Source organism: Mycolicibacterium llatzerense, from assembly GCF_000878195.1.
Classification (GTDB): domain Bacteria; phylum Actinomycetota; class Actinomycetes; order Mycobacteriales; family Mycobacteriaceae; genus Mycobacterium; species Mycobacterium llatzerense.
On the sequence record NZ_JXST01000013.1, the window covers coordinates 57,672 to 139,398 of the forward strand.

At 66.3% G+C, this 81,727-nt stretch carries 82 protein-coding genes (1 of these 82 running past the window's edge); 42 read left to right on the plus strand and 40 right to left on the minus strand.

What is annotated here, in order from left to right; translation table 11 throughout:
* The 4 genes in view from TL10_RS11125 to TL10_RS11140 are tightly spaced (at most 31 nt apart) and all read left to right on the plus strand, a layout consistent with a single transcriptional unit that may run on beyond the window.
* A protein-coding gene (locus TL10_RS11125; protein WP_043985702.1) for a PDR/VanB family oxidoreductase crosses the window boundary here: on the plus strand, nucleotides 1–244 show its final stretch. Its footprint begins 818 nt before the window's first position; the window shows 244 of its 1,062 coding nt (coding positions 819–1,062); its start codon lies off the left edge, out of view; the stop codon is at nucleotides 242–244.
* 31 nt (nucleotides 245–275) lie between these two features.
* A complete protein-coding gene (locus TL10_RS11130; protein ID WP_043985703.1) occupies nucleotides 276–1,541 on the plus strand; it encodes a serine/threonine-protein kinase in 1,266 nt (421 codons plus the stop codon).
* Nucleotides 1,541–2,428 (plus strand): LLM class F420-dependent oxidoreductase, encoded by an 888-nt coding sequence (locus tag TL10_RS11135; protein WP_043985704.1) that lies wholly within the window; start codon nucleotides 1,541–1,543, stop codon nucleotides 2,426–2,428. Before TL10_RS11130 ends, TL10_RS11135 begins: the two co-directional genes overlap by 1 nt.
* Nucleotides 2,419–2,877, plus strand: coding sequence for a nuclear transport factor 2 family protein (locus TL10_RS11140; protein WP_043985705.1), 459 nt, complete (start codon nucleotides 2,419–2,421; stop codon nucleotides 2,875–2,877). Before TL10_RS11135 ends, TL10_RS11140 begins: the two co-directional genes overlap by 10 nt.
* An 11-nt stretch (nucleotides 2,878–2,888) precedes the next feature.
* Here the strand turns inward: TL10_RS11140 and TL10_RS11145 are convergent, their stop codons facing one another.
* Nucleotides 2,889–3,647, minus strand: coding sequence for a class I SAM-dependent methyltransferase (locus TL10_RS11145; protein ID WP_043985755.1), 759 nt, complete (start codon nucleotides 3,645–3,647; stop codon nucleotides 2,889–2,891).
* A 103-nt stretch (nucleotides 3,648–3,750) separates the two neighbouring features.
* Between TL10_RS11145 and TL10_RS11150 the strand changes: the two genes are divergently transcribed.
* Both TL10_RS11150 and TL10_RS11155 read left to right on the plus strand, forming a co-directional pair.
* Entirely contained in the window at nucleotides 3,751–4,545 is a 795-nt protein-coding gene (locus TL10_RS11150; protein WP_043985756.1) for an LmeA family phospholipid-binding protein, read from the plus strand.
* Between the two features lie 46 nt (nucleotides 4,546–4,591).
* The gene (locus TL10_RS11155) at nucleotides 4,592–5,389 is read left to right on the plus strand and encodes an SGNH/GDSL hydrolase family protein (protein WP_082067921.1); all 798 of its coding nucleotides are present in this window, start codon (nucleotides 4,592–4,594) and stop codon (nucleotides 5,387–5,389) included.
* On the opposite strand, the gene TL10_RS11160 is transcribed toward TL10_RS11155, so the two are convergent.
* The 3 genes from TL10_RS11160 to TL10_RS11170 form a co-directional block, all read right to left on the minus strand.
* Entirely contained in the window at nucleotides 5,372–5,746 is a 375-nt protein-coding gene (locus TL10_RS11160; RefSeq protein ID WP_043399813.1) for a DUF732 domain-containing protein, read from the minus strand. The two genes, TL10_RS11155 and TL10_RS11160, sit on opposite strands and share 18 nt — an antisense overlap.
* A gap of 51 nt (nucleotides 5,747–5,797) precedes the next feature.
* Nucleotides 5,798–6,334: a hypothetical protein gene (locus TL10_RS11165; protein ID WP_231575656.1), complete on the minus strand. Its 537-nt coding sequence runs from the start codon at nucleotides 6,332–6,334 to the stop codon at nucleotides 5,798–5,800.
* Between the two features lie 78 nt (nucleotides 6,335–6,412).
* Entirely contained in the window at nucleotides 6,413–7,225 is an 813-nt protein-coding gene (locus TL10_RS11170; protein WP_043985759.1) for a nuclear transport factor 2 family protein, read from the minus strand.
* An 83-nt stretch (nucleotides 7,226–7,308) separates the two neighbouring features.
* On the opposite strand from TL10_RS11170, the gene TL10_RS11175 reads away from it, so the two are divergent.
* The gene (locus TL10_RS11175; protein WP_043399918.1) at nucleotides 7,309–7,728 is read left to right on the plus strand and encodes an Rv0313 family protein; all 420 of its coding nucleotides are present in this window, start codon (nucleotides 7,309–7,311) and stop codon (nucleotides 7,726–7,728) included.
* Between the two features lie 94 nt (nucleotides 7,729–7,822).
* Nucleotides 7,823–8,245, plus strand: a complete 423-nt coding sequence (locus TL10_RS11180; protein WP_043399808.1) for a hypothetical protein — start codon at nucleotides 7,823–7,825, stop codon at nucleotides 8,243–8,245.
* A 52-nt stretch (nucleotides 8,246–8,297) separates the two neighbouring features.
* Here the strand turns inward: TL10_RS11180 and TL10_RS11185 are convergent, their stop codons facing one another.
* Nucleotides 8,298–8,759: an SRPBCC family protein gene (locus tag TL10_RS11185; RefSeq protein ID WP_043985706.1), complete on the minus strand. Its 462-nt coding sequence runs from the start codon at nucleotides 8,757–8,759 to the stop codon at nucleotides 8,298–8,300.
* Between the two features lie 509 nt (nucleotides 8,760–9,268).
* Here TL10_RS11185 and TL10_RS11190 point away from each other — a divergent pair.
* A complete protein-coding gene (locus TL10_RS11190; protein WP_043985707.1) occupies nucleotides 9,269–9,838 on the plus strand; it encodes a glycoside hydrolase in 570 nt (189 codons plus the stop codon).
* 65 nt (nucleotides 9,839–9,903) lie between these two features.
* Here TL10_RS11190 and TL10_RS11195 read toward each other — a convergent pair whose 3' ends face one another.
* Together TL10_RS11195 and TL10_RS11200 are read right to left on the minus strand one after the other, a co-directional pair.
* On the minus strand, nucleotides 9,904–12,279 hold the full coding sequence (locus TL10_RS11195; RefSeq protein ID WP_043985708.1) for an ATP-binding cassette domain-containing protein: 2,376 nt from the start codon (nucleotides 12,277–12,279) through the stop codon (nucleotides 9,904–9,906).
* A 140-nt stretch (nucleotides 12,280–12,419) separates the two neighbouring features.
* Nucleotides 12,420–14,879, minus strand: coding sequence for a Tex family protein (locus tag TL10_RS11200; RefSeq protein WP_043985710.1), 2,460 nt, complete (start codon nucleotides 14,877–14,879; stop codon nucleotides 12,420–12,422).
* A gap of 113 nt (nucleotides 14,880–14,992) precedes the next feature.
* Between TL10_RS11200 and TL10_RS29560 the strand changes: the two genes are divergently transcribed.
* Nucleotides 14,993–16,162, plus strand: coding sequence for a GGDEF domain-containing protein (locus TL10_RS29560; protein ID WP_051955180.1), 1,170 nt, complete (start codon nucleotides 14,993–14,995; stop codon nucleotides 16,160–16,162).
* Nucleotides 16,163–16,171: 9 nt separating this feature from the next.
* Here the strand turns inward: TL10_RS29560 and TL10_RS11210 are convergent, their stop codons facing one another.
* Nucleotides 16,172–17,458 (minus strand): lipase family protein, encoded by a 1,287-nt coding sequence (locus TL10_RS11210; RefSeq protein WP_156127305.1) that lies wholly within the window; start codon nucleotides 17,456–17,458, stop codon nucleotides 16,172–16,174.
* A 267-nt stretch (nucleotides 17,459–17,725) separates the two neighbouring features.
* Between TL10_RS11210 and TL10_RS11215 the strand changes: the two genes are divergently transcribed.
* Complete coding sequence (locus TL10_RS11215) at nucleotides 17,726–18,418, plus strand: hypothetical protein (RefSeq protein WP_043985712.1); 693 nt, start codon at nucleotides 17,726–17,728, stop codon at nucleotides 18,416–18,418.
* A 2-nt stretch (nucleotides 18,419–18,420) separates the two neighbouring features.
* On the plus strand, nucleotides 18,421–20,379 hold the full coding sequence (locus tag TL10_RS11220; RefSeq protein WP_043400728.1) for a YhgE/Pip domain-containing protein: 1,959 nt from the start codon (nucleotides 18,421–18,423) through the stop codon (nucleotides 20,377–20,379).
* A gap of 7 nt (nucleotides 20,380–20,386) precedes the next feature.
* Here TL10_RS11220 and TL10_RS11225 read toward each other — a convergent pair whose 3' ends face one another.
* Genes TL10_RS11225 through TL10_RS11235 form a run of 3 tightly spaced genes read right to left on the minus strand, consistent with a single transcriptional unit; the run spans nucleotide 20,387 to nucleotide 22,470 of the window.
* On the minus strand, nucleotides 20,387–20,815 hold the full coding sequence (locus TL10_RS11225) for a VOC family protein (RefSeq protein ID WP_043985713.1): 429 nt from the start codon (nucleotides 20,813–20,815) through the stop codon (nucleotides 20,387–20,389).
* A gap of 33 nt (nucleotides 20,816–20,848) precedes the next feature.
* The gene (locus tag TL10_RS11230) at nucleotides 20,849–21,268 is read right to left on the minus strand and encodes a hypothetical protein (protein ID WP_043985714.1); all 420 of its coding nucleotides are present in this window, start codon (nucleotides 21,266–21,268) and stop codon (nucleotides 20,849–20,851) included.
* A gap of 11 nt (nucleotides 21,269–21,279) precedes the next feature.
* Nucleotides 21,280–22,470, minus strand: a complete 1,191-nt coding sequence (locus TL10_RS11235) for a globin domain-containing protein (RefSeq protein ID WP_043985716.1) — start codon at nucleotides 22,468–22,470, stop codon at nucleotides 21,280–21,282.
* A 238-nt stretch (nucleotides 22,471–22,708) separates the two neighbouring features.
* Between TL10_RS11235 and TL10_RS11240 the strand changes: the two genes are divergently transcribed.
* Nucleotides 22,709–23,068, plus strand: a complete 360-nt coding sequence (locus TL10_RS11240; RefSeq protein WP_081936820.1) for a PE-PGRS family protein — start codon at nucleotides 22,709–22,711, stop codon at nucleotides 23,066–23,068.
* Here TL10_RS11240 and TL10_RS11245 read toward each other — a convergent pair.
* Together TL10_RS11245 and TL10_RS11250 are read right to left on the minus strand one after the other, a co-directional pair.
* Complete coding sequence (locus TL10_RS11245; RefSeq protein ID WP_234711430.1) at nucleotides 23,065–23,400, minus strand: ANTAR domain-containing protein; 336 nt, start codon at nucleotides 23,398–23,400, stop codon at nucleotides 23,065–23,067. The two genes, TL10_RS11240 and TL10_RS11245, sit on opposite strands and share 4 nt — an antisense overlap.
* A 103-nt stretch (nucleotides 23,401–23,503) precedes the next feature.
* The gene (locus TL10_RS11250; RefSeq protein ID WP_043985761.1) at nucleotides 23,504–24,310 is read right to left on the minus strand and encodes a SigB/SigF/SigG family RNA polymerase sigma factor; all 807 of its coding nucleotides are present in this window, start codon (nucleotides 24,308–24,310) and stop codon (nucleotides 23,504–23,506) included.
* Nucleotides 24,311–24,730: 420 nt separating this feature from the next.
* Between TL10_RS11250 and TL10_RS11255 the strand changes: the two genes are divergently transcribed.
* On the plus strand, nucleotides 24,731–25,015 hold the full coding sequence (locus TL10_RS11255) for a metallothionein (protein WP_043400722.1): 285 nt from the start codon (nucleotides 24,731–24,733) through the stop codon (nucleotides 25,013–25,015).
* A 50-nt stretch (nucleotides 25,016–25,065) separates the two neighbouring features.
* Here the strand turns inward: TL10_RS11255 and TL10_RS11260 are convergent, their stop codons facing one another.
* The 4 genes from TL10_RS11260 to TL10_RS11275 all read right to left on the minus strand — a co-directional run bounded on the left by TL10_RS11260 (nucleotide 25,066) and on the right by TL10_RS11275 (nucleotide 30,293).
* The gene (locus tag TL10_RS11260) at nucleotides 25,066–25,449 is read right to left on the minus strand and encodes a hemerythrin domain-containing protein (protein ID WP_052506386.1); all 384 of its coding nucleotides are present in this window, start codon (nucleotides 25,447–25,449) and stop codon (nucleotides 25,066–25,068) included.
* 73 nt (nucleotides 25,450–25,522) lie between these two features.
* Complete coding sequence (locus TL10_RS11265; RefSeq protein ID WP_234711431.1) at nucleotides 25,523–26,773, minus strand: osmoprotectant NAGGN system M42 family peptidase; 1,251 nt, start codon at nucleotides 26,771–26,773, stop codon at nucleotides 25,523–25,525.
* Nucleotides 26,773–28,491 (minus strand): N-acetylglutaminylglutamine synthetase, encoded by a 1,719-nt coding sequence (gene ngg, locus TL10_RS11270; RefSeq protein WP_052506387.1) that lies wholly within the window; start codon nucleotides 28,489–28,491, stop codon nucleotides 26,773–26,775. Before ngg ends, TL10_RS11265 begins: the two co-directional genes overlap by 1 nt.
* Nucleotides 28,491–30,293: an N-acetylglutaminylglutamine amidotransferase gene (locus TL10_RS11275; protein WP_043985717.1), complete on the minus strand. Its 1,803-nt coding sequence runs from the start codon at nucleotides 30,291–30,293 to the stop codon at nucleotides 28,491–28,493. The genes ngg and TL10_RS11275 overlap by 1 nt, the downstream gene beginning before the upstream one ends.
* 540 nt (nucleotides 30,294–30,833) lie before the next feature.
* Here TL10_RS11275 and TL10_RS11280 point away from each other — a divergent pair.
* Nucleotides 30,834–31,487, plus strand: coding sequence for a DUF1361 domain-containing protein (locus TL10_RS11280; protein ID WP_043400716.1), 654 nt, complete (start codon nucleotides 30,834–30,836; stop codon nucleotides 31,485–31,487).
* On the opposite strand, the gene TL10_RS11285 is transcribed toward TL10_RS11280, so the two are convergent.
* A complete protein-coding gene (locus TL10_RS11285) occupies nucleotides 31,465–32,136 on the minus strand; it encodes a response regulator (RefSeq protein ID WP_043400713.1) in 672 nt (223 codons plus the stop codon). The two genes, TL10_RS11280 and TL10_RS11285, sit on opposite strands and share 23 nt — an antisense overlap.
* Nucleotides 32,137–32,409: 273 nt before the next feature.
* Here TL10_RS11285 and TL10_RS11290 point away from each other — a divergent pair, with 273 nt between their 5' ends.
* From TL10_RS11290 to TL10_RS11305, 4 genes are all read left to right on the plus strand, one after another.
* On the plus strand, nucleotides 32,410–32,643 hold the full coding sequence (locus tag TL10_RS11290; protein ID WP_043985718.1) for a hypothetical protein: 234 nt from the start codon (nucleotides 32,410–32,412) through the stop codon (nucleotides 32,641–32,643).
* 45 nt (nucleotides 32,644–32,688) lie between these two features.
* Nucleotides 32,689–32,880, plus strand: a complete 192-nt coding sequence (locus tag TL10_RS11295) for a hypothetical protein (protein ID WP_043400709.1) — start codon at nucleotides 32,689–32,691, stop codon at nucleotides 32,878–32,880.
* A gap of 84 nt (nucleotides 32,881–32,964) precedes the next feature.
* Nucleotides 32,965–34,515: a GAF domain-containing sensor histidine kinase gene (locus TL10_RS11300; protein ID WP_043985719.1), complete on the plus strand. Its 1,551-nt coding sequence runs from the start codon at nucleotides 32,965–32,967 to the stop codon at nucleotides 34,513–34,515.
* 41 nt (nucleotides 34,516–34,556) lie between these two features.
* Nucleotides 34,557–34,928 (plus strand): LytR/AlgR family response regulator transcription factor, encoded by a 372-nt coding sequence (locus tag TL10_RS11305; RefSeq protein WP_052506392.1) that lies wholly within the window; start codon nucleotides 34,557–34,559, stop codon nucleotides 34,926–34,928.
* Between the two features lie 99 nt (nucleotides 34,929–35,027).
* Here TL10_RS11305 and TL10_RS31425 read toward each other — a convergent pair whose 3' ends face one another.
* The gene (locus tag TL10_RS31425; protein ID WP_192830214.1) at nucleotides 35,028–35,171 is read right to left on the minus strand and encodes a hypothetical protein; all 144 of its coding nucleotides are present in this window, start codon (nucleotides 35,169–35,171) and stop codon (nucleotides 35,028–35,030) included.
* Between the two features lie 136 nt (nucleotides 35,172–35,307).
* Nucleotides 35,308–36,687 carry a cytochrome P450 gene (locus tag TL10_RS11310; RefSeq protein ID WP_043985720.1) on the minus strand — a complete coding sequence of 460 codons (1,380 nt, stop codon included), beginning with the start codon at nucleotides 36,685–36,687 and terminating at the stop codon, nucleotides 35,308–35,310.
* A gap of 109 nt (nucleotides 36,688–36,796) precedes the next feature.
* Here TL10_RS11310 and TL10_RS11315 point away from each other — a divergent pair, with 109 nt between their 5' ends.
* Nucleotides 36,797–37,651 carry an FHA domain-containing protein gene (locus TL10_RS11315; RefSeq protein ID WP_043985721.1) on the plus strand — a complete coding sequence of 285 codons (855 nt, stop codon included), beginning with the start codon at nucleotides 36,797–36,799 and terminating at the stop codon, nucleotides 37,649–37,651.
* On the opposite strand, the gene TL10_RS11320 is transcribed toward TL10_RS11315, so the two are convergent.
* From TL10_RS11320 to TL10_RS32025, 3 genes are all read right to left on the minus strand, one after another.
* The gene (locus tag TL10_RS11320) at nucleotides 37,645–40,749 is read right to left on the minus strand and encodes an FAD-dependent oxidoreductase (protein ID WP_043985722.1); all 3,105 of its coding nucleotides are present in this window, start codon (nucleotides 40,747–40,749) and stop codon (nucleotides 37,645–37,647) included. The two genes, TL10_RS11315 and TL10_RS11320, sit on opposite strands and share 7 nt — an antisense overlap.
* Nucleotides 40,750–40,977: 228 nt before the next feature.
* Nucleotides 40,978–42,378 (minus strand): HNH endonuclease signature motif containing protein, encoded by a 1,401-nt coding sequence (locus TL10_RS11325; protein WP_082067923.1) that lies wholly within the window; start codon nucleotides 42,376–42,378, stop codon nucleotides 40,978–40,980.
* A gap of 110 nt (nucleotides 42,379–42,488) precedes the next feature.
* Complete coding sequence (locus tag TL10_RS32025; protein WP_052506388.1) at nucleotides 42,489–44,447, minus strand: serine/threonine-protein kinase; 1,959 nt, start codon at nucleotides 44,445–44,447, stop codon at nucleotides 42,489–42,491.
* A 105-nt stretch (nucleotides 44,448–44,552) separates the two neighbouring features.
* Between TL10_RS32025 and TL10_RS11335 the strand changes: the two genes are divergently transcribed.
* The 4 genes from TL10_RS11335 (at nucleotide 44,553) to TL10_RS11350 (ending at nucleotide 49,005) form a co-directional block, all read left to right on the plus strand.
* Entirely contained in the window at nucleotides 44,553–45,920 is a 1,368-nt protein-coding gene (locus tag TL10_RS11335) for an FAD-binding oxidoreductase (protein ID WP_043985724.1), read from the plus strand.
* Between the two features lie 144 nt (nucleotides 45,921–46,064).
* Complete coding sequence (locus TL10_RS11340; protein WP_043985725.1) at nucleotides 46,065–46,499, plus strand: three-helix bundle dimerization domain-containing protein; 435 nt, start codon at nucleotides 46,065–46,067, stop codon at nucleotides 46,497–46,499.
* A gap of 45 nt (nucleotides 46,500–46,544) precedes the next feature.
* Nucleotides 46,545–47,699 (plus strand): acyl-CoA dehydrogenase family protein, encoded by a 1,155-nt coding sequence (locus tag TL10_RS11345; RefSeq protein WP_043985767.1) that lies wholly within the window; start codon nucleotides 46,545–46,547, stop codon nucleotides 47,697–47,699.
* Nucleotides 47,700–47,718: 19 nt separating this feature from the next.
* A complete protein-coding gene (locus TL10_RS11350; RefSeq protein WP_043985726.1) occupies nucleotides 47,719–49,005 on the plus strand; it encodes a H(+)/Cl(-) exchange transporter ClcA in 1,287 nt (428 codons plus the stop codon).
* Between the two features lies 1 nt (nucleotide 49,006).
* Here the strand turns inward: TL10_RS11350 and TL10_RS11355 are convergent, their stop codons facing one another.
* From TL10_RS11355 to TL10_RS11365, 3 genes are all read right to left on the minus strand, one after another.
* A complete protein-coding gene (locus TL10_RS11355; RefSeq protein ID WP_043985727.1) occupies nucleotides 49,007–50,020 on the minus strand; it encodes an NAD-dependent epimerase/dehydratase family protein in 1,014 nt (337 codons plus the stop codon).
* 123 nt (nucleotides 50,021–50,143) lie between these two features.
* Entirely contained in the window at nucleotides 50,144–50,371 is a 228-nt protein-coding gene (locus TL10_RS11360; protein ID WP_043985728.1) for an Rv1893 family protein, read from the minus strand.
* Nucleotides 50,372–50,502: 131 nt separating this feature from the next.
* Entirely contained in the window at nucleotides 50,503–51,465 is a 963-nt protein-coding gene (locus TL10_RS11365) for an NAD(P)-dependent alcohol dehydrogenase (RefSeq protein ID WP_234711432.1), read from the minus strand.
* A gap of 54 nt (nucleotides 51,466–51,519) precedes the next feature.
* Here TL10_RS11365 and TL10_RS11370 point away from each other — a divergent pair, with 54 nt between their 5' ends.
* From TL10_RS11370 to TL10_RS11380, 4 genes are all read left to right on the plus strand, one after another.
* Nucleotides 51,520–51,909 carry a PPOX class F420-dependent oxidoreductase gene (locus tag TL10_RS11370; RefSeq protein WP_043985730.1) on the plus strand — a complete coding sequence of 130 codons (390 nt, stop codon included), beginning with the start codon at nucleotides 51,520–51,522 and terminating at the stop codon, nucleotides 51,907–51,909.
* A gap of 71 nt (nucleotides 51,910–51,980) precedes the next feature.
* On the plus strand, nucleotides 51,981–52,145 hold the full coding sequence (locus tag TL10_RS31240) for a hypothetical protein (RefSeq protein ID WP_157850369.1): 165 nt from the start codon (nucleotides 51,981–51,983) through the stop codon (nucleotides 52,143–52,145).
* A 102-nt stretch (nucleotides 52,146–52,247) separates the two neighbouring features.
* Nucleotides 52,248–53,243: an NAD(P)H-quinone oxidoreductase gene (locus TL10_RS11375; RefSeq protein ID WP_043985731.1), complete on the plus strand. Its 996-nt coding sequence runs from the start codon at nucleotides 52,248–52,250 to the stop codon at nucleotides 53,241–53,243.
* A 19-nt stretch (nucleotides 53,244–53,262) separates the two neighbouring features.
* A complete protein-coding gene (locus tag TL10_RS11380; protein ID WP_043985732.1) occupies nucleotides 53,263–53,877 on the plus strand; it encodes a phosphatase PAP2 family protein in 615 nt (204 codons plus the stop codon).
* On the opposite strand, the gene TL10_RS30930 is transcribed toward TL10_RS11380, so the two are convergent.
* Nucleotides 53,840–54,133: a three-helix bundle dimerization domain-containing protein gene (locus tag TL10_RS30930; RefSeq protein ID WP_131630719.1), complete on the minus strand. Its 294-nt coding sequence runs from the start codon at nucleotides 54,131–54,133 to the stop codon at nucleotides 53,840–53,842. The genes TL10_RS11380 and TL10_RS30930 overlap by 38 nt on opposite strands.
* Nucleotides 54,130–55,032 carry a universal stress protein gene (locus TL10_RS11385; protein ID WP_052506389.1) on the minus strand — a complete coding sequence of 301 codons (903 nt, stop codon included), beginning with the start codon at nucleotides 55,030–55,032 and terminating at the stop codon, nucleotides 54,130–54,132. Before TL10_RS11385 ends, TL10_RS30930 begins: the two co-directional genes overlap by 4 nt.
* Nucleotides 55,033–55,274: 242 nt before the next feature.
* Here TL10_RS11385 and TL10_RS11390 point away from each other — a divergent pair, with 242 nt between their 5' ends.
* From TL10_RS11390 to TL10_RS11415, 6 genes are all read left to right on the plus strand, one after another.
* The gene (locus tag TL10_RS11390) at nucleotides 55,275–56,273 is read left to right on the plus strand and encodes an Acg family FMN-binding oxidoreductase (RefSeq protein WP_043985733.1); all 999 of its coding nucleotides are present in this window, start codon (nucleotides 55,275–55,277) and stop codon (nucleotides 56,271–56,273) included.
* A 292-nt stretch (nucleotides 56,274–56,565) separates the two neighbouring features.
* Nucleotides 56,566–57,423 (plus strand): universal stress protein, encoded by an 858-nt coding sequence (locus TL10_RS11395; RefSeq protein WP_043398780.1) that lies wholly within the window; start codon nucleotides 56,566–56,568, stop codon nucleotides 57,421–57,423.
* 75 nt (nucleotides 57,424–57,498) lie between these two features.
* Complete coding sequence (dosR, locus tag TL10_RS11400) at nucleotides 57,499–58,146, plus strand: hypoxia response regulator transcription factor DosR/DevR (protein WP_043398643.1); 648 nt, start codon at nucleotides 57,499–57,501, stop codon at nucleotides 58,144–58,146.
* Between the two features lie 57 nt (nucleotides 58,147–58,203).
* Nucleotides 58,204–59,907, plus strand: a complete 1,704-nt coding sequence (locus TL10_RS11405) for a sensor histidine kinase (protein ID WP_082067924.1) — start codon at nucleotides 58,204–58,206, stop codon at nucleotides 59,905–59,907.
* Nucleotides 59,908–60,216: 309 nt separating this feature from the next.
* Nucleotides 60,217–61,245, plus strand: a complete 1,029-nt coding sequence (locus TL10_RS11410) for an Acg family FMN-binding oxidoreductase (protein WP_043398646.1) — start codon at nucleotides 60,217–60,219, stop codon at nucleotides 61,243–61,245.
* Nucleotides 61,246–61,309: 64 nt separating this feature from the next.
* Nucleotides 61,310–61,759: a hypothetical protein gene (locus TL10_RS11415; protein ID WP_043985734.1), complete on the plus strand. Its 450-nt coding sequence runs from the start codon at nucleotides 61,310–61,312 to the stop codon at nucleotides 61,757–61,759.
* A gap of 34 nt (nucleotides 61,760–61,793) precedes the next feature.
* Here TL10_RS11415 and TL10_RS11420 read toward each other — a convergent pair whose 3' ends face one another.
* Nucleotides 61,794–62,435 carry a hypothetical protein gene (locus tag TL10_RS11420; protein WP_043985735.1) on the minus strand — a complete coding sequence of 214 codons (642 nt, stop codon included), beginning with the start codon at nucleotides 62,433–62,435 and terminating at the stop codon, nucleotides 61,794–61,796.
* Nucleotides 62,436–62,720: 285 nt separating this feature from the next.
* On the opposite strand from TL10_RS11420, the gene TL10_RS11425 reads away from it, so the two are divergent.
* The 3 genes from TL10_RS11425 to TL10_RS29570 all read left to right on the plus strand — a co-directional run bounded on the left by TL10_RS11425 (nucleotide 62,721) and on the right by TL10_RS29570 (nucleotide 65,470).
* Nucleotides 62,721–64,118 carry a wax ester/triacylglycerol synthase family O-acyltransferase gene (locus TL10_RS11425; protein ID WP_043985737.1) on the plus strand — a complete coding sequence of 466 codons (1,398 nt, stop codon included), beginning with the start codon at nucleotides 62,721–62,723 and terminating at the stop codon, nucleotides 64,116–64,118.
* A 44-nt stretch (nucleotides 64,119–64,162) separates the two neighbouring features.
* Complete coding sequence (locus TL10_RS11430) at nucleotides 64,163–64,552, plus strand: SpoIIAA family protein (protein WP_043985738.1); 390 nt, start codon at nucleotides 64,163–64,165, stop codon at nucleotides 64,550–64,552.
* A gap of 204 nt (nucleotides 64,553–64,756) precedes the next feature.
* On the plus strand, nucleotides 64,757–65,470 hold the full coding sequence (locus TL10_RS29570; protein WP_052506390.1) for a DUF998 domain-containing protein: 714 nt from the start codon (nucleotides 64,757–64,759) through the stop codon (nucleotides 65,468–65,470).
* Nucleotides 65,471–65,509: 39 nt separating this feature from the next.
* On the opposite strand, the gene TL10_RS11440 is transcribed toward TL10_RS29570, so the two are convergent.
* From TL10_RS11440 to TL10_RS11450, 3 genes are read right to left on the minus strand one after another with little or no spacing between them, the layout of a single operon-like run.
* Nucleotides 65,510–65,965, minus strand: a complete 456-nt coding sequence (locus tag TL10_RS11440; RefSeq protein ID WP_110789039.1) for a heme-binding protein — start codon at nucleotides 65,963–65,965, stop codon at nucleotides 65,510–65,512.
* 60 nt (nucleotides 65,966–66,025) lie between these two features.
* Complete coding sequence (locus TL10_RS11445; RefSeq protein WP_082067925.1) at nucleotides 66,026–68,422, minus strand: phosphoketolase family protein; 2,397 nt, start codon at nucleotides 68,420–68,422, stop codon at nucleotides 66,026–66,028.
* Nucleotides 68,419–69,324: a universal stress protein gene (locus TL10_RS11450; protein WP_234711433.1), complete on the minus strand. Its 906-nt coding sequence runs from the start codon at nucleotides 69,322–69,324 to the stop codon at nucleotides 68,419–68,421. The genes TL10_RS11445 and TL10_RS11450 overlap by 4 nt, the downstream gene beginning before the upstream one ends.
* A gap of 281 nt (nucleotides 69,325–69,605) precedes the next feature.
* On the opposite strand from TL10_RS11450, the gene TL10_RS11455 reads away from it, so the two are divergent.
* Nucleotides 69,606–70,373 (plus strand): universal stress protein, encoded by a 768-nt coding sequence (locus TL10_RS11455; protein WP_234711434.1) that lies wholly within the window; start codon nucleotides 69,606–69,608, stop codon nucleotides 70,371–70,373.
* 46 nt (nucleotides 70,374–70,419) lie between these two features.
* Here the strand turns inward: TL10_RS11455 and TL10_RS11460 are convergent, their stop codons facing one another.
* A complete protein-coding gene (locus TL10_RS11460; RefSeq protein WP_043398798.1) occupies nucleotides 70,420–71,313 on the minus strand; it encodes a universal stress protein in 894 nt (297 codons plus the stop codon).
* Between the two features lie 100 nt (nucleotides 71,314–71,413).
* Entirely contained in the window at nucleotides 71,414–72,031 is a 618-nt protein-coding gene (locus TL10_RS11465) for a TetR/AcrR family transcriptional regulator (RefSeq protein WP_043985741.1), read from the minus strand.
* A gap of 111 nt (nucleotides 72,032–72,142) precedes the next feature.
* On the opposite strand from TL10_RS11465, the gene TL10_RS11470 reads away from it, so the two are divergent.
* Complete coding sequence (locus tag TL10_RS11470) at nucleotides 72,143–73,339, plus strand: acyl-CoA dehydrogenase family protein (RefSeq protein ID WP_052506391.1); 1,197 nt, start codon at nucleotides 72,143–72,145, stop codon at nucleotides 73,337–73,339.
* A gap of 26 nt (nucleotides 73,340–73,365) precedes the next feature.
* On the opposite strand, the gene TL10_RS11475 is transcribed toward TL10_RS11470, so the two are convergent.
* From TL10_RS11475 to TL10_RS11485, 3 genes are read right to left on the minus strand one after another with little or no spacing between them, the layout of a single operon-like run.
* On the minus strand, nucleotides 73,366–74,520 hold the full coding sequence (locus TL10_RS11475; protein ID WP_082067926.1) for an SPFH domain-containing protein: 1,155 nt from the start codon (nucleotides 74,518–74,520) through the stop codon (nucleotides 73,366–73,368).
* Nucleotides 74,521–74,559: 39 nt separating this feature from the next.
* A complete protein-coding gene (locus TL10_RS11480; RefSeq protein WP_234711435.1) occupies nucleotides 74,560–74,787 on the minus strand; it encodes an NfeD C-terminal domain-containing protein in 228 nt (75 codons plus the stop codon).
* Between the two features lie 60 nt (nucleotides 74,788–74,847).
* Complete coding sequence (locus TL10_RS11485; RefSeq protein ID WP_043985743.1) at nucleotides 74,848–75,144, minus strand: hypothetical protein; 297 nt, start codon at nucleotides 75,142–75,144, stop codon at nucleotides 74,848–74,850.
* 82 nt (nucleotides 75,145–75,226) lie between these two features.
* Between TL10_RS11485 and TL10_RS11490 the strand changes: the two genes are divergently transcribed.
* Both TL10_RS11490 and TL10_RS11495 read left to right on the plus strand, forming a co-directional pair.
* The gene (locus tag TL10_RS11490; protein WP_192830215.1) at nucleotides 75,227–76,591 is read left to right on the plus strand and encodes a cytochrome P450; all 1,365 of its coding nucleotides are present in this window, start codon (nucleotides 75,227–75,229) and stop codon (nucleotides 76,589–76,591) included.
* Nucleotides 76,592–76,864: 273 nt separating this feature from the next.
* Complete coding sequence (locus TL10_RS11495) at nucleotides 76,865–77,743, plus strand: alpha/beta fold hydrolase (protein WP_043985745.1); 879 nt, start codon at nucleotides 76,865–76,867, stop codon at nucleotides 77,741–77,743.
* A gap of 14 nt (nucleotides 77,744–77,757) precedes the next feature.
* On the opposite strand, the gene TL10_RS11500 is transcribed toward TL10_RS11495, so the two are convergent.
* Complete coding sequence (locus TL10_RS11500; protein WP_043985746.1) at nucleotides 77,758–78,315, minus strand: PadR family transcriptional regulator; 558 nt, start codon at nucleotides 78,313–78,315, stop codon at nucleotides 77,758–77,760.
* A 296-nt stretch (nucleotides 78,316–78,611) separates the two neighbouring features.
* On the opposite strand from TL10_RS11500, the gene TL10_RS11505 reads away from it, so the two are divergent.
* The gene (locus TL10_RS11505) at nucleotides 78,612–79,610 is read left to right on the plus strand and encodes an NAD(P)H-dependent flavin oxidoreductase (protein ID WP_043985747.1); all 999 of its coding nucleotides are present in this window, start codon (nucleotides 78,612–78,614) and stop codon (nucleotides 79,608–79,610) included.
* An 18-nt stretch (nucleotides 79,611–79,628) separates the two neighbouring features.
* Here TL10_RS11505 and TL10_RS11510 read toward each other — a convergent pair whose 3' ends face one another.
* Both TL10_RS11510 and TL10_RS11515 read right to left on the minus strand, forming a co-directional pair.
* Complete coding sequence (locus TL10_RS11510; RefSeq protein WP_043985749.1) at nucleotides 79,629–80,933, minus strand: amidohydrolase family protein; 1,305 nt, start codon at nucleotides 80,931–80,933, stop codon at nucleotides 79,629–79,631.
* A partial coding sequence (locus TL10_RS11515; protein ID WP_043985750.1) for a CoA transferase occupies nucleotides 80,927–81,727 on the minus strand: 801 nt, incomplete at its 5' end. The genes TL10_RS11510 and TL10_RS11515, both read right to left, overlap by 7 nt.

An 81,727-nucleotide genomic window follows, 5' to 3' on the forward strand; every position in this document is an offset into this window, starting at 1 on the left:
CTCGACGGGGCAGACCGTCGCCGTCGCGGCCGACGAAACCTTGCTCACGGCCCTGATCAAAGCCGGTGTGCACGCACCGTATTCGTGTCAGCAGGGCTTCTGCGGCACGTGCCGCGTGAAGGTGCTCGCGGGTGCGGTCGACCACCGCGACGGATTGCTGACCGAGACCGAACGCGATGCCGGGCAGGCGCTGATCTGTGTGTCCCGCGCCCAGGGCGACGGCCCGCTGACCCTGGACCTCTAGCCACTGGACGGGCTCGGTTTACGATGCCCCAATGCCAATGGCCGAGGGAACCGACTTCGCCGGATACACCATCATCCGGTGCCTGGGGTCCGGCGGAATGGGTGAGGTCTACGTCGCCCAGCACCCACGGCTGCCCCGCCAGGATGCGGTCAAGGTGCTGCGGCCCGAGACGTCGACCAACCAGGAGTTCCGCGAGCGGTTCCTGCGCGAAGCCGATCTGACTGCCGCGCTGTCCCATCCGAATATCGTGGGCGTGTACGACCGCGGCGAGTTCGACGGTCAGTTGTGGATCTCGATGGAGTACGTGGACGGCACCGATGTCAGCCGCCTGCTCCGCAGCAGCGGCGGCGTGTCTGACGATCAAGCAGCGGAGATCATCAGTGCGGTGGGCCGCGCGCTCGACTACGCCCATCAGCACGACCTCCTGCACCGGGACGTCAAGCCGGCCAACATCCTGATCAGTGATACCGATCCGGCGAACAAACGAATCAAGTTGGCCGACTTCGGCATTGCCCGGTGCGCCGACGACTCCGCCGGTCTGACCGCGACGAACATGACGGTCGGCACGGTGTTCTACGCCGCTCCGGAACAGCTGACGGGCAGCGCCATTGATGGTCGCGCCGACCAATATGCCCTGGCGGCCACCGCCTTTCAGCTTTTCACCGGCGCGCCACCGTTCGAGAACTCCAATGCCGCGGTGATCATCGGCAAGCATCTCAGTACTCTCCCTCCGGCGCTCTCGCAGCGCCGGCCCGATCTCGCGGCCCTGGATCCGGTGTTCGCCAAAGCGTTGGCGAAGGATCCCAAGGACCGGTTCGACAAATGCACCGACTTCGCCCGTGCCCTGCAGCACGGACTGGGCGTGGCGGGCGTCGATGCCACCACACTGGCTCCGATTGCCCAGACCGGCGCAACCGAGATCCTGCAGCCGGCCAACCAGCCGAGGTCGCGTCGGTCGCTGATCCTGCCCGTCGTGCTGACGGTGCTGTTGATCGCCGCGCTGGTCTTCGCAGCCGTCGAATTCACGCGCGCCAAGGACGAGCAGCAGACACCGCCGCGCCCCGCCGCGACCTCCACCACGGCTCCCCCGACGACCACGACGCCGTCGAGCACCGAGACCACTGTCACCAGCACCGTCACGGTCGAGACCACCACAGCCGCACCGACGTCCACTGCCACCACCACCGACGCGCCTGCGCCAGAACAGGAAACGCCGATCCGCGAATGCATGGACCGGACCGGCATGACGCGGCTGCAGTGCTGGGAAGAGATTCGCCGTAGCGAGCGGAGGCGCTGATGTCACCCAAGTTCGCCGTGGTCGCGCCGGTGGCCGCGGGCGTCACCGCCGACCCGGTCTGGATGACGCAGTTCGCCCGGCACTTGGAGAGCTGCGGCTTCGAATCCATTGTGGCCGTGGAACATACGGTACTGCTGACCGAATACTCCAGCGTGTATCCGTACGACGCGTCGGGCCGGGTCGACATCCCCGCCGACTGCGCGGTCCCGGATCCGCTGGACCTGCTGGCGTTTCTCGCCGGGCAGACCAGCACGTTGGGCCTGGCAACCGGGGTGCTGGTGCTGCCCAACCACCATCCGGTGGTCTTGGCCAAACGTGTCGCCACGCTGAATGTGTTGTCCGGCGGACGGATTCGCCTGGCTGTCGGGATGGGCTGGCTGCGCGAGGAGATCGAAGCCTGTGGGGCCCCATTCGACGCGCGCGGCCGGCGGGCCGACGAGCAGATCGATATTCTGCGGCTGCTGTGGTCGGACCAACCGGACGGCGCCGACCACTCGGGTGAGTTCTTCGAGTTCACCCATGCCGCTTGCTATCCCAAGCCGGTGTCGCCGATACCGATCCACATCGGCGGACACAGCCGGGCCGCGGCCCGCCGGGCCGGCCGACGCGGCGACGGCTTGCAGCCGCTGGGCGTCGCCGGAGCGGAACTGACGGAGCTGATCACCTTGATGCGGGAGTCGGCCGAGCGGGCCGACCGTGATCCCGACGCCCTCGAGCTTTCTCTCGGGCACCTGGTGACCAAGGTCGACGCCGACCGCGCGGGCCGGCTGGCGGACCTCGGCGCCGACCGTGTCGTGTTGGCCATGCCGCCGGTCACCGACATCGACGAGGCCAAGGACATGTTGTCGGCGTGCGCCGAGCGACTCGGGCTCACGCCGTGCCCCTGACCGTGGCCGATCGGCTGGATCTGGCGGATCTGGTGCATCGCTACGCCGCCGCCGTCGACGATCGTCGTTTCGACGACGTGGTCGAACTGTTCACCAGCACAGCGGAATTGGTGCTGCCTGACCCACCCAGGTCATTGGACCCGGTACGGCCCGAGCACGGGCACGACGGCGTGCGCGCCGCGATGGCCGCATTGTCCGGCGTCGCCCGTACCCAGCACGAGATCGTCGGCGAGGTCTACACCGACGCCACGGACCACGCCGGCGGCCGCATCGCCTGCGTCGCCCACCACTGGACCCGCGGCGCCGACCTCACGGACGTCACCGATCTGGTGTGGCACCTGCGGTACGACGACGAATATGTCCAGACCGATGACGGTTGGCGCATCCGACGCCGCGCCCTGACTCTCAACGCCATCGAGACCCGGCCCGTGCGTCGCCTACGGGACTAGCGCGGCGGGAGCTACTCCGGCTGCGCGACGATCAGCAGGGTGTCCCCGCCGACCTGCACCCCGCCGTCACCGATCACCGCACCCAGCCGGGCGCGCAGCTCCGCGGCCCGGTCGGCGGGCAGCACCAGGTGGTTGGAGTAGGTGAACACCAGATCCAGCCACTGCTCGCGGCTGTACTGCTCGCCGCGCTCGTAGGTCAGCTGCTGCACCACGAATCCGGCGGACTCCAGGTCTGTCACCACGTCGGCGCTGTCCATGCCCGAGCCCGTCCCACCGGTGGGTGTCGCGGTCACCAAAGGTGAAGCGGCATCGAGGAAGTCGCGGTACACCTCCGCAAAGTCCGCGCGCGAGGGCTGGACCGGGAACAGCCGGTTCCACGCCAGTGCCAGCCGCCCGCCCGGGGCGAGCAGCCGGCGAATCTTCGGCAGCGCCGCCGCCGGGTCGACCCAGTGGAACGACTGGGCGAACAGGACCACGTCGAACGTCCGGCCGGCGTCGTCCCAGTCCTCGAATGTGGCCACCTCGACCGGCACCCCGTGCTCGGCGGCGATCTCGGCCATCCTCGGATCCGGTTCCAGTGCAACAAGTTCCGCTCCGCGCGCGATCAGCTGGCGGGACGCGATCCCGGTCCCGGCGCCGACGTCGAGGACCCGGACAGAACCCACACCGACCAGTTCGTCGAGCATGGGCTCCGGGTACCGGGGCCGATGTTGGTCATATGACCGGGCGGCGCCGCCGAAAGAATCAGCGCGGTCGCGTTGCCGGTACAGCTCATCAGACTCAGCCACGACTCGACGCTACCGGGCGCCCGCTCCCGGTTGTTCACCGACGCCGACTGGTGCGCGGGCACCGGGGCCAGGCATGCTGGAGCCCATGACGCGTCCGCCGCGCCGGTGGGACCCGCTCCGACCGTTCGATCTGTTCACCTCGGTGGTGTCGACCGCCGCGGTGCTGCCGATGAGCACCGGGGCGGCCGCGGCGTACCGGACCGCGCTGCTGACGGTGCGGCCACTGGTGATCGGGCGGCGGATCACGGTCCGACTGCGCACCAGTGACCTCGCCCTCACCGTGGCCGAGTTCGACTCGCGGTGGGACGCCAGCATCTTCGCCGTCGGCCACATCGGCACCGTCAACATCACCGCCAACAAGGTGAAATGGGCTGGTACCGAACTGAATTCGATCGCGGCGAAGCTGAACAACCTGCATGTGCGGCCGTCGGTGCCGCCCATGCTGGTCGCCGCGCCGGTGGAGTTGACGGTCGAGATTCCGTCCGGCTCGCTCGATGAACTCATCCGGGCCGCCGAACCGCGCGTCAGCACCGAGATCGGCGACGACGGCGTCGCCCGAATCCGGCTGTCGCGCTTCCGGTCCGGATTCGTCGAGGTGGATCCTCAGCTGCACGGCAACACGCTGTGGCTCAAGCCCCGCGGCCTGACGCTGGGCTCCACCCGGGTTCCGGTGCCCGGGCTCGCCCCGGCGTACCCGGTCCGGCTGCCCGAGCTGCCCTATGGCCTCACCCTGACCTCGGTGGAGCTCGGCCCGGGTGTCGTGCGCGTCAGTGCGACACTGCCGCAATGGCAGTTCGACGTGCCGCGCGCCGTGCTCGACGAGCTGATCAACCAGCTGAGTGTGGTGGGCCGTCCCCTCGACGTGATCTGGCCCGGCTGAGCGCGCTGCGCTGAAGATCTGCCGGTCGTTCACTACAGTCACGGACGTGACCATCGGCTATTTCCGATATGTCGCGCTCGGCGACAGTCAGACCGAGGGCCTGTTGGACGGCGACGACACCACGGGTATCCACGGTTTCGCCGACCGTCTGGCCTGGCGACTCAACGCATTACAGCCTGGACTGCAGTACGCGAACCTGGCTGTGCGGGGCCGCCGTATCAGCGACGTGCTGGAGCGGCAACTGCCCATGGCCCGGACGATGAACCCCGACCTGATCACCAGCTGCATCGGGATGAACGACGTCACGCGGCCGGTTCGCAGCTTCGACCGGGCGCTGGCGGACATGCGGCGCGTACACGCCGAGCTCGCAGCCACCGGCGCGACGGTGGTCACCACGACATTTCCCGATATCGCCCGCATCCTGCCGGTCGGCCGGGTGCTCAGCGGCCGGCTGCGCCGGATCAACGAGGTGATCCGGACCGATTCGAAACATTTCGGCTTCCGCCTGGTCGATCTGTCGGCAGCCACCTCCATGTTGGATCCCGCGACCTGGGCCATCGATCGGGTGCACGGCTCCCCGCACGGCCATCAACTGTTCGCCGACGCCGCTGCCGAGGCGCTGGATTTGCCGGACAGTGATCACAGCTGGGCGGAGGTCGAGGGCGAACTCGTGCTGCCGCGACTGCGCGAGCGGATGTATTCGCAGCTGATGTGGGCCCAGAACATGCTGATGCCCTGGGTGTGGCGACACACGCTGGGCAGTTCCCGGGGAACCGGACTCGAGCCGAAACGCCCGGTGATGGCGCCGCTCGACGTCCGACCGGCGTTATCCGAGGCCGAGTAGCCCCAGCGGCAGCGGCGACTCGCCACGTCCGAGCGCACCGACGACTCCCGGGCAGAACGACGAGATCGCGAAGCCGGTGAACATGGTGGCCGGTCCGAGAGACATACCGGACGCGTCGGCGACCTTCCCAGCGGCGTCGGCCAGGGTCTGGCCGGGCTGCGCCAGCATCGGGCATACGGACTGGCCCAGCGCGACCGGATCAGAGCCGTTCGGCAGCATCATGTCGGCGTTGCCGAGCGCGTTGTTGAAGGCGTCGACACCTGGGTCCGCGCTCGCCGGACCAGCGGTGACCAGGCTGGCGGCGATGCCGGCGGCGGTAGCTGCGATGGCAATGGCGGTACCGAATGTGCTCTTCATGATCCCTGCATCATAGGGGAAGCCGGTTGCCGATGCCGCTGCGCGGCGGGGTCAGACGCCGGTCCAGGCGCTCGCGATCCGGGTTCCGATGTCGATGACCTTGGCATCTGCGCCGTTGATCTCGCCTGCCACGTGATGGGCGATGAAGCGCCGGATCTCGCCGTCGACGTTGGCGACGATACGCAACAGCTCCGCGCGGATCGACGACGACGTGACGTGGATGGCGATGTCCGACGAGCGTGGCGTCTTCACGTCGATGACGAGCAGCAGCGGGTGCGCGGCCCGCGCGGTCGCGGTCAGATTGATCTCGCCGAACACCATGAACCGGGGCCGGTCGATGCGCAGGTCGAGCGTCATGTCGATTTCCAGCGGGATGCGGATCGCAAAGGTGATCTCTTCACCGAGCGTCCGGGCCACCACGGGGTGTTTGATCTGGACGCGTGCGGTGACCTTCGCGAGCCCTCCGGGCCCCTGGGCGATGGGACCCATGTCGAAGGCTTCACCGGCGATGCCGCCGATCGCGTCCGCGACGCGTTCCTCACTGACCGCGACCTCGAAGAATCGTCGACCGAATTCCTCGTAGGACATGTATTCATGTTGGGGTTGAACTGCCATGGTGTGACTACGTTCTCATGTCTGGGGCCGAAGCCTCGGCAACTGGCGCCTTCATTCGGCAAAGAGTCGCAGGCCGTTGATACCCCGACCGCCGGGCGCCAGCTCCGCGATGACCACCCCGCGGTAGCCGTCCCGCCGGACCCCGGCCAGGACGTACCGGCCCGCGGCGATGACCTTCTCCACCCGGGTTCCGGTCAGCTCGTCGACCAGTTCGGAGACACTCAGCCGGGCATCAGGACCACGGGTGATCTGCGCCGGCTCGCTGAGCCGCCGCTTGACGGCCAGCGCGTCGCCGGTCGCCGCGTCGGCCAGCAGCGCGGTGAGCGACCGCTTTGCCCGAGTGCCCCCGGTGCGCAGACCAGCAAGGAAACCAACCGCACCCCCGGGTCCCTGATTGCGGAGCAGCGCCCCCGACAACCCCAATCCGGCAGGCAACGCCGCGGCGCCGCATCGCAGGAACTGCGCCACCATTCCCGGCAGCTCCCAAAATGCCTGCAGCCGAGCAATTTTCAGCGACGGATCGGGCCCCTCGGCGACCACGTCGTATTGCAGATAGACCGGAATCCGCAGCTGCACCTTGGCGCCCATGTGCACTTCGAGATCCAGGTCGCGCACGACGGTGTTGCCGACGACGATGTCGGCGTCGCGGTGGAACACGATGGTGCGCGGCCCGATGAAGGTGTCGTAGAACTGCCCGATGGCGCGGTGTCCGACGTGCGGCCGGGAGCCGACCGGGTCCTCGACGCGTCCGTCGGTGCTGAACAGACCAACCCAGGCAGCCTTGTCATGCGCGGCCGTTGCCGCGGGCGAGCGCTCGACTGTGGCCAGGAGGTCGTCGCGGGTCGGCGACTGCGGTACGGGCATACCTCCATCGTCCACCACCGCCGAGTTCGGCTGCGAGGGGATGGTCGTGGCAGATGTCGCCGATGTCGCGCACACTTGTCGGTATGAGTAACAGCGGTCCGTTCGGCATCGATCCCGAAGAGTTCGATCGCGTCCTGCGCGAGACAGGCGAGGGCATCCGTGGCGTATTCGACCGCCTCGGCCGCGGCGCCGCCTGGGCCAATGTGGTCAACGACCTGACCCGGACGCCGCGGCACGCCACACAACCCGAGACCACCGGCGACACCGGCGATGGGGTGTGGGTGGTCTACACCGTGGCCACGGACGGCGGGGCCCACGTCGAGGAGGTCTATCCCTCCGAGCTGGAGGCCCTGCGGGCCAACAAGAACAACACCGATCCCTCCCGCAAGGTCAGGTTCCTGCCGTACGGCATAGGGGTGAGCGTGTTGGATGCGCCCGAGCAGGCGGGGCAGACGGCGCCGCAGCCTCAGGACGACCAGACACCGCGGCACGAACCGCACTGATATTGACCTGCCGACAATATCCCCGGCGACGCGGCTGACACGCTACGCTTTGCCACATTGTCGTGTGGCAGCAGTGCGAGGGGAGATGACCAGGATGTTTCGGGTACTGACGGTGGCCGCAGCGATCGCCGGAACCGCCATCGGGCTGGCACCGTTCGCGAGCGCCGATCCGGCACTGGGCGGCAACGACGATCCCGGCCGGTACCCCACCGACGTCCCTGGCATGAACTACCAGGCGGTCAACGGCGCACCGTGCGACAGCCACGACATCTTCATCTTCGGCCGTGGGCCGGGCGGCGCATCGATGGCCTGCCACTGGATCCCGAACCAGTGGCCGCCGGTCGACACCGGTTTCTGGGGCTACTCCTATGCGATCCAGGGTGTGAAGGACATCGGTTCTCCGTGCCCGGGACCGCAGACCGCGGCCCAGGCTCCGGACGGCCGCCCCCTGCTGTGCCTTGGCGCGCAGGGCTGGCAGCCCGGTTTCAAGACCGGTGACGGGTTCTTCCCCAGCTGACGCGCGGTTGACGCGGCGCAGCTAGGCGCCGTCAGCCGATTCCACGGACGGTTCACGTCCGGCTTTTCTCGAAGTGGCGCCGAATGGCCACCAGCATCGCCGCGTGCGCTTTTTCTGCCTGCTCGGCAGTGAAGGCCGCGAGTGGTCGGGGCGCTGCTATATCTACTGTCTCTGTGACTGTGGTGCCCGCGCCGGCAGGCACGAAGGTGACGGTGCCGGTGAGCCGCACTCTCGGAAACTGGCGCGCCTCGGTGTGCACGACGCCGTCGGGCGCGATCAGCACTGTGGCTCGATAGGTCACCGCCAGGCTGAGCGGGCCGAACGGGATGCGGTCCCGCACCCGGTAGTCACGCTGATGGCCCCGGCCGTCCTGCCGATCGCCCACCCGGTCCACCGCCACCACGAGCGGATGCACCAGCTTCATGTTGGTGAGATCTGTATAGAAGGTACGGACGTCGTCAGGCGCCCCCGGCACCTCTTCGCACAGCTCGAACCGGGACCGGGACATCCACATCGGCTCACCGTAGGCGCAGAGTGAACAGCCTGAGCACGCATACCGGCGTTGCCCCTGAACTGAGGGTGCAGGCCACTCGAACTTCTGCGCCACACACGCAGGGTCAACGGCCTGAGCCGACTCTGAACTGAGGGCCGACACCCCAAGTCACATGCGCCACAGGGGCGTCATAAAGCCGCGCCACTTGACCGGTCCAGATGAACGACAGATGTCTGCACGGATCCATCGGTCCACACCCGAATCCGGCGCAAAAACCGTGTCGAGGCCCCGAGAGCCGCCTTCAGAATTAGCTGATTACGACTCCGCAACGTGCCTCGCGACCTTGCATTTGCGGAAAAGCTGTGTATGGCAGTATGTTTTGCGTATTCACCTGCGAATACACGAAATCGCTTCTCCCCCAAGTAGATGCGAATAAACATAGATGTAACGCACACCACACGATTCGCGAAACGTGATGGCAGACACAGTATTTTGACCATCGCGATTTTTCGTTGCTAGCGTTCATCGTCATGTTTGCTATTGCGACCGCATCGCTGTTGGCTTTGGTCAACCAGGTTTCGGGTACGCCGTACATCTCCGGCGGAGACTCGGCACGCGGCACCGACTGCTCCGGATTGGCGTCTTGGGTGGCCAACGCCGCCACCGGCCGTCCCGTCTACGGCAACCGGTTCAACACCGGCAACGAAGAGGCCGCCCTGCGTGCCCGCGGCTTCCTGCCCGGCTCCGCGCCCGGCGCCCTGAACATCGGCTGGAACGGCGGCCACACGGCCGTGACCCTGCCCGACGGCACCCCGGTGTCCAGCGGCGAGGGCGGCGGCGTCCGCATCGGTGGCGGCGGCGCCTTCCAGCGCCAGTTCACCCACCACATGCACCTGCCCCTGGCCCCGGGTGAGGACATCCCCGCCGACCTGCCCCTGGATGGCCCGCTGGACGCGCCGCCGGCCGGTCCGGCCGGTCCGGCCGACATCCCGGCTCCGGAGATCATCCAGGCCGCCAGCTTCGCGCCGGCCCCAGAGGCCCCCGCGCCGGCTCCCGAGGCTCCCGCTCCGGCCCCTGAGGGCCCGGAGATGCCCGTCTAACCGTTCAACGACCCCTCTGTTTCACAGTCAGGACTGCGACCGCTCGGCGGTCGCAGCCCTGACTGCTATTTGACGTACTCGGCCAGGTGCGACCCGGTCAGCGTGTTGCCGGCGGCCACCAGGTCCGCCGGAGAACCCTCGAAGATCACCCGGCCACCGTCATGACCTGCGCCGGGACCCAGGTCGACGATCCAGTCGGCGTGCGCCATGACGGCCTGGTGATGCTCGATGACGATGACGGACTTGCCGCCGTCGACGATCCGGTCCAGCAGCGCCAGCAGTTGCTCGACATCCGCGAGGTGCAAGCCGGTGGTGGGCTCGTCCAGGATGTAGACGTCGCCCTTCTCCCCCATTTGCGTGGCGAGCTTGAGCCGTTGCCGTTCTCCACCGGACAGCGTGGTCAGCGGCTGCCCCAGCGTCAGGTAGCCCAGCCCGACGTCGACCATCCGCGCCAGGATTTTCTGCGCCGCGGGCACCTGTGCGTCGCCGTCGGAGAAGAATTTCTCCGCGTCGGCGACCGGCATGGCCAGCACTTCGGCGATGTTCTGGCCGCCGAGGGTGTATTCGAGCACCGAGGCCCCGAACCGTCGGCCTTCGCACTCTTCACAGCGGGACTCGACGGTCGCCATCACCCCCAGGTCGGTGTATATGACCCCGGCTCCGTTGCAAGCCGGGCAGGCGCCCTCCGAATTCGAGCTGAACAGTGCGGGTTTGACGTTGTTGGCTTTCGCGAACGCCTTACGGATGTGGTCGAGCAGTCCTGTGTAGGTGGCCGGATTGCTCCGTCGCGAACCCCGAATCGGTGCCTGATCGATGGTGACGATGCCGTCGCGGCCGGCCACCGAACCGTCGATCAGGGAGCTCTTGCCCGAACCTGCCACGCCCGTGATCACGGCGAGCACGCCGAGCGGAATGTCCACGTCGACGTCCTGCAGATTGTTCGTGTCTGCACCGCGAATTTCCAAGGCCCCGTTGGCTTCCCGGACCGTCTCCTTCAGCGATGCCCGGTCGTCCAGGTGCCGGCCGGTGATGCTGCCGCTGCCGCGCAGACCCTTCACCGTGCCTTCGTAGACCACTTGGCCGCCGCCGGAGCCGGCCTCGGGGCCGAGATCCACCACATGGTCGGCAATGCCGATCACTTCCGGCTTGTGTTCGACGACCAGCACGGTATTTCCCTTGTCCCGCAACTGGATCAGCAGTTCATTCATGCGGGTGATGTCGTGCGGGTGCAGTCCGATGGTCGGCTCGTCGAACACGTAGGTGACGTCGGTCAGCGCCGAGCCGAGATGACGAATCATCTTGACTCGCTGCGCTTCTCCGCCGGACAGGGTGCCGGCGGGCCGAGCGAGCGACAGGTATCCGAGTCCGATCCCGACGAACGAATCGAGCGTGTGCCGCAGCGCCGCCACCAGCGGCGCCACCCCGGCGCCCAGGCGCTTGTCATCGGCCAGCGCCCCGACCCACTCGGCCAGGTCGGTGATCTGCATGGCGCATGCCTCAGCGATGTTGACGCCCTTGATCTTTGACGAGCGAGCCAACTCCGAGAGTCGGGTCCCCTCGCACTCGGGGCAGGTCGTGAAGGTCACCGCGCGCTCGACGAACGCCCGGATATGCGGCTGCATCGCCTCGACGTCCTTGCTCAGGAACGACTTCTTGATCTGTGGGATGAGACCCAGGTAGGTGAGGTTGACGCCGTCGACCTTGATCTTGGTCGCTTCCTTGTGCAGGAGGGCATCCAGTTCCTTCTTGGTGAACTTGCGAATCGGCTTGTCGGGGTCGAAGAAGCCGCAGCCGTTGAAGATTCGGCCGTACCAACCCTCGATGCTGAAGCCGGGAATGGTGATCGCGCCCTCGTTGATCGTCTTGCTGTCGTCGTAGAGCGCGGCGAGGTCGAAGTCATTGACCGAGCCACGGCCCTCGCACCGCAGACACATGCCGCCCACGATGTTGAAATCACGACGCTCCTTGACGGTGCGTCCAGCGCGTTCCATGGTCACCGCGCCGGCACCACTGATCGAGGCTACGTTGAACGAAAATGCTTGCGGAGAGCCGATATTCGGCTCCCCGATCCGGCTGAACAGGATGCGCAGCAGGGCGCCGGTGTCGGTGGCGGTGCCGACCGTGGAGCGCGGGTCCGAACCCATCCGCTCCTGATCGACGATGATCGCGGTGGTCAATCCCTCGAGCACGTCGACATCGGGGCGGGCCTGCGACGGCATGAATCCCTGGACGAACGCGCTGTAGGTCTCGTTGATCAGCCGCTGCGATTCGGCGGCGATGGTGTCGAAGACCAGCGAGCTCTTGCCGGACCCGGACACCCCGGTGAACACCGTCAGGCGCCGTTTCGGGATCTCGACGCTGATGTCCTTGAGGTTGTTCTCCCGGGCACCGACCACTCGGATCAGGTCGTGGCTGTCAGCGGCATGTGTTCTGCTGGGCATATCCACACGCTAACCGGGCGCCGATCAGCCGCGCTTCTCGATTCCTGATCAACGCGCCGCAGGTTTCTTCGCGAGCAGACGTAAAACTGTCAAGTTCCACTGATTTTCGACAGTTTTACGTCTGTTCGCGGGAATAGGCCCTACTTGCCGAAGCCAGCCTTGCGCAGGGCTTCGGCCATCGAACCCGACGGTGCGGCCTCCCGGCGGCCACCGGCGTTGCCGCGCTGTGGATTACGTCCGCGATCCTGGTTCTGACCGCGGTTCTGTCCACCGCCACCGCCACTGCCACCGCCATTGCCGCCACGGTTGCCGCCATCGCGGCCGCGCGGCTGACCGCCACCGTCGCGCCGGGGTCCGCTGCCCTGCTCGGGCCGCTTGCCGTCGCGGGGGCGCTGCGGATCGTCGTTCAACCGCAGGGTCAGCCCGATCCGCTGCCGCTCGACATCGACCTCGAGCACCTTGACCTTGACGACCTGACCGGACTTGACCACTTCGTGCGGGTCGGAGACGAAGCGGTCGGCCATCGCCGAGACGTGCACCAGACCGTCCTGGTGCACACCCACGTCCACGAAAGCACCGAACGCGGCCACGTTCGTCACCACGCCCTCCAGCACCATGCCGACCTTGAGGTCGGACACCTTCTCGACACCGGCGGCGAAGGTCGCGGTGGAGAACGCGGGCCGCGGGTCACGGCCGGGCTTCTCCAGCTCGCCCAGGATGTCGGTCACGGTGGGGATGCCGAAGCGGTCGTCGGCGAAGTCGCCCGGCTTGAGCGCCCGGAGCTTGCGCTCGTCGCCGATCAGCTCAGCAAGGGTGACGCCGGCGCGGTCCAGGATCCGGCGCACCACCGGGTAGGCCTCGGGGTGCACGCCCGAGGCGTCCAGCGGGTCGTCGCCTTCGCGGATCCGCAGGAAGCCGGCGCACTGCTCAAAAGCCTTGGGCCCCAGGCGCGGAACGTCGAGCAGGCCGCTGCGGCTACGGAACGGCCCGGTGTTGTCGCGGTGCGACACGATCGATTCGGCCAGCGACTCGGTCACGCCGGACACCTTGGCCAGCAGCGGCACGGAGGCCGTGTTGAGGTCGACACCGACCGCGTTCACGGCATCCTCGACCACCGCGTCCAGGCTGCGGGCCAGGGTCCCGGGCGTCACGTCGTGCTGGTACTGCCCGACGCCGATGGACTTCGGTTCGATCTTGACGAGTTCGGCGAGTGGGTCCTGGAGGCGACGGGCGATCGAGACCGCACCGCGCAGCGTGACGTCCAGCTCGGGCAGTTCGTGCGCGGCGTAGGCCGACGCCGAGTACACCGACGCCCCGGCCTCGCTGACCATCGCCTTGGTCGGCAGACGCGAGGGACCTGAAGCCCCGGCCGCCTTCAGATCGGCGATGAGTTCGGTTGCCAGCGCATCGGTTTCGCGCGACGCGGTGCCGTTGCCGATGGCGATCAGCTCGACGTTGTGCCGTGCGACCAGGGCCGCCAGCGTCGCTTTGGCAGCGTCCCACTTGTTCTGCGGCTGATGCGGGAAGATCGCGCAGGTGTCGACGACCTTTCCGGTGCCGTCCACCACCGCGACCTTGACGCCGGTGCGGAATCCGGGATCGAGCCCCAGCGTGGCGCGGGTCCCGGCGGGCGCGGCCAGCAGCAGGTCCTTGAGGTTCTTGGCGAACACCGCGACGGCGTCCTCCTCGGCGCGCTGCCGCAGCCGGATCCGGGCGTCGACGGCCGCCGAGAACATCAGCTTGGTGCGCCAGGCCCAGCCGACCGTCGCGGTCAGCCACGGCGTGGCCGCGCCGCCGGCACCCATGTCGACCCCGAGCGACTGGGCGATCATGGCCTGGTACAGCGCGTCGTCGCCGCCATCGAAGTTGAGCGACAGCGCTTCTTCCTTCTCGCCGCGCAACACCGCGAGCACGCGGTGCGAGGGCATGGCCTCCAACGGCTCGGAGTACTCGAAGTAGTCGCGGAACTTCTGCGCGGCAGGACTTTTCGCCGCTTCCTCGGACCACGGTTTGGTGCTCAGCGTGCCGTCGGCCCAGAACTTCTCGCGCACTGCACCGACCAGCTCGGCGTCCTCGGACACCCGCTCCACCAGAATGTGGCGGGCCCCGTCGAGCGCGGCGGCGATGTCGGCCACCTCCTCGGCCAGGAATTCGGCGGCCACTTCGTCGGGGTTGAGCGTCGGGTCGGCGAGCAGCCGGTCCGCCAACGGCTCCAGGCCGGCCTCGCGGGCGATCTGCGCCTTGGTGCGCCGCTTGGGCTTGTATGGCAGGTAAATGTCCTCGACCCGAGCCTTCGTCTCCGCGGCCAGCAGCGCCGCCTTCAGCTCGTCGGTCAGCTTGCCCTGCTCCTCGATCGAGGCCAGCACCGCGTCGCGCCGCTGATCCAATTCGCGCAGGTAGCGCAGCCGCTCCTCGAGGGTGCGGAGCTGACCGTCGTCCAGGCTGCCGGTGACTTCCTTGCGGTACCGGGCGATGAACGGCACGGTCGCACCTTCGTCCAGTAGCCGTACTGCGGCGTCGACCTGACCCTCGGCAACGGCCAGCTCTTCGGCGAGACGCGCGTTCACGGACTTGACGACAGACTTGACGCTCAAATTCACGGGCTGGACCCTACCCAATGCCGCCGACAGTCGTCGGCAGCGGCGAGTAAGTTTGCGCTATGCCCCAGCCGCTCCCGATGCCGCACGCTCCCGAGCGCACCCGATAGCGCGACATGAACCCCGACGTGCGCACCCTGTGGATGGTCGTCTCGATGACCGCCCTGGTTTTCGGGTTGCTGCATGTCTGGGTGGGGGCCGGTAAGCGGAGACACCCCGCGGTCCAGCTCTGGGGCGCGGGCAACTTCGCCGGTGCCCTCGGCGCCGGACTCCTGAGCTTCCGCGGGTTGGTACCCGAGGTGTTGTCGGTGACGGTCGCCAATATCCTGCTCGTCACCTGTTGGTCGTTGATCTGGGGCGGCCTGTGCGCTTTCAACGGACAGCCCATCCGCGGCCGGGCGATGGCGGCCGGGCCGCTGGCGGTACTGGTCGCATTGCAATTGATACCGCCGTTCACCACCAGCATCCCGGCCCGCGTGTCGCTCACGGCTCTGGTGCTGGCCGGGTATTTCGCGCTGAGCGTCATCGACGGCATCAAGGCCCAGCGCGTCGAGCGCCTGGCTTCGCGACGCATCCTGATCGGCCTGTACGTCGTCGCGGCCGCGGCGGCGGTCGGGCGCGCGGTCAGCCTGCATCTCGATGCCGGCGCCGTGCAGTTCGCCACGACCACCCCGCTCGTGTCGCTGCCGATGCTGCTCTTCGCCTTTTCCGTCATGTCCATCAACCTGTGTCTGTCGCTGATGGGGTGGGAACGGCTCGAGGACCAATTGGCCGACGCGGCCATGCTCGACTCCCTCACCTGCACCCTCAACCGCGCCGGGTTCATGATCCAGGCGCAGCGGCTCGCCGAGGAATGCGTCGCGCGGCAGCTCCGGTGCTCGGTCATCGTGATGGACCTCGACGAATTCAAGGCCGTCAACGACGTCTTCGGGCACGAGGCCGGCGACCGGCTGCTGGCCGAATTCGCGTCCGTGGCACGGTCGAATCTGCGCAGCGGCGACCTGCTGGCCCGGATCGGCGGCGAAGAATTCTGCGCCATGCTGCCGGGCGTCGACGAAAGTCAGGCGGCGGTCATCGCCGACCGGCTCCGGGTGGCGTTCGCCGCCGCCACGTTCAGCCACAACGACGTTGTGCTCGCCGGAACGGTGAGCATCGGGGTCTCCCAGCTCGGGCACAAGGCCGGGTTGCGCTCGGCGATCCACCGCGCCGACGTGGCGATGTACGAGGCGAAGAACCGCGGCCGCGACCGCGTGATCCGCGCATCGGCGGCCGGCGAGCGCGACTGAGCCTCCGGCTCAGTAGGTCCCGCAGTTCGGCGACGTGGGCTCACCGTTGAACCGCGCGGCGATCCACTGCATCGCCGGCTCCCCGTCCACCAGCATCGGCAGGGCATGGTTGATCACCAGCTTGTTCAGGAACGGCGGTTCCTCGTTGGTGCGGAACTCGACGTCGGCGCCCATGTCACACCAGTCGCGGCCCAGCTGATTGGCCGCGGTCCACGGCACCAGCGGGTCGTATCGGTTGCTGTTGATCAGCACCGGCGCATTCGGCTTGTACTTGCCCAGCTTCTGCATCTCGAAAAGTGTCTTGAACGGCTCTTCCTCGATCAGCACGTTGATGTCTTCGGTGAAGTACGGCTGCAGGTGCCGGAACATGAAGTCGACGATGGTCTGCCCCACGCACTGCCGCGAGACACTCTCGAGCATGTCCTTGCCTCGCTGGGTGAGCTTGGAACGGATCAGGTCGGCGAACTCCGGGTACGCGTAGATCTCGCCGTTGAGCGCGTAGCCGACCACGCCGACCAACGCGCTGCCGTCCGTATACGGGAACAGCTCCTTGAGGTCGGCCACCGGAGCACCGGCGTAGGTGCCGACGACGTGCAGGTCAGGAGCATAGGAGGACGCCAACTCCGCCGCCGATGCCGCGGCGCCGCCGCCTTGCGAATAGCCCCAGAAAGCAACCGGCCCATTGGGATCCAACGAGGTACCCGGCAGCTTCTTGGCGGCCCGCGCGGCGTCGAGCACCGCCGCGGCCTCGGCGACGCGGTTGACGTACGTGTGCATCCCGGGGGTGCCGAGGCCCTCGTAGTCGGTCATCACGATCGCGAAACCGCGGGCCACCATCGTCGCGATGAACGCCTCTTCGTAGTTGACCATGATGTCCCAGCCACCCGAATAGTGGATGCCCTGGTTGAACTGCCGCGACGGTGCGCACTGGTTGCCCTGACCCTGGGTCCCCACCGCGTAACTGATCAGCGGCCGGGGTCCCTTGCCCGGCCAGTCGTTGTAGGGCTCGAAGTAGGTGCCGGTGACCGCGACCGGGTTTCCGCGGGCATCGGTGCTGCGATACATGATCCGGGTCCCGGTGGCCATGATCGCGCCGAGCTGGCCCGACGGTTCGAGCACCAGCCGCGACGGTTCGGTCCGGATCAGATCACCGGGCTGCCCCGGCGGCAGCGGATCGGGCGGCAGATAGAACTCGGCGTACTGCGGCTCATCGCCGTCCGCGTGGGCTACGGGCATTCCCGCCAGCACAGAAACGATGAGTAGACACGCGGATAGGACGCCCCCGAAGCGATGCATAACGGGACGATAACAACGAGACTCTCGTATACGAAATCACAGATTCCCGAATCAAAGAATCGTGTTCTTGACAGACGTCGAGTGGCGGGTCGCACAGACGCTCCCTGGAAGCGATCCGCGAGGTCCGCGAGCCTGCCTGTGCCTGCCATGTCATATCGCCCCGGATTCGGCGTGACATCACAACCCCCGGATGCCCGCTAAGGGCAGATTTCCCTTGCCACGCTGATTTACTGGCCATCGTTACTTCGACCCCGGAGATGAGCAGCAATGGACGACGAGACGACGGCCGCCCCGGACGCAGCGGACAGCCCGCCGGTGATCACCGCGCAGGGCCTCAGCGTCATCGGTGAGCACGGCGCGCTCTTCTCTGACGTCGACCTGGAATTGCGGCCCGGGTTCCACGCCATCCAGATGCCCGGCGGACCGGCCCAGCACACCCTGCTGCTGTCGCTCGCCGGCCGGCTCAAACCGACCAAGGGCACTGTCACCGTCAACGGCGCGACGGGGCCACGTGCCATCCGGAAACACTGCGCCATCGCCGCGTTCGCCGACATCGACGACCTGGAGGACATGGTCACGGTGCAGACGGTGCTCACCGAACAGCGCCGTTGGGTGTCGCCGTTTCCGGCGTGGGTGCCGGTCCAGTCCGACACACCGGAGATGACGGCGGTGTTCGGGGACGACCTTCCCCTGCTGTCGCCGAAGACCTTCATCATCGAGTTGTCCGATCTGGAGCTCTTCCTGCTGCGCATCACCTTGGCGCTCATGTCCGACCGGCCCGTTTTGATCGTCGGCGACCTCGAGCAGGTACGCGACAACGAACGCCGGGCCCTCGCCGTGCAGCGACTCGGCGCCCTCGCCGAACACCGCACCGTCGTCGTCGGGGTGACCAACCCACTGGGCGACGACGCACCCCACCACGTTCTGCATGACCGCCGCATGCTGACCGGAAAGGCCTGACCATGCTTGCTGGACTCGCATTCGGCTCGGAGATCAAACGATTCGGCCGCAGCCGCATGACGCGCGCCGCGATCGTGGTGCTGATGCTGCTGCCGCTGGTGTACGGCGCCCTGTACCTGTGGGCGTTCTGGGATCCGTTCGGCCAGGTCAACAAGATGCCGGTGGCGCTGGTGAACGCCGACCGCGGCGCCGTCGTCGAGGGCGTTCACGTCAACGCGGGCGAGCAGATCGCCAAGAGCCTGACCGACGACCGCAGCCTGGACTGGCACGTGGTGAGCGATCAGGAGGCACGCGACGGCGTCGAGCACGGCAAGTACTACTTCATGCTGGAGCTGCCGGAGAACTTCAGCGAGGCCATCGCCTCACCGGTCACCGGCGATCCCGAAAAAGCACAGCTGATCGCGGTGTACAACGACGCCAACAACTACATCTCGTCGACCATCGGGCGGACCGCCACCAGCCAGGTACTCAACGCGGTGTCCACCCGCATCTCCGGCCAGGCGGTCAATCAGATTCTGTCCGTGGTGGTTTCGTCCGGCACCGGCATCAAGCAGGCCGCCGACGGGGCGCAGAAACTGGCCGACGGCGCGGCGCAGGTCGATACCGGCGCGGGCAAATTGTCGAGCGGCCTGAGCGACGCGCGCTCCGGCTCGGCCAAGCTCTCCGCGGGCGCAAAGCAGCTCTCCACCGGCATCAACCAGGCCACCGATCCGTTGTTGAAGGTGACCAAGGCCCTGTCGCAGGTCGGCGGCAGCACCGACCAGTTGCAGCAGAGCGCGACGGCGCTGGAGCAGGCGGCCGATCAGGCCGGTGCGCTGGCCACCGCGCAGGACACGGCGGCCGCGGCGATCGGCTCGGTGATCCAACAACTTTCGGTGAATCAGGATCCGGTGTCGATCGGCGCCGTGAACACCCTGCGCGGCGTCCAGGACCAGTTGAACGGCCATCAGTTCACGCCACAGATCCGTCAGCAGATCACCGATGGGCGCAATGCGGCGATCTCGATGACCGAGACGCTGCGCTCCCCCGGCAGTCCGCTGCGGACGGCGCTCGATCAGGTGGGCGGCAGCGGTCAGCAGCTGACCGACAAGCTCAACCAGCTGCGCAACGGCGCCCAGCAACTGGCCACCGGCAATGCGCAATTGGCCAGCGGCATCGTGCAACTCGATGACGGGGCGCGCCAGTTGAAGTCCGGCACCACCCAACTCAAGGACGGTTCGCACGAACTGGCCACCAAGCTCGGCGACGGCGCCAAGCAGGTGCCGACCTGGACCGAGCAGCAGAAAGAGGCCATCGCCGACACCATCGGCGGTCCGGTGCACCTGGAGTCCTCACACGAGAACGGTGCCCCCAACTTCGCCACCGGCATGGCCCCGTTCTTCCTGACGCTGGCGCTGTTCTTCGGCGCGCTCGTGCTGTGGATGGTGTTGCGGCCCTTGCAGAACCGCCCGATCGCGGCCGAGGTGCTGGCAATCCGGGTGGTGCTGGCGAGCTACCTGCCGGCCGCGGCGCTCGCCGTGGGGCAGTCGATCATCCTGTACTGCGTGGTGCGATTCGGTCTCGGCATGCAGGTGTCGCATCCGGTGGCGATGCTGGGCTTCATGATGCTGATCTCGCTGGCCTTCGTGGCCGCGACACAGGCCATCAACGCCCTGGTCGGACCGGCGGTGGGACGGGTGCTGATCATGGCGCTGCTGATGCTGCAGATGGTCAGTGCCGGCGGCATGTACCCGGTCGAGACGACGGCCAGACCCTTCCAGGTGCTGCATTCGTTCGATCCGATGACGTTCGGCGTCAACGGACTTCGTCAGTTGATCCTGGGTGGCATCGACGGCCGCCTGTGGCACGCGATCATCGTGCTGGTATGCATTTGGCTTGGCGCACTGGGCATTTCGAGCTTGTGCGCCCGCCGCAACCGGACCTGGAACCTGATCCGGCTCTTGCCCGCCATCAAGATGTAGCCCGGGGCTAGCCCAGGCTGACAGTGCCGTCGGCGTTGATGCGCCACCCCGGGTTGTGCGCGATCTCCCAGATCACGCCGTTCGGATCCTGGATGTGCGCGTGGAACACCCCGCCGAACTGCCCGGGCTGCGGCGGCTTGAGGGTGGTGCCGCCCGCGCCGGTCATGGCCGCAGCCAGCTCGATGACCTCGTCCTGGCTGTCGACGTTGTGCGCCAAAGTGATTCCGCTGACCTGTGAGTGGTCGGCGGCCTGCGCCAGGTCGGCGTTGAACTTCTCCGCGAGGAAGAAGCCGAGCAGCTGGCCCGGCGCCGTCTGATAGAAGATGATCTCCCCCGGCACATCGAGCGTCGGCGTCCAGCCGAGCGCGGTGTAGAACTGCCGGGTCGCATCCAGATCAACGGTGGCCAACGTGAAGAAGTGCACTTGCTGCTTCATGACCCCAGGCTACGTAGCCCCACCGACATGCTGTCAGAGCAAACAGACGCCGGCGACCAGGAGTGCGACGACCTTGATCAACTCCAGTGCCACGTAGACATGGTGACCACGGGAGCGCGGGCCGACGCGGCCGGCGAGCACCTCATCCGACCGGCGATTCAGCCCGGGACGCACGGCGACCAGCTGCACGGCCAACGCCCCCACGGCCACGGCGAACGCGGTGGTGACGGCCAGCGCAGGCCGACTCACCAAGGCCGCCAACACAATTCCCGTCGCGAACACCAGCTCGACGCTGTTGAGTGCCCGGAACACCAGCCGCCCGATGCCGAGCCCGATCGGCAGGGTGACGTTCGGTGCCCGAAATTTGAGCGGCGCCTCCAGGAAGGAGATGGCCAGCACCATCCCCAACCAGACGAAGGTGACGGCAACCTGGACCGCTGCGGGAGTACTCATCGGAATCGAGGCTAGGCGGCCAGCGGGCTGAACGCTTCGAACCAGATGCGGTCACGCGGCACGCCGGCGTCCCCGAGCTGCCGGACCGCCGCTTCCATGAACGGGGTCGGACCGCAGATGTAGACGTTGGCATCGGAGCGGAAGTCGATGGCGCTGAGGTCGATTCGGCCGCGCCGGTCGGGTTCGGTCAGCGGATAGCCGTCGGGCAGCCCGTCGTACCAGGTGTGCAGTGTCGCGCCCGGAATCTGCGCGACGAGGTCGGCCAGTTCCGCGCGGTGCGCGTGACTGGCACGGGTGCGGTCGCAGTGCACCACGGTCACGGAGCGTCCCGGCTGCTCGGCCGCGATGAAATAGAGCATGCCCAGCACGGGAGTGATGCCGATGCCCGCCGAGATCAGCAGCAGCGGGGTGTCCGCGGGACTGTCGAGGGTGATGTCACCGAACGGGTGTGACACCTGCAGCACGTCGCCTTCGAACACGTACTCGTGCAGGTATGACGACACCGCACCCTCCCGACGCACCGAGATGCGCCACCGGTCGTCGGCACCGGCGTGCGACAGGCTGTACTGGCGAATCTGGCGGGCCCCGTCGGGCAGCTGGACCGCCACCGAAATGTATTGTCCCGGAGCGAAATCAGGGAGTTCGGCGCCATCGGCGGCGGCGAGCCCGAAGGCCACGGTGAGCGGTGACTGCTGTACCCGTTCGACTACCCGGACCGGCATCCAGACATGTTCCGGGTCCGTTCCGGCCGCCTCGTACAGTTCACGTTCACGGCCGATCAGCGTGTCGGCCATCGACCAGTAGACCGCAGTCCATGCCTCGGCGACATCCGCGGTGACGACGTCCGCGCCGAGCACCTCGACGATGGCCGCGAACAGATGCTCATAGACCACCGGGTACTGCTCGGGTGCCACGCCCAACGACGCGTGCTTGTGCGCGATCCGTTCGATGACGTCTGCGCCGGGAGCGTCGGGATGGACGAGCAACGTGGCGTACATCGCGACCGATCCGGCCAGCGCCTTCTGCTGCGACCCGTTTGCCTGATTGCCGCGGTTGAACAGATCCCGCTCCAATTCGGGATGCGCCGCGAACAACCGGCGGTAGAAGACCGGCGTGATCTCGCCGATCGCACCGCCGACCACCGGCAGCGTGGCCTTGACGACCTCGGCGTGGGCCGGCGACAACTGGGCTGTAGACAACATGGCAGAACCTCTCACTTCCTCGTGAATGCGCTGGCGCGACCTGGATCGAAGATGTCCCGATACCCGTCCTCCACCTGTCAACCAGGCTATTTAAATAAGCATGATCCATGCAAGTATTAACGATTGTGAGCTACGACACAACGTAGTAATAGCTTCGGCGGGCACCAAGACCACCGATTTGCGATTCCATCCGCCAACACGACGTTTGACCGCGCCGGATGCCGGTTATGCACTAGACATGTTCAGTAACAAGGTGATTCCGTTCCTGGCGGCCGGCGCGTTCGCATCGGCTGGCGTGGCCGCCCCGTTCGTATCAGCCGATATCGTGTCGAGCACCGTCGGCAACAACCCGGTCTTGACCAGCTATCCGCTACAACCGGCCGACAATGACGGCCCGGGCGGCAGCGGCTGCGTCAACGGCCAGTGCGGTTCCGGCGGCGTGAACGGTGGTCCTGGAGGCGGCCCGGGAGGTGCCGGCTGCATACCCACCCAGTACGGCCCGGCCTGCGGTTCCGGTGGTGTCAACGCCGGCCCGGGCGGCATTCCCGGTGGCAGCGGTTGCATTCCCGGAGTCGGCTGCGGCGGCGGCCACGGCTAGTCGTCGGCGAGCCCCGTATCGGCGACCAGCAGCCGGTCGACGGCGCTGGTGCACTCGGACGAAAGTCCCCGTCGCATCAGCGCATTGACGAACTCGGCGGCCACGGTCTTGAGCTTCACCTGCGTCGCCTGCGACCGCCATCTCGGGATGTCGAACGCGCGGTCGGCGTCGACGCCATAGGTCACCATGAGCACGCCCTTGGCTTGCTTGATCACCGCACGTGATTCCACGACGCGGAACATGGCCTTGGTGACGTTCGACTGCACACTCTCGGTGACCTCGACGTAGAACCCTTCGGTCCCGATCACGTGACCGGACTCCGTATCGGTCATATCCGTGACTCGGCGCTCGGGCATAGTCGTATCCAGCCCGTGAAATCCGGGCCTGATTCATCGTAACCCGTTATGCCCGAGCGCCGTCAGCTGTGCGTCACTGTCAGGCGTGCGCAACCTGCTCCCGAATTTCCCGCAGGGTCCGCTCGAGGATCCGCGAGACGTGCATCTGCGAGACGCCGATCGTGTCGGCGATCTGGCGCTGCGTCTTCGATGCGAAGAATCGCAGGTAGAGGATCCGTTGCTCACGAACCGGCAGAGCTTCCAGCACCGGCTTGACCGATTCGCGCTCGGTGACCCGCTCGAACCCGTCGTCGACATCACCGAGCACGTCGGAGAGTGACTGCGGATTGTCATCGTTGTCGACGACGGGCGTGTCGAGGGACTGCGGCTGATAGGCATTGGCTGCCAAGAGTCCTTCTGTGATCTGTTCCGGCGCAACACCCAACGCCTCGGCCAGTTCGCCGGCGTTCGGCGTACGACCCAGCCGCTGCGTCAATTCTGTTGTCACACCTTTGATTTGCTGACGAATATCTCGGATGCTCCTCGGTACGTGGACTTTCCAGCCATAGTCCCGGAAGTGGCGGCGCAACTCCCCCATGATCGTCGGGACGGCAAACGCGACGAAGGCTGCCCCATTGTTGGGGTCGAAGCGATTGACCGCCTGGATCAAACCGACTCGGGCAACCTGGGTCAGGTCGTCGAGGTTCTCGCCCTTGCCGTCGAAGTGGCGGGCGAGCCGGTCCGCCAGCGGGCAGCACCGCATCACGATGCGATCGCGCTGCCTCATGAATTCGTCGGATTCCGCAGGAAGCGTGCGTAGCGTCGCCACCATATCCGGTACATCCGCATACTCGTCGGAATACCGGGTCTTTTCGGGTAAACGCTTCTCCAGCAACAAGGTTGACATGAACGTGCCTTCCACAGGCCCACAACACGCATTAGAAGAATCGGCGCTCCGAGCATCTACTCGGCGCCGTGGCATGCGCATTGTTTCCACCAGTCAAGGTGGACCGGCAATCTGCCGTAGTCGACCGCCACCCCGGTATTCACTCAGCCGCGCCCTGATCTGGACCGCGGCCGCACACCGTCAGGTAGCGCTCAGCTGGCATCGCTTCGGTCTAAGCGACTGCGCCGCATGGGCGCTGTAATCGACCATACCGCTCATCAGAGCGTGACACCACCGCTACTCGCCGCCGACCATCGATAACGGCTGGTCAGACCGAAGAAACTTTTCTGCCAGAACAGGTTTGGCCGGTAACCGCCCCGGGTATCCACCGAATCGGCGACAGCAACATTCGGAAAACACTGACAGGAAGCGCATTTTTCGATGGCGGTGTGTATTACCTGCGGAACAGATTGCGATCAGTCGTTCACCGTTAGTTGGAACGGCCGCAGCGCCAGCTTTGACTGCATCGAATGTATGGCCACCATGGTGGCCCCGACGTGCCGGCACTGCGGATGTCGAATCCTCGGCCACGCGTTGCGAATCGACGGCAGCCCGTACTGCTGCGAACATTGCGCCCAGGCCGCCGACGACGACGCAAAGCCGTCGGCAAACACCGAGCGTTGGCAGTTCGGTTTGCGGTCGATCGCGCCGGTGCCGGGCGACTGAAGCCCTGTCGATTTGGACGGGCTCGAGTTACGTGCCGAAGGCTCTCGACATCACCGACCCGTCAGCAGCGGGAATTCTTCGGCTTCGACGCGTTGCGTGTGGTCCTCGGTGGCCTGCTGCAGGTCGGTCAGCGCGGTCTCGAATTCCGCGGATGTCAGGTCCAGCTGTGTCACGTGGTCCAGCTGCTCCTTGGTGTCGTCCGCTTCGCCGCGCAGCGACTCGACCACGCGCCCGCGCCGTACCCGCGGATGCACCAGCAGCTCCTCGGTCACTTCCTGCGCGGTCAGCGCCGCGCGTAGTTCCGCGAAATACTGCTGACGCTCGGTGGCGTCCTGCGCGTGCAGCGTCTTGTCGAACAGGCGGCGCGTGGTCAGGTGCTGAGCCTTGACGTAGTCGATGACGTCATCTTTGGCAGTCGTCGACACCGGTGTCATGCGATTCCCCTTTTTTGTCTGGCCCGGGTGTATCCCGGTACTACTGCCCGGTCCGCGCCGAAGTAAACGCCGGCTACCCGTCCCCGCTGCCGTCCTCGGGTGGCCAGTGATGCCCTTGTGACGCCGTTCCGGGGTCCGCGAAGTCGCCGCGCGACAGCGGCACCCACTGCTCGCTGGCCACGGCCTGTTCGGCGGGAAAATCTTCCAGGTCGCCGAACGGCTGTGCGTCCCACATCTCGAACGTCAGTGGCGTCTGGAGCCAGCCGTACAGCAGCAGATATGTGGCTTCGAGCGAATCGAGATGGGTGCGTTCCCAGCCGTGACTGCCGTCGAGCCCGAATCCCACGAGCGCCGCGCGCGTGGCGGCGCCGGCCTCGATGGCGGCCGCGACATCCGACCGGTAGTACCGAAAGATGTCGCGGGCGTAGGTGATTCCCTTCTCCTGGGCCAACCGGCACAACTTGCGGGTCAGGTAGTAGTCGAACGGTCCGTGCATGTCGGCCATCGGAATGGTGACGCCGTGTTCGAGCGACTGCTGGCCGGGCGCGCACACCGCGTTGTCGACGGACACCAGCTCCGCTACGTCGGGTGGCAGTCCGTGGCTGGCACCGTGGCCGACTTCCTCGGTGATGGTCACCATGAGCGTCGTCCGATGCGGCAGCACGATGTTGCGCTCGGCGATGACCTTGGCCAGCGTCAGGGCAATGGCCACGCCGGCCTTGCCGTCGAGGTGCCTGGAGACGACGAAGCCGTCTTCGGTCAGCTCCGGGCTCGCCACCAGTGCGACGAAGTCCCCGACGTTCAAGCCCAACTGTTCGAGGTCCGCGCGCGATGTCACATTGCGATCGACCCGGACTTCGACGTCGTCCCAACTGGTCGGCTGGGTGTCGATCTCGTCACCGAACGCATGACCACTTGCCTTGAGCGGCATCACTGTTCCGGTGAAGAACCGGTCGGCGTCGTCAGGCAGGATGCGGACCCGGGCACCGGTGGCGAAACGTGCCGAGAAGGTGCCGACGGGCACGAGCGCCAGCCGGCCGTTGTCCTTGAGTTCGCGCACCATGCAGCCGATGGTGTCCGAGTGCACCACGATGGCGCGGTCGGTGGTCTGCGACCGTCCCGGCAGTTCGGCGATGAGCGCGCCGCGGCGGGTCAGCGTGAACGGCACACCGAGTTTGGTCAGGATCTGGCCGATCAGTTGCATCACCGCGTCGGTACGTCCCGACGGGCTCGGCGTCTGCAGCAGCGCCAAGAGCGTGTCGACCATCCAGCCCCGGTCGTCCACCGACATCCGGGTGCCTACGGCGTTATCGGGTTCAGCCATCAGCGCTGCTCGATCGGGTCGGGATGCCAGGCCCACGGCGTGGCCGCGGTACGCGGGAACAGCAGATCGATGAACGCCTGCGCGGTCGGGCGCGGCTCATGATTGGCCAGGCCCGGTCGCTCGTTCGCTTCGATGAACACATACTCCTCGCCCCGCACCGTCGGCACGATCAGATCGATTCCGGTCACCGGAATCTCGATCGCCTCCGCCGCGTCCACCGCCACTTTCGCCAGCATGGGGTTGAGATCGTCGGTGACGTCGTGAATGGTCCCGCCGGTGTGCAGGTTCGCCGTGTGGCGCACAACCAGTCGTTCGTTCGCGGGCAGCACATCCTCCAGCTGCCAGCCTTCCTTGTGAACGGTGTCGTCGGTGATGGTGTCCAGCGGAATCGCCGATTCCCCGTGCGTGGCCACCGAGCGGCGCCGGCTCTGCGCTTCGATCAGCTGGCGGATGGTGTGCGTACCGGTACCGATCACCTCGGGTGGCCGGCGGATGGCCGCGGCGATCACCTTGCCGTCGATGACGACGACGCGCAAATCCTCTCCCTCGCAACGCTCTTCGATGAGAACGTCGGGGCAGTGCTGCATGGCGAGCCCGATGGCGCGGTTCAGGTCATCGGCACCGGTGACCCCGACGGTGATGCCCGCGCCCTGTTCGCCGCGGGCCGGTTTGACGACGGCGGACCCCACCTTCTCCAGGAAGCGACAGTCTTCGTCGGTGAAAGTCGCTGTGCAGCCTTCCGGTACGCGGATACCCGCATCCGCGACGACCGACCGGGCGACGCGCTTGTCGTCACACCGGCTCATCGCCACCGCGCTGGTCAGTTCGGACAGCGACTCGCGGGTGACGACGCTGGTGCCGCCGTGGGTGAGCCGAAGGTAGCCGCCCTGCGCATCGAGCACGTCCACCGCGATGCCCCGCAGGATCGCCTCGTCGGCGATGATGCGCGCATACGGGTTCAGGTGTGCCAGTTGCTCTTCCGGCTTGACCGGAGCGAACAGCGGTTCGTTGATCGCGTTCTTGCGCTTGATCCCGAGCGCGGCGGGCACGCGCGTGAAGCCGATGCGCTCGTACAGCGCGATCGCGCCGTCATTGTTGTGCAGCACCGACAGGTCCATCTGGGCCCGTCCCCGCCGGATGAACTCCTCGATCAGCGAGCGCACCAGCAGGCCGCCGGTGCCGGGCCGGGTGGCGGTCGGCTCGACCGCCAGGCACCACAGGCTGGAGCCGTTCTCCTCATCGCCGAACAGCTGGCTGTGATCGATACCGGTCACCGTGCCGACAACCTGACCGGTCTGGTCGTCGACGGCGACCAGGTACACCACCTGCGGCGCAGACTGGCTGTTGGTCCACATCAGGTCGCTGTCGGCCGGCACCATGTGACACCGCACGTAGATGTGGTTGATCGCGACGCAGTCGTCGATCGAATTCACCTGGCGGACCGACAATCCCGGCACATCGGGTGGCCGGAACTGCATGGGCTTGGTCAGGTCGAGCCGGTACGTGAAACTCGGGTCGATGAAGAATTCATGGGCGTGCAGCGCCACGAAGACATGGGGCGCATCGAGGTACATGCCGATGTCACGACGGCCACTGCCCTCCTCCCGCAGTGCCGTGCCGAACTCATCAGGGTCGTGGAAGGTCTGACCGAAAACCAGCCGCCCCCAACCCATGTCCTGTATGACGCCCTCGGCCATGTCGCCGGTGTGCGTTGTCATCATCGACCCACTCCGTCGACGTGTGTGGCGAGCCACAATTCCAGCAAACCGACCTGCCACAACGGATTCCCGCGCAGCGGCGTGAGATTGCCGTTGGGATCGGCGAACATCTCGGTGACGACACCGGGGGCGAACAGACCCCGGTCGCGCGCGGCCCGGCTGTGCAGCGCGTCACGCACGAGGTCCAGGTAGGGCCCGGCCAGATGCTTGAGCGCGGGCACCGGGAAATAGCCCTTGGGGCGGTCGATGACCTCGGCCGGAATGACTTTGCGCGCAGCATCTTTCAGCACACCCTTTCCGCCCTGCGCGGTCTTGAACTCCGGCGGGCAGGCCGCCGCCAGCTCGACGAGCTCGTGGTCGAGGAACGGCACGCGGCCTTCCAGTCCCCAGGCCATGGTCATGTTGTCGACCCGCTTGACCGGGTCGTCGACGAGCATGACGGTGGTGTCCAGCCGCAGCGCCCGATCGGTCGCGGTGGCCGCGCCCGGATGGGTGAAATTCTGCAGGACGAACGCCGCCGCGGAGTCGTGCTCGAGTTGCCACTGCGGCTGCAGCAGCCGGTTGACCGCCTCATGACTGCGGTCGAAGAATGCGCTGCGGTAGCGACGCAACGCGTCGACTGGATCGTTGTCGGCCGCGCTCGCCATCGGCGGATACCAGTGATAGCCGGCGAAGATCTCGTCGGCGCCCTGCCCGGACTGCACGACCTTCACGTGCTGACTGACTTCCTGCGACAGCAGGTAGAACGCCACGCAGTCGTGGCTCATCATCGGCTCGCTCATGGCGTCGATCGCACCGGAGAGGGCGGGCAGCATGCGTGACGAGTCGACGCGAATCTGGTGGTGGTCGGTGTCGAATTGGCGGGCGATGACGTCCGAGTACTTGAACTCGTCGCCTTCCTCGCCGCCTGCGGCCTCGAATCCGATGGAGAACGTGGCCAGCCCGTGTTGGCCGGCCTCGGCGAGCAGACCGACGATCAAGCTGGAATCCAGGCCACCGGACAACAGGCAGCCCACCGGCACGTCGGCGACCAGACGGCGTTCTACCGCGGTGCGAAGTGACGCCAGCACGGCGTCCCGCCAGTCGTCCGCGGTCCAGTCGGCCCGCTCGAGCGACCGCTCGAAAGTGGGTTCCCAGTAGGTCGTTTCAGTGCGCTTCCCATCGGGTTCGATGCGCATGATGGTGCCCGGCGGCAGCTTCTGCACACCACGTAGGATGGTGCGCGGCGCCGGCACAACCGAGTGAAAGCTCAGATAGTGTTGCAGCGCAATGGGATCGAGTTCGGTATCGACTCCGCCTGCAGCCACCAGGGCAGGCAGGGACGATGCGAAACGCAGCGCTCCCCCGGCGGCCTCACACCAGTACAGGGGTTTGACCCCGAGGCGGTCGCGCGCCAGCAGCACCCGACCCGACTCGATCTCCGCGACGGCGAACGCGAACATCCCGTAGAGGTGCTCGACGACCCGCTCGCCCCACTCCTGATACCCCTTCAGCACCACCTCGGTGTCACTGTGCGAGAAGAAGCGGTATCCCTTGCCCGAAAGTTCCTGGCGCAGTTGGGGATAGTTGTAGATGCACCCGTTGAAAACGACGGTGAGGCCGAGCTCCGGATCGTGCATGGGTTGATGTCCGTGACTGGACAGATCGATGATGGCCAGGCGCCGGTGGCCGAGCGCCACCCCGTCCCGCACCCACAGTCCGCTACTGTCCGGGCCCCGCGATGCCAAACGGTCGGTCATGGCGGCAACCGCCGCCAGATCAGCACCACGGCCCCAGGCGATTTCGCCGGCAATGCCGCACATGGTGGAAAGTCAGCTCCCTTGGTGGACGTCTCCGATTTCACCGTACCCGATGATCACCGTCGACGTAAGGATCGGTCAAATATGCTCTGCTGCACTGTGTTTGCTCGCCGAGCCTGCAGCGATCTGATTGACGGCCACGAAAGCACCTGGCACACAAGCCGTACTCCGGCAGCGTCATCTGGAGTTTTCGTTGATTTCCAATCGATTTCGTAGCGCCGATTCCAGTTGGCCGGCTACCGCGTTGCGCGGTAGCCGACCAACGTCGTCAAAATGTCTGTGCCACCGCCCGATTGGCGAGGGTGTTCGCGCAGCGCTCACTCAGTGGGTCCACCACCGTGTTCGCGCCCGCGCCGATCGCCGCGAGGCGCCGAATCCGTCGTATTGAGTTGTACCTCGAGTCCGTCAAGGACTGCTCCCCTCCGTGGCTTCGCTCGGTCAACTGGGGCACGCGTGCTGCCCGCTGCCATTGGCATACCCGCAACCGGCGCGGCTAAACCTCAACCCACGAAGTGCCGGCAAGATTGCAGGCACACTGGTCAGGTGATCGATTTCCGCGGGTACCTGCTGGTCGCCGCCCTGCTCGCCACGACCGCCCTGACACTCGTTCTCGGGATCACCGATCCGGCAGCGCCGCTGTCCTACCCGACATGGTTCCTGGTCTGGAACATGTTTCTGGCCTGGATTCCGATGCTCTTCGCCGGCGCCTTCGCCGCGGTATCCCGGCGCCGGTGGCTGCTGCCGCTGGGGCTGGGCTGGCTGGCGTTCCTGCCGAACGCGCCGTATCTCGTCACCGACCTGGTGCATCTGGGCGAGCAGGACGAGCTGTGGCGCCACGTCCTGCAATACGGGTTCGCCGCGTGGACCGGCATCTTGCTGGGCACCGTGTCGTTGTTACTGGTGCACAAGCGCATCGATCGCGAATTCGGTCCGATCTGGGGTTGGCTCACCGTGGTCGTGTCCGTGGGTCTGTGTGCGATCGGCGTGGTCATCGGCCGGTTTCAGCGGTGGAATTCCTGGGACCTGGTCACCCGGCCGCACGCCGTCGTGGCAGCCACGTTCGAGTGGGTGCGCTCGCCGCTGTCCTACGTGCAATCCACCGGGGTCGGACTGGCGGTCGCCGCGTTCTTCGGGTTGGCCTACGTAACCGTGTGGGCGCTGGGCGGCCTGCGGTTCAGCGCGAATCCAGGAAGGTGATGACCGCCAGCACCCGGCGGTGATCCTCACCCGTGTCGGGCAGGTTCAACTTGCTGAGAATGCTGCGCACGTGCTTTTCGACGGTGCCTTCGGTCACCCAGAGCTGATGAGCGATACCGGCGTTCGACCGGCCCTCCGCCATCAGGGCCAGCACCTCGTGCTCACGTTCGGTCAACACGGCCAGCGGGTCTTCACGTCGCTGCGCCGCGAACAGTTCCTGTACGAGGGCGGGGTCCACCACCGAAGCGCCGCCCGTGATGCGGTGGAGTGTCTCGAGGAAGTCACTCACATCGATGACGCGGCTCTTGAGCAGGTAACCGATGCGCTGGCCGCCACCGAGCAGTTCCATCGCATGCTCGACGTCGACGTGCGCCGACAGCACCAGGATCGCCACATTCGGTAGCTCGCCGCGGATCACCTTGGCGGCGTCCAGGCCCTCGGTCGTGTGCGTCGGCGGCATCCGGATATCGGTCACCACCAGGTCAGGGACGGTCGCCCGGACCAAGGTGAGCAGTTCACCGCTGTCACCGGCCTGCCCGACGACGCTGAAACCAGCGCCGGTCAGCAGACTCGCCACACCTTCCCGAAGCAGCACGTCGTCGTCGGCGATGACGACACGCGTCCCCTCGTTAGCGCCTACTGCGTCCACGTATGTCCTGTTCGTCTCGACCCCATAGCCGCCGTGCCGTCAGACGCCGGACGTGCCGCTCATTGCATTCATCTTGCCTGTCCACCGGGCCCCATCGCGGGCAGTCCTGTGAATCAGCCCCCGACCCGCTGACCGGGGGCTCCTATTGCAGCTAGCCCTACCCCCCATTTGGGCGCTGGCCGTGACGACACCAGCGACGTTCCGGAGCAGTGTAAAGGACAGCCGGACACGGCCAACCGAAGTCATCAGAACACCGAAAGCTGGTAGAGGACAATGCAAATCAACCGGACCCGGATCATCCCGCTGGCCGCGACGGCAGCCGCGGCCCTGGCCATCGTCGTCGCGCCGACCGCGGCCGCCGCCACCCTGCCCACCGATGCCACCGTCACGCAGAGCAACGGGAACGCCCAGATCGTGGCGACCCCGGGTCCGGCCGCCCAGGAGGCCGGCCAACTGCAGCAGCCGTTCGGCGGCGACTACGGCTTCCTGCTGTTCCGCAACCACTGACCTGATCCCGAACCCACCCGTCCGATCCGAAAGCGAGCACCGATCATGAAGAACACCCTGAAGCGCGTCACCGTGTGGTTGTCCATCGCCGCGGTCGGCGGGGCACTTGTGGTGGCACCCGTCGCCGCCGCCGACACCAACCCGACAGTCCCCAATGGCACCGATACCTACAGCCAGTATCAGAACGGCGAGCACAACTCGAATGCCCCGGCCGGCCACATCGATCAATCGTTCTGACGCTTCGGTCCAGTCGCCGTCGGTGCCGCCCTGACCGCGGTTAGGGTCGGTGACGAGATCAGGCGACCAGGCGGGAGGCGGCGAATGAATCCGGCACGATGGAATCCGGCTGTCTCCACCCCGCCGTGGTACGTCGGACTGCTCGTCGCCGCCGGCCTGATCGCCGCCGAGGTCGCGGTGGTGCGGCTGCTGCGCGATCCCCCGCCGCACAGCACCTATGCCATCGTCTTCATGTTCGGGGTGCTGGTGATGAGCGCGGGCTGGGGCCTGGGTCTGTCCGTACTGACCACCGTCGCCAGCGCCATCGCCTACCTGCAGGTGCATCTGGACGGCGGCCCGCTGCTGCCGCTCAAGCCGATCGATGTCCTCACCCTCTCCGTGTTCCTCCCGATCGCCGGAATCGCGAATGTCCTTGGCTGGCAACTGCGTACCCGTGCCCGCGACGCGCACCAGAGCTGGCAGGTCGCCACCGAGGCAACCGAGCGGGTGAGCGAACTCGCCGACCAGCAGGGTGCGCTGCGACGTGTCGCGACCCAGATCGCCGAGGGCAGATCACCGGCCGACGTCCTGTCGAGCGTGGCCGACGAAGTCGCCGCGGTGCTGCACGTGCGCAACGCCGGGCTGGTCCGCTACGAGCCCGGCGGCACCGCAACTCTTGTTGCCGCACACGACGAGCCGGGCCTCACGACGGTCTCCGTCGGGACCACCTTTCCCCTCGACGGCGACGACGTCATCGCGATGGTCCGGACGACGGGTCGCCCCGCACGGATGGACACCCACGCCGACGGTTCGGCGGCGGCGCTCGTCCGCGACCTCGGTCTGCACGCGTGCGTCGGCGTGCCCATCACGGTCGACGGACAGCTTTGGGGCGCAATGATTGTCGGCACGTCCGGTCCGGACGCCCTGCCCGCCGACACCGAACCCTGTCTGACGGATTTCGCCGAACTCATCGCCACGGCCATCGCCAACGCCCACGCGCGCGCCGAGCTCGTCGCGTCCCGCGCCCGCATCGTCACCGCCTCCGACAACGCCCGCCGCAGCATCGAACGCGACCTGCACGACGGTGCCCAGCAGCGGCTCGTCACGCTGGCGCTGCAGGTTCGCACCCTGCAGATGGCGATCCCGCAGGACCCCGCCGAACTCCAGTCCCGTATCGCGGGCATCGGTGACGGGCTGCGGACCGCCAGCGACGAGCTGCGCGAGCTCGCGCACGGGGTGCATCCCGCGATCCTGTCCCGCGGCGGGCTGCGTCCGGCACTGCGCGACCTCGGCCGCCGGGCGCCGCTGCCGGTCGAGGTGCACGTCGACGTCCCGGTGCGGCTGCCGCAAGCCGTTGAGATCGCCGCCTACTACACCGTCGCCGAGGCCCTCACCAACGCCGCCAAGCACGCCCAGGCGTCCGTGGTCACCGTGAACGTCGACACCGACGCCACGTCGCTGCGCATCTCGGTCGCTGACGACGGAGTCGGCGGGGCGTCCCTCGATGCCGGCAGTGGATTGCTCGGCCTCGAGGACCGGGTGGCCGCGCTCGGCGGCAAGTTGCGCCTGACCAGCACCGCGGGCGCCGGCACCACCATGGTCGCGGAGATGCCGCTGGCGGACGAGCCGCTGTCCGCCGGCACAGATACCGGCTAGCAGGAATGCCCAACCAGCATCCCTGCGCGACAATGCAATACATGACGAACCGCCAATCCCTGCGATGCGTCATCGTCGACGACAACGCCGACTACCTGGCCGCTGCAACGGCGCTCCTGCAGCAGGGCGACATCGAGGTCGTCGGTACCGCGCAGTCGATCTCGGACGGGATGCACACCGTCGAACGCCTCCGACCCGACGTCGCGCTGGTGGATGTGAACCTCGGCGAGGAAAACGGATTCGACCTGGTCGCTCAACTGAACTCCCACTCCGGCACCGCCGACGTCATGGCCATCCTGACCTCGACGTTCACCGAGCTGCCCGTCGCGGATCTCACGACCGCCGACGCACCCCCGAGATTTCTGCCGAAACTCGATCTGTCGGGTGACGCGATCCGCGCCCTCATCGGCTGACCGCACAGCACCGCACAGACGAATCGACCCGGCTCCCTGTCAGTGTCACCCCTGGAGAAGCACTGGTCTGTGGAGCCGGGCCGGTCGGCGGGCGCGCGATCAGAAAGGCTGATCCAGCGCGCCGGCGGTCTGGTCGGTCTCGTCGTGGTGGGTGTCCGCGCCGGCGACGGGCGCCAGGGTGACAGCCCCGACCGCGGCGACGGCGGCCAACCAGGGGGCAAAGTGCTTGGCGGTGAGCTTCATCTCGGTGCTCGCTTTCAGGTCGACGGCCGGTGTACCGGAGTGCTTCCATCGTCCTGTTTGACCTGCGCGTTTGTCGCTCCTGCAGGCACCCGTTCCGGCTAGCAGCTAGCTGGCAGACGCCACCTGCGGCCAGCTGTCAGTGCGGGGCTACCGGGCACCTCGGCTGCGCGGTCTCACCCGCCACCGGAACCTGATGACGTGCGCGAACGGTGATGCGTGCGCCCTGGTCGGGGATCAGCGTGACGTGCTTGAGCCGCTGGCCCTCGCCGTCCGCGGCGGTGATTTCCAGCTCGGTGCGGCGCAGCACCTCCCGCAGCACGACGCGCATCTCGACCAGCGCGAACGTCGCGCCGAGACAGCGCCGGTTGCCGCCGCCGAACGGCAGCCACGTGGTCGGGCCGGGGACGGTGCCGACCATCCGGTCCGGGTCGAAGCGCTCGGGGTCGACGTACTGCTCGGCGCTGGCATGCACCAGACCGACGCCCGGCACGACCATGACGCCCTTGGGCAGCCGGTAGCCCCCGATCTCCACCGGCTCGGTCAGCACCCGGCCGACGTCGTAGACCACTGGGCGGATACGCAGCACTTCGCGCCCGATCGCGTCGAGGTACTCGTCGCCGGCCGGATCCCCGGCCGCACTCGCGTGGGCCGCTGCCACGGCCTTTCCCAGCGCATCCGGGTGCCGCGTCAGGCGTTCCAGAGTCCAGGACAGGGCGGTCGCGGTGGTGTCGTGGCCGGCAGCCAACAGCGTCATCAATTGGTCGCGCAGCTCGCGGTCGGTGATGTGCCGGCCGTCCTCGTCGGCGGCCCGGATCAGCATCGCCAGGACGTCGGTGCGCTGGGAGAGCTCCGGGTCGGCCCGCCGTTCGGCGATCTCGGCGTAGAGCAGCGCGTCTGCTGCCACCAGCCGCTTCTTCACGACGGTCCATGGCCACACGCGGTACAGCTGCGGGCGTGCGATCGACAGTGCCGCAACGCCGTTCAGATCAAGGAGTTTCGGCAGCGCGGTGCGTAGCGCGGCGAGACGATCCGGGTCGGTCGCGCCGATCACCGTCTGCAGGATCACTTCGAGCGTGAGCGCCGACATGTGCGGCGCCACCGCGAATTCTGTTCTCACCGGCCAGTTCTCGATGGACTCCACGGCGATGGCGGCCATCGCGCCCGTCTGCCGGTCGACGGCGCCGCGCGTGAACGGTTTGAGCATCAACCGCCGCCGGTCGGCGTGCACCTCGTCGTCGACGACCAGGACCGAGTGCTCGCCCACCAGCCCCTTGAGCATCGAATTGGCCTCGCCCGCATGGAAAATGTGCGGATCGCCGGCGAACACCTGCTTGATGTGGTCGGGATCGGTCAAGTAGACGAAGGTCCCCAACGAGACGATCCGCAGGGTGAACATGGCACCGTATCGCCGCTCGCATTTGGCGACGAAACCCGGCCAGTCTCGCAGCAAGAGTGCGGCCTGAGCCGCCGCCGGTAGCCGCGGCCCCGGAGGCAGATCGGTTCCTCGATGACGCATGTTCGCTCACCCCCATCGGTAAGCCGACTCTACCCATTCGCCACATGGCACGGGGTCGGACGCTGACTTATCATCAGCATCTGCGGCACACTACCGAGGCGGCGACAAGGTGGAACAGAAGCGGCACTACGTGGCTATCGGCCGCGGCGAAGGTCTGGTCGCCCGATTCGGTGACGTGCTGGCGTACATCGCCGACGCCGCCAGGGCCCGTCCTCTCCTCCAGGTGCTCACGACCGCCCCGCCGCCGGCATTGCCCCACGCGCTCGCCACGTTGGCGTCCGGGCCGGAGTCCGACACCGTGCCGCCCTTCGGCGCGCTCGTGCCGGCGGGCGACGGGCTGCACCTCATCGTGCGGGGCGAGGTGATCGCCGACGTCGAGGCGGGCGGCGGTCACCGGCGGGTCAGCGCCGGCGGCCGGCCGTTGGTCGACGAGATCGTCGCGCCGTGGTTCGACCGGATCACGATCTGCACCGCCACAACGACATTCGTGCCCTGCGCGGAGACCGATCTGGTCGCCGGGGTGGTGCCCGGTGCCGGCTTCGTATTGCAGGCGAGTCGGGCGCGGTCAGCTGCCCAGCAGCCACCACCGCAAGCACCCGCGACCACGCGCGCCCGTCCCGTCACCGGAGCGCTGACCGCTGACGACGGGGCCGCGTATCCCTTGGACCGCACGTACATCATCGGCCGCAACCCGATGGTCGACCCCGCGGTGACCAGCGGGGCAGCGACACCCATCAGCCTGCCCGACGACCCGCAGGTGTCCCGGGTCCACGCGTATGTCACGGTCAACGGCGGCATGGTGTTGATCCGCGACGCGGGAACCGCCGCCGGCACCCACATCGCGGCGCCGGGAGACCACGTCTGGACGCAGATCGGCGACCAGCCCTTCGAGTTGCTGCCGGGCTGCTACCTGCGGATCGGCCAGAAAATCCTCACCTACGAGGTATCACCCCAGAGTCAGTAGGCGAGCCTGTCGGCGTCGGACAGAATCTCCCAATTGCCCGTCCGCAACACCCGCAGTGCCTCCGGGCCGACACGTCGCTGCTCGCGGACCGCTTTCTGCACAGCCGCGAGGTCAGCCGGATGGTGCCCGAGCACCGTGGCACCGACGGCACGGCCGCGTGACACCACGAGCCGGCGATAGGACGGCGCCGCAGGCCGATCGATGACCACCACCTCGCCGCCCGGGCCGGGGTCCACCGGACCGATCGAAAACAGCTCCAATTCAACGCCTTTGAGGATGGTCGGTGGCGTCTCGACCGGGACGGTCCGGTCACCGCCGAGCGCATTGACGGCAGCTGCCTCGGCTTGTTCCGTGGCCACCGGCCATAAGCCGAGCACCCGCCCGCCATGCTCGGCCACGTCGCCGGCCGCGTAGACGCCGGGCACCCGGGTCTGCATCCGGTCGTCGACCAGTACCCCTTTGCCGACGGGAAGGCCGGCGTCCCTGGCCAATTCGATGTTGGGCCGGATGCCGGTGGCAGCCAGGAACACCTCGCACGACAGGATCCGGCCGTCCTTGAACCGCACCCCGGTGACGGCAGGGTCGCCCCGCACTTCCGCGGTTTCCGCCTTGTGAGTGATGGTGATTCCCGCCCTGGCGAAGTGCTCGGCCACGAGCTGCGAGCAGCGCGCGTCGATCTGCTTGCTCAGCAACCGGGTCCCGCGTTCCAGCACCGTCACGCGCAGCCCGAGCTGATGTAGGCAGTAGGCCGCCTCCAGCCCCAGCAGGCCACCACCTGCCACGACCGCATGGCGGGCCCGACGCTCCTGCACGTAGGAGCGGATCCGCATGGCATCGGCCGCCGACCGCAGCACGACGCTGCCGGGCCGGTTCAAGCCGGGGATGTCGGGCACCGCGGCGCTCGATCCCATGGCCAGGACCAACCTGTCGTAGGGCAGCTTCTCACCAGTGCCCAACCGGACCAGCTGCGACCGCAGATGGATGCCGGTGGCCCAGGTGTTCAGCCATGCGGTGACGCCATGCTCGTCGTACCACTGCTCGGGCAGCAGGTACAGCCCTTGCATCGCGGACCTGCCGTACACCAGCCGGGAGATGCCCATCCGGTTGTACAGACCGTGAGGTTCGGCTCCCACCACATGGATTTCGCAGTCGGGGTGCCCGCGGCGCAGGAAATCCGCGGCCGTCACTCCCGCGATGCCGTTGCCGATCACCACGACGCTGACGATCGAGCGGTCGTAGCCGACCGGCCTGCTCGCGGTGGTGTCGGCGCGTTCGGGCGTCAGCGACACCGTCACATCCCCGCCCTGAATCCGGGCGCAGCATGCCATTCGGCTGGACTTGCCGAGCCCCAGTCGGTTCAGGGTCTTGAGCTCGTCGGCCTCGGCTGGTGACAGACAACCCATCCCTTCGACGATCGATACCGGGTCGGCACCGCACACGCCCATCCGGCAGCCCGCCTCGATCGCCTGCCCACTGCTTTCCGCGACATCGAGCAGACTCATCCCGATGTCGGCCCCGACGGGGTCCGATCCCGATTCGAAACGCACTCGCACAGCACCGCTTTCGGCGGCAGGGCCGGCCGCGGCGGCCGGCATCGTCGGCGTGTTCAGCAGCACCGGCTCTGCACGGGCACCGGTGAGATAGGCGAACTGCAGTTCGCTGACCCGGGTGCGGGCCAGCCACCACAAGGTCAGGACCCCGATCACCACGGTGATGGGCCACCGCAACCAAGGTGCGTCGACGCCGGTGATCTGTCGCAGGGAGTCGGTGAGGATGGGGCCGGAGAACCAGTAGTAGGCATTGATCGCCACTGCCGCGAAACCCGCCGTCAGCATCGCCTGACTGAGCGGTGTGACGGCCTGCAGCACGTAGCAGAGTCCGACGCTCACCAACACGAAAAGCGCCAGCACACCGTACTTTTCGGTCGCCGTCCCACCCTGCTGGGCATGCACCGTGAAGAAACCGATGATGAATCCCGGTAGGGCCGCCGCGAACAGGACGCGCGGCGCGCTCCACCGCGGTTCGGGGTCCGCCATGTCGGCCTGCCAGGCCGCCCGGGGTTTGAAGTCGTAACAGTTCTTCGCACATCCGACGCAGGACTCACAGTGACTGTTCGGCGACGTGACATACGGCGTCTGGCCGTAGGTGCGCTGCAGCGGCAGCAGCGGGCAGATGGTGGAGCACCAACCGCTCTTGCCCTTGAACGCCAGACCCCCGGCGAAGGCTGACGCGATGATCACCGCCAGCACCGCACCCATCGCCGGGCCGTTGCGGTCCAGGCCGGCCAGTCGTGCCCCGGCGATGCCGAAGAACAGGGCCGCAGCCATCAGGAAGCTGTTGCGCGTCCACCACCCCGGCGCGGTGGCGGCCCGGCTGAAACCGGCCACCCGCGGTAGCTGATTCGACGCCGACAGCGGGCAGATGTTGCGCCACACGCCCGGTGCGATGAAGAACAGCGCCGGCCACAGCGGGACGATGACGCGGAAGAAGACGAACAGTCCGGCCGCTGGCCGCACGAACATCGTGACCACTACCGCGAAGTACGCCAGCACGCTGCCGACCCGCGCCAGCTGCCACACCCGGCGCGAAATCGTGTGCGGCAGTTCGGTGTACGGCGGAAACAGGTCCTTGGTGCCGGTGGGATCGATACCCAGCGCCCGCTCCGCCAGCCGCAGGCCCGCCGGCCGCACAGGGGTCCCTGCGGCCGCTGGGACCGGGACCTCGAGGAGTTTCACCATCTGCATGGTCCGCGTCGGATCATGGGCGACCGCGGCGGCCGGCGGTTGATCCGCGGTCAGCGGTTTGGGGGCGTGCAGCACGATGATCTCGGTCCGCCCCAACCGGATCACGTCACCGGTCGACAACGTGCCGCGCCCCGTCAGTGCCACGCCGTTGACGGTGCTGCCGTTGCTGCTGCCGAGGTCGACGACCGACAGCGCCATCGGGCTCGGCACCAGGCGCAGATGTCGGCGGGACACCTCACCGTCGGCGAGGTTGACGCCGTCGCACTCGCGGCCGAACAGCAGCGGCCTGCTGAGCGTCAACCGGCGAGCCGGCCTGCCCCATTCGCGGACCTCGATCACCGGCGGCTCAGCCATGGTCAGCTCCCCGAGAAGTCGTCACCACGCAGCGCCCGGATGATCTGGGCGAAATTCTCGTGGTCAGCTTAGGTCCGTCGCGAACGGTTTGCCGTCCAATCCGCCCTTGTTGGCACGCTGGTTTCGCTGAAATACCGGTGGAGGGTCTGAGCAGCGGCTCACGCTACGGGAGCGGCCTCACCTCCACTGGCAGCCGCCACCTCGGTGCGACTAGCTCATCGCGCCGTATCAGTCTGTGGGACTGTCACTTTCGCCGTCGCCGTCTTCACCCTCGGTGGGGTACAGCGAGGGGTGGTGGTACTGATTCGTTCTCGGCTGTCCGACGTCGAGTAGTGGTGGTGGGGTCCAGTGGGCGCGGCCGCCGGGGCCCATGGTGGTGGTCCAGCCGCCGGTGTCGGCGAGGCGGTTGTCGCGCCCGCATGCCAGGGTCATGGTGTCGATGTTGGTGAGGCCGTCGTCGCGCCAGTTGGTGATGTGGTGGACCTGGCTGCGGGAGGCGGGGGCGGTGCAGTTGGGTTTGGTGCAGCCGTGGTCGCGGGCGAACAGGGCGAGCCGTTGGGCGGTGCTGGCGGTGCGGGCCGCCCGGCCCAGATAGAGCGGTTGGCCGGTGTGGTTGTCGAAGACGGCCAGGTAGTTGTCCGAACCTTGCGCGGCCATCCGGATCAAGTCTTTGACCGGGAGTGTGGTGCCGGTGTGGGTGAGTGCCACCCCGGCACGCTTTTCCAGCTCGGTGATGGTGGTGGTGGCGACCACGGTGACCGGGAATCCGTTGTGCACACCGGATGTTCCGGAGGCGAGCATCATCCGGCCCACCATTTTGAACGCGTCGTACTGGCGTTGCGCCAGGGTGCGGGTGTCGTTGTCGATCTGCTCCTGCGTCGGCGTACCTGAGAGGCAGGGCTGTGGGTCGGCGGGGTTGCACATGCCGGGGGCGGCGTACTTGTCGAACAGTGCCTGCCAGTAGGCGCGGCCTTCGGGGTCGAGTTGGGCGGTGACGTCGGTGCGGCCGTCGGGCCGCTGCTTACCCATGACGAACGACCGTTTCGGGTCGGGTTCGTCATCGTCAGGTTCGGGCCCGTCTTGATCGAGCCGATACAACAAGTCGTTGGCCGCCCGCCGCAGGTCCTCAGGGGTCTTGACCCGGGCATCGGCCACCAGATCGGCCTCGCACTGCAACAGGGTTGCCGGGTCCACCCACAACGGCACCTTCTCAAAAAAGTAGGTGATCACCGCGACGTGCTCGATATTGATGGTGCCTTCGGCCAGCGCCTGAGCGACCAGTTCCCACACCGGCCCCAACGGCTCGCCGGTGATCGCCGATCGAGGCCCGAGGTTGTCGGTGTCCCGCACCCGGCGACGGGCTTCCTCGCGGCTGATCCGGTGCCGGATGTGCAGGACCTCCGGCCAGTCTTTGGCCCCGATCTCCTTGGCGGTGGCCTGCGTCTGCGCCGCCGCGAGAATCTGATGGTCGACCGCCTCGGCGGCGCACTTCAACGTTTCGCGGCGGGACTGCAGCGCCAACAACACGGGGACGGGCAGCCCGGTGTAGTCCAGGGACGCGATCCGGGCCGCGGCGGCTTCGTAGGCGGCGTAGGCCTCCTCGACGACGGCCGCATCGGTCAATCCCATGCTTCGAACACTAGTTCGAAGCACTGACATTTCGCAGTGCCGAATGTGCTGCTAGTTACCTACCGTGACCAGCGAAAACAAAGTGACCAAAGTTATTTCGAAAAATGAACTCAGTCGCCGGTCCGCACGAACTTGTCGGTGAAGTCACCGCCCTTGCACTCCCCACCGGTCGAGGTGTTGGTGCCATGACCTTCGAGCGTCTGAATCGGATCCGCCAACTGCGTCGGCAGCGGATATTCGGCGCTGATCTTGGTGTGCGTGGTCCCGCCGAGCGCGCACGGAACGGTCCCTTCCTCGGTGCGCGTCCACTTGCCGGCAGCGAAGACCAACGTGACCACACCATCCATCGCGTGGAACGCACTGATGCACCGGTCTCCGGTGCGCAGGCACTGCGTGCGGACCTGCAGATCCGGCGCACCCGGAGCGAAGCCGCCGACCGAGTAGACGACGTTCTCGTGGTAGCGGCCGTACAGGGTCGAAGCCGGCGATGTGGTGCGAGGCGGCAGACCGGCGGGGTCGGGCACACCGCTTACCTCGCCGTCACCGGTGCGGGTGAACGTGACCGTCCGTTTGACGCTGCTGCACCCGTTGACGGCGCTTCGGCTGGTCTCGCCGGCCAGGGTGCCGTCGGGCTTGGGCGTCAGGGTGAAGACCACCCACACTTCGGTTGGCGGCTCGTTGGGGGCATCGCTACATTTCACGGCCCCAGTCGCGACAGCGACCCAATCACCGGAAATCTGGTCGAACGTCATGTTCGAGACCACGGGAATCGAGCTCTTGCCCGTGTACGAGGCATTGGCGATGCACCCGTTGGAGCCGCAGGACGACCGCACGTCCCACTGGCCCGTCATTGCCGGCCCGCCGGGTATGGCCTTGCCTTCCAGATCGGTGGCCGGTCCGTACTCGGCGCGGTACCTGCCGCTGAAACCGGTGCCGGCCGCGGTCGCGGTCGGGCTGGGCGCGGCCGGCTTCCCGCCGGGACGGTCGGACCGGCCGAGGAGCCGCACCCCGGCGAACACCCCGCCGGCGACGACCAGCAGGGCGACCACCGCCAGGACCGCGATGAGCACGCCCGAGCGGGACGAGCGGGCCGGCGGCGGGCCGAATTGGGTAGGCGGGCTCAGCGACGGCTGGTTCAGGTGCGGTGGTGGCTTGAGCGTCGGTGGGTTCAGCGGTGGCTGCGCGGGTGCGGCCATGGTCGGTTGGTTGCGAAAATCGTTGGACCCCATGGGCGCCGGCCGCATCGCCTGTTGCTGCAGGGCCTGCGCGAACTCCCCGCAACTGGCGAAGCGGGCGGCAGGCGTCTTCGACATCGCCCGGGCCAGCACCGGATCCAGGCCACGCAGTTCTGGGCGGTGCTCCCCCAACGACGGCGCTGGGGCGGTGACGTGTTTGGTGATGACGACCGCCGGATTGCTGTCCGCATACGGCGGGTTCCCGGTCAGCAGCTGGAATGCCGTGCACGCCAAGGCATATTGATCGGTGCGGCCGTCCATCCCCTCACCCCGGAGCTGCTCGGGCGCGGCGTACGCCACCGTCCCGACCGCCATGTTCGTCGCAGTCAGACCGGACGCGTCGTTCATGGGCCGGGCGATCCCGAAGTCGGCGAGGAAGATGCGTGACGTCTCGGCGTCCAGCAAGATGTTGGCCGGCTTCACATCTCGGTGCAACAGTTCACGGCGGTGCGCATGGTCGAGCGCCGAGGCCACGGCAGAGATGATCGGCAGCGCCACCTCCGGCGGCATCCCGGTGGGATAGTGGTCGCGCAGCAGCTGCGCGGCATCGGTCCCGGCCACGTAGTCCATCGAGATCCAGAGCTGGCCGTCGCACTCCCCCCGGTCGTGGACGCCGAGGATGTTGGGGTGCGACAACGTGGACACCAGGTCCGCTTCGCGCAGGAACCGCGGTCCGTACTCCGGGTCCACGGTCAGTTCGGCCGACAGCACCTTCACCGCGTCCAGTCGCGGCAGCCGCGGATGCGAAGCGAGATACACACTGCCCATGCCGCCCGCGCCCAATTTCCGCCGGATCGTGTAACCGGCGAAAACCTGACCCTCGGTGAGCAACACGGGCAAATCGTAGGCCCGCCGTGGTGCCTACGCAGGCAACGCGGACAAATCCGCCCAACGGACCAGTTCGGCCCATCTCAGTCCCGGTGTCGATACAGTCCGACGATGCACGCCGACGCGCTGAACCGTCTCGCCGATGCCCTGCCGGCCGGCGCGCTGATCACCGACCCGGACATCATCGGGCGCTACCGCCGGGATTCGGCGGCCGACCCGAACGCCGGCACTCCGCTCGCCGTGGTGCGCCCCGCCGGCACTGCCGACGTGCAACACGTGCTGCGGTGGGCCTCCGAACACCACATCGCCGTGGTGCCACGCGGCGCGGGGTCGGGCCTGTCCGGTGGCGCCGACGCCGTCGACGGCTCGGTGGTGCTGAGTACCGAACGCATGCGGGACATCCGGATCGATCCGGCCACCCGGACCGCGGTGGTTCAGCCGGGCCTGACCAACACCGAGGTCAAGCGCGCGGCCGCCGGACACGGCTTGTGGTACCCGCCGGACCCGTCGTCCATCGACATCTCCTCGATCGGCGGCAACGCTGCGACCAACGCGGGCGGCCTGTGTTGCGTGAAGTACGGCGTCACGGGTGATTACGTGCTCGGCATGGAGGTCGTGCTGGCCGACGGCACGGCGCTGCGGCTTGGCGGGCCTCTGCTGAAAGACGTTGCGGGACTGTCCTTGACGAAGCTGTTCATCGGATCGGAGGGCATTCTCGGTGTCATCACCGAGCTCACGCTGCGGTTGATCCCGAGCCAGCCACCCGCCTCGACGGTGGTTGCCGTGTTCGACTCCGTCGCCGCCGCCGCGAACGCCGTCGTCGCCATCACTGCCGAAATCCGCCCGGCGATGCTGGAATTCATGGACCACGCGAGCATCAACGCCGTCGAGGACCACCTGAGAATGGGCCTCGACCGGTCCGCCCGAGCCATGCTGCTGATGCAGTCCGACGCGCCGGGGGCCGCCGCCGAGGAAGTGGCAACCATCATCGCCAACTGTGAGAAGTGCGGTGCCACAGACATTTTCGCCACCGATGACCCGGCCGAAGGGGCGGCGTTCACCGCGGCCCGCCGCGGCATGTTCGGCGCGGTCGAGAAACTCGGCAGCCTGCTGCTGGAGGACGTGGGCGTCCCGATACCCCAACTGCCCGCGATGGTCACCGGGGTCGAGGACATCGCCGAGACGTGCGACGTGCAGATCTACATGGTGGCGCACGCCGGGGACGGCAACACCCATCCGATCATCGTGTACGACCCCACCGACCCCGATGCCACCGACCGCGCCGAGCGCGCGTTCGCGCGCATCATGGAGCTGGCCATCGGGCTGGGCGGCACCATCACCGGCGAGCACGGCGTCGGACGCCTGAAACGGGACTGGCTGCCCAGTCAGCTCGGCGACGACGTCATGGCGTTGACCCGGCGCATCAAAGATGCGCTGGACCCGCAGGGCATCCTCAACCCTGGTGCAGTACTGCGGTAGTCACCTCGACGTGGGCCAGGACCCGTCCCGCGTCGTCGCCGCGGACGGCGCCGGTCGACCCCGGTTGTCCCACAGCGTGGCGCGAAAACTCGATCTCACGCGCGCGTCGCCTGGAGGTAACCAACGGTCCGTACAGTCGCTCTCATGTCCGAAGCACCCATGAGCCTCACCGAGCAGACCTTCCGGGATCTGCTCACCGCGGCCATCACGCAGGGACAACGGCCGCCGCCCACCACCATCCTGGGCCCGACCTGCTGGATTGCCATCGACGTGCTCGCCCGCGAGCACCCTGATGCCGCCCCTGAACGGGTCGTCGCCGCGTTCGACGCGTTCGCGATCGAGCACCTGGAGATCGACCGGAGCGAGTCCCCGGCCGACGTTGACCCGGTCACCGCGCGGGTGGCCGAATACGCCGCCATCGACGCGCTCGTGGCCCAGCTGAGCATCACTTACCCGAGCACCGACCCCAGAACCGTGACGGCCGTGGTGCGCCGCATTCACGCCGATTTCCACGATCACGCTGTGCGGGACTTCATCCCACTATTCGTCGAGCAGGCCGCACACCGGAAACTCGCCTAGCTCGACCGGCATCCGGAGCAGCTCCAGCCTGGCAAGGTAGTGCCAGTGTCCACTCATCTGACGGCCGAAGAGGCCATGCTCGTCGAGACCGTGCGCGCGTTCGTCGACCGCGACGTCAAGCCCACGGTGCGCGACGTCGAACACGCCAACACCTATCCCGAGGCGTGGATCGAGCAGATGAAGCAGATCGGCATCTACGGGCTGGCCATCCCCGAGGAATACGGCGGTTCCCCGGTGTCGATGCCGTGTTATGTCGAAGTGACACAGGAACTCTCACGCGGCTGGATGAGCCTCGCCGGCGCCATGGGCGGCCACACCGTGGTGGCCAAGCTCATCGGTTTGTTCGGCACCGAGGCGCAGAAGCAGGCGTATCTGCCGCGGATGGCCACCGGCAAGCTGCGCGCGACCATGGCCCTCACCGAGCCCGGCGGCGGCTCTGATCTGCAGAACATGTCGACCACCGCGCGCCCGGACGGCCCCGACCTGGTGATCAACGGCGCCAAGACGTGGATCAGCAACGCGCGCCGGTCAGGGCTCATCGCACTGCTGTGCAAGACCGACCCCACCGCAGAGCCGCGGCACAAAGGCATTTCGGTGGTGCTCGTCGAACACGGTCCCGGCCTGACGGTGTCGCGCGATCTGCCCAAGCTGGGCTACAAGGGCGTCGAATCCTGTGAGCTGACGTTCGACGGCTACCGCATACCCGCGTCGGCGATCCTCGGCGGTGAGCCCGGTAAGGGGTTCGGGCAGATGATGAAAGGCCTTGAGACAGGCCGGATTCAGGTCGCCTCGCGGGCTCTCGGCGTCGCCACCGCGGCGCTGGAGGACGCGCTCAAATACTCCCAGGAGCGCGAGAGCTTCGGTCAGCCGATCTGGCAGCACCAGTCGGTCGGCAACTACCTGGCGGACATGGCCACGAAGCTGACGGCCGCCCGTCAGCTGACGCGGTACGCCGCCGAGCGCTACGACAGCGGCGAACGCTGCGACATGGAGGCCGGTATGGCCAAGCTGTTCGCATCCGAGATCGCCATGGAGATCGCGCTCAACGCCGTCCGAATCCACGGCGGCTACGGCTATTCCACCGAATATGACGTCGAACGCTACTTCCGTGACGCCCCGCTGATGATCGTCGGCGAGGGCACCAATGAGATCCAGCGCAACGTGATCGCAGCGCAGTTGGTCGCCCGCGGTGGGCTGTGATGGATTGTGATGGATTGTGATGCGTAGGGTACGCGCCGCCGACACACTCGGTTTCGTCCTCGCCGCGGCCGTCGTCGGGGCGTTGACGGGTTTGGCGGCGGGCAGCTTCCGGGTGCTGCTCGACTACGCGACGCAGTGGCGTGCCTCCCTGTCGCACTGGTCCCACGAAAGTTGGTGGGGCCCCATCGTCGTCGTGGCCATCTGCGCCGTCTGCACCGCGGCTGCCGCCTCGCTGGTTCGCCGCGTCGAACCGAACGCCGAGGGCAGTGGCATCCCCCGCGTCGAGTCCGTCGTCGCCGGCCGCGCCGAGCCGGGCCGCTTCCGAATCCTGCCCATCAAGTACGTCGGCGGGCTGCTGTCCCTGGGGTCGGGCCTCGCTCTCGGGCGCGAGGGGCCGTCCGTGCAGATGGGTGGCTCCATCGCGATCATCGTGGCGTCGGCGACGCGCCGTTCCCAAGCTGATCTGCGCATTCTCGCCGCCGCCGGAGCGGCCGCCGGTTTGGCGACCGCGTTCAACGCCCCGATCGCCGGCGGCGTGTTCGTGCTGGAGGAGCTCGTCAAACGCTTCGATCCGCGCACTACGGTCGCCACGCTGGTCGCCTCCGCGTCCGGATTCATGGCGGCCTACCCGTTCGTGCGCTCGGGCAGCGAGTTCCAGGTGCCGGCGCTGGCCGATCCGCAGCTGGCGGGCTCCGGTTGGGTGCTGGCCGTGGGCGTGCTCACCGGCGTCCTGGGAGTCCTCTACAACAAGGCCATCATGTTCGGCCTCCGCACCGCCGATACCAGCCGCTGGCCGGTCGAGGTCCGCGCCGCACTCATCGGTGCCGGCGTCGGGGTCCTGGTCTGGTACTCCCCCCATCTGGCCGGCGGCGGCGACCAACTCACGCAGGAAGCACTACTCGGCCACGGCGCCATCGGTGCCGTCACCGCGGTGCTGGTGCTGCGGTTCGTCCTCGGTGTGGTGTCGTATGCCGCGGGCACCCCGGGCGGTCTGTTCGCCCCGATGCTCGTGCTCGGCGCCGACGTCGGATTGATCGTTGGCCTGATCGCGGCACACCTCGCGCCGCATTCCGCGCCCAGCCCGGCCGCACTCGCCCTCATCGGGATGGCTGCGTTCTTCACCGCCAGCGTCCAGGCGCCGGTGACGGGCCTGATCCTCGCCACCGAACTCACGGGCAGCACAAACCAGCTGCCCCCGATGCTCGGTGCCTGCGCGACGGCGCTGCTGGTCGCCATCGCTCTCGGCTCACGCCCGATCTACGACCTGCTCACCGACCGGGCTGCCACTGCGGCTGCTACGCCATAGCTCAGCGGAGGTTGCCGGCGTATCTGCTTGCCAGCGCACCGATGTCGATCAGCCACAGCAGGGTGTCGCGCGCGGTCTCTTCGAACGGTCGGGCCACGATGCCCAATTCTTCGGTGGTGACCGTCGTGTCGAATCGGGTGTTCCGCTCGGCCAGTTCGACGGTCTCGACGTCCGCGGGCAGGTGGATGCTGTCCGGCAGCACCTTGTTGAGCAGTTCGGCGAGCTGAGTGAACGGCTTGGCCACGATGGTGGGTGTGCTGACGAATGGCAGCCACCGCCCGGTGATCTTGTGCAGGGTCCCGTGCATCAGGTCACCGTCGAGGTGATGACCGGGCACCACGTAACGCCGCGGCCCGTGACCCGCCACCATGCAGGCGGCGACGACGTCGGCGACGTCGCGGACGTCGACATAGTGGGCGCCGCCGGTCGGCCATACAGGCAAGCGCCCCTTGATGATCCACATGAACAGCTCAGCCTGCGTCCCCAGGTACGGATCGTGCGGCCCGAACACCCCGCCGGGATACACCGACACCACCGGCGCCCCGATCGACTGGAGCGCCCGAACTTGTACTTCTGACTCACGTTTCGACTTGGCGTACGGCAGATCCACGTCACCCAGCGGCAGATCGGGTCCGCCGCCATCGCGACAGGTCAGTGCCACCGTCGACGAGATGTGCACGATGGGATCGAGACCGCGCTCCACCGCGCCGCCCACCACCAGTTCGGTGGCGCGCAGATTGGTCCGGGTGATCTCCGTCGCCCGGCGCGCATCGAGACTGAACACGGCGGCCGCGTGCACCACCGCGTCCACACCATCGAGAGCCGCCGCCACGACGTCGGCATCCAGCACATCCCCGACCACGATGTCATCGACCGAAACATCCAGCGGTTCAAGCGATATCGGTACCTGCTCGGCCCGGCGGACCAGCATCCGCACGTCGTGTCCATCGCGGATCAGCGCCGCGACGATATGCGCACCAACGTAGCCGGTCCCTCCGGTCACCAGAACCTTCATCTTCCGTCCTTCCCAGGGACTCGTCGGCCAGCGTTGGTCTGGCGACGACCCTGACAAGGTCGCTGGGCCGCATCGCCGCCCGCACCCTATCCCTGATCAGCGACTATTCGCTGGAAAAACGTGTCACGCTTCGGCGTCACTATCACCATCATTTCCGGTGACGATCTCCTTGAGCTTGTCGACCGCATGGGTGCCGATGTCGACCGAGTTGCGGACGATCCCGGAAATCCCTTCGGCCACATCACCTCTGATGATGTCAGCGGCGTTGTCGACGATGTCCGACGCCTTCTCGACGGAATGAGCGACTACGTCACGGACCGCGTCGAGCGAGTCCTTGGGGTTGAGCGGCATCGCGGTCTCCTCCGGTTGGCGGTTAGCCAAAACGGTAGACCTTAGACACGTAACGAAGCGCCGCTATCGCAAAAGCGACGGCGCCCCGTGCTCCGCACCCGCCGAACACCATGGCGCTCAACATGTCTCGATCAGGGATGCAGGATCAGCTTTCCGGTCATCCGGTGACTTTCGCTGAGGTCGACGGCCTCCTGCAGGCTGGTCAGCGGCAGGTGCTGGGCGATGTTCACCGTGAGTTGGCCAGCGTCGGCTGCAGCCATCAGCGGTGCGAGCCGGTCGCGGGTCGGTCGTCCGAGAATCGTCCGCGCTTGAAACGGCGGGATGAGGGTGTAGACGGCGTCGGCGACATTGTGCATCGACACCATCACGTACCGGCCCTGCGCGGACAGCAGCGACAAGCACTTTCGGCGGGAGTAGGCGTCGGCACAGTCGGCGACGATCTGGAACGGCCCGTACTGCCGGGCTTGTTCGAGGACGTCGCCGCGGGTGTAGTCCAGCACGATGTCGGCGCCCAGTTCTTTGACGAGTTCGACGTTCTTGGTCGAACAGACGCCGACGACAACGGCGCCTTCGTGTTTGGCGATCTGCACAGTGAGTTGACCGACGGCACCGGACGCGCCCAGCACGAGGACCCGGCGCTGCGATGGCTCGACGCGGCGGAGGTGGCCGATGTCCACCACGGTGCGGTGTGCGGTGACACCCGGAATGGCCAGGGCGACTGCGGTATCGAGATCCACCGCGTCGGGGACATGGCAGACCTGGTCGGCACGCACCACGGCAGCTTCTGCGAAACAGCCGCGCTGTCCGCGCGAGAAGTCGGTGCTGCCGACCACCCGGTCGCCGGGCCGGACGTCGCGCACCTTCGGGCCGACCGCGTCGACGGTTCCGGCGAAGTCCAGGCCCAGCACCACCGGCGGTTTGGGGCCGAGCGCCCTTGCCAGCAGCCGCATCGGTGGCGCGATGAGCATCTGACAGTCGGCGGGGTTGAGTCCGATGCTCTGCACACTGACTCGGACCTCATCCGCACGCGGCTCCGGTGTCGGCAGCTCGATCAGCTCGAGCGGCTCCCCTGTGTTCCAGCTACGTTGCGCCATCGCCCTCATGGCGCAAAACTCTATTCGGTTGGGATGAGGGAAAAGGAGAGCGCCATGGCACCAGATTGGGATGTCGTCGGCCGAGCGAACTACGTGTCGTTCACCAGCTACCGCAAGGACGGCACGCCGGTGTCCACCCCCGTGTGGATCGCCCCAGCCGACGGCAAGCTGTATTTCTTCTCGGAGGTTGACGCGTACAAGGTCAAACGCATCCGCCGGAATGCGGCAGTCACCCTGCAGCCCTGTGATATTCGCGGGAAGATCCGTCCGGGTTCGCCCATTGTCGAGGGCACTGCGCGGGCGTTGGGATTCGACGACAACCCGAGGATCCGTAAGATCGTGAATCGCAAGTACTGGCTGCTGGGACCGCTGAGCGAATTCGGTGTCTGGCTGACCCGCCGTCAGCAGGCATCGTTCGCGATCGAGGTATCACCCCGCGGGTAACCAACGACCGCGAAGGAAGTACGCGACGCGGAACCGAACCCATAGCCCGCCACCCAACCCAGGAGGAACGCATGTCCGTCGTACTCATCACCGGTTGTTCGAGCGGCATCGGCGAGGCCACCGCCGATATCTACGCCGGCAACGTCGCCAAATTCTTTGGCGGCAATCCCGATTCGGTCGCCGAAGTCGTCCGCAAGGCCATCGAGACCAAGCGGCCCAGGCCCGCTACACCGTGACGCCCAGCGCGACACTCAGCATCATCCAGCGCCAGCTGACTCCCGACAAATTCTGGGACCTGGCGATGAGCGCCCAATTCCCGGTCCCTGGAGGCAAATAGCATGTACGCGATAAAGCTCAATGGTCACGGCGGCCCTGAGGTGATGGAGTGGGCCGAGGTCGACGACCTGCCCGCACCTGGCCCTGGCCAGGTCGCCATCGACGTGGTGGCGGCGGGGGTCAACCGCGCCGACGTCATGCAGCGCATGGGCTTCTACCCACCGCCGCCCGGAGCCAGCGATATCCCGGGCCTCGAAGTTTCCGGCTACATCGCCGAAGTCGGTGCCGGCGTGCAGGATTGGGCACCCGGCGACGCGGTGTGCGCACTGCTGGCCGGCGGCGGCTACGCCGAACGCGTCAACGTGGCCGCCACCCAGGTGCTCCCGGTGCCGCAGGGCGTCAGCGTCACTGCCGCTGCGGCGCTGCCCGAGACCGCGGCCACCGTATGGTCGAACGTGGTGATGACCGGTGGCCTGCAGAGCGGGCAGACGCTGCTGATCCATGGCGGCGGCAGCGGAATCGGCACGCACGCAATACAAGTGGGCCGTGCGTTGGGGGCCAACGTGGCGGTGACGGCCGGCACGCAGTTCAAGCTCGATGCCTGCCGCGAACTCGGCGCGCAGACCCTCATCAACTACCGCGACCAGGACTTCCCGGCCGTGGTCAACACGGAGTACTCGGGCGCCAACGTCATTCTCGACATCATGGGCGGTAGTTACCTGGGCAAGAACGTGGAAGCCCTGGCCGAGAACGGCCACCTGACCATCATCGGGTTGCAGGGCGGCGCGGTCGCCGAACTCAATCTCGGTGCGCTGCTGTTCAAACGGGGCTCGGTGCATGTGACGAACCTGCGTCGTCGGCCCGAAGACGGCCCCGGTTCGAAGGCCGAGATCATCAGCGCACTGCGGCAACAGCTGTGGCCGCTGATCGCTGACGGCGCGGTGGCACCGGTCGTCGCGGCCGAGGTGCCGATCACCGATGCGCCGGAAGCGCACCGACTGCTCGACTCCGACAAGACAGTGGGAAAGGTGCTGCTCACCGTCCCGGGTAACGGTTAGCGATCCGAGAGCACCGGCCATGAACCTCGATGTACGAATCTTCTACGTCATCAACGACTTCGCTCGCGACACCCCGTGGCTGCATCCGTTGCTCGCCGCGTATGCCAACGACGGCGTGCTCCTTTTCATCGCATTGTGGCTGGGCGGGTGGTGGCTCGCCCGCACGGGCGGAAACCCGATGGCGATGACGGCCGCGCTGTGGACCCCGCTGGGCGTGCTGGCCGCCTTGGTGGTTTATGACCCGATCGCCCTGTACGTCAACGAAACCCGCCCGTGCAACGCACTGCGCAACATCGTGGTGCTGCACTGCAACACCGACGGCGGGTTCCCCAGCATCCATGCCGTCATCGCGGCGGCGGTCGCGGCAGGACTGTGGCTGGTGAACCGCCGCCTCGGCATGGTGGCCGCCGCGGCCGCGGCGGTGATGGCGTTTGCGCGCGTCTACGTCGGTGCCCATTATCCGAGCGATGTCCTTGCGGGCTTGGGGCTCGGCGTCGTAGTCAGCCTGGCCGGATGCTTCCTGTTCCGACCGCTTCTGCGGCGGTTACTCGAGCTGATTGACAGGACGCGGCTACGCGGCCTGGTCAGCACGAAGGCTAGAGATTCGGCACATCGGGATGGGCACAGGCCATAACCGACCGAGCGCAACCCCGTTCGTCACGATCACGCCGGATGCGGTCGCCGACGATGCGCTCGACGAGCAGCGGAACGAACGCTTGAATGCGGGCGTCCACGAACTGAGTCGCGGCCTCCCGGCACCAGCCCCTGATCTCCGCGTCCCGCGCAGCATCGTTGCGTCCCTCGCGACGGGCGAGTTTCCCGGCAACCTCGGCAACCCAATCTGCTGCCGATCGGGTGGACCGGGTCGGCTCGTGCAGTACCTGGGTCACCGCTGCCCCACCGTCAATGGTTCGATCGAACTCCGTTGGCGGGCAACTCCGTCGCCAATCGACGCATGGGCAGAAGGCCGGACGAACAACAGCGTGCAGTCCGAATGCTTCAGAGTCTTGCGCATCTCACGGCTGGTCAGCTCCTCCACCAACTCGCGGTGGTCTCCCGGCACGATGACCAGCTGGTCGATGCACGCGCTCTGCCGCAGCAGGTTACTGAGGTGCCCTGGCATCGCCAGGGTGACCGACCGGATGTCACTGCTTTCCGTATCTTTCAAGTACCGTTCCAGGGCGGCATGCACCGGATGCCCGGCATGGACGGGCTCACTCGAATGCGACCAGGGCTCCAACATCAGAATTGGCGCGTTGCGCCATGTCGAGTCGGCTTCGGCGGCCTTCAATACGGCGGTGGCAAAGACCGACTCGTCCAACACCGCCACGATCCACTTGCGATGGTCGAAGTCACGGTGTGTCCGGCGGATGATCGCGACAGTGCCCGGCGCGTTCCGGGCGACCTGAGCAGCCGTGGATCCACGGGAGGCGTCAGGCATGTCATGTGTTCCGCGGTCGCCGACACAGACCATCGACGCGCGGCGAGACTCTTCGGCAAGACATTCAGCCGGGCTGCCGGACAGAATCTCCGATTCCAGCTTGACGTCGATGTGTGTATCGGTCACCGCTTCCCACGCCTTGTGTAGCGCGTGCTGTGCCCGGTCGATGTTGGCCTGCCGATCAGCATCACCGGCGTCGATGACGTAGACCAGCCGCAAGGCGGTGTTCTGACTCGCCGCTTCGAGCGCAGCCCACCGTGCCGCACGCAGCGCGTGTTTGGAGCCGTCGATACCGACCACGACCGGTTCGGCTGAAGCTGGGATGTTCATCGGATATCCGTGTGCCATGGCGGCAATCCTCCATTCCGGCCACCCTGAGATCGCTTGATCTCCAGTCACATCTGACCTCTCCGCACGAACCCGGCATAGTGTCAAAGGTCCCTGGCGAGATCCGAAAAATGCCCTGCCGTGCGAGCGATGGCGGCCGGTCCGCCGGCTGCTGAGGTACTGATGACTTCCGGCCCTGGGAGAAGCGTCCAAACCGGGGCAGGCTTCACAATTGCACGTCGCGCTGCCGAGAAGGGCGTCTCATGACGAGAACCTCGATTCCACTTCAGGAAGTCAAAGACGCGGTCCTTCTGGCCTGCCGGGCGCCGTCATTCCACAACAGCCAGCCGTGGAAGTGGGTTCTCGAATCCTCCACCCTGAAGCTGTATCTCGATACCGACCGGCTGGTCACCACGGATAGTTCTGGGCGCCAAGCTCTGTTGAGTTGCGGCGTCGCACTGGATCACCTCCGCGTGGCGATGGCCGCAGCCGGCTGGATCTCCAACATCGACCGATTTCCCAACCCGGACGATCACCACCATCTCGCCGACATCCGCTTCCGGCCGGCCAGCGGTGTCACTGCCGCACAACGGCGTGCCGCAGACGCAATATTGTGCCGACGCACCGACCGACTTCCGTTCGGGGCGGTCGACGACCGGCCGGCATTCGACAAACTGCTGCGGCTGGCCGTGGGCAACCGTCCGACCCACGTCGACGTCTTGAGCGCCCAACAGCGCACCAATCTTGCAGAGGCCTCGCGTCTTGCCGACGTCCTCAGAATGTACGACGCCGTCTATCACGCCGAATTGGACTGGTGGACTAGGTCATTCGGCACCACGACGGGTATTCCAAAAAGCGCGTTGGTGTCGGCTCCAGAAAGTGACCGGGTTGCCATCGGACGGTCGTTCCCGCTCACCAATACCCGCGAGCGACGCCAACACGCCGGCGATGACCAGGCCACCGTGGTGGTGATTTCCGCGCTCGGCGACACCCGCGGGGACATTTTTGCGTGCGGCGAGACCTTGTCGGCAATCCTGCTGGAGGCCACCATCGCGGGCCTAGCGAGTTGCACGCTCACCCACATCACCGAGCACCCGGCCACCTGCGACATCGTCAGCGCGCTCACCGGTCACCCGCTGCCACAGGTATTGGTTCGCATCGGCACCGCCCCAGCCCTGGATGACGTCCCACCACCGACACCGCGCCGCCAGTTGTCGGATGTCTTCCGTTTCCGGCCAGATCGCTCGCACTATCGGAATTGACGGCGGAGCGCTCGATTCCCTGCTGGCGGCACGCCACTTTCGCATCAATCGCCCCGTTACGCACAGCGCGGCTGCAAGTGCGATGCCGATTGCCACCTGCTTCCTCATGTCATCCACGATGGCAATCCAGTCGGCTCCGCGCTAGAGCACATGGACCCATGGTGTGGCGCACGGCCCCGGCACAACAGGTCACTGTGGCATGCGACTAGGGACCAATTCCCCTGCCGCCGGCAGTGTCGTCACACCTACCGTCGACGAATAGTCAGTTCGGTGATGTGAGGAGAGTGTGGAGATGTACAAATCAGCTTCTCCGTCGTCGGCCGTCGTAGTCGGCATCGACGGCTCATGCTGGTCGGTGGACGCTGCCCTGTGGGCGGTCGATGAAGCCGTCAGCCGCGATGTGCCTCTGCGCCTGCTCTACGTGGTCGAGCCACGCGGTGATGGCGCTGTTGATCCCCAGCAGGAAGCTCAAGACTTGGCGTGTGCCGACGCTTCCGTGCGGCGGGCGTTGGTCGCCGTCGAGTCCACCGAGAAGCCGGTCAAGGTGGAATGGGAAATCCTGCAAGGCCATCCATCCCGTGTTCTGCTGGACGCAAGCCGGTCGGCTGATCTGCTGTGTCTGGGCTCGCTGGGCATCGCGCACGCGACGGGACACCGGCTCGGCTCCACCGCGGCGACTTTGGCCACGGCTGCGCCGTGTCCGGTAGCCATCGTTCGAAGCGGCGGCCGGCATGGGACGACGCAACCCCGGCACGTCGTCGTCGAAGTCGACGAAGGCCCGGACAGCACCGTGGTCCTCGAGGCTGGAATCAGCGAAGCCCGGCTGCGCGGCGCGCCTCTGACAGTGCTCGCAACGCGGCAGAACTCACACCCGGACGATCGGCAGAAGGTCAAGGACGAAGGGGCCCGTGCGCGTCTGGACAAACGTCTCGCACGGCACCGCACAGCCAACCCGGACATCAAGTTCAACCCCGTCGCCATCCACGGGTCCACGATGAATTATCTTGATCGCCAGTCAGATTCGATTCAACTGCTGGTAATCGGCAGACATCGGAGGCCGGGGGTGGGCGAGGTCGTGGGGTCGGCGCGCTCAGGCTCTGCCCAGGTGAACTGCACGGCACTGATTTGCCAACATAACCAGCGCTTGTAGCCGCAGCCTGGCCTATCGTCATGAGCAGGACTTCAACACCGACAAGCACGCCGGCGGCGTTCAGAAGGGCAAGGAATGGTCACAGTATTTCTCGTCGATGACCATGAAGTCGTACGGCGCGGACTCATCGACCTGTTGAGCGCGGACTCTGATCTGCAGGTCATCGGCGAAGCTGGAACCGTGGCGCATGCACTGGCTCAGATTCCCGCGCTCAAGCCCGATGTCGCTGTCCTCGACGTCCGTCTGCCGGACGGCAACGGCATCGAACTATGCCGGGACCTGCTGTCACGCATGCCCGACCTACGGTGTCTGATGCTGACATCGTTCACGTCCGACGAGGCCATGCTCGACGCGGTCCTTGCGGGAGCGAGCGGCTATGTCATCAAGGACATCAAAGGTATGGAACTGGCCGAGGCGATCAAAGCCGTCGGCGCCGGACGGTCCCTACTGGACAATCGTGCGGCCGCCGCGTTGATGGCCAAGCTCCGCAATGCAGCCGAGCATTCGGACCCGCTTTCCGGGCTGACCGATCAGGAGCGAGTGCTGCTGGACCTGCTCGGTGAAGGTTTGACCAACAAGCAGATTGCCGCACGGATGTTCCTAGCGGAGAAGACCGTGAAGAACTACGTGTCGCGTCTGCTCGCCAAACTCGGCATGGAACGGCGAACCCAGGCCGCGGTATTCGTCTCCAAACTGGACCGATCGCAGCGCCCGGACTACTGATATGCCCCCGGCGTCAAATTCCCGGCGCGCCTCTGCTGCGATGGCAGAATCAACCGTGTGACACGCCATGACAGCAGTGCCGAGCGTCCGCTGCGAGTGCCGTTGGCCGGCCTACGGTTGCGTGAACTTCTCAATGAAGTTCAGGACCGCGTGGAACAGATCATCGAGGGCCGTGACCGCCTCGACGGTCTCGTCGAGGCAATGCTCACGGTCACGTCCGGTCTCGAACTGGACGAGACGCTACGAACCATCGTGCACACCGCGATCGAGCTGATCGACGCGCGGTACGGTGCCCTCGGAGTACGAGGAACCGACCACGAGCTCATCGAGTTCATCTACGAGGGCATCGACGAAGAGACCCGGTGCAAAATCGGCCCGCTTCCCCAGGGGCGCGGTGTCCTCGGCGCGTTGATCGACGAACCGAAACCCATTCGGCTGGAAGATATTCGCACCCACCCTGCCTCGGTCGGGTTTCCTGACCACCACCCTCCTATGCGAACTTTCCTCGGCGTGCCGGTGCGCATCCGCGACGAAGTTTTCGGCAACCTGTATCTGACCGAGAAAGCATCCGGGCAGCCTTTCAGCGAAGACGACGAAGTGCTGGCACAAGCGCTGGCTGCGGCGGCCGGCATCGCCATCGACAATGCGCGCCTGTACCGCCAGTCGCAGCAACGGCAGGCCTGGATCGAGGCCACCCGCGACATCGGTACCGCCCTGCTGTCCGGCACTGAGCCGTCTCAGGTGTTCCGTCAGATCGCGGAGCAGGCACATTCCCTGACCGACGCGGACGTCACGCTGATCGCGGTTCCCGAGGACGACGACGCTCCGAGCAACGAGATCACCGAACTCCATGTGATCGACGTTGTCGGCGATCTCCGAGAATCATCGCTAGAGACACCGGTGACCGACGGCCCCATCGGCCATGCCTTTCACCAGCGGATACCCGTGCTCTGCCCGGCGACGGACCTACCCGAAGTGATCGCGGTCGACATGGCGTCCGCACTCGTGCTGCCACTGCGCACCACCGAGAGCGTCATCGGAGTCCTGATCTTGCTGCGGCGTGCGGGCCGGCAGGAATTCACCGCGGATCACCTGGACACGATGGCTGCGTTCGCCGACCAGGCCGCGCTCGCCTGGCAGCTTGCCGCCAGCCAACGTCAGAAGCGTGAGCTCGATGTGTTGGCAGACCGCGACCGAATCGCCCGTGACTTGCACGATCACGTCATCCAGCGACTGTTCGCGGTTGGTCTGACGCTCCAGGGCGCCATCCCGCGTGCCAAATCCAGCGATGTGCAGCGTCGCATCACCGATTGCGTCGACGACCTGCAGGAAGTAATCACCGAAATCCGTACGGCGATTTTCGACCTACATGGCAGCACAGTCTCCACCACCCGATTGCGACAGCGGCTGGATGCGGCGATCGCCTCCTTCTCCAGCCACGAATTGCACACCACGGTCCGCTACGACGGCCCGCTGTCCGTCATCGAGCCGGACTTGGCCGATCATGCCGAGGCCGTCGTCCGGGAAGCGGTGAGCAACGCCGTCCGTCACGGCAGGGCCAGCGCGGTCACCGTCACCATCAACGTCGCCAACGACTTGCGCATCGAAGTGACCGACAACGGCCACGGGTTGCCGGACGGCATCACCGAGAGCGGTCTGGCGAACCTTCGCCGACGGGCCCGGGACACTGGCGGTGACATGATTCTGGAATCCGGCGTCGACGCCGGCACCGTCCTGCGGTGGTGGGCGCCGCTGCCCTGATCGGTGATACGTGCACGGCCGGCCACATGCGGACGCCTTGGTCGGCGTCGCGCCTCATGGCGCCTCATCGACCCTCAGACCGCGCCTCGGCGACCGCTCGATACGAGGGACCAATGTCCTTGGCTGGCAATGCCGATGGGCACCGGTTCTGCCGGCACGTGGTCATCGGGCGAAACCGTTCAGTAGGTGACGTAATGCTCTGTCGATCATGTCGAATCGGCTGCAGGATCGATGCATGAGAAAGAGCAGTGTGCGTGATGTAGTCCGCACCGCATCGATCTCGACCATTTGTTCTGCGAGGTGAATCAAATGTCCGACACGTTCCCCGACCATCAGACGGTTTGCGCAGCCATGGCACTCGCTACGCGCGCACCCTCGGTCCACAACACACAACCGTGGCGGTGGCGGATCGGCTCGCACAGTGTGCACCTGTACGCCGAATCGTCATTGCACTTGGTCCACACCGATCCTGACGGGCGCGACCTGCTGATCAGTTGCGGTGCGGCGCTGCATCACGCACTCGTCGCCTTTCATGCGCTGGGTTGGCAGCCAACCGTACGCAGGTTCCCCAACCCGGCCGAGCCTACCCATCTCGCCGCGATCGAACTGACCCCCTGCACCCCAGAACAACCCGACATCGCCCTCGCCGCGGCAATTCCGCGGCGCCGGACCGACCGGCGTTACTACAGCGGGTGGCCCGTCCCGCTGGGAGACATCGCTCTGATGACGGCACGTGCTGCCCGCCTGGGTATCGGGCTCCGTCGGGTAAAGCTGGACGACGTCCTCACAACTGCACTGCGACAGGCAGTTTCCCAACACGTCCATGATATGGAGTACCTCACGGAACTGACCATCTGGAGCGGGCGCTATGCATCAGTCGCCGGGGTACCGGCTCGAAGTACACCACCGCCTGACCACAGTGCCGCCCTGCCCAGCCGCATCTTCGCCGGCCCCGCGCTCGGCCAGCCCGCGGGTGCCACGGCCACCGATGACAATGGATCACTGTTGGCGCTCGGCACGACAACCGATGCTCCGATTGATCGGTTGCGGGCCGGCGAGGCAACGAGCGCAGTGCTGCTGACGGCTACCGCACAAGGGCTGTCCACCTGCCCAGTGACCGAAGCGCTGGAGAATCCTGAGTGCCGAGCCATCGTACGAACTGACGTATTCGGCGAAGAGTTGTTCCCGCAGATGCTCATTCGTGTGGGCTGGGCGCCACTCAATGCCGACCCACTGCCGGCAACCCCGCGCCGCCCACTGACCGATGTTGTTTCCTGCCTCCATGACGAGGATCCGTTCACCGGTTCACCTCACGATGACGACGATCCAGCGAATTGATAGCCCTGTCCTGCAACGGGATCGACGACCGGCACGATCTATTCGATGAAACGGAGTTCGGACAATGCGCGCACAACCTCAGATCCAGCACCGCACCCGGATGTTCGCTCGGGTACTCGGGCCCTACCTCGTCGTCGCAGCTGCCTCGCTGGTCACCCGGGCCGCGTACGTCAAGACTCTGATGCACGCGTTCGGTGACAACTCTGTATGGCCCTGGATCACAGGCGCATTCGTCTTGCCGATGGGACTGGTCGTAGTCACACTGCATCCGTATTGGCGTGGAACTGCTGCAGCTACGGTGTCAGTGTTGGGATGGTTGACGGTACTCAAGGGAGTCGCTTTGATGACCTTCCCTGGGGCGTACCTGTCGATGGGACAAGACGTCATGACCGCCGCACCGTGGTGGCAGCTCAGTGTGGTCGTCACCGGACTGGCCGGGCTGTATCTCACAGCGGTCGGGTGGTACCCGAATAGTCAATCAGTCCGATCCGTCACCTCGACGCCCGAATCTTGATGAATTCCAGCGACATTCGACCCAACTGACGACGTCAGATTGTTACGACATCCAGATTCCCGGAGTCGGCGTCATTCAGCGCACGCGCGATCAGCGCCATCACCGTTCGAAGATCGTTGTTTGCGCGGTACAGATAGACCGAGGCCATCTCGATGTCGGCGGCGTCCTGATTCCGAAGTCCCGTCAGGCACTCGCTGAATCCGAAACCGAAATCGTCGAGCGTCTGTTGCAGGGCGGCGGTCAACGTCGGATCCGGGCTCGGCAACAACGTGTGTAGTTGCGGCAGGACTGCCTGGCCGGCTTCGCAGGCCCGCTGCATTCCGGCCATGTCAGCGTTGGCTGCCGCGGTGGCCATGTTGTCCCGCTGCGTCAGCAATGCGTCGAGTGGTGATTCGAGTTCGGCAAGCCATGCGTGCAGTTGTTGCGGCGTGGGCGGCGCTTGCTGTTGTGCCGTGGCAACTCTCGCCGGCGCCACGGCATCATCCGGTAACACCAGGCGGACGAGCGAGAAACCGCCGAACATCCAGCCAACGGCCACCGCGGCCGTGATCATCGCCGCCGTGCTCGAGACGAGGAGGCGGCCCTGGCGGTCTCTTTTCGCGGAACTGCCGAGTGAGTGCACGTCGCCATCGGCAACAAGACGCACATCGCGGTCTTCACAGGCGGAAACGACCATCGGAGAATCCTCCCTACTATCAAGGCCTCAGCGGGCAGCCACTCGATGGTGCTCCATTCAGGTGACCACGGCTCGGGCCAAAAGTCCTCCGGCACATAGCCGGAAGGCTCCAGCCCGCCTCACGTCGAGAGCAACCTCCAAACGCGCTGCCTCGCAGACCTCACCGCAGCAGGTGCCGAAGGTCCCTATGACCGCTGCCCATCAGCCCTGCCCGTGAACCGCAGATGAGCGCAACATCATTCACGAATACCCCACCGTTGGCGGGCCGGCGCGTAAAGGACATCGATGAACGACAACCAGCTCACCGCACTCGACGCCGGTTTCCTGCAGGCCGAGGATTCCGACAGTCATGCCAATCTTGCTGTCGCCGTGTTGGCCATCATGGAAGGTCCCGCGCCGGACTTCGCAGAACTGCAGGCTGTGCTCGATGAGCGGTCAGCAACCCTGCCACGCTGCCGCGAGGTGCTTCATTCATTTCCGCTCGACCTCAGCGCTCCAGAATGGGTGCCCGCACACAATTTCGATATCTCCCACCATGTCCGCAGACTCACCGTGACAGCTCCAGGTGATGGCACCGCGGTCCATCGCGCGGTGGCGAATCTGATGGAGCGCAGGCTCGACAGGTCCCGTCCCTTGTGGGAAGCGTGGATGCTGGATGGTCTGGCTGATGGTCGTTGGGCGATCGTGGTGAAGCTGCATCACTGCATCGCCGACGGCGTTGCGGCGACAGCGATGCTCGCTGGAATCTGCGATACCCAGTGGGAAACCCGCGATGAAATACCCAATCTCCCTTCACGATCGGGCCGACTTCCGCTCCGCGGTTTCAATCCGATCACCCTCGGCACCGATGCATGGCGGATGATGAGATCGACCGCCCGCGGTGGTGTGCGCATGGCATTCGGGGCTGCTCAACTCGTCGCCGGCGTGCTCACCGCATCCACTCAGCCCCTCAACGGTCAACTCAGCGATATGCGCCGATTCAGCGCTGTCGAGGTCTCGCTAGGTGACGTCCAGTTGGTCGCCAAACGGTTCGGCGTCACTGTCAACGACGTAGCCCTGGCCGCCATCACCGACGGTTTCCGGTCAGCGATGCTGCAGCACGACCTGCAACCTGAAGCAGGGCCGATCCGCACCGTAGTACCAGTTTCCGTCCGGCCGGCCGAACTACTCCATGTGCCCGACAACCGCGTTTCCGTGTTGCTGCCGGATCTACCCGTCGATCGGCCGGATCCGCTTGAGCAGCTTCGACTGGTCCACAAAAGGCTGACGACTGCAAAAGGCAGTGGGCAGCGCCAAGCCGGCTCCTTGGTCGTGGCCGCAGCCAACCTGATTCCGTTTCCGATAATGGCATCGGCGGTGCGTCTGTTGGGCCGGCTTCCGCAGCACGGCGTGGTTGCGGTGACGACCAATGTCCCCGGCCCCACACAGCGGCTGCGCCTGATGGGCCGTCGAATCGCCGAGCTTGTGCCAGTACCGCCCATCGCGATGGGCATGCGCACCGGCATCGCCATCATGAGTTACGCCGACCGCCTGGCCTTCGGCGTCATCGGAGACTACGACGCCGAGCTTGCCGCGGACGATCTCGCCAGCGGCATCGAGCACGGGATCGCTCACCTGGTCGCTGTGGCGTCCGCCGCGACGCACACTCGCCGGCTGGGACCCCTGATGCTACTCAGCGGCTAACGCACCGCCAACGAGCCAACCTATCGACTTCGAACGGAGTAACCATGATCGATCAGCAATGGGACGCGGACAACTCGATCCTCACCATTCGTCCCGAATCACCTTTGAGTACCGGCGATTTCGCTGCCATCGCCCAAACTGTCGACCCAAAGATCGAGCAAGGCAGTGACCTCGGCGGCCTGATCATCGATGCGCCACACTTTCCTGGGTGGGATAGTTTCGGTGCGATGGTCACCCACATGAGGTTCGTCCACGATCATCACAAGCACGTGAAAAAGATTGCTATCGTGACCGATTCGCCGATGGCGGGTGTCGCACAGCACCTGGTGTCGCATTTCATCGCGGCGGAGATCCGGCCGTTTCCCACCGGCCAGGTCGACCAGGCCAAGGAGTGGATCACGGGTGCGGGGCAGTCTGAGGACCCAAGACCCTAGGCACCGCCACCCCGGCCAGGTCTTCGTCACCGAAGCATCCAGTCCAGTGGTATCGCTCGCAGTGCGCGGAATGCGGCTCGGGATCAAGGAGCGGGCGGAGGCGACTGTGATGACAGCGCGCACCCCGCAACCCGTTGCTTGACAACAGTCGTCCAGCGGCCAATTGTCGTAGCAGCAGATGTTTCTGAAGATCAGGCTCAGGGTATGGCCCTTTTGGTGACCTACACCAGGTTCCGCCTGGCACTACGACCCTGGATGGTCGCAGTACTCGTCGGACTTATCGGCTACTGCGCCTTCCCACTTCAGTGGGTGATCGACTCTCCCCTCAGCCCGACACGGTCCTACATCAGTGAACTGGCGGTCGCCGGCCAACCGTATTATCAGATTTTCAGGATTAGCGACCTCGCCGCCGGCATGGGTCTCGCGGTACTCGCCGGCGTCCTGGCGATCTGGCGCCCATCATCATTGATGCGGATTGGGAGCGCAGCGCTGGCGGTCGGTGCCGCCACTTCGATCGTCGACGCCCTCTCGCCCATGCGCTGCGCCCCGTCGGTTGACCCCCAATGCTGGGCTACCGACCACGCTTCCTTACCGACCCAGCTGTCTCAATTGCACACCATCTCCGGGGTAGTCGGTTTCACCGCAGTCGTCATCGCGATGGCGGCCTATGGGGCCGCACTGGGCAGCCAGCCACGCACGCGCCAGCTGGGTTGGGTCGGGCTCGTCGTCGCGGCGACCGGCGCGGCACTCGGTTGCATCGAAATCGCGACTGCGCTCGCGGATACAGATTGGACAGGGCTCTTCGAGCGCATCCATGTTGCCGTCGTCAGCGCGTATCTCCTGACGCTGACTCTCGTAGTCGCACGCACAACGAACTCGACCTATGGACGATCCGTGCTCAGTTCCGCTCCGGACTGAATGGCAGGTCCCAAGGCTCCCGACGACGCCCTCGCACGGTCAATGACCCATCATGCCGGGCATGCCCATGCCCGGCATCATGCCGGCCTGCATGGGCATTTCATTCGGTGGCAGACCACAATTCGCTCGGCGATCCATCATCGGTTGATGGATGCTCTTCATGTCGGCGGCGACATCTGGATGCGCGTCAAGGTAACCCTGCATCGCCATATGCCGCTCGTGCGGACTACCCATCTGCATTGCCTGCCGGAACACCTGCTCCACGTCGGGGTGCGCGTCGAGGTAGTCGGCCATCTGATCCATCACCGCGGCGTGACTACGCATCATCTCCGAGGGCGAACACGGATCCCATGGCTGGGCGCCGGCTGTACCTGCCACGGTGAGCGCGAACGCCCAGGTGGCAGCCCCGGCGACAATCGCCTTAAGGACGCGTCGGTAATCATTACCACCATTGACACAGTTACGCATGACGAAAAATCCCTTCTGGTCATCCAATTCGCCGCTACCCGGTAGAAGCGTTACCTGACAACAACATTCACCGTGACGGACACACTGTCATTCAGTGTTCGGATCCCAGCGCCAGTCCGTCACCTCCGGCATATCCTCGCCGTACGTCCGGATCCAGTCACGATGCCGATCCTGAGTTGCAAGCATGTCTGCGCGCAGTGCGCTCGCACCGGGCCCATCCAGTCTGGGCGTCAGGTCGATCGTGTCGATCACCAGCTGGAAACGATCCATCTTGTTCAGCACCAGCATGTCGAAAGGCGTCGTCGTTGCGCCCTCTTCCAGATATCCGCGCACATGTAGGTGTTGATGGTTGCGCCGGCGGTAGGTCAGCCGGTGAATCAACGACGGGTAGCCATGATAGGCAAAGATCACCGGCCGGTCGGTGGTGAACAACGTGTCGTACTCCGCATCGGTCATGCCGTGCGAATGCTGGGTGTCGGACTGCAGCCGGAACAAGTCGACAACATTGACCACACGAATCTTCAGCTTCGGCAGACGGTTTCGCAAGATCGACACCGCAGCCAGCACCTCGGTCGTTGGCACGTCGCCGGCACAGGCGAGTACCACATCGGGCACTGAACCCGCATCGGTGCTGGCCCATTCGAAGATGTCCGCGCCGCGTGCGCAGTGCAGCGCGGCTTGCTCCGCGGTCAGCCACACCGGAGCGTCGTTCTTCCCCGCGACGATCACGTTGATGTAGTCCCGGCTGGCAAGACAGTGCGCCGCCACCGACAGCAAGGTGTTGGCATCCGGCGGCAAGTAGATGCGGGCAATTTCGGCACGCTTGTTGGCGACGTGGTCGATGAAGCCGGGATCCTGGTGCGAGAAGCCGTTGTGGTCCTGGCGCCACACGTGCGAGGTGATCAAGTAATTGAGTGACGCGATCGGTGCACGCCACGGCAGCTGCCGACTTACCTTGAGCCACTTGGCATGCTGGTTCACCATCGAGTCCACGACGTGGGCGAAAGCCTCATAGCTGTTCAGCAGGCCATGTCGGCCGGTCAGCAGGTAGCCCTCGAGCCACCCCTGACACAGATGTTCGGAAAGGACCTCCAGCACGCGCCCGTCATGGGCCAGATGCTCGTCGGTCGGCAAAACCGCAGCGTTCCACTGCTTCTCGGTGACGTCATACACATCACCAAGCCGATTCGACGCGGTCTCATCGGGTCCGAACAACCTGAAGTTGCGGTAGCAGGCGTTGCGGACCATGACCTCACACAGATACCGACCAAGTGTGCGGGTCGGCTCTGCGGTGGCGTCTCCGGGCCTGACGGTGGAGACGGCAAATTCCTTGAAGGCAGGCAGGTGCAACGGCGTCAGCAACAGGCCGCCGTTGGCGTTGGGGTTCGCGCCCATCTGACGTTCGGGCGCCGGAATGTTGTCGGTGACCAGCGTTGTCGGGCAACCCATCTCGTCGAAGAGCTCATCGGGATGGTAGGAGTACAGCCATTCGACGAACTGCCTGCGGTGTTGTGGGTCGGTGCGGACGTCGGCGATGGGGACCTGATGGGAACGCCAGGTTCCCTCGACAGGCAGACCGTCGACCTGTCGAGGTCCGGTCCAGCCTTTCGGTGTCCGTAGGACGATCATCGGCCACTGCGGGCGCGGTAGTGGTGAGGAGGCAGTGCGGGCAGCATTCTGGATTTCGCTGATCATCGCCACGGCGCGGCTCAACGCCGCAGCCATGTCCTGATGCAACTGTTGTGGATCATCACCGCCGACGTAGATCGGGTGATGCCCGTATCCGCGCAACAGGCAATCCAGTTCGCCGTCAGTGATCCGAGCCAGCACGGCCGGATTGGCGATCTTGTACCCGTTGAGGTGCAGGATGGGTAGCACCGCGCCGTCTGTCGCCGCGTTGATGAACTTGTTGGAATGCCAACTGGCCGCCAGTGGCCCGGTCTCTGCTTCACCATCGCCGATGACGCACGCTACCAACAGATTCGGGTTGTCCAGCGCAGCCCCGTAGGCATGTGCGAGCGAATACCCGAGCTCGCCGCCCTCGTGGATCGAGCCGGGAACTTCCGGTGCCACGTGACTGGGAACGCCACCGGGAAAAGAAAATTCGCGAAACAACGTAGCCATGCCGTGGCCATCACGTGCGATGTCTGGACGTGTTCGGGTGTAGTTGCCCTCGAGCCAGGCGTTCGCAAACAGTGCCGGCCCGCCATGCCCGGGACCGATGACGTACATCGCATCGAGATCGTGATCGATGATGGCGCGATTCAAGTGCGCGTAGATGAAGTTCAGTCCCGGGGAGGTGCCCCAGTGTCCCAACGGGCGCGGCTTGAGGTGTTGGCGCTCCAACGGCGTTCGCAGCAGCGGGTTGTCCATCAGATAGATCTGGCCGGCGGTGAGATAGTTTGCGGCCCGCCAGTACGCATCAACCGATCGCAGTCGCTCCGCCGACAACGGCTCGCTCAACTCACGTGTCGCGCTGGTCATCGGGTGGACTCTCGGGCATGGGGCCGAGCAACGAACACGGGGCAATTCGCGTGGTGGATCAGCTTGTGGCTGGTAGAGCCGAGGAACAGCCCGGTTGCGTCACCGCGCCCGTGGCTTCCGGTGACGAGCAACTGGGCGTGCTGAGCATGGCCCAGCAGGACCTCCGCCGGATTGCCGACTGCGGTGATTCGGCGGACGGTGACATCGGGGTATTTCTCCTGCCACCCGGCCAATCGCTCAGCCAACAGCATTGCCTGCTGGTCCTCGCGCGCCCGGCCGATCAGGTCGTTCCAAGGCGGTTCGGAGTAGTAGAAGTAGGACGGCACGTAGCTCCACGTCAGAACCGCATTCAGTTCCGCGCCACGCATCGAGGCTTCCTCGAACGCCCAGGCAATCGCATCTTCGCTGTCTGGACCACCGCTGATCCCGACCACGACAGAACCTGTGACGGGCACCCCGGGCGCACGGACCACGACCACCGGGCTGTGCCCGTGCGCTGTCAGCGCCACTGCTACCGACCCGGCGAGCAGTCCGGTGAACGCATTGAGTCCGCTGGAACCCAAGACGGTCAGGAACGCGTCCCGCGACAGGTCGATCAGCACCCGGGCTGGGCGACCGGCCTTTCTGGTCAGCGCCACCTCTAGCTCAGGGTCCAGAACCTTGACGTGATCCATTGCTTCGTCAAGAAAGCGTTGGCCAGTCGTTTCCAGATACTCGAAGAAGCTCTCCGACGCACCGGGATTGAATCCCAGCGCAAAACTCTCGAAGTCGACGGCGTGCACCAAGCGAAGTGGAAGGTTGCGCAACTGCGCCTCGTTGACGGCCCAGTTCAGGGCGAGCAGCGACGAGCTCGATCCGTCGATTCCGACCAAAATGTAAGGGCGGGGGAATAATTCGGTCACAATGTCCTCCGATGATTCTGCCGATCCGGTGTCCATGACGCTACGGTCGCGCCGTCTCGGCTGATATGGCCGAAAGTCACTCGATGAGTGACCAGTAGCCACCGTTGAAGACCGTCGGCCCCGCGGTGACTCCTGGGGAACTCCCAAGGGCCTTTGTGCCCTCGACCCGGCCGCTATCTCGCGTCAGGATTCGATTACACATCCACGGGCGGCTTTCGCTATGGAGTACACGAAATGTACAGGGGGAAACCATGATCGAAACCAACACCGGCGATTCCGTCGTGGTCGGTATCGACGGTTCGACAGCTGCCGTGTACGCCGCCCACTGGGCTGTCGCCGAAGCAATTGCCCGCGACGTACCACTGCGGCTGGTGAGTTGCATCCAACGTCCGCAGTGCTCGGACCAGATGGCCATCGAATACGTCACGACCTGTCTGCGGGCAGCCCACGCAGCCATCGACGACACTGCGGCTCAGGTAAAAATCGAGACCGCCGTAGTGGTTGGTGACCCGACCGCCGCATTGATCGAAGAATCCCGCCAGGCGGCCATGGTGTGTGTCGGGTCGGTCGGAATCGGCCGATTCGCAAAAGCATTGTTCGGCTCTACAGCCGCGGGTGTGGCTGAGCGTGCGTCGTGTCCGGTCGCCGTGATCCGCAGTTACTCTCCGCACCGGCGGACGCCTGTCGGCTCGATCGTTGTCGAGGTGAATGACTGGGAAGAGAACCACGACGTGATCGCCGCGGCGGTCGCCGAAGCGCAACTGCGTGGGCGGCCCGTTATTGCGGTCGGCGAGTGTCCAGCCGAGACGGGGAAGAGCGCACGTCAGGAGTTACTGAGCCGCACTGCGGCGTGGCAGGACCTCCATCCCGACGTGTACATCACCCCGGTAGCCGTCACGAGCAGCTTCGTCCGATACCTCGCGACCACAAGCGAACCGATCAGTCTTGTCGTTGTCGGCGCCCATGACGCGCCGGACCTTTCGAGCATCATCGGGTCGAATGCCGATCGAAACTGCGACAATCCGTCAGTCTTGATTGCGCGCGCATGAGTAAGGGGTAGCCGCCAAACGGCTACCCCTTACCTCAGCGGTCTGACTACCGAGCCTGCGGCCGGGCGACCAACACCGGGCACGCCGCATGCTGAACCAGTCGGTGGCTCGTCGAACCGAGGAACCATCCGGCGACGTTTCCATGTCCGCGGGTCCCGGTGACGATCAGCTGCGCGCGCTGGGCATAACCCAGCAGGACGTGCCCGGGGTGGCCCGCGGCGATGACCCGCCGGACGGCGACCTCAGGGAACTTCTCCTGCCAGCCGGCCAACCGTTCTGACAACAGCATCGCCTGCTGGTCCTCACGCGCCGGACCCGGCAGCTCTTCCCATGTCGGTTCGATGTAGTCGAAATAGGCTGGTACATAACTGGATACGAGGACTGCGAGCAGTTTCGCGCCGCGCAGCGAAGCTTCCTGGAAGGCCCAGCCGATCGCTTCCTCGCTATCGGGAGCACCGCTGATGCCAACGACCACAGGTCCACCGGCGTGAGCGCCCGGCGCGCGGACCACAACCACGGGACTGTGACCGTGCGCAGTCAGCGACACCGCCACCGAACCCGCGAGCAGCCCGGTGAATCCGTGCAGTCCGCTCGAGCCGACGACGGTGAGATATGCGTCCTTCGACTGTTCCTCCAGGAGCTGCGCAGGACGGCCCGTGAGGATGTGCACCGACACTTCCACCTCGGGCGCGAGTGCCTGAACACGCTCCTTGGCTTCGTTGAGGAAGTTCTGACCCGCCGTCTCCACCTGCTTGAAGAAACTCTCCGAGGCACCCGGATTGAATCCCATCACGAAATTGCCGTAGTCGACGGCGTGAACCAGCCGCAGCGGCAAGTTACGCAGCTGCGCCTCACCAATGGCCCACAGCAAGGCCTCAAATGACGACCTTGAACCGTCGATGCCAACCAAAATGTAAGGACGAGGAGATAATTCGGTCATGGTGCCCGCTCCAGACGAAAGTGCGAAATCCGACACCTCCAACGGTACGTACGCCGACTGATCGGCGCTACGGCCAAAGGTCACTCGTCGCTGAAGTAGGTCACTTTCGCGAGGACTTCGTGGCCACTTCGGAAGAGGGCTGCACCAGTGTCAACAGAGCTTCAGTGACGGCGTCGAGGTCCTTTTTCGCGGCCGGGTTGTTGGTCGAGGTGCTGTTGAGCGCGCCAATGACCAAGTCCCGCAGTATTCGTGGGTCGACGTCGGTGCGGACCACGCCGGCTCGCCGGCCGGATTCGAGTACACCCTGCCAGACCCGAGCGAACCGACGCTCGTGTGGCACATGCGCGGCACGCAGATGCGGCGGCAGCGTCTCGACCATCCGGACGACTGCAGCGGCCCGGTCGTCGCTGGCATGCAGGGCTTCGAGGTGACCACTGATCGCCGCCCTGAGCCGGTCACGAGGGGAAGCTCCCTCCGGCACCGAGTCGATGGCGTGCACCAGTGCGGCCCTTGCTGATTCGACGCCGTCGACCAGCGTGGCCGCGACCAGTTCGTCCTTGGTCGGGAAATGGAAGTACAGGCTCCCGACCTGCAGGCCGGCCGCGGCCGCGATCCGCCGCAGACTGGCCCCGCCGTAGCCGTGCTCGGCGAACTCGGCGGCAGAGACTTCCAGGATTCGGCGCCGGGTCCGGGCAGCCTTGCTGTCGAGAACCTCCATCACGCCACTCTATCGAATCGGACGATCGTTTGGTTATAGTAATTCGGACGATCGTTCGATTCCTAAGGAGTTACCCCCGTGACCGCCTCAGTTCGCCGTACTCAGGACCACATGTGGCATGACGTCTTTCTCCCGCCCGAGATCGTCGAGCTCCGGACCCGCGCGCGTGCATCGGTCGCTCAGCACCTGGCACCCGTTGCCCGCGACATCGGCTCCCGAGAGGAGTCGGCCGACAGTTTTCCGTGGGTGGCATTCCGCGGGCTCGCCGCCGACGGGTTGTTCGGCGTGCCCTTCGAATCGGCGCACGGCGCCGGGCTGGCGCATCCGATGCTGGGCACGTGCACTGTCGCCGAGGAGATCGCCTACGAATCGTCCTCGATGGCAGGCGTCTACGACGGTCAGTGCATTCTGGTCCCGGCGACGCTGCGTCATGCGAGCCCTCGGTTGCGCGACGCACTGATCCCCGACCTCGTGACCGGCAAGCAGGCCTTTGCCTTCGCCACCACCGAACCGGACACCAGCTCGGACCTGACCGCCGAACGGCTCGGCACCTACGCCGAAGAGGACGGCGATGAGTTCGTCGTCACCGGCCGCAAACGCTGGATCACCAACAGCATCGTGGCCGGCTGGGTCTCCATGCTGGTGCGTGCCGGGCGCGACGGCAATCGCGCGCACATGCTGCTCATCGACCTGAACAGCCCGGGAATCCGGATCGGCCGCCCCGACCTGAAGATGGGCCATCGGGGGCAGATCACCGCCGATATCGTCCTCGACAACGTACGGGTGCCGCGGGAAAACCTGCTCGGCGAACCCGGGCGTGGCATGGCCGTCGCGCTGTCGGCCTTGGTGCGCGGCCGGATCGGCATCGGTGCGGCCGGCGTCGGCGTGGCGCAGGCCGCGCTCGACCTCGCGGTACACCGGTTGCAGACCCGCCATGTCTTCGGCAGCCCACTGGGCGCCATGCAGCACTGGCAGTTCCAGATGGCCCAGCGCGCAACCGAAATCGAATGCGCGCGCAACCTGTACCAAAAGGCCGCGATGCTGCTCGACACCGGTGATGCCACGGCCGAGCCCGAGGCCGCGATGGCGAAGGCCTACGGCACTCGGCTGGCGAACGACCTGGTGCGCGAAGCCATCCAGATTCACGGTGCGCTGGGTTTCGCTCGGCAGGTCGGCGAAACGGGCGAATCGGTGCGTCTCGAAGAGATGTACCGGGACGCCAAGATCCTCGAGATCTTCGAGGGCGCCAACGAACTCCAGCAGTGGATCGTGGCGCGCCGCCTGATCGGCCGCGACATCACCGGATAGTGCGGTTGAGTACCTCGATCAGGCCCTCAGTCTGAAACGCCTTTCGACGACTGGCTGTTGGGCGATGCAGTGATGCCAACCTGATCGGGCACGTCCTCGGACTGGCCCTGTCCGAGGCCACCGCGCAGCGAATCGAAGATGGCCAGGCCCTGCCCCACCAGGCCGGTAGCGATCTCCCCCAGACCGTCGGCGCCGTTGAGGACGGTCAGGTTGGCTCCCGAAAGACCTTGCGCGGCTTGCTTGACGATCTCGGGCAGTTGGTCGATCAGCATCCGGTCCAAGGCGACCCGATTGTGCGACGCGGCGGCCTCAGCCTGAATCTTCATCTTCTCCGCGTCGGCGACCGCAAGGATCCGGACCCGCTCCGCCTCCGCCTCGGCCGGCTTGACCACCTCCGAGATGAGCTCCTGCTGCCGGAGGTCTGCGGCGCGCTGCGCCAACTCGGTCCGCATTTCCAGCACTTCCCGCTGGGCGCGCGCTTCGGCAAGCGGTCCGGCCTGGGCGGCTTCGGCTTGAGCTTTGTCGACCTCAGCCTTGTACTGCGCCTTGACAATTGCCGTCTGCCGGGCAAACTCGGCCTGTTTGCGCTGCGATTCCTGCTCGGCCTCGGCGGCAGCTTGGTTGGCCCTCGCTTGGGCGATCTGAGCTTCCTGCTGGATGGCCGCGTTATGTGGGGCCGACATCGCGAGGATGTATCCCAGATCGCCGTCATCGATCGACTGGATCTGCAGGGCGTCGACAGTCAGCCCGATCTTGACCATCTCCTGTTTGGACCCATCGAGGACTTCAGTGGCGAGCTTCTGCCGCTCCTTGATGATCTGCTCAACGGTCATCGACCCGATGATGGAGCGAAGGTGGCCGGCGAAGATACGCCCAGTGAGCACCGACATCTGGTTCTGATCGGACAAGAATCGTTGACCGGCGCTGACGACGCTCTCACTGTCGTTGCCGACCTTGAATGCGATCACCGCCCGAACGTTCAAGGTGATCCCTTGCTGGGTGACACATTTCTCTTCGACTTCGGCCTCACACATTGCCAGCGTGAGGAACCGAACCTTTCGGAAGAACGGCATGATGAACGCGCCGTGACCGGTGACGACGCGGAACGGCGCATCTCCGGCGGAGCGGCCACCGGAGATCAGCATGGCCTGGTCGGGTGCGGGAACTCTGTAGCCAAACATGTTGAACTCCTTGAGTATTGGTGCCTATTGCTCGGCACATCAGCCGTCAGAAACGACGCCGGTCCAGGCTTCGACCACGACTGCACGCGGACCTCGGGTATCGATCACCAACACCTGGGTCCCCCGGCTCAGCGGCTCCGCCGACCAGGCCAGATATGCCTCCTTCGCCCCCCGCAGGTTCAGCAGAACTTCTCCCGCGCCCGCGGCACCGCGGGTCGCCACAATCAGCGGCCCGACACAGCCGATCACCGAGACGTCACCCACCACTTACATGCTCCTCCAACCGGAGCCTGGTGTCCGCCGCCTCGGGCCTGTCGGGGCCGCGAGCTACTCGGCCTCGCCCACCTCTTCGAGGCGCTCGCCCACCCGAGCCAGCGCCTCGTCGAACACGTCGACCTTCTCACCACGCTTTTCGTTGGCCGGTTGAGCGGCGCCGCGGCCGCCTTCGGCCTCCACGCGGGCCGCACCCTGGCGTCGCAGCAGGCTGAAGTTCTTCTCGCGCGCTTGCCTGAGCCTGCTCTGCAGTTCCTTCAGCGCCTTCGCGTCCAAGCGGGCCAGCGCGTCGGGGTGGCTCTCGGCGATCAGCGAGTTTTCCTGCGGAGTCAGGTTCACGTGGATGCTCATGATTGATTAATAGCCCGTGAAATTGACGCGCGCTTGACGAATCACTCGACCACTTCGGCCGGGCGCGGCATAATTCTTTGTGATGGCCACAACAATCGACGCCCCCGGGGTGCGCGCCCTGCCGCTCGCGCCGAAGAACCCGCTGCCCTTGCGGCAGTTGGTGACCACGCGGCAATTGCACACCGGACTGGTGCTGCTGAGTGAAGTCGGCGGACCCGTCAGCCGCATCGCCGTCGCGCCGAAGCGCGTCGCCCCGCCCGTCGTGCTGGTCACCTCCCCCAGCGGGATCCGCGATGTGCTGGGCCGCACCGACAACCTCGCCGAGCGCTCCACGATCCATGAGGAAGTGCGCAACGTGGTCGGCGACAACCTCTTCGTGTTGCCCAACAACGCCTGGCCGCCGCGCCGACGCGCCTTGCAGCCGGTGTTCACCAAGCAGCACGTGGACCGCTTCGGCGGGCACATGACCCAGGCGGCGCAGACCAGTGCTGATCGCTGGCGCGACGCCCGTGACGTCGACCTGGACACCGAGTGCCGGCGGCTCGCGATGCGGTCGCTCGGCTACTCGATTCTCGGTCTCGACATCAACGAGCACAGCAACACCATCGCTGAGAACATGCACGTGGCCTCGCGCTACACGGCCGATCGCGCCCTACGACCAATCAAGGCACCCAAGTGGCTGCCGACGCCGGGACGCCGTCGCGCTCGTGCCGCGGTGGCCCGGATGCGCCAGATGACCATGGACGTCCTGCAGGACTGCCGCGCGAATCCGGACCGCGATGCACCCCTGGTCAAGGCGCTGCTCGCGGCCGCCGATCCCGAGACCGGCCAGAAGTTGTCCGACGACGACATCTGCAACGACCTGCTCATCTTCATGCTGGCCGGCCACGACACGACGGCGACGACGTTGACGTATGCCTTGTGGCAGCTCGGGCACAACCCTGACATGCAGGACCGGGTTGCCGCCGAGGTTGCCGCGGTCGGCGATCGGGAGCTGACACCCGACGACGTTTCCCGCCTCCCGTACACCGCCCAGGTGCTCAACGAGTCGCTGCGGCTGTGCCCGCCGGCGGCGGGTGTCGGCCGGACGGCGACGCAGGACATCGTGGTCGACGGGTACCGCGTGGAAGCCGGCAGCATCGTGGCCATCGGGATCAGCGCCGTGCACCGGGACCCGACGTTGTGGGACCGCCCGCTGGCGTTCAACCCCGACCGGTTCAGCCCGGAGAACTCCAAGAACCGCGACCGCTGGCAGTTCATCCCGTTCGCCGCCGGTCCGCGGTCGTGCATCGGTGAGCACTTCGCGATGCTGGTGACCACGCTGGCGCTCGCCACCATCGTGCGGTCGAACCGCATCGAGTCTCTGGACGCCGACTTCCCGCTCGAGTCCCCGTACACGACGGTCGCGAAGGGGCCCATCCCGGTTCGAGTCGCCGCGCGGGTGTGACGTCGGCGTTGGCCACGGCTCGGAGCGTGCTCGACTGGGACCACAACGCCTACTACCACCGCGTGCTGCTCGAGGCGGCGCTCCCGCGACTGGCCACGTGCGGCGCCTGCTCTTCTGGCGATATCTACTGGTCTGGCAGAAGCCGGCCGCGTAGCCGACAGAGTGTCCCGGCCCGACAAATCAGCAACAACGTCAATTCCGCCCGCGCTGCCTCACTGTCGGTGCAACGATGACTCGGTAAGCAAGTTCGCTCATCAGTCGCGGAGGCCGGCCATGCCCGAGCACCGTCCCGCCGAGGCCTGCCACGTAATCCGACTGCGGGACGGGCGCCAGTTGAGCTACGCGCAATACGGCGATCCGGGCGGTTTCCCGATACTCAACAACCACGGTGGGCTGGCCTGCCGACTCGATGTCTCCGCCGCAGCGCCGGTCGCCGAGTCATGTGGGGTCCGGCTCATCTCCCCCGACCGACCCGGCGTCGGCAGGTCGGATCCGCGGCCGGACCGCACCATCCTCGACTGGACCCGCGACGTCACCGAACTGCTCGACCAACTCGAGATCGACAGCTTCGCCGTCATGGGCTGGTCACTCGGCGGCCAGTACGCGGCCGCAGTCGGCTACGCGCTGCCGCCGCGCGTGACTCGCGCAGCCATCATCGCCGGCGCCATCCCTCTGACCGAACCAGGCGCGTTCGACGGTCTGCCACCGATCGACCGCAGCTACATCCGGCTATCGCAACGCACACCGTGGGCGGCCCGGCTGGGCTTTCGCACGATGACGCTCGCCGCGACCTGTGCCCCCGATCTCTACGGCCGGCTTGCCGCGCGCGACCTCGGGCCCGCGGACGCCGCGGTGCTGAAGGCCGAGGGTTTCGCAACGTTCGCGAACCTCTCGCGAGAGGCACTCCGGCAACCCCAGGGCGTCGTCGAGGAGTACCTCGTCATGGTCCGCCCGTGGGGCTTCCGGCCCGAGGATATTCAAGTGCCGGTGGATATCTGGGGCGGCACCGACGATCAACTCATCGATCCGTCGTGGCCGGGAGAACTGGCTCGCCGCATCCCAGGCGCAACACTGCACATGGGACCGAGCGGCCACTTCCTGGCACACCTGTACTACCGGGACATCTTCCAGAGATTGCTACCGCCGACCTGATGGCCGGCCGGCTCTCAAGGCTCGCGACTGCCCGACGAAGTGAGCCTGTCCAGCACGTCCAGGGCCTCGCGGCACCAGTCAACCCAGGCCTGTTCGGTACGCAGCCCCGCCTTCAACACGAGGTGGCGTAGCACATCGGCGTCGGCGACCGGGGCGGCGAAATCGCGCGCATCGATCTCGCGGTAGTTGACCAAGGTCGCTTCGTGCACATCGAGATGGTGCGCGATCACCGCACGAACGGCCCCGGTTTCGCCCAGCGCCGCGGCGGCACGCACGCGTACAGCGATAGACATCCGCTCCGGCGCGGGATCATCGATGCCACAAAGCCATTCGCTCAGTGCCACGTGTCCGGCCGGCGTGATACTGAACCGCTTGGGCTGGCCGCGCTCAGGGCGATCTGGAGTCGAGGACTCGGCCAGTCCGGCGTTCTTGAGCCGGTCGAGCTCCCGATAGATCTGCTGGTGGGTCGCCGGCCAGAAGTAGCCGAATGACCGATCGAACCGGCGGGTGAGTTCAATGCCGGTCGATGCCCGCTCCGTGAGCGCGGTCAGTATGGCGAATTGCAGCGACATGGCGCGATCGTAGGTCCAGTGGGGTTTCCCGCGGCGGAACGCAGGCGGTTTGTGCGGTTCTGCATGCTCAAGAGTCTTGCCACCACAATTATCCAATCTGTTGCATAAAGCCACGACGGCAGCCGGGACCGTCGCGCAACGCTCCCCAGACCCGGCCAATTGCCAACGTATTCGAGCACCGCCCGCGACGTGCAAGCTTCAAGCCAACCGCGATTATGCCACTAGTTGCATAATCGCCGAAGCGAGATTAAAGTCCAGTCCAACCACGGTTCCCGATTCGAAGGGCTATCACCACAATGGGTCTGCCTCCCGTCCTCGCACAGCGCCTGTCCTTGCCGGTCGTCGCATCGCCGTTGTTCCTTTGCTCGGGGCCCGAACTGGTGAAGGCGGAGTGCCAGGCGGGTGTCATCGGGTCGTTTCCCGCGCTCAACGCCCGTCCCTCAAGCCTGCTCGGCGATTGGCTGGACGAGATCGAAGAGTCGAACGCCGCCTACGCGCTCGCCAATCCCGGCGCCATCGTCGCGCCGTTCGCCGTCAACCAGATCGTGCACCGCTCCAACGACCGCCTCGAGCACGACATGAACGTCATCGTCGAGCACAAGGTCCCGATCGTCATCACCTCGCTCGGCGCACGACCCGAGATCAACGACGCCGTGCACTCCTACGGCGGCATCGTCCTGCACGACATCATCAACAATGAGTTCGCGCACAAGGCCATCGACAAGGGCGCCGACGGCATCATCGCCGTCGCGGCCGGTGCCGGCGGCCATGCCGGGACCCAGTCCCCGTTCGCCCTGGTCCGTGAGATCCGCGAGTGGTTCGATGGCCCACTGCTGCTGTCCGGCGCCATCGCGCACGGCCGGTCGGTGCTTGCCGCGCTGGCCGCCGGCGCCGACTTCGCCTATGTCGGTTCGGCTTTCCTGTCCACCGACGAAGCCAATACGGTTCCCGAGTACAAGCAGATGATCGTCGACTCCAGCGCCTCAGAGATCGTCTACAGCAACCTGTTCACCGGCGTGCACGGCAACTATCTACGCGGCAGCATCGTGGCCCAGGGTCTCGACCCGGACAACCTGCCCGAATCCGACGCCTCCGCAATGAATTTCGGTTCCGGCGGGAACACGGACGCGAAGGCTTGGAAGGACATCTGGGGCGCCGGTCAGGGCGTGGGCAGCATCAAGGAACGCCTCACCGTCGCACAGCTCGTGCAAACACTGAAGACGCAGTACGTGGAGGCCAGCCAGGACCTGCTGGGCCGAGTACTCGCCGACGACGTTCTCGAGCCGGCGCACTAGCGTTACGCCGCCTGGCGCTCAACGCTTTTCGTACACCATCGCACCGTCGTAGACGGTCGCGGCCACCAGCGAGGCATCCAATGCCGCCAGGGCGTCGCGCGGCGGGGCCGACAACACGCACAGGTCCGCCGGCGTCCCCACCGCCAGCTCACGAGGCACGTCCGGCTTTTGCGGCGCTCCCAGGAACATGCCCAATGCGGTTGCGGCGTAGATGCTTTCCTCCGCACCGAGCACTCGGCCCGCGGGCGTGCGGCGGTGTACCGCCGCACGCATCGCCGCCCACGGATCGGCGTCCCCGAACGGCATATCGGTGGACAGCGCGACGGGAATCTGCGCGCCGCACAGCGACGCCACCCGCCACAGCTGGCAGTGTTCGTCCGCAGACACGTCGGTGAAGTATTGGTCGCCGCGCTCGGCCACGAAGTTCGGCTGAGTTACCACCAGCACGCCGAGGTCGCGCAGGTCACTCAGACAGTCGTCGGGGATGACGGCGCCATGCTCGATCCGGTCCCCGGCACGCGCCCCCGCCTGCCGCAGCGCCGCGATCGCGACGACGAGCTGCATGGCCGTAACACAGTGCAGCGCAACGATTCCGCCTTGGCGGTGCCGAGCCGCGATCCAGTCGGCCAGCGCGTCGAGATTGAGATCGTCGTCGTGCAGGATGCGTTTGGCCGGGGCCAGGATTTCGACGCGTTGCCGCAGTTCGCAGTGCCGACGTGCCTCGGCGAAGTCCATCACGTCCTCGACGGTCAGGTTGGGTGTCGCGTCGGTGACACCGGTGACGCCGAAGGCCGACAGACGCCTACTGACCTCGCCGAGCCCGGCGTCGCTGCGTTGCAACGAATGTGTCCAGCTGGGGTCGGCGCTGCGCAGCCTGCCGTCGGGGTGTCCAGGCAAGCCGACGGCCGTCAACCCCGCGGAGTTCAGGGTCCACAACACTCCGCTGCGGTGCTGCACCCGCACCGGCACATTCGGTGAAACCTCATCGAGCACAGTGCGATCCAGTGGACCGGCGACCGCCTCGTGGTAGCCGACAGCCCGGATCCAGCCGTCTTCTCCGACAGCAGCCTGCGCCAGGACCGCACGCAGCGCATCGCGGCTGCGCACCTCCCCCGGGGCGACGCGCACCGACGTCAATGCCGCTGCCGCCGAACGCAAGTGGACGTGATGATCGTGCAGCCCGGGGACGACGGTCCCGCCGGCGGCGTCGAAGACGTCCTCGCCGTGCATTGGCTCGAGACTGTCGGCGACGGCCTCGAGCCGCCGGCCCAGTCGGATATCCACCGTCCGGCCGTCGAGCAGCACGGCTCGTTGAATCAGCATTGCGCCGTGGTCCTTTCCCGAATGATCGCCTGCACCTGCATGTTGTCGGCGCCCAGCTCTGCGGCGCGCGACGACAGCACGGGCGCCGCCGGCTGCCCAGCCGGACCGCCGTTGTCGCCGCTGGCGAACGGTAGCGCGGCGTACTCGGCTGCCACCGACGCGAGAGCGATCTCGATGATCTCGCCGCCTCCGCATTGCAGCGACTCTGCCACCGCCAGCGCGGCGTGCATGCCCGTCAACGGGTCAGCGATCGCGTCACCGCAGAACACCGGCCCAGTACCCGCTGGATCATGGCCGACCAGACCACCGGATACCGCCGCATCGTCACCGAACCCCACCCAGTGGGCGCGACCGCCGTCAGTACCGTGACCGGTGACCCGCAGCCACACCCGACCATCGCGACCCGGGACGTCGGTCGGCCCAAGACCCCGATGCGCCAAGGCATTCGGACGCGATGATTCGATCACCACGTCGGCCACCGCCAGCAACTGCCGCAGGTCGTCTGGCTGGTCGAAATCGACCGCATAACAGAGCTTTCCGGCATTCATCCAGTCGAAGAATCGTCGCTCGCCCTGCCGGGTGCCGTCGGGCCGAGACGGGCTTTCCACCTTGACCACCGTCGCGCCCGCCCGCGCCAGTAGCTGCCCACACAACGGTCCGGCCCACATCGAGGACAGATCGACCACCAGTAGGCGGGCGTAGTCCCGAAACGGATTTCGGTTGCCGTGCCGCCGCACCACCGGCGCGGCGGCAGCGGTCTCCCCCAGTACGCCGACGGGCAGCCCGAGCAGTCG

Bases quoted from the DNA above. Each gene is read 5' to 3' on its own strand.
- TL10_RS11130 (WP_043985703.1), top strand. From the start codon at position 276: ATGCCAATGGCCGAGGGAACCGACTTCGCCGGATACACCATCATCCGG.
- TL10_RS11135 (WP_043985704.1), top strand. From the start codon at position 1,541: ATGTCACCCAAGTTCGCCGTGGTCGCGCCGGTGGCCGCGGGCGTCACC.
- TL10_RS11150 (WP_043985756.1), top strand. From the start codon at position 3,751: ATGACGCGTCCGCCGCGCCGGTGGGACCCGCTCCGACCGTTCGATCTG.
- TL10_RS11160 (WP_043399813.1), bottom strand. From the start codon at position 5,746: ATGAAGAGCACATTCGGTACCGCCATTGCCATCGCAGCTACCGCCGCC.
- TL10_RS11165 (WP_231575656.1), bottom strand. From the start codon at position 6,334: ATGTCCTACGAGGAATTCGGTCGACGATTCTTCGAGGTCGCGGTCAGT.
- TL10_RS11170 (WP_043985759.1), bottom strand. From the start codon at position 7,225: ATGCCCGTACCGCAGTCGCCGACCCGCGACGACCTCCTGGCCACAGTC.
- TL10_RS11175 (WP_043399918.1), top strand. From the start codon at position 7,309: ATGAGTAACAGCGGTCCGTTCGGCATCGATCCCGAAGAGTTCGATCGC.
- TL10_RS11180 (WP_043399808.1), top strand. From the start codon at position 7,823: ATGTTTCGGGTACTGACGGTGGCCGCAGCGATCGCCGGAACCGCCATC.
- TL10_RS11185 (WP_043985706.1), bottom strand. From the start codon at position 8,759: ATGTGGATGTCCCGGTCCCGGTTCGAGCTGTGCGAAGAGGTGCCGGGG.
- TL10_RS11190 (WP_043985707.1), top strand. From the start codon at position 9,269: ATGTTTGCTATTGCGACCGCATCGCTGTTGGCTTTGGTCAACCAGGTT.
- TL10_RS11195 (WP_043985708.1), bottom strand. From the start codon at position 12,279: ATGCCCAGCAGAACACATGCCGCTGACAGCCACGACCTGATCCGAGTG.
- TL10_RS29560 (WP_051955180.1), top strand. From the start codon at position 14,993: ATGAACCCCGACGTGCGCACCCTGTGGATGGTCGTCTCGATGACCGCC.
- TL10_RS11210 (WP_156127305.1), bottom strand. From the start codon at position 17,458: ATGCATCGCTTCGGGGGCGTCCTATCCGCGTGTCTACTCATCGTTTCT.
- TL10_RS11215 (WP_043985712.1), top strand. From the start codon at position 17,726: ATGGACGACGAGACGACGGCCGCCCCGGACGCAGCGGACAGCCCGCCG.
- TL10_RS11220 (WP_043400728.1), top strand. From the start codon at position 18,421: ATGCTTGCTGGACTCGCATTCGGCTCGGAGATCAAACGATTCGGCCGC.
- TL10_RS11225 (WP_043985713.1), bottom strand. From the start codon at position 20,815: ATGAAGCAGCAAGTGCACTTCTTCACGTTGGCCACCGTTGATCTGGAT.
- TL10_RS11230 (WP_043985714.1), bottom strand. From the start codon at position 21,268: ATGAGTACTCCCGCAGCGGTCCAGGTTGCCGTCACCTTCGTCTGGTTG.
- TL10_RS11235 (WP_043985716.1), bottom strand. From the start codon at position 22,470: ATGTTGTCTACAGCCCAGTTGTCGCCGGCCCACGCCGAGGTCGTCAAG.
- TL10_RS11240 (WP_081936820.1), top strand. From the start codon at position 22,709: ATGTTCAGTAACAAGGTGATTCCGTTCCTGGCGGCCGGCGCGTTCGCA.
- TL10_RS11245 (WP_234711430.1), bottom strand. From the start codon at position 23,400: ATGACCGATACGGAGTCCGGTCACGTGATCGGGACCGAAGGGTTCTAC.
- TL10_RS11250 (WP_043985761.1), bottom strand. From the start codon at position 24,310: ATGTCAACCTTGTTGCTGGAGAAGCGTTTACCCGAAAAGACCCGGTAT.
- TL10_RS11255 (WP_043400722.1), top strand. From the start codon at position 24,731: ATGGCGGTGTGTATTACCTGCGGAACAGATTGCGATCAGTCGTTCACC.
- TL10_RS11260 (WP_052506386.1), bottom strand. From the start codon at position 25,449: ATGACACCGGTGTCGACGACTGCCAAAGATGACGTCATCGACTACGTC.
- TL10_RS11265 (WP_234711431.1), bottom strand. From the start codon at position 26,773: ATGGCTGAACCCGATAACGCCGTAGGCACCCGGATGTCGGTGGACGAC.
- ngg (WP_052506387.1), bottom strand. From the start codon at position 28,491: ATGACAACGCACACCGGCGACATGGCCGAGGGCGTCATACAGGACATG.
- TL10_RS11275 (WP_043985717.1), bottom strand. From the start codon at position 30,293: ATGTGCGGCATTGCCGGCGAAATCGCCTGGGGCCGTGGTGCTGATCTG.
- TL10_RS11290 (WP_043985718.1), top strand. From the start codon at position 32,410: ATGCAAATCAACCGGACCCGGATCATCCCGCTGGCCGCGACGGCAGCC.
- TL10_RS11295 (WP_043400709.1), top strand. From the start codon at position 32,689: ATGAAGAACACCCTGAAGCGCGTCACCGTGTGGTTGTCCATCGCCGCG.
- TL10_RS11300 (WP_043985719.1), top strand. From the start codon at position 32,965: ATGAATCCGGCACGATGGAATCCGGCTGTCTCCACCCCGCCGTGGTAC.
- TL10_RS11305 (WP_052506392.1), top strand. From the start codon at position 34,557: ATGACGAACCGCCAATCCCTGCGATGCGTCATCGTCGACGACAACGCC.
- TL10_RS31425 (WP_192830214.1), bottom strand. From the start codon at position 35,171: ATGAAGCTCACCGCCAAGCACTTTGCCCCCTGGTTGGCCGCCGTCGCC.
- TL10_RS11310 (WP_043985720.1), bottom strand. From the start codon at position 36,687: ATGCGTCATCGAGGAACCGATCTGCCTCCGGGGCCGCGGCTACCGGCG.
- TL10_RS11320 (WP_043985722.1), bottom strand. From the start codon at position 40,749: ATGGCTGAGCCGCCGGTGATCGAGGTCCGCGAATGGGGCAGGCCGGCT.
- TL10_RS11325 (WP_082067923.1), bottom strand. From the start codon at position 42,378: ATGGGATTGACCGATGCGGCCGTCGTCGAGGAGGCCTACGCCGCCTAC.
- TL10_RS11335 (WP_043985724.1), top strand. From the start codon at position 44,553: ATGCACGCCGACGCGCTGAACCGTCTCGCCGATGCCCTGCCGGCCGGC.
- TL10_RS11340 (WP_043985725.1), top strand. From the start codon at position 46,065: ATGTCCGAAGCACCCATGAGCCTCACCGAGCAGACCTTCCGGGATCTG.
- TL10_RS11350 (WP_043985726.1), top strand. From the start codon at position 47,719: ATGCGTAGGGTACGCGCCGCCGACACACTCGGTTTCGTCCTCGCCGCG.
- TL10_RS11355 (WP_043985727.1), bottom strand. From the start codon at position 50,020: ATGAAGGTTCTGGTGACCGGAGGGACCGGCTACGTTGGTGCGCATATC.
- TL10_RS11360 (WP_043985728.1), bottom strand. From the start codon at position 50,371: ATGCCGCTCAACCCCAAGGACTCGCTCGACGCGGTCCGTGACGTAGTC.
- TL10_RS11365 (WP_234711432.1), bottom strand. From the start codon at position 51,465: ATGGCGCAACGTAGCTGGAACACAGGGGAGCCGCTCGAGCTGATCGAG.
- TL10_RS11370 (WP_043985730.1), top strand. From the start codon at position 51,520: ATGGCACCAGATTGGGATGTCGTCGGCCGAGCGAACTACGTGTCGTTC.
- TL10_RS31240 (WP_157850369.1), top strand. From the start codon at position 51,981: ATGTCCGTCGTACTCATCACCGGTTGTTCGAGCGGCATCGGCGAGGCC.
- TL10_RS11375 (WP_043985731.1), top strand. From the start codon at position 52,248: ATGTACGCGATAAAGCTCAATGGTCACGGCGGCCCTGAGGTGATGGAG.
- TL10_RS11380 (WP_043985732.1), top strand. From the start codon at position 53,263: ATGAACCTCGATGTACGAATCTTCTACGTCATCAACGACTTCGCTCGC.
- TL10_RS11385 (WP_052506389.1), bottom strand. From the start codon at position 55,032: ATGGCACACGGATATCCGATGAACATCCCAGCTTCAGCCGAACCGGTC.
- TL10_RS11390 (WP_043985733.1), top strand. From the start codon at position 55,275: ATGACGAGAACCTCGATTCCACTTCAGGAAGTCAAAGACGCGGTCCTT.
- TL10_RS11395 (WP_043398780.1), top strand. From the start codon at position 56,566: ATGTACAAATCAGCTTCTCCGTCGTCGGCCGTCGTAGTCGGCATCGAC.
- dosR (WP_043398643.1), top strand. From the start codon at position 57,499: ATGGTCACAGTATTTCTCGTCGATGACCATGAAGTCGTACGGCGCGGA.
- TL10_RS11410 (WP_043398646.1), top strand. From the start codon at position 60,217: ATGTCCGACACGTTCCCCGACCATCAGACGGTTTGCGCAGCCATGGCA.
- TL10_RS11415 (WP_043985734.1), top strand. From the start codon at position 61,310: ATGCGCGCACAACCTCAGATCCAGCACCGCACCCGGATGTTCGCTCGG.
- TL10_RS11420 (WP_043985735.1), bottom strand. From the start codon at position 62,435: ATGGTCGTTTCCGCCTGTGAAGACCGCGATGTGCGTCTTGTTGCCGAT.
- TL10_RS11425 (WP_043985737.1), top strand. From the start codon at position 62,721: ATGAACGACAACCAGCTCACCGCACTCGACGCCGGTTTCCTGCAGGCC.
- TL10_RS11430 (WP_043985738.1), top strand. From the start codon at position 64,163: ATGATCGATCAGCAATGGGACGCGGACAACTCGATCCTCACCATTCGT.
- TL10_RS29570 (WP_052506390.1), top strand. From the start codon at position 64,757: ATGGCCCTTTTGGTGACCTACACCAGGTTCCGCCTGGCACTACGACCC.
- TL10_RS11445 (WP_082067925.1), bottom strand. From the start codon at position 68,422: ATGACCAGCGCGACACGTGAGTTGAGCGAGCCGTTGTCGGCGGAGCGA.
- TL10_RS11460 (WP_043398798.1), bottom strand. From the start codon at position 71,313: ATGACCGAATTATCTCCTCGTCCTTACATTTTGGTTGGCATCGACGGT.
- TL10_RS11465 (WP_043985741.1), bottom strand. From the start codon at position 72,031: ATGGAGGTTCTCGACAGCAAGGCTGCCCGGACCCGGCGCCGAATCCTG.
- TL10_RS11470 (WP_052506391.1), top strand. From the start codon at position 72,143: ATGTGGCATGACGTCTTTCTCCCGCCCGAGATCGTCGAGCTCCGGACC.
- TL10_RS11475 (WP_082067926.1), bottom strand. From the start codon at position 74,520: ATGTTTGGCTACAGAGTTCCCGCACCCGACCAGGCCATGCTGATCTCC.
- TL10_RS11485 (WP_043985743.1), bottom strand. From the start codon at position 75,144: ATGAGCATCCACGTGAACCTGACTCCGCAGGAAAACTCGCTGATCGCC.
- TL10_RS11490 (WP_192830215.1), top strand. From the start codon at position 75,227: ATGGCCACAACAATCGACGCCCCCGGGGTGCGCGCCCTGCCGCTCGCG.
- TL10_RS11495 (WP_043985745.1), top strand. From the start codon at position 76,865: ATGCCCGAGCACCGTCCCGCCGAGGCCTGCCACGTAATCCGACTGCGG.
- TL10_RS11500 (WP_043985746.1), bottom strand. From the start codon at position 78,315: ATGTCGCTGCAATTCGCCATACTGACCGCGCTCACGGAGCGGGCATCG.
- TL10_RS11505 (WP_043985747.1), top strand. From the start codon at position 78,612: ATGGGTCTGCCTCCCGTCCTCGCACAGCGCCTGTCCTTGCCGGTCGTC.
- TL10_RS11510 (WP_043985749.1), bottom strand. From the start codon at position 80,933: ATGCTGATTCAACGAGCCGTGCTGCTCGACGGCCGGACGGTGGATATC.